The 115,343-nt window shown below is 35.6% G+C and carries 97 protein-coding genes and 1 tRNA gene (2 of these 98 only partly in view); 61 read left to right on the top strand and 37 right to left on the bottom strand.

What is annotated here, in order from left to right:
• Positions 1–162, top strand: partial view of an ATP-binding protein gene (locus EG344_RS15485; protein ID WP_123910181.1) — the 3' portion only. It extends 1,206 nt beyond the left edge of the window; only the last 162 of its 1,368 coding nucleotides appear in the window; its start codon lies off the left edge, out of view; it ends in the stop codon at positions 160–162.
• A 211-nt stretch (positions 163–373) separates the two neighbouring features.
• Here the strand turns inward: EG344_RS15485 and EG344_RS15480 are convergent, their stop codons facing one another.
• Positions 374–1,225 (bottom strand): EamA family transporter, encoded by an 852-nt coding sequence (locus tag EG344_RS15480; protein WP_123910180.1) that lies wholly within the window; start codon positions 1,223–1,225, stop codon positions 374–376.
• A 438-nt stretch (positions 1,226–1,663) separates the two neighbouring features.
• Here EG344_RS15480 and EG344_RS15475 point away from each other — a divergent pair, with 438 nt between their 5' ends.
• The 5 genes from EG344_RS15475 to EG344_RS15455 all read left to right on the top strand — a co-directional run bounded on the left by EG344_RS15475 (position 1,664) and on the right by EG344_RS15455 (position 10,775).
• On the top strand, positions 1,664–2,362 hold the full coding sequence (locus EG344_RS15475) for an MgtC/SapB family protein (RefSeq protein WP_123910179.1): 699 nt from the start codon (positions 1,664–1,666) through the stop codon (positions 2,360–2,362).
• An 11-nt stretch (positions 2,363–2,373) separates the two neighbouring features.
• Positions 2,374–5,046: a magnesium-translocating P-type ATPase gene (gene mgtA, locus EG344_RS15470; protein ID WP_123910178.1), complete on the top strand. Its 2,673-nt coding sequence runs from the start codon at positions 2,374–2,376 to the stop codon at positions 5,044–5,046.
• Positions 5,047–5,237: 191 nt separating this feature from the next.
• A complete protein-coding gene (locus EG344_RS15465; RefSeq protein WP_123910177.1) occupies positions 5,238–6,341 on the top strand; it encodes an efflux RND transporter periplasmic adaptor subunit in 1,104 nt (367 codons plus the stop codon).
• 65 nt (positions 6,342–6,406) lie between these two features.
• Positions 6,407–9,517: an efflux RND transporter permease subunit gene (locus EG344_RS15460; RefSeq protein ID WP_123910176.1), complete on the top strand. Its 3,111-nt coding sequence runs from the start codon at positions 6,407–6,409 to the stop codon at positions 9,515–9,517.
• The gene (locus EG344_RS15455; RefSeq protein WP_123910175.1) at positions 9,507–10,775 is read left to right on the top strand and encodes a TolC family protein; all 1,269 of its coding nucleotides are present in this window, start codon (positions 9,507–9,509) and stop codon (positions 10,773–10,775) included. The genes EG344_RS15460 and EG344_RS15455 overlap by 11 nt, the downstream gene beginning before the upstream one ends.
• Positions 10,776–11,287: 512 nt before the next feature.
• On the opposite strand, the gene EG344_RS15450 is transcribed toward EG344_RS15455, so the two are convergent.
• A complete protein-coding gene (locus EG344_RS15450) occupies positions 11,288–11,743 on the bottom strand; it encodes a DUF1801 domain-containing protein (RefSeq protein WP_123910174.1) in 456 nt (151 codons plus the stop codon).
• A 244-nt stretch (positions 11,744–11,987) separates the two neighbouring features.
• Positions 11,988–13,781: a T9SS type A sorting domain-containing protein gene (locus EG344_RS15445; protein ID WP_123910173.1), complete on the bottom strand. Its 1,794-nt coding sequence runs from the start codon at positions 13,779–13,781 to the stop codon at positions 11,988–11,990.
• A 213-nt stretch (positions 13,782–13,994) separates the two neighbouring features.
• On the opposite strand from EG344_RS15445, the gene EG344_RS15440 reads away from it, so the two are divergent.
• The 8 genes from EG344_RS15440 (at position 13,995) to proC (ending at position 24,479) form a co-directional block, all read left to right on the top strand.
• On the top strand, positions 13,995–15,200 hold the full coding sequence (locus EG344_RS15440) for a pyridoxal phosphate-dependent aminotransferase (protein ID WP_123857523.1): 1,206 nt from the start codon (positions 13,995–13,997) through the stop codon (positions 15,198–15,200).
• A gap of 10 nt (positions 15,201–15,210) precedes the next feature.
• On the top strand, positions 15,211–15,696 hold the full coding sequence (locus EG344_RS15435) for a hypothetical protein (protein WP_123911833.1): 486 nt from the start codon (positions 15,211–15,213) through the stop codon (positions 15,694–15,696).
• 3 nt (positions 15,697–15,699) lie between these two features.
• Complete coding sequence (gene murB, locus EG344_RS15430; RefSeq protein ID WP_123910172.1) at positions 15,700–16,713, top strand: UDP-N-acetylmuramate dehydrogenase; 1,014 nt, start codon at positions 15,700–15,702, stop codon at positions 16,711–16,713.
• 139 nt (positions 16,714–16,852) lie between these two features.
• Positions 16,853–19,606: a carboxypeptidase-like regulatory domain-containing protein gene (locus tag EG344_RS15425; RefSeq protein ID WP_123910171.1), complete on the top strand. Its 2,754-nt coding sequence runs from the start codon at positions 16,853–16,855 to the stop codon at positions 19,604–19,606.
• A gap of 19 nt (positions 19,607–19,625) precedes the next feature.
• Positions 19,626–20,849, top strand: coding sequence for a DUF4876 domain-containing protein (locus tag EG344_RS15420; protein WP_123910170.1), 1,224 nt, complete (start codon positions 19,626–19,628; stop codon positions 20,847–20,849).
• Between the two features lie 28 nt (positions 20,850–20,877).
• Entirely contained in the window at positions 20,878–22,401 is a 1,524-nt protein-coding gene (locus EG344_RS15415) for a DUF6850 family outer membrane beta-barrel protein (RefSeq protein WP_123910169.1), read from the top strand.
• Positions 22,402–22,403: 2 nt separating this feature from the next.
• Positions 22,404–23,552 carry a cytochrome-c peroxidase gene (locus EG344_RS15410; protein WP_123857529.1) on the top strand — a complete coding sequence of 383 codons (1,149 nt, stop codon included), beginning with the start codon at positions 22,404–22,406 and terminating at the stop codon, positions 23,550–23,552.
• 123 nt (positions 23,553–23,675) lie between these two features.
• Positions 23,676–24,479 carry a pyrroline-5-carboxylate reductase gene (proC, locus tag EG344_RS15405; protein WP_123910168.1) on the top strand — a complete coding sequence of 268 codons (804 nt, stop codon included), beginning with the start codon at positions 23,676–23,678 and terminating at the stop codon, positions 24,477–24,479.
• Here the strand turns inward: proC and EG344_RS15400 are convergent.
• Positions 24,469–24,882, bottom strand: a complete 414-nt coding sequence (locus EG344_RS15400) for a VanZ family protein (protein WP_123910167.1) — start codon at positions 24,880–24,882, stop codon at positions 24,469–24,471. The two genes, proC and EG344_RS15400, sit on opposite strands and share 11 nt — an antisense overlap.
• Before the next feature lie 55 nt (positions 24,883–24,937).
• On the opposite strand from EG344_RS15400, the gene lnt reads away from it, so the two are divergent.
• A complete protein-coding gene (gene lnt, locus EG344_RS15395) occupies positions 24,938–26,572 on the top strand; it encodes an apolipoprotein N-acyltransferase (protein ID WP_123910166.1) in 1,635 nt (544 codons plus the stop codon).
• A gap of 367 nt (positions 26,573–26,939) precedes the next feature.
• On the opposite strand, the gene EG344_RS15390 is transcribed toward lnt, so the two are convergent.
• The gene (locus EG344_RS15390) at positions 26,940–28,652 is read right to left on the bottom strand and encodes a T9SS type A sorting domain-containing protein (protein WP_228412746.1); all 1,713 of its coding nucleotides are present in this window, start codon (positions 28,650–28,652) and stop codon (positions 26,940–26,942) included.
• Between the two features lie 240 nt (positions 28,653–28,892).
• Here EG344_RS15390 and rpmB point away from each other — a divergent pair, with 240 nt between their 5' ends.
• The 6 genes from rpmB to EG344_RS15360 all read left to right on the top strand — a co-directional run bounded on the left by rpmB (position 28,893) and on the right by EG344_RS15360 (position 31,357).
• On the top strand, positions 28,893–29,135 hold the full coding sequence (gene rpmB / locus EG344_RS15385; protein ID WP_002976757.1) for a 50S ribosomal protein L28: 243 nt from the start codon (positions 28,893–28,895) through the stop codon (positions 29,133–29,135).
• A gap of 6 nt (positions 29,136–29,141) precedes the next feature.
• Positions 29,142–29,324, top strand: a complete 183-nt coding sequence (gene rpmG, locus EG344_RS15380) for a 50S ribosomal protein L33 (protein WP_027373683.1) — start codon at positions 29,142–29,144, stop codon at positions 29,322–29,324.
• Between the two features lie 20 nt (positions 29,325–29,344).
• On the top strand, positions 29,345–29,494 hold the full coding sequence (locus EG344_RS15375) for a DUF4295 family protein (RefSeq protein WP_065395045.1): 150 nt from the start codon (positions 29,345–29,347) through the stop codon (positions 29,492–29,494).
• 89 nt (positions 29,495–29,583) lie between these two features.
• Positions 29,584–30,054 (top strand): RidA family protein, encoded by a 471-nt coding sequence (locus EG344_RS15370; RefSeq protein WP_123910165.1) that lies wholly within the window; start codon positions 29,584–29,586, stop codon positions 30,052–30,054.
• Positions 30,055–30,069: 15 nt separating this feature from the next.
• Complete coding sequence (gene ftsY / locus EG344_RS15365) at positions 30,070–31,023, top strand: signal recognition particle-docking protein FtsY (protein WP_123910164.1); 954 nt, start codon at positions 30,070–30,072, stop codon at positions 31,021–31,023.
• A 73-nt stretch (positions 31,024–31,096) separates the two neighbouring features.
• Positions 31,097–31,357, top strand: coding sequence for a GlsB/YeaQ/YmgE family stress response membrane protein (locus EG344_RS15360; protein ID WP_123910163.1), 261 nt, complete (start codon positions 31,097–31,099; stop codon positions 31,355–31,357).
• A 74-nt stretch (positions 31,358–31,431) separates the two neighbouring features.
• Here EG344_RS15360 and sppA read toward each other — a convergent pair whose 3' ends face one another.
• Positions 31,432–33,189: a signal peptide peptidase SppA gene (sppA, locus tag EG344_RS15355; RefSeq protein ID WP_123910162.1), complete on the bottom strand. Its 1,758-nt coding sequence runs from the start codon at positions 33,187–33,189 to the stop codon at positions 31,432–31,434.
• A gap of 20 nt (positions 33,190–33,209) precedes the next feature.
• Here sppA and folK point away from each other — a divergent pair, with 20 nt between their 5' ends.
• The 6 genes from folK (at position 33,210) to fmt (ending at position 41,055) form a co-directional block, all read left to right on the top strand.
• Positions 33,210–33,626, top strand: coding sequence for a 2-amino-4-hydroxy-6-hydroxymethyldihydropteridine diphosphokinase (gene folK, locus EG344_RS15350; protein WP_123910161.1), 417 nt, complete (start codon positions 33,210–33,212; stop codon positions 33,624–33,626).
• Positions 33,627–33,643: 17 nt separating this feature from the next.
• Positions 33,644–34,765: an OmpA family protein gene (locus tag EG344_RS15345; protein WP_123910160.1), complete on the top strand. Its 1,122-nt coding sequence runs from the start codon at positions 33,644–33,646 to the stop codon at positions 34,763–34,765.
• 54 nt (positions 34,766–34,819) lie between these two features.
• A complete protein-coding gene (locus EG344_RS15340; protein ID WP_123910159.1) occupies positions 34,820–36,346 on the top strand; it encodes an OmpA family protein in 1,527 nt (508 codons plus the stop codon).
• A 212-nt stretch (positions 36,347–36,558) separates the two neighbouring features.
• On the top strand, positions 36,559–37,995 hold the full coding sequence (locus EG344_RS15335; protein ID WP_123910158.1) for an OmpA family protein: 1,437 nt from the start codon (positions 36,559–36,561) through the stop codon (positions 37,993–37,995).
• Between the two features lie 78 nt (positions 37,996–38,073).
• Positions 38,074–39,981: an ATP-dependent DNA helicase RecQ gene (locus EG344_RS15330; RefSeq protein WP_123910157.1), complete on the top strand. Its 1,908-nt coding sequence runs from the start codon at positions 38,074–38,076 to the stop codon at positions 39,979–39,981.
• 129 nt (positions 39,982–40,110) lie between these two features.
• Positions 40,111–41,055, top strand: coding sequence for a methionyl-tRNA formyltransferase (fmt, locus tag EG344_RS15325; RefSeq protein WP_123910156.1), 945 nt, complete (start codon positions 40,111–40,113; stop codon positions 41,053–41,055).
• Positions 41,056–41,177: 122 nt separating this feature from the next.
• On the opposite strand, the gene EG344_RS15320 is transcribed toward fmt, so the two are convergent.
• From EG344_RS15320 to EG344_RS15300, 5 genes are all read right to left on the bottom strand, one after another.
• Positions 41,178–41,762, bottom strand: coding sequence for a Crp/Fnr family transcriptional regulator (locus EG344_RS15320; protein WP_123910155.1), 585 nt, complete (start codon positions 41,760–41,762; stop codon positions 41,178–41,180).
• A gap of 102 nt (positions 41,763–41,864) precedes the next feature.
• Complete coding sequence (gene ribB, locus EG344_RS15315) at positions 41,865–42,986, bottom strand: 3,4-dihydroxy-2-butanone-4-phosphate synthase (RefSeq protein ID WP_123910154.1); 1,122 nt, start codon at positions 42,984–42,986, stop codon at positions 41,865–41,867.
• A gap of 67 nt (positions 42,987–43,053) precedes the next feature.
• A complete protein-coding gene (locus tag EG344_RS15310) occupies positions 43,054–44,058 on the bottom strand; it encodes an LLM class flavin-dependent oxidoreductase (RefSeq protein ID WP_123910153.1) in 1,005 nt (334 codons plus the stop codon).
• 162 nt (positions 44,059–44,220) lie between these two features.
• Positions 44,221–45,042: a hypothetical protein gene (locus EG344_RS15305; protein WP_123910152.1), complete on the bottom strand. Its 822-nt coding sequence runs from the start codon at positions 45,040–45,042 to the stop codon at positions 44,221–44,223.
• A gap of 4 nt (positions 45,043–45,046) precedes the next feature.
• The gene (locus tag EG344_RS15300) at positions 45,047–46,006 is read right to left on the bottom strand and encodes a hypothetical protein (protein ID WP_123910151.1); all 960 of its coding nucleotides are present in this window, start codon (positions 46,004–46,006) and stop codon (positions 45,047–45,049) included.
• Between the two features lie 227 nt (positions 46,007–46,233).
• Between EG344_RS15300 and EG344_RS15295 the strand changes: the two genes are divergently transcribed.
• Complete coding sequence (locus EG344_RS15295) at positions 46,234–47,082, top strand: M12 family metallopeptidase (RefSeq protein ID WP_123910150.1); 849 nt, start codon at positions 46,234–46,236, stop codon at positions 47,080–47,082.
• Positions 47,083–47,122: 40 nt separating this feature from the next.
• Here EG344_RS15295 and EG344_RS15290 read toward each other — a convergent pair whose 3' ends face one another.
• Positions 47,123–49,249, bottom strand: coding sequence for a helix-turn-helix domain-containing protein (locus tag EG344_RS15290; RefSeq protein WP_123910149.1), 2,127 nt, complete (start codon positions 49,247–49,249; stop codon positions 47,123–47,125).
• An 82-nt stretch (positions 49,250–49,331) separates the two neighbouring features.
• Between EG344_RS15290 and EG344_RS15285 the strand changes: the two genes are divergently transcribed.
• Positions 49,332–49,784: a hypothetical protein gene (locus EG344_RS15285; protein WP_123910148.1), complete on the top strand. Its 453-nt coding sequence runs from the start codon at positions 49,332–49,334 to the stop codon at positions 49,782–49,784.
• A gap of 189 nt (positions 49,785–49,973) precedes the next feature.
• On the opposite strand, the gene EG344_RS15280 is transcribed toward EG344_RS15285, so the two are convergent.
• Positions 49,974–50,510 carry a gamma carbonic anhydrase family protein gene (locus tag EG344_RS15280; protein ID WP_065395062.1) on the bottom strand — a complete coding sequence of 179 codons (537 nt, stop codon included), beginning with the start codon at positions 50,508–50,510 and terminating at the stop codon, positions 49,974–49,976.
• A gap of 166 nt (positions 50,511–50,676) precedes the next feature.
• Between EG344_RS15280 and EG344_RS15275 the strand changes: the two genes are divergently transcribed.
• From EG344_RS15275 to hemH, 3 genes are read left to right on the top strand one after another with little or no spacing between them, the layout of a single operon-like run.
• Positions 50,677–51,555 carry a NifU family protein gene (locus EG344_RS15275; RefSeq protein WP_123857551.1) on the top strand — a complete coding sequence of 293 codons (879 nt, stop codon included), beginning with the start codon at positions 50,677–50,679 and terminating at the stop codon, positions 51,553–51,555.
• A 10-nt stretch (positions 51,556–51,565) separates the two neighbouring features.
• Positions 51,566–52,102 carry an NADPH-dependent FMN reductase gene (locus EG344_RS15270; RefSeq protein ID WP_123910147.1) on the top strand — a complete coding sequence of 179 codons (537 nt, stop codon included), beginning with the start codon at positions 51,566–51,568 and terminating at the stop codon, positions 52,100–52,102.
• A 5-nt stretch (positions 52,103–52,107) separates the two neighbouring features.
• Positions 52,108–53,142 carry a ferrochelatase gene (gene hemH / locus EG344_RS15265; RefSeq protein WP_123857553.1) on the top strand — a complete coding sequence of 345 codons (1,035 nt, stop codon included), beginning with the start codon at positions 52,108–52,110 and terminating at the stop codon, positions 53,140–53,142.
• 74 nt (positions 53,143–53,216) lie between these two features.
• On the opposite strand, the gene EG344_RS24135 is transcribed toward hemH, so the two are convergent.
• The 3 genes from EG344_RS24135 to EG344_RS15250 form a co-directional block, all read right to left on the bottom strand.
• Positions 53,217–54,710, bottom strand: a complete 1,494-nt coding sequence (locus tag EG344_RS24135; protein WP_185145562.1) for a hemolysin — start codon at positions 54,708–54,710, stop codon at positions 53,217–53,219.
• 308 nt (positions 54,711–55,018) lie between these two features.
• A complete protein-coding gene (locus EG344_RS15255; protein ID WP_123910146.1) occupies positions 55,019–56,974 on the bottom strand; it encodes a M4 family metallopeptidase in 1,956 nt (651 codons plus the stop codon).
• Between the two features lie 329 nt (positions 56,975–57,303).
• Positions 57,304–58,518 carry a DUF5103 domain-containing protein gene (locus EG344_RS15250; protein WP_123857555.1) on the bottom strand — a complete coding sequence of 405 codons (1,215 nt, stop codon included), beginning with the start codon at positions 58,516–58,518 and terminating at the stop codon, positions 57,304–57,306.
• A gap of 70 nt (positions 58,519–58,588) precedes the next feature.
• On the opposite strand from EG344_RS15250, the gene EG344_RS15245 reads away from it, so the two are divergent.
• Complete coding sequence (locus tag EG344_RS15245; protein WP_123911831.1) at positions 58,589–59,227, top strand: MBL fold metallo-hydrolase; 639 nt, start codon at positions 58,589–58,591, stop codon at positions 59,225–59,227.
• A 252-nt stretch (positions 59,228–59,479) separates the two neighbouring features.
• Here EG344_RS15245 and EG344_RS15240 read toward each other — a convergent pair whose 3' ends face one another.
• Genes EG344_RS15240 through EG344_RS15230 form a run of 3 tightly spaced genes read right to left on the bottom strand, consistent with a single transcriptional unit; the run spans position 59,480 to position 64,652 of the window.
• Positions 59,480–61,915, bottom strand: a complete 2,436-nt coding sequence (locus EG344_RS15240) for a TonB-dependent receptor (protein WP_123910145.1) — start codon at positions 61,913–61,915, stop codon at positions 59,480–59,482.
• 23 nt (positions 61,916–61,938) lie between these two features.
• Positions 61,939–63,420 carry a trehalase family glycosidase gene (locus tag EG344_RS15235; protein ID WP_123910144.1) on the bottom strand — a complete coding sequence of 494 codons (1,482 nt, stop codon included), beginning with the start codon at positions 63,418–63,420 and terminating at the stop codon, positions 61,939–61,941.
• Positions 63,421–63,422: 2 nt separating this feature from the next.
• Positions 63,423–64,652 (bottom strand): MFS transporter, encoded by a 1,230-nt coding sequence (locus EG344_RS15230; protein ID WP_123910143.1) that lies wholly within the window; start codon positions 64,650–64,652, stop codon positions 63,423–63,425.
• 123 nt (positions 64,653–64,775) lie between these two features.
• On the opposite strand from EG344_RS15230, the gene EG344_RS15225 reads away from it, so the two are divergent.
• Positions 64,776–65,639, top strand: coding sequence for an AraC family transcriptional regulator (locus EG344_RS15225; RefSeq protein ID WP_123910142.1), 864 nt, complete (start codon positions 64,776–64,778; stop codon positions 65,637–65,639).
• 584 nt (positions 65,640–66,223) lie between these two features.
• On the opposite strand, the gene EG344_RS15220 is transcribed toward EG344_RS15225, so the two are convergent.
• Positions 66,224–66,778 carry a thioredoxin family protein gene (locus tag EG344_RS15220; RefSeq protein ID WP_123911830.1) on the bottom strand — a complete coding sequence of 185 codons (555 nt, stop codon included), beginning with the start codon at positions 66,776–66,778 and terminating at the stop codon, positions 66,224–66,226.
• 311 nt (positions 66,779–67,089) lie between these two features.
• Here EG344_RS15220 and EG344_RS15215 point away from each other — a divergent pair, with 311 nt between their 5' ends.
• The 4 genes from EG344_RS15215 (at position 67,090) to EG344_RS15200 (ending at position 74,312) form a co-directional block, all read left to right on the top strand.
• Positions 67,090–67,686 carry a TetR/AcrR family transcriptional regulator gene (locus EG344_RS15215; RefSeq protein ID WP_123857560.1) on the top strand — a complete coding sequence of 199 codons (597 nt, stop codon included), beginning with the start codon at positions 67,090–67,092 and terminating at the stop codon, positions 67,684–67,686.
• A 369-nt stretch (positions 67,687–68,055) separates the two neighbouring features.
• Complete coding sequence (locus EG344_RS15210; protein ID WP_123910141.1) at positions 68,056–69,216, top strand: efflux RND transporter periplasmic adaptor subunit; 1,161 nt, start codon at positions 68,056–68,058, stop codon at positions 69,214–69,216.
• A gap of 154 nt (positions 69,217–69,370) precedes the next feature.
• Positions 69,371–72,553, top strand: a complete 3,183-nt coding sequence (locus EG344_RS15205; RefSeq protein WP_123910140.1) for an efflux RND transporter permease subunit — start codon at positions 69,371–69,373, stop codon at positions 72,551–72,553.
• A 346-nt stretch (positions 72,554–72,899) separates the two neighbouring features.
• On the top strand, positions 72,900–74,312 hold the full coding sequence (locus EG344_RS15200) for an efflux transporter outer membrane subunit (RefSeq protein ID WP_123910139.1): 1,413 nt from the start codon (positions 72,900–72,902) through the stop codon (positions 74,310–74,312).
• Positions 74,313–74,679: 367 nt separating this feature from the next.
• Here the strand turns inward: EG344_RS15200 and miaA are convergent, their stop codons facing one another.
• Positions 74,680–75,594 carry a tRNA (adenosine(37)-N6)-dimethylallyltransferase MiaA gene (miaA, locus tag EG344_RS15195; protein ID WP_123910138.1) on the bottom strand — a complete coding sequence of 305 codons (915 nt, stop codon included), beginning with the start codon at positions 75,592–75,594 and terminating at the stop codon, positions 74,680–74,682.
• A 95-nt stretch (positions 75,595–75,689) separates the two neighbouring features.
• Between miaA and EG344_RS15190 the strand changes: the two genes are divergently transcribed.
• The 4 genes from EG344_RS15190 (at position 75,690) to EG344_RS23985 (ending at position 78,631) form a co-directional block, all read left to right on the top strand.
• Complete coding sequence (locus tag EG344_RS15190; protein ID WP_123910137.1) at positions 75,690–76,547, top strand: YicC family protein; 858 nt, start codon at positions 75,690–75,692, stop codon at positions 76,545–76,547.
• An 80-nt stretch (positions 76,548–76,627) separates the two neighbouring features.
• Positions 76,628–77,191, top strand: a complete 564-nt coding sequence (gene gmk, locus EG344_RS15185) for a guanylate kinase (RefSeq protein ID WP_123910136.1) — start codon at positions 76,628–76,630, stop codon at positions 77,189–77,191.
• Between the two features lie 106 nt (positions 77,192–77,297).
• Positions 77,298–78,317, top strand: coding sequence for a quinolinate synthase NadA (gene nadA, locus EG344_RS15180; RefSeq protein WP_123910135.1), 1,020 nt, complete (start codon positions 77,298–77,300; stop codon positions 78,315–78,317).
• A 155-nt stretch (positions 78,318–78,472) separates the two neighbouring features.
• The gene (locus tag EG344_RS23985) at positions 78,473–78,631 is read left to right on the top strand and encodes a bacteriocin-like protein (RefSeq protein WP_164464448.1); all 159 of its coding nucleotides are present in this window, start codon (positions 78,473–78,475) and stop codon (positions 78,629–78,631) included.
• Positions 78,632–78,947: 316 nt separating this feature from the next.
• Here EG344_RS23985 and EG344_RS15175 read toward each other — a convergent pair whose 3' ends face one another.
• The 4 genes from EG344_RS15175 to EG344_RS15165 all read right to left on the bottom strand — a co-directional run bounded on the left by EG344_RS15175 (position 78,948) and on the right by EG344_RS15165 (position 79,881).
• Positions 78,948–79,157 carry a hypothetical protein gene (locus EG344_RS15175; RefSeq protein ID WP_123910134.1) on the bottom strand — a complete coding sequence of 70 codons (210 nt, stop codon included), beginning with the start codon at positions 79,155–79,157 and terminating at the stop codon, positions 78,948–78,950.
• Between the two features lie 52 nt (positions 79,158–79,209).
• Complete coding sequence (locus EG344_RS15170; protein ID WP_123910133.1) at positions 79,210–79,407, bottom strand: hypothetical protein; 198 nt, start codon at positions 79,405–79,407, stop codon at positions 79,210–79,212.
• Between the two features lie 37 nt (positions 79,408–79,444).
• The gene (locus tag EG344_RS23980; RefSeq protein WP_164464447.1) at positions 79,445–79,615 is read right to left on the bottom strand and encodes a hypothetical protein; all 171 of its coding nucleotides are present in this window, start codon (positions 79,613–79,615) and stop codon (positions 79,445–79,447) included.
• A gap of 71 nt (positions 79,616–79,686) precedes the next feature.
• Positions 79,687–79,881, bottom strand: coding sequence for a bacteriocin-like protein (locus tag EG344_RS15165; protein ID WP_068944592.1), 195 nt, complete (start codon positions 79,879–79,881; stop codon positions 79,687–79,689).
• Between the two features lie 334 nt (positions 79,882–80,215).
• Here EG344_RS15165 and thrA point away from each other — a divergent pair, with 334 nt between their 5' ends.
• The 7 genes from thrA (at position 80,216) to EG344_RS15130 (ending at position 87,366) form a co-directional block, all read left to right on the top strand.
• Positions 80,216–82,666: a bifunctional aspartate kinase/homoserine dehydrogenase I gene (gene thrA / locus EG344_RS15160; protein WP_123910132.1), complete on the top strand. Its 2,451-nt coding sequence runs from the start codon at positions 80,216–80,218 to the stop codon at positions 82,664–82,666.
• Positions 82,667–82,677: 11 nt separating this feature from the next.
• Positions 82,678–83,613 (top strand): homoserine kinase, encoded by a 936-nt coding sequence (locus tag EG344_RS15155; protein WP_123910131.1) that lies wholly within the window; start codon positions 82,678–82,680, stop codon positions 83,611–83,613.
• A gap of 7 nt (positions 83,614–83,620) precedes the next feature.
• On the top strand, positions 83,621–84,925 hold the full coding sequence (thrC, locus tag EG344_RS15150) for a threonine synthase (RefSeq protein ID WP_123910130.1): 1,305 nt from the start codon (positions 83,621–83,623) through the stop codon (positions 84,923–84,925).
• A gap of 3 nt (positions 84,926–84,928) precedes the next feature.
• Positions 84,929–85,297: a dihydroneopterin aldolase gene (gene folB, locus EG344_RS15145; RefSeq protein WP_123910129.1), complete on the top strand. Its 369-nt coding sequence runs from the start codon at positions 84,929–84,931 to the stop codon at positions 85,295–85,297.
• A gap of 34 nt (positions 85,298–85,331) precedes the next feature.
• Positions 85,332–86,696 (top strand): DUF4403 family protein, encoded by a 1,365-nt coding sequence (locus EG344_RS15140; RefSeq protein WP_123910128.1) that lies wholly within the window; start codon positions 85,332–85,334, stop codon positions 86,694–86,696.
• A 42-nt stretch (positions 86,697–86,738) separates the two neighbouring features.
• Entirely contained in the window at positions 86,739–87,236 is a 498-nt protein-coding gene (locus EG344_RS15135; protein WP_123910127.1) for an RDD family protein, read from the top strand.
• 59 nt (positions 87,237–87,295) lie between these two features.
• Positions 87,296–87,366 (top strand) — tRNA-Cys (locus tag EG344_RS15130).
• A gap of 145 nt (positions 87,367–87,511) precedes the next feature.
• Here EG344_RS15130 and EG344_RS15125 read toward each other — a convergent pair.
• Positions 87,512–88,084: a hypothetical protein gene (locus EG344_RS15125; protein ID WP_123910126.1), complete on the bottom strand. Its 573-nt coding sequence runs from the start codon at positions 88,082–88,084 to the stop codon at positions 87,512–87,514.
• Positions 88,085–88,675: 591 nt separating this feature from the next.
• Here EG344_RS15125 and EG344_RS15120 point away from each other — a divergent pair.
• The gene (locus EG344_RS15120) at positions 88,676–88,903 is read left to right on the top strand and encodes a glutathione synthase (RefSeq protein WP_123910125.1); all 228 of its coding nucleotides are present in this window, start codon (positions 88,676–88,678) and stop codon (positions 88,901–88,903) included.
• A 530-nt stretch (positions 88,904–89,433) separates the two neighbouring features.
• On the opposite strand, the gene EG344_RS15115 is transcribed toward EG344_RS15120, so the two are convergent.
• Positions 89,434–89,880 carry a hypothetical protein gene (locus EG344_RS15115; RefSeq protein WP_123910124.1) on the bottom strand — a complete coding sequence of 149 codons (447 nt, stop codon included), beginning with the start codon at positions 89,878–89,880 and terminating at the stop codon, positions 89,434–89,436.
• Between the two features lie 299 nt (positions 89,881–90,179).
• Between EG344_RS15115 and EG344_RS15110 the strand changes: the two genes are divergently transcribed.
• The 8 genes from EG344_RS15110 to EG344_RS15075 all read left to right on the top strand — a co-directional run bounded on the left by EG344_RS15110 (position 90,180) and on the right by EG344_RS15075 (position 99,474).
• A complete protein-coding gene (locus EG344_RS15110; RefSeq protein WP_123910123.1) occupies positions 90,180–90,731 on the top strand; it encodes a YMGG-like glycine zipper-containing protein in 552 nt (183 codons plus the stop codon).
• Between the two features lie 52 nt (positions 90,732–90,783).
• Complete coding sequence (locus EG344_RS15105) at positions 90,784–92,418, top strand: LIC_10190 family membrane protein (protein ID WP_123910122.1); 1,635 nt, start codon at positions 90,784–90,786, stop codon at positions 92,416–92,418.
• A 50-nt stretch (positions 92,419–92,468) separates the two neighbouring features.
• A complete protein-coding gene (aroC, locus tag EG344_RS15100; protein ID WP_123910121.1) occupies positions 92,469–93,539 on the top strand; it encodes a chorismate synthase in 1,071 nt (356 codons plus the stop codon).
• A gap of 17 nt (positions 93,540–93,556) precedes the next feature.
• Positions 93,557–94,120, top strand: a complete 564-nt coding sequence (locus EG344_RS15095; protein ID WP_123910120.1) for a thioredoxin family protein — start codon at positions 93,557–93,559, stop codon at positions 94,118–94,120.
• Positions 94,121–94,131: 11 nt separating this feature from the next.
• Entirely contained in the window at positions 94,132–94,671 is a 540-nt protein-coding gene (locus tag EG344_RS15090; protein ID WP_123910119.1) for a TlpA family protein disulfide reductase, read from the top strand.
• Positions 94,672–94,755: 84 nt separating this feature from the next.
• Positions 94,756–95,097 carry a YkvA family protein gene (locus EG344_RS15085; protein ID WP_123857582.1) on the top strand — a complete coding sequence of 114 codons (342 nt, stop codon included), beginning with the start codon at positions 94,756–94,758 and terminating at the stop codon, positions 95,095–95,097.
• A 121-nt stretch (positions 95,098–95,218) separates the two neighbouring features.
• Positions 95,219–96,598 carry an orotidine-5'-phosphate decarboxylase gene (pyrF, locus tag EG344_RS15080; RefSeq protein ID WP_123910118.1) on the top strand — a complete coding sequence of 460 codons (1,380 nt, stop codon included), beginning with the start codon at positions 95,219–95,221 and terminating at the stop codon, positions 96,596–96,598.
• 53 nt (positions 96,599–96,651) lie between these two features.
• Positions 96,652–99,474 (top strand): aminopeptidase, encoded by a 2,823-nt coding sequence (locus tag EG344_RS15075; protein WP_228412745.1) that lies wholly within the window; start codon positions 96,652–96,654, stop codon positions 99,472–99,474.
• A gap of 56 nt (positions 99,475–99,530) precedes the next feature.
• Here the strand turns inward: EG344_RS15075 and EG344_RS15070 are convergent, their stop codons facing one another.
• The 3 genes from EG344_RS15070 to EG344_RS15060 all read right to left on the bottom strand — a co-directional run bounded on the left by EG344_RS15070 (position 99,531) and on the right by EG344_RS15060 (position 102,215).
• Positions 99,531–100,340 carry a T9SS type A sorting domain-containing protein gene (locus EG344_RS15070; protein ID WP_123910117.1) on the bottom strand — a complete coding sequence of 270 codons (810 nt, stop codon included), beginning with the start codon at positions 100,338–100,340 and terminating at the stop codon, positions 99,531–99,533.
• Between the two features lie 185 nt (positions 100,341–100,525).
• Entirely contained in the window at positions 100,526–101,329 is an 804-nt protein-coding gene (locus tag EG344_RS15065; RefSeq protein ID WP_123910116.1) for a T9SS type A sorting domain-containing protein, read from the bottom strand.
• 91 nt (positions 101,330–101,420) lie between these two features.
• Positions 101,421–102,215 carry a T9SS type A sorting domain-containing protein gene (locus EG344_RS15060; protein WP_123910115.1) on the bottom strand — a complete coding sequence of 265 codons (795 nt, stop codon included), beginning with the start codon at positions 102,213–102,215 and terminating at the stop codon, positions 101,421–101,423.
• A 150-nt stretch (positions 102,216–102,365) separates the two neighbouring features.
• On the opposite strand from EG344_RS15060, the gene EG344_RS15055 reads away from it, so the two are divergent.
• On the top strand, positions 102,366–105,593 hold the full coding sequence (locus EG344_RS15055; RefSeq protein ID WP_123910114.1) for a hypothetical protein: 3,228 nt from the start codon (positions 102,366–102,368) through the stop codon (positions 105,591–105,593).
• Between the two features lie 69 nt (positions 105,594–105,662).
• Here EG344_RS15055 and EG344_RS15050 read toward each other — a convergent pair whose 3' ends face one another.
• Complete coding sequence (locus EG344_RS15050) at positions 105,663–107,438, bottom strand: T9SS type A sorting domain-containing protein (RefSeq protein WP_164464446.1); 1,776 nt, start codon at positions 107,436–107,438, stop codon at positions 105,663–105,665.
• 196 nt (positions 107,439–107,634) lie between these two features.
• Here EG344_RS15050 and dusB point away from each other — a divergent pair, with 196 nt between their 5' ends.
• A complete protein-coding gene (dusB, locus tag EG344_RS15045) occupies positions 107,635–108,630 on the top strand; it encodes a tRNA dihydrouridine synthase DusB (protein WP_123910112.1) in 996 nt (331 codons plus the stop codon).
• Between the two features lie 55 nt (positions 108,631–108,685).
• Here the strand turns inward: dusB and deoC are convergent, their stop codons facing one another.
• The 5 genes from deoC to EG344_RS15020 all read right to left on the bottom strand — a co-directional run bounded on the left by deoC (position 108,686) and on the right by EG344_RS15020 (position 113,175).
• Positions 108,686–109,429, bottom strand: coding sequence for a deoxyribose-phosphate aldolase (gene deoC / locus EG344_RS15040; RefSeq protein ID WP_123910111.1), 744 nt, complete (start codon positions 109,427–109,429; stop codon positions 108,686–108,688).
• A gap of 4 nt (positions 109,430–109,433) precedes the next feature.
• Entirely contained in the window at positions 109,434–109,904 is a 471-nt protein-coding gene (locus EG344_RS15035; RefSeq protein WP_002976659.1) for an Lrp/AsnC ligand binding domain-containing protein, read from the bottom strand.
• A 27-nt stretch (positions 109,905–109,931) separates the two neighbouring features.
• Positions 109,932–110,867 (bottom strand): endonuclease/exonuclease/phosphatase family protein, encoded by a 936-nt coding sequence (locus EG344_RS15030; RefSeq protein ID WP_123910110.1) that lies wholly within the window; start codon positions 110,865–110,867, stop codon positions 109,932–109,934.
• 377 nt (positions 110,868–111,244) lie between these two features.
• Positions 111,245–111,916 (bottom strand): tRNA (guanosine(37)-N1)-methyltransferase TrmD, encoded by a 672-nt coding sequence (gene trmD, locus EG344_RS15025; RefSeq protein WP_123910109.1) that lies wholly within the window; start codon positions 111,914–111,916, stop codon positions 111,245–111,247.
• Complete coding sequence (locus EG344_RS15020) at positions 111,913–113,175, bottom strand: NAD(P)/FAD-dependent oxidoreductase (protein WP_123910108.1); 1,263 nt, start codon at positions 113,173–113,175, stop codon at positions 111,913–111,915. The genes trmD and EG344_RS15020 overlap by 4 nt, the downstream gene beginning before the upstream one ends.
• 65 nt (positions 113,176–113,240) lie before the next feature.
• Here EG344_RS15020 and EG344_RS15015 point away from each other — a divergent pair, with 65 nt between their 5' ends.
• Positions 113,241–114,104, top strand: a complete 864-nt coding sequence (locus EG344_RS15015; protein ID WP_123910107.1) for a glycoside hydrolase family 25 protein — start codon at positions 113,241–113,243, stop codon at positions 114,102–114,104.
• Positions 114,105–114,256: 152 nt separating this feature from the next.
• Here the strand turns inward: EG344_RS15015 and EG344_RS15010 are convergent, their stop codons facing one another.
• Positions 114,257–115,343: the 3' portion of an alpha/beta fold hydrolase gene (locus tag EG344_RS15010; RefSeq protein WP_123910106.1), read on the bottom strand. 569 nt of this gene lie beyond the right edge of the window; the window shows 1,087 of its 1,656 coding nt (coding positions 570–1,656); its start codon lies off the right edge, out of view; it ends in the stop codon at positions 114,257–114,259.

Here is a 115,343-nt window from a genome sequence, read left to right as displayed (position 1 = left end):
GAACCTTTTTACAGAAGTGAAGCCTCCAAGCAGGAAAAGGGACATGGAATTGGGCTTTTTCTGACTGAGAAAATTATTCATCTTCATCACGCAACCCTCAAAGTAACATCTGAGAATAATGAGACTGTTTTCACAGTGATATTTGATATTGAAACAGCTTAATTTTTTTTATCTGACAATATTTTGAACCGCAAAAGACACAGAAGTTTAGAAATTATTGATTTTCTTGTGTTCGCAAATATCTGTGTACAATAATCAAGAAATCTGTGTAATCCGTTCAATCTGCGAGACTAAAATATTTTTACCAGATTTTATGCAATCATCTGTGAAAATCCGTGTAATCTGTGGGAAATAAAATTAATCTTCTTAGAAATTAATTATGAGAGGTCGCCGTTTTATTGAACATTGTAGTTCCTATACTGGCAGCAATTACACAGCTAATAGAAATCCACTGTAAAAAAGATAACTCTTCAGCAAGGAAAACTAATCCTGAAAGGGCTGCAAATGCAGGCTCCAGGCTCATCAGGATACTGAATGTCTTTGCAGGAAGCTTTTTTAAAGCCATCATTTCTAAAGAAAACGGTAAAGCACTTGATAAAATAGCGACTCCCAATCCTTTGACAAAAATAGTTGGTGTAATATTAAAGACCGCTCCATCCCATATTGTGAAAGGTATAATTACCAGACTGGCAAATAACATTCCTGTGGTTACGGCATCTTTTCCATCCATTATTTTAGAAACTTTCCCGCCCATTACAATATAAAGAGCCCAGAATATTCCAGCGAGAAAAGCTAATCCCAGCCCTAACAAATCTATATGATCGCTCTTCCAGGGAACAATAAGCAATATTCCTACACAGGCTAATAATGCCCAAACTACATCCAATAACTTACGGGATAATGCCAATGCTAGAAACAAAGGACCTGCAAATTCTACGGTTACAGCCAATCCTAATGGAATTCTTTGAATCGCCATATAAAAAATAAGATTCATTGCAGCCAATCCCACTCCATACATTGCACAATACTTCCATTTTTGTGGAGTAAACTGTAAAAATTTAGGACGATTGATGATAGTAAGCAAAATAGCAGAAAGTACAATCCTCAAAGTAACGGTTCCAATAGCTCCAATTGCCGGAAAAAGCTGCTTGGCAATAGATGCTCCACCCTGTACACAGATAATGGCTAACAATGTGGCAGGAATCGCTAAGTTTGAATTTTTCATTTCTAAAATATATAATTTATAAAGACAACTTTTGGTTTGAAACCGGGAGATAAAACAAACTTTATTGTATAAAGCTGAATTATTGCCAAATGTATTGAAATTTTATCTTAAAAAATGGTTACAGATGAGAGCTTTAATTCTAATCTGTAACCATTGATAAATCTACGAACAGTATCAATCTTAAATAGAGCTCATTAAAAACATGATTCTGCTTATATTTTTTATTTTAAAAAGTGTCATCATTATTTTCTCTAATATAATTCTAATAACATTCTAAAGCTTTTCTAACAGGTGAAAAAAGCCAGTTCTACTACTTTTGCAGTGTAAAAAATAAAGCACATGGACGCAGATCCTTACAGTTATTATCAATCTTAAAAGCTTTAGTTGTACTCACTTTTCCCGTACAGCTTTACAAGCTTTATAAAAAAAGGAAAAGTTATGAATACATTCGAATTTACTCTTCGTCTTTTCACGGCATTTGCTTTGGGTGCCAGCATAGGTTTTGAAAGACAATGGCGTCAAAAAAGCGCCGGTCTCCGAACCAATACTCTGGTATGCCTTGGCTCCGCAGCATTTGTTCTTCTCTCTATCCGGATCGGTGGTGATGCCACAGGCAGAATAGCTTCTTATATCGTCAGTGGTATTGGCTTTTTAGGAGGTGGAGTTATCATGAAAGATGGACTTACCGTAAGAGGTCTTAATACCGCTGCCACCATCTGGTGCTCTGCATCAGTAGGAGCACTCTCCGCATTAGGACTTCCTTTGGAAGCTGCTATTACCAGTGGTTTTATTATCCTCACCCATCTTATTCTCCGACCATTGGGAGTAAAATTAGGGAACAATATCAGCAGCAGAAATCACTACACCGAATATCTACTCAGCATCAAATGTAAAAGTGAGGTAGAAAACCATCTCCGGGTACAACTCATGCAATCATTAAGTGGAAATGATAAAGTACTACTGAAATCTCTTACCAGCGATGATAACGGTGTTCCGGAAAATGCCATTATCACGGCAGAAGTTCATTCTTCTACACCACAAGACAGTTTTATGGAAAAAACCGCCAGCAGACTTACTATTGAAGATAAAGTTATCAAGGTAAGCTGGGAAATTATAGGTACTGAAAATGATTTATAACCATTGAAGCCATGTTAAAAAAAACTTCCAACAAAAATCTCAATTCAGCCGCTCTTGTTAAGTTAAAAGAAGCCGCTTCAGAGAACGAAAAAATGGTTTACGCTATGCTGGAAACTTCAGAAGAAGGCCTTAGCGAAAACACAGTGAAAGACCGTTTGAAAATTTACGGTAAAAATGAAATTGCTACTCAAAAAGCCCCCTCATGGCTGAAGCAGTTTGCTCATTCTTTCTTTAATCCCTTTAATTATATATTGGCATGCATTGCTGTAATTTCCTTATTTATCGATGTAATTCTCGTTCCTGAAGGAGAGAAAGATCTAAGTACAAGTATTATTATTTCAGTAATGCTATTGTTCAGTACTGTTTTAAGATTTATTCAGGAATTTCGGAGTAATAAGGCAGCAGAAGCATTGAAAAAAATGGTAAAAACCAGCTGTCTTACCAAAAGGAAATTCAAAGAAAGTGAAGAAATAGAAATCACTGAAATAGTTTCCGGAGATATCGTGATTCTTTCTGCCGGAGATATGGTTCCTGCCGATTGCAGAATTTTGAAAAGCAAAGATCTATTCATCAGTGAATCTATTCTCACAGGAGAAGCATTACCTGTTGAAAAAAATGCATTTCCTATCCGTGATACCAAAAACAGGAATCCACTTACCCTTCAAAACATCTGTTTCATGGGAACCAATGTAGTCAGTGGATCAGCTACGGTTGTGGTTGTTAACACCAGCATTTTCACTTATTTCGGAAGCATCAGCAGAAGCCTGGTTTCCAAAAGGCCTGAAACCGCATTTGATATCGGAGTCAACAAAGTAAGCTTTTTACTGATTCGGTTTATGCTGGTCATGACTCCTGTCATTTTCCTTATCAATGGATTCGTGAAAGGAGACTGGATGCAGGCACTCTTATTCGCCATTGCAGTAGCAGTAGGACTTACTCCTGAAATGCTGCCTATGATTGTTACCGCTAACCTTGCCAAAGGTGCTGTAAATATGAGTAAGAAAAAAGTAATCGTTAAAAGATTGAATGCCATCCAGAATATCGGCGCTATGGATATTCTCTGTACGGATAAAACCGGAACCCTTACCCTTGATAAAATCGTTCTGGAAACTCACCTCAACGTGCGTGGTCTTGATGATGATGAGGTTTTGAAATGGGCTTACCTCAACAGTTTTCATCAAACCGGCTTAAAAAACCTGCTGGATCAAGCTGTTCTGGATCATGCAGAAGTCCACAATCTCATGAAGGCTGATGAACTCTATCTGAAAGTAGACGAAATTCCTTTTGATTTCGAAAGAAGAAGAATGTCTGTCATTCTGAATACTTCAAAAGGAAAACACCTTATGATCTCAAAAGGAGCGGTAGAGGAAATGTTGTCTTTGTGTACATATGCTTTAGATCCGGGTGATGACCACAGCCTTCATATAGAGAATGACAATATTATTCCGTTAGATGACCTTATGAAGGAAAAAATCATCAGAATGTCTGAAAAGCTCAATGCAGAAGGGCTTCGTGTCTTACTGGTTGCCATCAGAGAATTTGAAGGAGATCATCCACTCAATTATTCTGTTGCAGATGAAAATCATCTCATCCTTACCGGTTTTATTGGATTTCTTGATCCCGCTAAACCTTCTGCAGAGCCAAGTATCAAAGCCCTGCATAAATTAGGTGTTGAAGTAAAAGTAATCACCGGAGATAATGATATTGTTGCGAAAAAAATATGTCATGATGTAGGAATTCCCATCAATACCATTATGCTTGGTGATGAACTGGAGAATATGAGTGATGAAGAACTCAGCAAAGACATGGATTTATATTCCGTTTTTGCCAAGGTAAGCCCATTACAAAAGCAACGCATTGTAAAAATATTAAGATCCAAAGGTCATACTGTAGGATTTATGGGTGACGGAATCAATGATGCAGCAGCTATAAAAGAAGCAGACGTTGGAATTTCTGTCGATACCGGAGCTGATATAGCCAAAGAAAGTGCGGATATCATTTTGCTCGAAAAAGACTTAATGGTACTCAGAAGTGGAGTTATTTATGGAAGAAGAACATTCGGGAATATTATTAAATATATAAAAATGACGGCCAGCAGTAATTTTGGAAATATGTTCAGCATGATTGGCGCCAGTGCATTGCTGCCATTTCTGCCAATGCTGCCGCTGCAAATTCTGACTCAAAATCTGTTGTATGATATTTCACAATCCTCTATTCCCTGGGATACGATGGATAAAGATTTTCTGGAACAACCCAAAAAATGGGAAGCTGACAGTATTAAAAAATTCATGCTTTATATTGGTCCTTTGAGTTCCATTTTTGATTATATGACGTTTGCTGTAATGTTTTTTATTTTTAAAGCCAATACACCAGAGCATCAGAGTCTATTCCAGACCGGATGGTTTGTAGAAGGACTGTTGTCCCAAACTTTGATTGTTCATATTATCAGAACCAAAAAGATTCCATTTATCCAAAGCTGGGCTGCTGCACCGGTTGTTGCCCTAACGAGCTTAATCATGTTGATTGGAATCCTTATTCCTTTCACCCCATTGGCAGGATATCTGAAAATGCAGCCTTTACCTTTAAGCTATTTCCCTTATCTGATAGGAATCCTTACAGGATATTGCATCCTTACCCAATTTGTGAAACAATGGTTCATTAAAAAATTCGGACAATGGCTATAATTTCTCAGAAATACCATCCTTTCTAATGGTATTCTAATAGCATTCTAAAGGTTCTCTAACCGGCTATCAGAAAGGATAGAAATACTTTTGCAACGGCAAAAAACAAGCATTTAAGGTATTTTAAATAAATATCACACTGTATTGATATAAAAAGAAAATTAGAATTAAATTAGTGGTTATAAACATCTTATATGAGAAAAGCAGTATTCAAAATAGTACTTTTGACATTTATTACCTCTTGTAAAAATCCCAAAAGTGAAGATTCTCAGGATCAGGATCTTCTGGTAAAAGGAGAAAATGTAATCGTCCCTGAAAACAACCCAGTATTCAAAAAAATAAAAACAGAAGTCGTTTCTGAGCAGGAACATAGCGACGGAATCGTTTCAGCAGGAACCATTCAGGCTATTCCCAACCATTATGCTGAAATTGCCAGCCCCTTTTCCGGAAGAATTACAAAATCATTCATTCAGCTTGGACAAAATGTTTCAGCAAACAGCCCTCTCTTTGAAATCCTTTCCTCTGATTATTTTTCAGTTCAGAAAGATTATACAGATGCCTTGAATGATGTACAGCTCGCAGAGAAAAATTACAGACGTCAGCAGGATCTGGTAAAACATGGAGTCGGAATTCAGAAAGAACTTGACGAGGCAGAAACCGATTTCAAAAATAAAAAAACATCCCTTTCCAATGCTTCTTCTGCATTGAAAGTTTATAACAGCAAAGGCGGAGGTATCGGAAGTCCCCTTATTGTAAGAGCCCCAATTAACGGAGAAATTATTTCCAATAAAATTGTCAACGGCCAATTTCTAAAAAGCGATGCAGACCCTGTCATCATCATTGCAGAATTATCCAAAGTTTGGATTTCCGGAGATGTAAAGGAAAAAGATATCCGTTTTGTCAATATCGGAGATCATGTTTCGGTAAAAGTAAGTGCTTATCCGGACAGAAATATCACTGGAAAAGTGTATCACATCAATGAAGTCGTAGATGAAAATACCCGAAGTATAAAAGTCCTTATCGAATGTGATAATCCGGACAGAAAACTCAAACCCGGTATGTATGCGACTGTCAATTTTGCTACGACTCCTCAAAAAACAGTTATGATTCCGATCAGTGCACTCATGCAGCAGGACAGTTCTCAATATGTGTGGATCAAAACAGGCAAGAATCAATTTGCCAAACGTTCAGTAACCACCGGAGAAGCGGATCAGAAAATGATCAGAATCACTTCCGGATTAAAAGTGGGAGACACCATCATGACCGAGGGTGGAATTTATATGCTGGATGCGAAATAATGTAAAATGAACTGATGTAAAAAGTACAATACACATCTGTACTGTACATAATATCGATTAAGAACATGAAAAAACTTTTGACAATCTCTATACAGAAGAGGTGGCTGATGTTGGCACTCTTCCTTTTACTGGGGTTCTTTGGTTATTATTCCTGGACCAAATTATCCGTAGAAGCTTATCCTGACATCGCTGATGTAACGTCGCAGGTGGTTACCCAGGTTCCCGGGCTGGCTGCTGAAGAAGTAGAACAACAAATTACCATTCCTTTGGAAAGGGCTCTTAATGGTCTTCCTGGAATGCATGTTATGCGAAGCAAAAGTACCTTTGGACTCTCCATGATTACCATGGTTTTTGATGATGGGATAGACGACTATTGGGCGAGACAACGTATTCAAGAGAGGCTTACAGATGTTACTCTTCCTTATGGTGCACAGCCTGGTCTTGATCCTCTCACCTCTCCTATCGGCGAAGTATACCGTTATATTATTGAAAGTAATAATCATAGTTTGCGGGAACTTACAGATTTACAAAAATTTGTAATTATTCCGCGCATCAAACAGGTTTCAGGGATTGCAGATGTGACCAATTTTGGAGGAATTACTACCCAATTTCAGGTGGAATTAGATCCTCATAAACTCGAACAGTATGGTCTTTCATTATCAGAAGTTACCGAAACCATTTCAAAAAATAATGTGAGCGCCGGAGGAAGTATGCTTCCCCGTGGAAACTTAGCGTATGTGATTCGGGGAATAGGTCTTGTAAAAGATTTAAATGACCTTGGAAAAATTGTAGTAAAAACTGAAAACGGGGTTCCGGTATTCCTGAATGATGTAGGAACATTGAAATACGGAAATCTGGAACGAAAAGGAATTCTGGGATATACAGACAGAAAACGAAACTATCCTGAAAGTGTAGAAGGAATTGTTCTCTTATTAAGAGGTCAAAACCCATCACAAGTATTGGAAGGTGTTCATGAGGCGATTGATGAATTAAACAATGAAACGCTTCCTCCCGGTGTAAAAATTCATCCTTTCCTTGACAGAACAGACCTTGTAAGTACTACCCTTCACACGGTTTCCCATACCCTTACTGAAGGAATTGTACTCGTTATTATTGTCCTGATAGTATTCCTGGGAAGCTGGCGAGGTGCTTTATTGGTCGCTATTACCATTCCGCTTTCTTTATTATTTGCATTTATTTTAATGCATTTTACCAATATTCCTGCTAACCTTCTTTCGCTGGGAGCTATTGACTTCGGGATTATTGTAGACGGAGCCATTGTAATGCTTGAAACCATTCTGAAAAAAAGGGAAGAGAACCCTGAAGAAGCATTAGAAGAGAAAACAATTACCCAAAGAGTAATTGAAGTAGCAAAACCTATCTTCTTTTCTACCATCATTATTATCACTGCCTATCTTCCACTATTCGCATTCGAAAGAGTAGAGAAAAAGCTGTTTACGCCGATGGCATTTACAGTAGGGTATGCTTTACTGGGTGCTCTTGCAGTAGCATTGCTCCTTATTCCAGGTCTGGCTTATGTGATCTATCGGAAACCACAAAAAATATATCACAACAAATGGCTTGAAAAAATAAGTGCAGCCTATGGGAAAAGAATCGAAAAAATAATGCTAACCCCTAAAAAAGTAATGATCCCGGTAACCATCGTCTTATTATCAGCAGGAGTGCTTTCTTATACTGTAGGAAAAGACTTCCTTCCGGAGCTGGATGAAGGTTCTATCTGGCTACAGGTACAGTTACCTCCGGGTATTTCCCTGGCCAAAGCAAAAGAAATGAGCGATACCCTACGTGCCAAAACATTAAAACATTCTGAAATTACCTATATGATGGTTCAGGCTGGCCGCAACGATGACGGAACCGATCCATGGACCGCTTCTCACTTTGAAGTTTCTGTAGGAATAAAACCTTACGATCAATGGCCATCCGGGAAAACCAAAGCAGACCTCATTAAAGAATTAGCTGCTGATTACAAAGAAATGCCAGGGTTTACAGTAGGATTCTCACAACCGATGATTGATGGAGTAATGGATAAAATTTCCGGGGCACACAGTGAACTTGTTGTAAAAGTATATGGAGAAGATTTCAAAGAAACCAGAAGAATTGCTGAAAATGTATTATCTACCTTAAACAAAATTCCGGGATCTGCTGACCTTGCTATTGACCAGGAACCTCCTCTACCTCAGTTGCAGATTATTGCAGACAGAGACAAGATTGCTCAATATGGATTAAATGTGGCTGATGTGGCTGATCTTATTGAAGTCGCTTTAGGCGGAAAAGCCATCTCGCAAATCTTTATCGGTAATAAAGTGTATGATATTTCCTGCCGTTACACTGAAGACAGCCGTGATACTCTTGATAAAATAGGAAACCTGATGCTCACCTCAGCTTCAGGGGCAAAAATTCCATTATCTCAGGTTGCTGAAGTAAAATTAAGTACCGGAGAAAGTACCATCACCCGTGAAATGAACAAGAGGCATCTTACCGTTAAACTGAATTTAAGAGGAACAGATCTTTCTTCTTTCCTGAAAAAGGCTCAGGACAAGATTGAAAAAGACATCAAATATGACCATGAAAAGTATCAGATTAAATGGGGCGGACAGTTTGAAAATCAAAATAGGGCTTATTCCAGATTGGCTTTTATTGTTCCTTTGGCATTGGCTATTATGTTCCTGTTATTGTATGGAGCGTTTGGAGATTTCAAACAGGCATTGGTATTGATGTCTATTGTTCCGCTGGCATTATTTGGAGGAATGCTTGCTCTTAATATACGTGGAATGTCTTTGAACGTATCGTCTGCCGTAGGATTCATTGCCCTTTTCGGAGTCGCCATTCAGAATGGTGTGATTATGATTTCCCATATCAATGACCTCCGTAAAAAAGGATACGATTTGAAACTTGCTGTCATTAAAGGAGCAAAGGATCGTTTCAGACCGGTATTGATGACCGCAACAGTAGCAGTAATCGGATTATTCCCCGCCTCACTAGCAACCGGAATCGGTTCGGATGTACAACGACCGTTGGCTACTGTCATTGTGTATGGATTAATGTTCTCTACTATTTTAACACTATTCGTTCTTCCTGCTATCTATTTTATGGCAGAACGTCGCAACGAAAAACAAAATTTAGAATCAGATGAAGCACTTACATATGAAAATTAGAGTATACTTTATCATAGGAGTGACCTTATTACTCAGTATGACGAATAAGGTACAGGCACAGGAAAAAGAAGTTCTGAATTTTGAAGAATATCTAAGCCTTGTCGGAAAGAAAAATCTGGGATATGCCGCTCAAAAGTACAATATAGGCATGGCAGAAGCTTCCATTCAGACAGCAAGTATGTTTCCGGATCCGCAATTGGATCTAGAAACAACCAATAATGGGATTAAAGAAAATATGGGATACGTATATGGAGCTTCCATTGGCTGGACCCTTGAACTGGGAGGCAAAAGAAAAGCAAGAGTAAACCTGGCTAAGGATCAGTCTGAATTAAGCAAAATTCAATTACAGGATTTTTTCAGAAATCTTCGTGCTGATGCTACTTTAGGTTATTTGGAAGCATTAAAATCTAAAGCAATCCTCGAAGTACAGCAGGATTCTTATAAAAATATTCTACAGCTTGCTAAATCTGACAGCATACGTTATCGCCTGGGAACAATATCTCTGGTCACTTCAAAACAGAGTAAATTGGAGGCTGCTTCCCTTCTCAATGAGATATATCAGGCAGAAAGCGCAGAGCAACAAGCAATCACAGGATTAGCTGTATTTCTCAGCGATGGCAAAATAACAGATAGAGATGTTGCCGGGGACTTTAATGCTTTCAATAGAGATTTTAATATTGATGATCTGATCATTCAGGCATTAAATACAAGAGCAGACCTACTGGCTGCCAAACAGAATACGCAAGTAGCCAAAAGCCAGATCAACCTTGAAAAAGCAAACCGAAAAATAGATCTTGGCATCAATGCCGGGGCAGAACGTCACACTGAAGCTACGAATGAAATAGCTCCCTCACCAACTGTAAATGCAGTAAAATTAGGGCTCAGTATTCCTTTGAAGTTTTCCAACAGAAGAAATGCAGGCGTGAAAATAGCAGAAATGGCTCACTCACAGGCAGAACTTGAATACCATCAGATAGAACAGGGAATACAGGCTGAAGTCATGCAGGCTTATCAACAATACATAGCCACCCAGAAACAGGTAAAACAATTTCATAACGGAATGCTTACTGAAGCGAAAAGTATATTGGATGGCATCACCTACAGTTACAAAAGAGGAGAAAGCTCTATTCTCGAAGTACTGAATGCTCAAAGAACCTATAATGGAGTAAGAAAAGATTATTATCAGGCCCTTGCAGATAATGCAACAGCTTTGATCGAGCTGGAACGCAGAGCTGGAATCTGGGATATTAATTTTTAAAAGAAAGGAAGTTGGAAGATGGAGGTTGATTCAGTCGGAAAATAACTCAAACTCCTATTAATTAACCTTTTCAAAATTGAGAATTGATTCCATTAAAAGGCTGAAAGAAAGTCAGTAGCACGACAAGAACTTTCCTAACTTCCTTTCTCTAACTCCCAGTCTTCAACAAATAAACCAAATGACATCAGTCTTCCTCATTCAAAAAAAGCCCTGAATCTTATAGATCTCAGGGCTTTTTGAAATAAAATTTGACAATTATATCTCCTTTATTTATACCTCTTGTCATTCTGACGTAGGAAGAGTCCCGTAAATAGTTAGATTCTTCATTTCTAATTTGTTACATTCAGAATAACACTACCAAATAACAAATTTTAAAATGAGCATCGAACCTTATCCAATTAACAAACAACTGAGGTTTCAATTTTAATGTCTTAAATTGAGATTATTTTCCATCAAAAGACTTAAAGATGTCAGTAATGATCCAATTACCTCCGGATTCCAACTTTCTTCCTTTACTTTTTATACTGAGACTCATAAATGCCAATCCAATCTTCTACCGTCATTTTTCCACTCAACTCTGCTATTAAATCAAAAGGAATATCTTCCGGCTTTTTGAAGCGTACACAGGATTTTCCCATATCCAGCTTTTTCTTGGAATGTTTAGGATATTCAGCAACAAACCAATCCAAAAGTTCGGGACGGGAATACAATCCCATGTGGTACAATGCTATAAAATTCTTTTGTGAAGCCAGATTGATAAAGGGTAAAGGATTTCCTGGTGTACAATGATACCCCGCAGGGTAAGTTTTCAAAGGAACAACCCAGCCTAGCATTCCATAATTGGTTGCTTCTTCAAAACCTTTTGGAAGATTGTCATTAATCACATCAAAAAGTTTTTTAAAGGATTCCTGTCTTTCCTCCGGAATCTTTGAAAGATAGTCTTCCAGAGAGTTTGATATAATTTGCATTTTCAGTGAGTTTTAGAGGTTTAAATTAAGAAAAAATATTGATTATTAGGCAAGAAGCTGAAAGAGGGAGGCTGGAAGTTACGATTCAACATATCATTGCTGAAAGTATCATAAATCAATATAATTGGATTACATGATTTTAAAACTTTGATGACTTCCTTCTTACAGCATTACGATTCCTCACATTATAAAAAAGCAGCGGTACAACAATGCACCGCCGCTCAACTTTATTTACACTAAAAAATTATTTCTTGATTGCTTTTACAGTAGAATGAGATCCGTCTTTAAAGTAAATCGTTACAAAATACAGTCCCGAATTTAATCTGCTTAGATCAAGTTCTTTCGCAGAACCTTCCATCGTTTTTACTGTTCTTCCTGTAGTATCTGTTACGGTTACAGACTTAATATCTCTTGTGTCTGATATATACAGGATATCCTTAAACGGGTTCGGATGAACGGATACTTTTTTCTCCTGACGGCTTACTTCCGAGGTACTTAGTTGAGCATTTTCAATGGTGAAATTCTTCACATAGAAATTATAATCTAAGTCTTCATCTTGTGATCCTGTACTTCCATAAAAAGCAAATATAGTATTTGCATTAGTAAAGTTAGCCAGATCGAAGGTATATTCATTTGATGTGTTAGATGGAGAATTACTTGCATCCCAGGTTTGCAGAATCATCCATGTAGTTCCACCATCATTGGAAACCAGGAAATGAACAACATCATCACTATCCATTGAAGAAGAAGCCGTCCCTGAATAGGTAGTGACTCCGTAATTAAATTTCACTTTATATCCTCCTGCTGAGAGGTTAAAAGCTCCCGTTTTCAGCCACCCTGTTCTATCAGAAGAATATAAATTCATAGATGCTGAAGGTCCATTAGCTGAAGTATTTAAAAAGCTACGTGATCCCCAATAAGAACTACCTGTACCTGATGGCCCAGTAGCCGGATCTCCTCCTACTAAATTATTAGCCCAGCATAATCCAGGAAAACTACTAAAGTTATTAGTATAGAAAGGCACTAGTGCACCACATTGTGTTGTGAATGATTTAGCAAGAGACCATACACTTTTACTTGTTGCTGTACTGCAATTGGCTCTTACCCAATAATAATAAGTTGAACTTGGAGATAAGTTATTCAGGGTATAAGAAGTTCCTGTAACATTGGAATGATTAGGATTGGCATTACTCGCAGGTGCAGTTGAACTTGTGCTATAATAAATATCATAACTTGTGGTTTGATTGCTTGCCGGAACTATCCATGAGATTTGTGCAGTATTTGAAGTTATTCCTGTTGCAGCATCTGTAACAGGTGCCATACAATCTGAAAAAGCATCTGCTGAGAAAGCAAATATATTAGGAATACCGGTTCCTGAACTTTTAGTCACTGTAATACTTTGTATTGGCTTAGCCTGATTGGCGGCATCAATATTCAAAACAGACTGATACAGTCTTGGATTATTACTGCTAGGGTCCAGATTATCGTTATCCCTATTAATCCTTCCAATTCCCTGAATGGCAAAATTAGAACCGTTGTACCAATCTGAAAGACTGATATTGGAAAATGTTTGAGTTGTATTATCTGTGAAAGTCACTGTAGCACTTACAACTGATGTTCCACTACCACTCGTGGCAAGCATATACAGTTTAACAGCAGCTTTTGGAGTAGTCAGCACCAAAGTTCCGTTCTGCCCGCTTGAAGTTAGCTTTAAAGAGTTATTAGCACTTAAATCTCCCAATTGATAGGAAAGTCCGGGAGTAGAAGCTACAACTGAATTGATGATTCCGTCTACAGGAAGACCATACGTGAGAGGAGTACTGGTAGAAGTCAGTTTAAAATCTTTCGCCACAAAAGCAAAAGACACCCCGTCTACATCAGACGTTGTAGAAACCGATGCCGATCCTATTCCATTAGCAATTACATCAGCTGTAAATCCGGATGCAATGGGCATCGTTTGAAAATTTTGAGCCATCATGGCCGTTGCTGAAAAAAGAGCTATAGCAGGAAAAGCTCTAAAAAATAAATTTATTGTCATTTTATTCACATTTGGATGGTAATTTAATGAAAATATCAATATAAAAATATTATTTTTAATAAATAATCAACAATTAATTAAAATTTCATTACTATTGACAGTAAAATCAATAAAATTATCAATTCTGAGAGGAGATGATAAGCCGTTTCTTCTTATTCTTAATTTTATTATTGAGAAATTAAATCCTATTTTTGTCATACAAATTTTTGAACAATGCCGAATATTTCAAACAGAGCACTGCATATGCCGCCATCGCCGGTAAGAAAACTGGTTCCCTTTGCGTTACAAGCAAAACAGAAAGGAATAAAAGTATATCACCTTAATATCGGACAACCTGATATTGAAACTCCGGAAACAGCATTAAATGCTTTAAAGAATATTGATCTTAAAGTATTGGAATATGCACTTTCTGAAGGTAATTTAGACTACAGAAACGCCCTTACAGAATATTACCATTCTTTAGGCTTCTCTGATCTTACTCCTGACAATTTTATTGTTACCAATGGGGGTTCTGAAGCGTTGAACTTTGCCATTTCAACGTTGTGCGATGATGGAGATGAAGTAATTATTCCTGAACCTTATTATGCTAACTACAATGGATTCACCAGTACATTTGATGTGAATGTAGTAGCTGTTTCATCTACCATTGATACAGGTTTTGCCCTTCCTCCAATTGAAGAATTTGAAAAAAAGATTACAGAAAAAACAAGAGCAATCATCATTTGTAACCCAGGTAACCCTACAGGATACCTTTATACCCGTGAAGAACTTCAGCAACTTGCTGAGATTGCTTTAAAATATGACATTGTAATCATCTCTGATGAGGTATACAGAGAATATGTATATGATGGAAAACAACAGATATCTATCCTTGATTTCCCTGAACTGAAAGAAAACTGCATCGTTATTGATTCAGAATCCAAGCGTTATTCTATGTGTGGGGTAAGAATCGGATGTATGGTTACCCGTTCTCAAAAAATCCGTAATGCAGCGATCCTTTTTGCACAGGCAAGATTAAGCCCTGTTCTTTTGGGACAGATCGCAGCAACAGCGGCTCATCAAAATGACGGAGCTTATATCAGAGCGGTAAGAGAAGAATATACTCACAGAAGAAACGTTTTAGTAGACCTTTTAAATGCTATTCCAGGGGTAATCTGCCCTAAGCCAAGAGGTGCTTTCTACTGTGTTGCTGAGCTTCCGGTAGATGATACTGAAAAATTTGCACAGTGGTTGCTTGAATCTTATTCTAACAACAAAGAAACGATTATGGTAGCTCCTGCCGGAGGTTTCTACAGTGATCCTGAATTAGGTAAAAAACAGGTAAGAATTGCTTACGTCCTGAAAGAAGAAGATCTTAAAAGAAGTGTTGAAATTCTGAAAGATGCTTTAAAACAGTATAGAGCAGAATTCAGCCTATAAATTATACATGATGCCGACAACAAAAAATGTATATCTGAAACTCATATTTCCGATCTTTTTGCTGTCGGCATTTTTTTCCTGTGATACCAAAAAACCAGAGCAGCCTGCAACTTCTAAAAATTCAAATGAAATAACATTGATCAGGCTATCTCATATCGGAGGAACTATGGGTGAGTACAGGATTATTAAAGTGACCAAAGACTCTATTTTTGCAGAAAAAGGAGCTACGGCCAACAAAACTCACCAGGAATGGGCTTCAGCAATATCTATTGATACCTGGAAGCAGCTCATCTCCTCAATCAATGTTAAAGATCTTGACTATATAAAAAGTTCACCGAGCCAACAGTCTGTAGATGGTATTGATGAAACTTTTCAGATACGCACTGCTAAGAAAGCTCATTTCTATGTCAATTCTTTTGCCGATCCGGAACATTACAAACAACTTCAACTGCTTAAAGAACAACTAGACAACATTCTTCCCAAAGAATACAAATAAAACATGCAAGAAAATTTTTCCTTACAACCTTACAATACATTTGGTGTGAATGCCCAAGCAAAATACTTTGTTGAAATAAACAGCATCGAAGAATTAAAAGATGCACTTACTTTCTCAAAAGAAAACACCCTGCCGCTTTTATTTTTAGGAGGAGGAAGTAATATTCTACTGACAAAAGATTTTGACGGCCTTGCTATTAAACTTAATTTAAAAGGAATTACTGAAAAAGAAGTCAATGAAAATGAAATTCTGGTTACAGCCAAAGCAGGTGAAAACTGGCATGAATTCGTTATGTACTGCCTGAACAAAAATTACGGCGGATTAGAAAACCTTTCTTTAATTCCCGGGAATGTAGGAACTTCTCCTATGCAAAATATCGGAGCTTATGGAACGGAAATAAAAGATGTATTTGTCAACTGCCAGGTATTGGATTTGGAAAATCTTGAGCTTACCACTTTCGACCTTGAAAAATGCAGATTTGGGTACAGAGATTCTATCTTCAAGCAGGAAGGAAAAGGAAGATTTATTATTCTGGAAGTGACTTTTAAGCTTACCCAAAAAGACCATCACATCAAAACAGCCTATGGTGCCATTATTTCTGAACTGAAGCACCTGGGAATTACAAATCCTACCATTCAGGATGTCTCAAAAGCTGTTATTAATATCAGACAAAGTAAATTACCAGATCCTAAAGTAATCGGAAATGCCGGAAGCTTTTTCAAGAACCCAACGATTCCTTTAGCCCAGTTTGAAGAACTAAAACAGAAGTTTGAAAATATCCAAGGATATCCTAATGGCAATATGGTAAAAGTACCTGCCGGATGGCTGATTGAACAATGCGGATGGAAAGGCAAACAAATTGGAAATGTTGCTTCACACAAACTTCAATCATTGGTTATCATCAATGCAACCGGAGAAGCAACCGGAAAGGAAATTTTTGATTTTTCCACTGAAATTATCAACTCTGTGCAAGAAAAATTCGGAATAGAGCTGGAACGGGAAGTGAATATTATATAACATTCACTTCAGATTATATAACAAAGTTCCGGGTATTTTCCAGAATTTTGTTTTCTTATTTTAAATTATTCTAAATAATCATTGGTCAGCATCATTATATTTTATAATTTTGCAGCCTGCTTATTTAGAATAAATAAAAATGAAAAGATCTTTATTTTTTGTTTTCTTTTTTATTTTCAGCCTACAGTTTATACAGGCTCAAAATGAAAAATCGCAACTGAACATTACTGTTTTTGATGAAAACAATAAAGAATTAAGGGGGGCTTCCATCACCGTCAATCAAACCTCTTTGACTACTGATAAAAATGGAAATGCAGATATTTCTATTCCCAATGGAAAATATCACCTGAAAGTTCTTCATCCTGATTTCCAGGAAAAAGAGCTTAACATTACGCTTACTTCCGCTCAAAATATTACCATTAAGCTTCAGCCTATTAATAAACTGGAAGAAGTGGTTGTATTTTCAAAAGAAGGAAAAGGGTTAACCACCAAGTCTGTTATTGACAGACAGGCTATGCAACATTTACAGCCTTCAAGTTTCACCGACCTTATGGAACTTCTTCCCGGCGGCCTTTCGAAAGCTCCCGTCTTAAACTACAATAATAGAGCGACTCTTAGAGAAAATACAGCAGGCTATAGCGGAAATGAATACAATACTTCATCTCTTGGAGTACAATTCATGATTGATGATAACATCATCAATTCCAACGCAGATATGCAGATTTCGGTAGATAACAGGCAATTTGCAGAAGGCCCAAAAGGTAGAGAAACATCTACTTCCGGAGTTGATATGAGAACCATATCCACCAATGATATTGAAAAAGTAGAAGTAATCCGGGGTATTCCTTCAGCAGCTTACGGAGATCTTACTTCAGGATTGATAAAAATTGAACGTAGAATAAAAGATTCTCCCCTTCAGGCAAGATTTAAAGCGGACGGTTTTAGTAAGCAGTATTATCTGAGCAAAGGCTTTAAAATTACTGATAAGTGGCAACTGAGCGCAAGTGCAGATTACCTAGATTCAAAGGCTAATCCTACTGATGATTTTGAAACTTACCAGCGTATTACTGCATCTATCCGTTCAAAGAAAATTTCAACGCTATGGTCAAGACCATTGGAGTGGAAATCTACTATTGATTTTTCCACTAATATCGATAATAAAAAATATGATCCGGATAATGGCTACCCTTCAACAGATAAGTATGAATCGAATAATAAAAGAATCAGCATAACCAATAACTTTATCTATCAGCTGGATAAGAGTTCTTTTTTCAACAAATTAACTTTAAATACAGCTATCCGCCAGGGATTTGAAAAAATAGAACAAGTAAAACTGGTTCAACTATCCGGTCCCCGCTCTTTTTCTTTGGCTACAGAACAAGGCGAGAATGTAGGATATTATCCGAATCTGCGTTATATCACTGAATTTTCTACAGAAGGAAAACCTTTGGATATCACTGCTTTTTTACAGGCAAACGGAACCAAGAAAACATTTGGAATTACTCATCAATATGAAGCTGGGATTGATTGGAGGTATTCAAAAAATAATGGTAAAGGGATGCAATATGATATGAAAACGCCTCCTTCTGCCAACTCAGGAATAGCAAGGCCAAGACCTTACAATGATATTCCTGCTTCCAGCCTATTAGCTGCTTTTTTAGGCGATCAAATGAGCTACGCTCTCAATCAACATAAATTCACCTTGTATGCAGGATTGAGATTATCAAAAAATCTGGGGATTGACAATTCTTATGCGATCAGTAAAAAAGTTTTTGCTGAACCAAGATTGAATTTCCAGTATAGTCTGCCCCACCTCATCATTAATGGCTATCCTTTAAAAACAGATGTTACCTTAGGATATGGTCTTTTCTACAAACAGCCTACACTGCTGATGCTTTATCCAAACAAAGAATATTGGGATTACACTCAGCTGAATCACTATCATAATGATGAACAGTATCGATATGTAAATTTCATGACCTATGTACAGCCAAGGGAAAATAAAGAACTTGAAGCAGCTAAAAGCATTAAAAAGGAAATTCGTTTAGATCTTTCTTACAGAAATCATGAATTCTTTATGACTTACTTTAAAGAAAATATGAACAATGGTTTCCGAAATATGGATCAGACTACTGTTCAAAGTTATAAACAATATGATAACACAAAGGTAGATTTAACCCAATGGACCCCTAACGGACCGGATTTAACCAATGTTCCCTATGAAGTTAAAACTGTTTTTGGGCAGTACACCACTACAGAAAACGGAAGCGAAACGTTAAAGCAAGGAATTGAATTTGGATATACCTCACCAAGAATCAAGGCCATCAATACAAGATTCACTTTCACCGGAGCATGGTTCAAAACCCAATACAGAAATTCAGCACCTGTTATTAAAAGACCTACCGCCTCTATCGGAACAGAAGCTTATCCTTATTATGGAATCTATAAATCTGATTATGGTTATGTGAATTCAAACCTCAACTATAATTTGCTTATAGACACTTATCTCCCAAGTCTGGATATGATTATTTCAGCTTCTATACAAGGAAGCTTATATGACTATAGCAGAAATGACAGAAGAATTGCTGAACCTATTTCTTATTACGGAGTAGACGGAGTGGTACATCCTTTTACAGAAGCAGACAGAACAGATACTTATAAGCAGTGGCTGGTAAGAAGCGTTTCAGTTTCTGATAATCTGGATAGACTTTACACTTTTACCATGGCAGGAAATATTAAAGTTACCAAAAGTATTTATAAGGCGCTTCGCACCTCATTATTTGTTAACAGACTTTTCAACTATAGTGCCCCTTATACTTTCAACAATGTAAAAGTTTACAGAAAAGGAGGTAACAGTCCTTACTTTGGAATGGAATTAAACTACAATTTTTAATATATATCAAAAAAATAACATGAAAAAAAGAGTTTTACTACTAAGTTTAGCCGCTATGATGGCTACGACATTTACAGTAACATCATGTACAAGTGATGATTTCGGAGCAACAACTACGCAAAATGGAGTTTTAACATTAACTTTTTCAGGTGAAAATATTTCGTCTTACAAGAGTTTGGATCTTGAGATCAGAGAAGTAAATACAGGTGCCATAAGAAGAGAAACCATTAAAAATGTGAACACTTATTCTTTGCCTTTACCTTATGGCTCTTATAAAATTACAGTAAACGGTGCCGTAATCTCCGGTAATGAAGAAGTATCAGCTGGAGCTATGGCTCAAACCGATATTGCTCTATCTGCTACTAACCTTACTATTCCAATTATTATTAAGAAATTCCATGATGACTTTATCATTGAAGAAGTTTTCTTTACAGGGATTAAAACAGCAGAAGGTAAAAACTATAACTCTGGGCGTTATTTTAAATTGACCAATAACACCAAAGAGGTTTTATATGCTGATAAACTAATCATCGGGCAGTCTGAGTTTCTTACTGTAGAAGACAAAAACCCTACTCCATACAATGCTAACCTGTCATTCCCGGTAAAAGCAGTAATGGTATTACCAGGTGCTGGCACCGAATATCCTGTACAGCCAGGAGATTTCATCGTTATTGCAGACAATGCGATCAATCATAAGGCTCAGACCAGTACAGCATATGACCTTCACAATGCCAACTTTGAATATCCTTCAAACAACCCGGCATTAGGACAGGTAGACAACCCAGCTGTTCCAAATGCAAAAGTGATCTATTCACAAATGAACTTTAACATGTTCTTTTTACACGACCGTGGTTTTGAAAGTTATGTAATTGCTCGTTTCCCATTCGGAGAAAATGAAGAAAGCTTCCTTCAAAAATACACCTATGAATATACTTATATCAACAGTGCTGGTGGAGTGACTGCAAAAAAAGCTTATTCCATTCCTAATTCATGGATTATTGACGGAGTCAACAACAGTATCTCTTCAAAATTTGCTCATACCCTGACTTCTGCAAGTATTGATGGTGGATGGACTTCCGTAGGAACTATTGATAAAGATCCTACCCGTTTCGGAAAATCGGTAAGACGTAAGGTAAACGGACAGATGACTAATGGTAAAAACCTTTATCTGGATACCAACAACTCATCTAATGACTTTGTAAAAGATGCTCAACCAAGTTTAAAAGATGGTATCGTTCACTAAAATACAGTTCGATATTCAACAGCAAATTATGTTACATACAAAAACATTTTTCTGCCTGTTATTGATTGGCTTTTCTTTTAATATAAAAGCTCAGGATAGTATAAGGCTATTCAAAACGCTCAATAATCAATACAATCAGGAAAGAGATTTTAAAAATAACTTTTACTATAACCCGGCATCTATGTCGGGTTATAGTACTTCTTCATTTTCAGAATTCAGTGTCGGTTATCAGGACAATAAAGAAAATGCTTACCGTCAACAATTAGGAAATGGCAGCAAAGGACTGATGATAAAAGCCCAGTCTTTTCAAAAGCTGAAACCTAACCGATCTGTATGGGGAAGTGCAAGCTATCAGAACTTAAAAATGAGTTCTGTAAAGTGGAACGAAACATTAGATTATGAACGTATCGCTCCTTACATCACCTCAGACTCTGTTGGAGGGAAATTAAATCTGGAGCGTTATCAGTTTGCCGGAGGATACCTTGAGAAAATGGACCGATGGACTGTTGCCGGACAGATAAGTTATTCTGCACAGATGGGCTATCGTTCAAAAGATCCCAGACTGGAAAGTAAAACTTCAGACCTGAGAATAAATGCCGGTGTGAATTACAGAATCTTCAGAGAATATGAAGCCGGAGTTTTTGGTGAATTCAACAAATACACCCAAAATAATTCGATTCAGTTTCAAAGTCTTCTGGGAAGACCTTATGTATACCTCATGTCTGGACTTGGTTTTTCTAACTATCTGTTTAACGGAGGAACACGTCCTACCAATACTTTTGAAGAATTTGCTTATAAAGGAGGAATCCAGATCTCCAACAAACAAGGAAGAGACTTCTACCTTCAGGCTGTTATAGGAAAAGCGAACAACATTAAAAGCTACAATGATGGCTCCAATACCTACAATGACATTTCTGACTTGAAAAATGAGGAATTTAAATTGGAAGGAGCTAAATTTTTTAATATTAACGAAAAACACCGTATCGGATTATTAGCAGGATATACTTCTTCCCGAAAAACAGGGTCTGAATATGGGTATTCAATGAATACTTCCATAATGACTCAAATCTTCAAAAGAGAAGCTTACCGCAGAGATAATTACATTGCAACCGTCAAAGGTTTTTACCAATATAACCAGGAAAGGTTCTCCATTACAGCAGTTCCGTTTTTTGGATATGAAGAAATCAAGGAACGCAGGCTTTACCCAAATTCAGGACAGAAATTTGTATATTCTTATTTCGGACTTAATGCTGATTACAAACAGCAGATTAATAATAATCAGATGCTTACATTCCAGCCGTATTTTTATAAAAGAATGGTCAACCAATCTATCAATGCTTTAAGCACAACAGCAAATCCGGCGGTTGATGAATGGGTATTACAGGACTACATGTTCCAGGCCAGTGATATTAATGCTTTTGGAGCAGTTCTGAGATATGACTTTAAATTAGATAAACTACCGGCATTCTTTGTAAGTGCACAATACCAGACACAAAAAATCCAGGAAAAAAACAATAATTTTGCAGCGGCAAGCATAGGGATAACATTTTAGACATGAAAAAATTAATATATTGGGGATTAGGGGGTATTGTATTGACTTTATTAAGCTTTACACCTAAGGTAAATCGGGATTTACTGGAACTTCAGGACCCTACCATCGAAGATATTGTAAAAAGTTATAAAAAAGCAATCTCAGAATGGCCCAAACCGGATATTGATCATGGTGTAAAATGGAAAGAATTTTCCCCTATTAAAAGAGACTCCACATTTTTTGTAGAACAGGATAAGCCTGGTGTTATTCTGGGGAAAATGCTATTCTTTGATCCAAAATTATCCCAATCCAGTCAGATTTCGTGCAGCTCATGTCACGATCCTGAAATGGGTTGGTCAGACCGAAGACAGGTAGCATTAGGGAACAATCATCTTCTTGGAAACAGAAATACAATATCTTTGTATAATATAGCAGAAAGACAGTCATTTTTCTGGGATGGAAGAGCAAAAACGCTTGAAGAGCAGGCGGCCGGTCCGTTGGGAGCCCATCATGAAATGGCAATGGATGTGAAAACATTACCTGCAAAAATCCAGGCTATAAAGGGATATAAACCTCTTTTCAAAAATGCCTATGGTGATGAGAAAGTAACTTATGACAGAATTGTAAAAGCAATAGCTGATTTCCAGAAAACCATTAAAAGCCAGCCAAGCCGTTTTGATAAATTCCTGGAGGGAAAATACAATGCATTGTCTGATGAAGAAATCTATGGAATGCATGTTTTCAGAACAAAAGCACGCTGTATGAACTGCCACAGCGGCCAAAATCTTACAGACGAATCTTTCCACAATATTGGCCTTACCTATTACAAAAGAAAATACGAAGATCTCGGATTGTATAATATTACCAAAAAACCTGAAGATGTAGGAAAATTCAGAACCCCTCAGTTAAGAGATCTGATGCTTACTCAACCATGGATGCATAATGGCTTTTTCGGAGAATTGGAAGGGATCGTAAATATATACAACAGTGGAATGCACATGATAGATCCTTCTCCTGAAGCAAAAGAGAAAGATCCGCTGTATCCCGTAACTGATCCTTTATTAAAACCCTTAAAGCTCACCAAAGAAGAGAAAAAAGCTTTGGTTTCCTTCCTTGAAGCTCTTTCAGGCACAAAATATAAAATGAGACGACCTGAATTTCCGGTAGAATAAATAAAAAGGTTCGGCATTGGCCGGACCTTTTTGTTGCTGAAAATACTATAATACCTCCCAGCTTCCCATCTCTTCCTCATCCCGATAAAAAACATTAATTTCGTTAGAAATAAACACGCCAATATGAAAATAGCTATTTTGGGAGCCGGAAACATGGGACTATCATTTTCAAAATCATTTTTGAAATATGAACTGATTAAACCGGAAAACCTTCACCTGATTACCCGAAGCCAGACTAAAATCTCTAAAATGGCAGGTGAATTTCCCAAATCAAAAACATCCACCTTTGATGAAGTTACAGAGCTGGATGCAGACTTAATTATCATTGCCGTAAAACCACAGGATTTCCAGACAGTTGTTCAGAATTTTAAGTTTACCTTAAAGGATAATCAAATGGTTCTATCCATTATGGCTGGAATTAATATTGAGAAAATTCAAAAATCATTAAACCATCCACTCGTTGTAAGAGCAATGCCCAATTCTCCTACCCTTCTGGGAATGGGAATTACAGGTTATACGGCTGCAGATGGTATTTCCTTCAGCCAGCTTATCAATATTGAAAGATTATTAAACAGTACCGGGAGATCTGTTTATTTAGAAGATGAAAATCTTTTGGATGGCGTTACTGCACTTTCCGGAAGTGGACCTGCTTATTTTTACTATATTATTGATGCCATGATTAAAGCAGGAATCGAAATGGGAATTGAAGAAAACCTTTCTAAATTATTTGTAAAACAAACCATGCTGGGAGCTTATCATCTCATCAATAATTCTGAAAAGAACCTTGAAGAACTGATCAAAGATGTAGCTTCCAAAGGTGGAACCACAGAAGCCGCTTTGAAAACTTTTGAAGAAAACAGCTTTAAGGAAATTCTAAAACTGGGAATTTTAAATGCTGAAAAAAGAGCAAAAGAACTCAATAGCTAAATCTTCTTTCAATACACCTGCATACCAGCCATCCTAAATACACTCCAAACGTGTTCAGGAGGATATCATCTACCTCAAATATTCCCATTCTTGTAAAATATTGAAGTCCTTCCACAATGGTAATGGCTGGTATAAAAGTAAAAAGCAAAGATTTCAAATCTTCCAGTTTTGGAAAAATCCAGCCCAGGAAACCAAAAGGAATAAACATCACAATATTTCCCACCACAATAATAACAATATCCTTCCATGACATTGCACCCTGGATAAATTTTATGGTGGAAAACACAGGCTCTACCGTAATCAGGTTATCCTCATACTGAAACCTGCCCATTCCAAAAAACATCAGATAAAGCAGAAACAGTGTGTAAGGAAGAATAACAATTTTATATAATTTCTTTAACATCGGATGCTAATATATTCATTTCAAAAACATTAAATTTGTATATTAAAATAATTTAATGAAATACGTTCTGCTAACACTTATTTCAGCAATGCTGCTGTCGGTCTCTTGGCCTACTTATGGAGTTCCGTTTTTTATATTTTTTGCCCTCGTTCCTCTTCTCATGATGGAACATGGAATTTCAAAATTTTCAGACTATAAAAGAAAAAGCTGGATGATCTTCGGGCTATCTTATCTTTGCTTTGTTATCTGGAATATTGTAACTACAGGATGGCTCTATGGCTCTAAAAACCCGGATGGCAGTCACTCTCTGATGGCTGTTGTATTCCCGGTTCTTGTCAATTCACTTTTATATTCTTTAGTGTTCCAATGTTATCATTGGTATAAAAATGCACAGGGAACCTATTGGGGATTAGGATTCTTTATCGCCATCTGGATGAGCTTTGAAAAATTCCACTTAGGCTGGGAACTTACCTGGCCCTGGCTGAACTTAGGGAATGTGTTTTCAGATTATCCAAAACTGATTCAATGGTATGATACCTTAGGAGCTACGGGAGGAAGTTTCTGGATCTTATTAATCAACGTTCTCATTTTCTATACTGTAAGAACATGGGAAGCCGGAAGAAAGAAAAAAGACTTGATTAAAAACTCATCAATTATAGTAGCTTTAATTGCTGTTCCAATGATAATTTCAATCATTAAATATAATGGTTTTAATGAAAAGCCATCCGGGCAGGTCAATGTACTGATGCTTCAGCCTGATCTTGATCCTTATGCTGAAAAATATTCAAAAGACAGCTTAACGATTGAACAGGATCTTTTGGCACTGGCCGAAAAAAATTCAACAACAAAAATAGATTACTATATTGCCCCGGAAACATCTCTGCCTGGCAGAGGTTCTATTTCTGAAACAGGCATTGAAAAGAGTTTACTTTTAAATAATATCAAGGACTTTTTATCTAGACATCCCGGATCTGTTTTTGCAACAGGAATTTCCTCACACCGTTTGTATTTTGATCCCGCAGCACTACCAAAAGAAGCTTACCAGATCAATCCTGGAGTTTGGGTAGCAAGCTATAACACCGCTATTCAGCTTGCTCCACAGCAAAAAACTCAGGTCTATCACAAAGGAAAACTGGTTCCCGGTGTTGAAATTTTCCCTTACATGAATGTTTTAAAACCTATTTTAGGGGATGCCATGCTGAATTTAGGAGGAACAGTTGCTTCTTTAGGGACAGATAAAGAAAGAATGGCCTTTTCCAACCCTTACAACAAAGGAAAAATGGCGCCTATTATTTGCTACGAAAGTATTTATGGGGAATTTGTCACTGATTATGTAAAGAAGGGGGCTAACTTTCTGGGTATTATGACCAACGATTCCTGGTGGGGCGTTACAGAAGGACACAAGCAGCTTTTATCTTATGCAAAATTAAGAGCTATTGAAACCAGAAGAGAAATTGCCCGTGCTGCCAACAGTGGAATTTCAGCCCATATCAATGCTAAAGGAGAAGTGATAGCAGATACCTTCTACGGAGACCAAACCGCATTATTTTCAAAGATCAATCTTTATGAAGGGATGACATTTTACTCAAGAGCAGGAGATCTTCTTTCGAGATTTTCAATATTTGCTTTAGGATTTTTATTATTCTATTATCTGATTAAAAGATTTCAGGCAAAAATCAAAAAAGCTTAGTATTTGAATATCAGCCACACTGATTTTTATACTGAAAAAATATAATCTGCGTTATCTGCAAGATCTAAGAGATAGTAAACTCTCACTGATTAAGCTGATGACGCAGATTTTTTTATTTAGCAGGCACTCAATATCATAATTTTCACAAAAGCATCTATGTGAAGCCTGTAATCCATGAGAAAACAAGCTTATTATCATACCGCTATCCATAAACACCTGCCTAATCCGTGAGATCTGCGGGAAACTTTTTAGCATCATTTCCATCAAATCAATCTTTTTCACGATAATAACAGATTATCAGAACAAAAAAAAGAGAAGCCAGCTGGACGTCTGACTTCTCTCAAGATAGAATAAATGATTCAGTTATTTATTTAATAGTAATTTTTTTAGTGGTTATTTCGTTTTTTATCTTCAGTTTTAATAAATATACCCCTTTAGGAAGATGAGATACATCAATAGACTGATCTCTGTTTAAAATCACATTCAGCTTTCGGCCTTCCATTGAATAGATCTCAGCTTCTGAAACCTTCTCCCCTTTTATATAAACTTTATCAGAAGTTGGGTTCGGATATATAACAAAGTCTTTTTCACGATTGATCATATTCTCTTTCGTTGCCAATGTTCCTTGTGCAGATGTATCAGAATATACCTTTGAAGCATCAATTGATCTTACACTCCAGTATACATTCTGAACAGACAGATCAAGATCCAGAAACCATGAAGGAGTTGTTACAATATATTTGGCAATATTCTGTGAACCTGGTGTAGATCCTACTTTAATTTCATAACGTAGCGCGTTAACTGGAGTTTTATCATCTGTTGCCCCACTCCATGTAAAGTTAAATCGGTTTCCGTTTTTAGTCAGATTTAAGTGTGTTGGAGCCATTGGCTTTCCATTTTGCGCTGTAGAATTATTTTTAAAAACCTTTGTCAAAGATGGATTGTCCTGACCTGCCCAATCAAATCCACTTAACAGGACATCTAAATGATTATCATTATTAAAATCAAACAGCTGCATCGTTCCCGGGCCTCCTAAGCTGTGTAAGCCAGTGACAGCTCCTTCTGTAAACGTCTGACTGGATGTATTATATAAATAGGATTTTACAACAGCGTTATAATTAATATCTCCGGCAATCATAAAGTCATAATATCCATCATTATTCAAATCTCCAACACTTATGGAGGCTTCAGAAACCTCTGATGTGATCTGGTGAGTGATTAAATTACCGGTTCCGTCATTCATCAGAACTGCAAGATAAGGGTCATCATTGGCATCTTTACCCGCCACTACAATATCCTGGAAACCATCCGCATTAAAATCAGCCACTTCCAGTTTTCCTGAAATTAAAGAATCAAGAGCCTGGGTATCAACCAATGTTCCATTCTGATTAATATATACTTTAGAAACCGGATCACCGTTAATATCTGAGCCTATAATAACCATATCCAAAAGCTGGTCATTATTAAGATCTACCATTTTAAAGCTTCCATTTTGAGTTCCATCAGCCCAATTTTCAGTCATATCAAAGCCCGATCCTGTATTCTTATAAAAATCAACCGTATTTCTAAAACCTCCTCCGTGCGCAAACTGAGTTCCATTGATGGCGTAGTCCTGCTTTCCGTCATGATTGAAGTCAAAAACCTCTAACGAACCATAAATTTTTCCCGGAAGCTCCTCCTCTCTTGTGAAGCCTACTCCGGTATTTTTAAAACGGTAATGCTTATAGTTTACAATATCCATATAGCTCAACCCGGTAGAAATAATATCCATCAACCCATCATTGTTATAGTCGATGAATTTTATATCCCCCAAATGTGTTACATCTCCACCCAGGTCCGTATAAGGCTGAAAGGTTGTTCCTGTATTCTGATACACTTCATTATAGGTAGCATCAGGATTTCCATCCCCATCTGAATCTATAGCTCCATTGACTACAATATCCAGTGTACCGTTATTATCTACATCAGCGATATCAGAAGCTGAGAAATAAAAATTGTTCATCCCGGTCTGTATCTCCGTAAAATTCTGAGCACATAAACCAACAGGCAGCATAGACAATAGAATATAAATTCTCTTCATAATTTTTATTTAGATTAATTAAAAACAAAGATAGAATATTAATTTTTTTGATTAAAAAAAAACGGGTATGAAATATATCAGCACTGATTTACTGCTATATCCCGAAAATTCGAATATTTTAAAAAATCAATATTTATAATCAGTCACTTATTTACAAATATTTTCCAAAAGATTTGTCTATCTAAAAAATTCTTCGTTATTTTGCACTCTCAAATATTATACAAATAAGAACATCGAGATATGTCAAGAATTTGCCAAATAACAGGAAAGCGTGCAATGGTTGGTAACAACGTTTCTCACGCTAATAACAAAACGAAGCGTCGTTTTGAAATTAACTTATTAGAGAAGAAGTTTTACCTTCCAGAGCAAGATAAGCACGTTACACTGAAAGTATCAGCTCATGGATTGAGAGTGATTAACAAGATTGGAATCGAGGAAGCTATTGAAAGAGCTACAAGAAACGGATTGATTAAAAAGAATTAATAAATCATGGCAAAAAAAGGAAACAGAGTTCAAGTAATCCTTGAATGTACAGAGCACAAAGAAAGCGGTATGCCAGGAATGTCTAGATACATTTCTACAAAAAATAAAAAGAACACTACAGAGAGATTGGAATTGAAAAAATACAATCCTGTTCTTAAGAGATCTACCCTTCACAAAGAAATTAAGTAATTTTTAAATAATAACTTACCATGGCAAAGAAAGTAGTAGCAACCCTACAAACTGGGTCTAAGAAAATGACTAAAGTGGTGAAAATGGTGAAGTCTTCTAAATCAGGAGCTTACGTTTTCGAAGAAAAAGTAATGAATGCTGATGAAGTAGATGGTTTTTTGAAAAAATAATCAATACTTTATTTACAATATAAAAAACTACTCATATTTTGGGTAGTTTTTTTGTTATCTTTGTTCACCAGATTATTAATCAGTGAAATATGAAGAAGATTCTTGTACTAATAGGCACAGTTATTTTTCAATTTTCATTCAGTCAGAAAACGATGGATCCTATAGTATACAAAAGTTCACCAAAAGTTTTCAGCATCCCGGGATTATCACAATCAGTAAGCATTGATTGCGGTACTTCCAGAATGATTTTATTATCTGGTCAGGTTCCTTTAGATTCAAAAGGAAACCTGGTGGGAAATAATGTAGAGGAACAGACCCATCAGATTTTCAAAAACATTGAAAATATTCTGAAGGAGTATGAAGGTACAGGGAAAGATATCGTCAAACTGACTATCTTCATCACAGACATCTCAAAAACCCCGGATTTCAGAAAAATAAGGGATGAATATGTCAATCTTCAGAATCCTCCCGTAAGCAGCCTTGTAGAGGTCAATAAGCTTTTCAGGAATGATGTACTGATAGAAGTAGAAGCCACAGCAGTGATTAAAAACAAAAGATAAGAATAAACTAAAACTATGAGTTGGTTTAAAAATATTTTCAAAAAGGAAGAAAAAGAAACACTGGATAAAGGATTGGAAAAATCCAGCCAGGGGTTCTTTGAAAAAATGACGAAGGCCGTAGTCGGTAAAAGCAAAGTAGATGATGAAGTTCTGGATGATCTGGAAGAAGTACTGATTGCCTCTGACGTAGGCGCTTCCACTACCATTAAAATCATAGAGAGAATTGAAGAACGTGTTGCCCGCGACAAATATGTTGGAGTGAACGAACTGGATGCTATTCTTCGTGAAGAAATTTCAGGATTACTGCTTGAAAATCCTCATGCAGGCACAGGAAATATTGATACTTCTAAAAAACCCTACGTCATTATGGTAGTAGGTGTAAACGGAGTTGGAAAAACAACCACTATTGGAAAACTGGCTCACCAGTTTAAATCCGAAGGTAAAAAAGTAGTTCTTGGAGCTGCTGATACCTTCAGAGCTGCAGCTGTTGACCAACTTGTTATCTGGAGCGAACGAGTGGGTGTTCCTATTGTAAAACAGGAAATGGGTTCCGATCCTGCTTCTGTAGCTTTTGATACCGTACAAAGTGCCGTAGCTCAAAATGCAGACGTTGTTATCATTGACACTGCAGGAAGACTTCATAATAAGATCAACCTGATGAATGAGCTTTCCAAGATTAAAAGAGTAATGCAAAAGGTGATTCCTGATGCTCCTCATGAGATTTTATTGGTACTTGACGGTTCTACAGGGCAAAATGCATTTGAACAAGCTAAACAATTTACAGCAGCAACAGAAGTGAATGCTTTAGCCGTAACAAAATTAGACGGAACAGCAAAAGGAGGTGTTGTTATCGGGATCTCAGATCAGTTCCAAATTCCAGTAAAATATATAGGAGTAGGTGAAAAAATGCAAGATCTGCAGCTTTTCAATGGTACGGAATTTGTAGACTCATTCTTCAAGAAAAGATGATTTACATCATGTTTTCCCTTATATTAGTAAAACAAATCATTTTTAAATATTAACCATTAAAAAATTTGCAACTATGGGAATTATAACATGGATCTTATTCGGTCTTATTGCAGGTGCAATCGCTAAAATGATTATGCCGGGAACTCAAGGAGGAGGTTGGCTAATCACTATTATCCTAGGAATTGTAGGAGCATTTGTAGGAGGAGCTATAGGAGTTTACATTCTACATTGGGGAGATGTTACTTCATTCTGGAATCCAAGAAGCTGGATTCTTGCCATCGGAGGAGCTTTAATTGTCCTCTGGATTTACGGAATGGCCACGAAGAAAAGCTAATGTAATGCTGATAAAAAAAATAAAATCCCGGATCTGAAATTTCAGATCCGGGATTTTTGTACAATATAATTTAGTTAGTTGTTGATTCTGATTTGGTAAGGCATTTCCATTTTTACCTCAGACTGTAATTTCTTGTCTGTAATCTGTTGTAAAATTTCATAGTTCGCCTTTCCAATTTTATTTTTGATGATTCTTGCAGAAACATCTTCTTCATTAAGATCTTTAAAGATCTGCTCGAATGGACTCATTTTCTTAGGATAAGATTCTACATAGTAAGATTTCACTCCTGCTTTCTGTGCTGCAAACTTCACCGCATCGTTAAGCGTCCCCAATTCATCTACCAAACCGATTTCCTTTGCACGAACACCACTCCATACTCTACCACCACCTACATTATCAATTTGCTCAAATGTTTTCTTTCTGTTTTGAGTAACGAAATGTACAAATCTTTTATAAGTACCTTCCACACTTCTCGTCATCATGTTTACTCCATAAGGAGTTACTCCGTTTAATCCTGAATAATACATTGAGTTAGCATTGGTGGCCACAACATCCGCACGGATACCATTCTTATTGGCTATATCCTTATAATAAGGTAATACTCCGAATACTCCAATAGAACCCGTAAGTGTATTAGGCTCAGAATAGATCTTATCTGCAGCCATCGCTACATAATAACCACCTGAAGCTGCATAATCACCGAAAGAAACTACCAATGGCTTTTTCTTTTTCAGTTGCTGCAATTCAAATAAAATTTCATCTGAAGCATTCGCACTTCCTCCAGGAGAGTTAATTCTGAATACAACCGCTTTTACTTTATCATCTTCCTGAAGCTTTTTAATATACTTAACATACTTCTCAGAATGAATATCATTATACTGATCACCATTATTGATAGATCCAGAAGCATATAATATAGCCACTTTTTCTCCTGACTTATCTTCATCAGTTAAAGAACTGATATAGTTGGTTAAAGAGACCTTATTCAGTTTTTCTTTATCTTTTACATTCAACTTCGTTTTAAGCATATCCTCATATTCTGATTTTTGGATAAGCTTATCTGCCAATTTATATTTTACCCCCTGCTCAGGGATCATTCCATATAAGCTGTCAACAATCGTTCTGAATTGAGCAGTATCAATTTTTCTTGAAGTTGCCATTTTATAAGATGTATTTTTCCAAAGGTCATTCAACAGGGTACTTAGCTGTTCTTTATTTTCCGGAGAAATATCATTTCTTAAGAAAGGCTCTACCGCAGACTTAAATTTACCATGACGGATCACCTCTATTCCAATACCATATTTGTCTGCAAAATCCTTAAAGAATGTAACCTCAGTAGAAAGTCCTTTCAATTCTATACCTCCTGCTGGATGGAGATAATACTGATCTGCCACTGATCCCAGATAATAAGCAGATTGAGAAACTCCGTTTCCGTAAGCGTATACAAACTTTCCGCTTTTCTTGAAATCTTCAATAGCATTTCTAACATCGTCAATTTGAGTGAGTCCTGCATTCAGGTCATCCATCTCAATACTGATCCCTTTAATATTATCATCAGTTTTAGCTTTATTAATGGCCTCAAGTACATCATACAGGAGTACATTCTTATTTTGGCTGCCTAAACCAAACAGATCCATTTGTTCTTCTGTAGGGCTGTCTATTATATTAGTCTTTACATTAATAGTTAGAACCGAATTCTTTTTAACTACCACAGACTTGTCGCTTCCCATAGAACTAAACACAAGCATCATAATAAAAAAGACGAAAAACACAGCGCAAAGTATGATTATTGCTACTATATTTGCCAAAACATTTTTAAAGAAACTTCTCATAAATCAATCAATTTTCCAATATGTCGCAACAAAAGGTAGTTTTGTTACTCGGAAGTAACCTCGGAGAGCAAAAAAAAAATATAGAGCTTGCTTTACAGAAAATAAGAGATGCCGGAAACCACATTTCACAAACAAGCGAATTTTTAATCTCTGATCCTGTAGAATTTGTCAGTTCCAATATTTTTTGTAATATTGCAACAATAATATTCACGCATCTTTCACCAATTCAGCTGCTTGATTGTATTAAAGAGATAGAAGTTGAAATGGGAAGAATTAATGATTCAAAAGTATCCGGAGGTTACACAGACAGGATAATAGATATTGATATCATTAAGTATAATGAATTAAATTTTAGATCAGAAAGATTAGAAATCCCTCATAAAAAACATCTTTTTGAAAGGGATTTTTCCAGAATATTATTAAAAGATTTTATTTAAAACATAAAACATATTGTATGAAATTAGGTTTATTATTATTGGCTACAACCTTGCCAATTGCAGCTTTCGCTCAGAATAGCAGTACTACAGTAAACTCTTCTACTGAGTATCCTAATACCTTCTCTTCAGGTTCAGCTAACGTACAGCCTTTTGACAACAAAGCCAGACGCTTCAGAGACTGGTCAATCTCCGTAGGAGGTGGTTCCGCATTTATGGTTCACTCTGCACTTAAATCTCTTCGTTCGGATAAGACGAACTGGGGATACAATGCTTATATAAGTATTGATAAGCAGATCTCACATACTTTCGGTTTAAGCCTTATCTACACCAGAGGAGAAACGAAACAAACAGGACAACTTCCTGGAGCTCCTGGAATAGCTGCGGGCGTAGCTACCGGAACTACACAGTTTGACCAAATCGCTTTGATGGGTGATATCAACTTTTCCAACTTATTAAGAAGAGTAGATAATCACTCCCCTTACAGATGGGCATTCCACGGGTATGGAGGAATTGGACTTCAAGGGTACAGAACTTCTTTACACGATAATGATCGAAACAGATGGAGTGACAATCCTAAAAGAACACCATTATTTGTAAAGCAGGATCTTGATATTAATTCTGTATATTATCAGGCTGGTTTAGGACTAAAGTATAATGTTTCACCACTTATTGATGTTGAAGCAAGAACCATGTATATTATCAGTGGGGAGCAGTCATTTGATGGTAGTGGATACAATAATTCAAGTTATGATCCTAAAGCCCCTACAGAATCAGGATATCGATATACAATCCTTAACAACAGAAGATCTTACAATGCCTGGACGGTATCTTTGGGGGTATCTTTCAAATTAGGAAAACATCTATCTCACTTAGCATGGCATGATCCACTTCAGGAAGCATACTACAAAACCAATGTTTTAGAAAATGCTACTACAGATCTTGTGGTTTGTGAAAAAGGAGACCAGGACAATGATGGAGTATGTGACGATTGGGACAGACAACTTGATACTCCTGCAGGAGCAAGAGTAGATGGTGCCGGTGTTGCTTTAGATATGGATCTTGATGGTGTTATTGACTTATACGATAAGTGCGTAACCGTTCCTGGACCTGTTGAAAACAACGGATGCCCTATCAAATAATAAAAAAGTCCAAAAAACTATTTTTTCAAAAAAATCAAAAATAAATAATACACGATGAAATTAAGTTTAGCAATCGTTGCATTAGCATTGACGATCCCTACCGTCAGCTATGCACAAGATTCATCAGCAGCTGCAGATGGAAAGTATCCTAATACTTTTACTTCTGGATCTGCGAATGTTTCCCCATTTACCAATCAATCAAAAAGATTTAATGACTGGTCTATTTCTGTAGGAGCAGGAGTTCCACTGCTTCAATCTGCAGATTTAACCTCCATTAAGAATGGTAATGGTAAAAACCTTTTTGGATATTCAGCTTATGTAAGTATTGATAAAGCGATCACCCATGCTTTTGGAATCAATTTACAATATGACAGAGGTGAAACAAGACAAGGATGGTTCAATACCAAAGATGCAGCACCTGATGCAAAGGCAGTAGCAGGTAGAACTCAATATGATGCGATCTCAATTCTTGGAGATATTAACTTCTCTAACCTTTTAAGAAGAGTTGATAACCATTCTACTTACAGATGGGCATTACATGGATATGCCGGTATTGGTACTATTGCTTATAGAGCATACCAAAAAGATGCCACTGGACAAAGATTGATGACTGAAGTGAAACCATTTGAGTTAGGCTCTATATTCATGCAGGCAGGTACAGGTCTGAAGTTTAAAGTAAACAGAAGACTTGATATTGAAGGTAGATTAATGTATGTAGTAACTGGTGATGATACTTTTGATGGCGGAGGTAATCCATACAGTGAGATCAACAGACGTTCTTCACAGGTTTCTGATAACTTCTTTAATGCAACTTTAGGACTTTCTGTAAAATTAGGAAAACATGAGTCTCACTTAATGTGGCACGACCCACTTCAGGAAATCTATTACAAACTTGATGTTTTGGCTAATAAAAAACAGGATATCGAAGTATGTAAGAAAGGGGATGCTGATAATGATGGAGTATGCGACGACTGGGACAGACAGCTTGACACTCCTGCAGGAGCTAGAGTGGATGGTGCCGGTGTTGCTCTTGATGCAGACCTTGATGGAGTTATCGACCTTTACGATAAGTGTGTAACGGTTCCAGGACCTGTTGAAAACAACGGTTGTCCAATAGAGAAAAAAGATAATCATAAGACTGCTGTAGAAGTAGAAAAAACGTTGAAAGACATCTACTTTAACTTTAATAAGGCTACGATCAGACCTGAATCTAACAGTAAACTTGATGTAGCAGCTTCGATTATTAAAGAAAACGGAGGCACCTACTTACTAACAGGACATACTGATATTAAAGGAAATGCAGCTTATAACCTAAGATTATCTAAAGAAAGAGCTGCTGCAGTAGTAGGAGCGCTTGAAAACAGAGGTATCAATGAAAGTGTACTGAAATCAAGAGGAGTAGGATCTGTAGATGCTAAAATTCCAGCTTCAGCCTCTGATGCTGAAAGAATGGCAGATAGAAAAGTTACGGTAAGATTTATAGAAGGTTCAGAATGGGATTCTCTTAAAAAGAAAGACTATGAAGATGCTTCTGTAAAAAAACCAGTAAAAAAAGCACCATCTAAGAAAAAGAAGAAGTAATTTCTTATAATACATGTAAAACCGAAAAGAATTGTTCTTTTCGGTTTTTTTTTTTCTACTACGAATTTTTTTACATACCTTTATATCATTTTCCGGGGAATAGGTGCAATATTGGCAAGATATAGACACTATTGTTTTGGAAAAAATAACACAAAAATCACTTTTTAGCGTAAAAAAATCATTTAAAATAACTTAACTAAAAAAATAACACTATGAAATTAAGTTTAGCAATTGTTGCATTAGCTTTGGCGATTCCTACTGCCAGTTATGCACAAGACTCAACGGCAGTTTCAAAAGGAGAGTATCCCAATACGTTCTCGTCTGGGTCTGCCAACATTTCCCCATTCACAAATCAATCAAAAAGATTTAATGACTGGTCTATTTCTGCAGGGGTTGGAGTTCCACTACTTCAGTCAGCAGATTTAACCTCCATTAAGAATGGTAACGGTAAAAACCTTTTCGGATATTCAGCTTATGTAAGTATTGATAAAGCGATCACCCATGCTTTTGGAATCAATTTACAATATGACAGAGGTGAAACAAGACAAGGATGGTTCAATACCAAAGATGCAGCACCTGATGCAAAGGCGGTAGCGGGTAGAACTCAATACGACGCGATCTCAATCTTGGGAGATATTAACTTCTCTAACCTTTTAAGAAGAGTTGATAATCATTCTCCTTACAGATGGGCCCTACACGGATATGCCGGTGTTGGTACCATTGCTTACAGAGCATACCAAAAAGATGCCACTGGACAAAGATTGATGACTGAAGTGAAGCCATTTAAATTAGGTTCTTTATTCATGCAGGCTGGTACAGGTCTGAAGTTTAAAGTGAACAGAAGAATTGATATTGAAGGTAGATTAATGTATGTAGTAACTGGTGATGATACTTTTGATGGTGGAGGTGATCCATACAGTGAGATCAACAGACGTTCTTCACAGGTTTCTGATAACTTCTTTAATGCAACTTTAGGACTTTCTGTAAAATTAGGAAAACATGAGTCTCACTTAATGTGGCATGACCCACTTCAGGAAATCTATTACAAACTTGATGTTTTGGCTAATAAAAACCAGGATATCGAAGTATGTAAGAAAGGGGATGCTGATAACGATGGAGTATGCGACGATTGGGACAGACAGCTTGACACTCCTGCAGGAGCTAGAGTGGATGGTGCTGGTGTTGCTCTTGATACAGACCTTGATGGTGTTATTGACCTTTATGATAAGTGTGTAACGGTTCCAGGACCTGTTGAAAACAACGGTTGTCCTACTACCACTACAGGACCAGTAGTAGAAACAGAAACTAAACTGGAAGGTATTGAGTTTGACTTAAATTCTGATAGAATTTTACCTTCAAACACTCCTATCTTAAATAATGCTGTAAACTACATCAATTCTTCAAACGGTTCTTACAATGTTGTAGGAGCTACTGATACAAGAGGTACTGATGCTTACAACCAAAAACTATCTCAGAGAAGAGCCAACAACGTTAAGAACTATCTAATCAAAAACGGAGTTCAGTCTGGCAAATTAAACGCTGTAGGTAAAGGTGAAAAAGACCTTAAATATCCTGAGTGTGAACCAGCAACGAAATGCCCTGAGTGGAAAAACAGAGCTAACAGAAGAGTATACTTCGAAGCTAAATAATAAGCTTATTAATTTATTATATAAAAGTCACGCCTTGCGTGGCTTTTTTTGTCTTAATACTTTCCTTATTTTTACAACATGATTTCTCCGCAGGACTTTCAAAAGCTAAAATATGATACTCTTAAGTATTTCTGGGGCTATACCGGCTTCAGAGATTCTCAGGAAGAAATTATCAATGCTGTTATCAATGAAAAAGACAGTCTGGTACTTCTTCCTACAGGTGCCGGTAAGTCATTATGTTACCAGCTGCCTGCTTTATTAAAAGAAGGAACCTGTCTGGTGATCTCCCCTTTGCTGGCTTTAATGAAAGACCAGGTGAATCAGCTGAAATTTCGTGGTATAGAAGCAGAATACTTGTCATCTGAATTGGATGAATATGATGCTGAAGCTATTTACAATCGTTGCAAAGAAGGTCTTACCAAGCTGCTTTATGTATCTCCTGAAAGACTAACCAATATTCAGTTTCTTCAGAATATCGAAGAAATTGAACTCTCATTCATTGCTGTTGATGAGGCACACTGTATTTCTGAATGGGGACAGGATTTCCGTCCAAGCTATCAGAATATCAAAGGTTTCAGAATGAATAATCCGGAAACTCCATGCCTGGCACTTACTGCAACTGCAACTCCAAAGGTTCTGGAAGAGATCAAAAATAAGCTTGAACTGAGAAACCCGGCTGTCTTCCAGAAAAGCTTTAAAAGAGATAATATCAAAATATTTACAGAAGAGGTTTCCGATAAATTCCAACGGGTTCTGGATATTTTAAAATACAATACAGATTCAGGAATTGTTTATGTAAGAACCAGAAAAGAAGCTGAACTGCTTTCAGAGTTTTTAAAGAAAAATCAGCTAAAAAATGTAGATTATTTTCATGCAGGTTTAACTACAAAGGAAAAGAATACAAGACAAAACACCTGGAATAATAGTGATAATCAGGTCTTAATTTCTACCAATGCCTTTGGAATGGGAATTGACAAGGATAATGTTCGTTTTGTGCTACACTACTCACCTGCTGCTTCAATTGAAAATTATTACCAGGAAATAGGAAGAGCCGGAAGGGATGGTAAGGAGAGTTTTGCATTTATGCTTTGGAACAAACAGGAACTTCTGAATTTTGATCAAATCCTGAAAAATCAGATTCCCAACAAGGCAGAATTTTTAAAGATCATCAGCTATCTCTACTCTATTTTTCAGGTAGCAGAATTTGAGTTACCCGAGAAAACATTCCAACTGAATACAACCGGAATACAAAATTTCACGAGGTTATCAAAAGCCAAAATCAATAATGTCCTCAATTTCCTTCATAACCAGGAAATCATTTACTACAATGACAATAAAAGCCTGTCATCTTTGGAGCTTTTTATTAAATCTGATGAAATAGATCAGCTGTCACAAAAAGATGCTTATTTCATAGAGCTTTTGCTCCGTACTGTGTCCGGAATTACAACCCATAAAGTGATGTTCAGTGAACAGCAGGTAAGCCATAAAATTGGAGTGAGTATTCCTTTAATCAAAGAACGTTTAAAGGAACTTCAGCAGAGAAACTATCTTGAATACCTGGACGGCGCTTTATCGAGTATCAAATTTCTGAAACCTCGTGATGAGAGAGCTGTCAATAATGCTTATTGGAAACTTTTTGAACATATTCAACGAAATAAAATTCAGAAATGGGAAGAAATGAAATTCTATGTTGAAGATAAGGATTATTGTAAAATGAAACTTATTCTGGCTTATTTCGGGGAAAAAAATTCAAAAAACTGCGGCCAATGTTCTGTTTGTGAAAAGAATAAACAGTCTATTTTTGGCAAAAATATTTCCCAGCAGATCATTAATTTACTGGCAAAAAAATCAGCAACCATCGAAGAACTTTCTGTACAACTAAGTTATCATTCCAAAGAAAGCATATTGGAAAACTTAATTTTTCTATTAGACTCCGGAAAGGTAAAAATGTTGAATTTCAGAACATATGCACTTAATCATGGGTAATGTGAGTAATGAGTAATGAAATGGTTAAAATAAGAAATAGGGGTACGATTTGCATTTTAAAAATACCATTTCTCTTCTCCTAAGTCTCATACACTCCCCACTCTCAGAGCAAAAACTTATCTTTGCATTATGAAATCATTGAAAGTCGTTTTTTTAGGTACTCCTGAGTTTGCAAAAACTTCTTTGGAGGCTATTCATCAATCTCAGCATCAGGTTGTAGGTGTGGTAACTGTAGCGGATAAAGCAAGCGGACGTGGCCAGAAAATAAACCAATCACCAGTAAAAGTTTATGCTTCAGAAAATAATATTCCTGTTTTTCAGCCGGAAAAATTAAGAAATCCTGAATTTTTAGAAGAACTCAGAAAACTGGATGCTGATGTTTTTGTAGTGGTAGCTTTTAGAATGATGCCTAAGGTTCTTTTTGAAATGCCTAGAATGGGAACATTTAACCTTCATGCCTCTTTACTTCCTGATTACAGAGGGGCTGCTCCTATCAACTATGCAGTTATTAACGGCGAGGAAAAAACTGGAGCAACTACGTTCTTCATTAATGAAAAAATTGATGAAGGAAATATTCTTCTTCAGGAAGAGCTTGAAATTCTACCGGATGAAAATGCAGGAGGTCTTCATGACAGATTGATGGAAATGGGTTCAAAATTAGTCGTAAGAACATTAGATGGATTGGCTGACAATGCTATTGAAGAAAAACCCCAACCACAGGTTGAACACCCAAAAAATGCCTATAAAATATTTAAAGAGGATACTAGAATCAATTGGTTAGCACCTTCTAAAACTGTACATCAGTTTATTCTGGGAATGTCGCCTTATCCTGCTGCTTTCACAACTTTGAAAATTGGTGAAGAGGAAAAAGGATTAAAAATATTTGGTGGAAAATTTGAAATCTCCCATCATGGAAAACCTGCCGGAACATTGGATATTTCAAAAAGTGAGTTCAAAATATATACTCAGGATGGTGTATATTTTCCCCAGGAACTTCAGTTAGAAGGCAAGAAAAGAATGACAGTAAAGGATTTCCTGAATGGTTTCAGAAACTTTGATGAAATAACACTGTAGTTTTACAGTTGAATTTTAACCATACATACAAGTCACAACAGGCATTTTTGTTGTGACTTTTCTTTTTTAAACCATCCAGGATCGTTAAGTTAAATAACTTTTTAAGCAAAAAAAAACGGATCTTATTCATCTTTCTTTACAATATTTTTACGAACTCTGCTGAGAGATTCAGGAGTTACTCCCAGATAAGCTGCAATCTGAATATTGGTAAGACGATGGGCTGTTTGGGGATATTTTTTTAAAAATTCAATATAGCGCTCTTCAGAAGACTTGCTTAAATTATCAATAATTCTACGTTGTAATGCAATAATTGAACTCTGAAACTTAAGTCTCATTAATCTTTCCACTTCCGGCATCTCCTGGTAAAGCTTTTCTTTATCTTTTCTTGAAATCAAAAGAATTTCACTGTTCTCGAGCGCCTGAATGGTAAGCTTGGATGGAATCCTGTTGATAAAGCTGTCTATATCAGAGATCCACCAATTTTCAATAGCAAAATATAATATCTGCTCTGCTGCATTTCGATTGGTATGAAAAACCTTAAAACAACCACTCACTACAAATCCTTCAAAATCACAGATATTTCCTTCCATTAATAAAAACTCTTTCTTTTTTATTTTTCGATGGGTAAAGGCATTGCAATATTTTTCCAGCTTTTCATCTGAAATTTCCACATACTCCCGGATATGTTTTTGTAAAGACTCGGTCATGGTTTAAAAATAAAAAAAGGTTTAGAAAAATCCTAAACCTTTTATTTCATTTTATAAACAATTATTCAAAGTGAAGTAAATTCACTATTGTCTATTTACTTATTATAGCTGTACCAATTCAGTAACCTCTACATCATATCCTCCAACCTGAGGCTTGATAGCAGGGTTTTGAGTGATTACTTTAAACTTATTGATTCCTAAATTCTTTAAGATTTGCGTTCCGATACCATAATCTCTATAGTTGTACGCTAAAGTAGGATGCTGCTCCTGCCCATCCTGATAGTTCAGGAATTGCTGAAGTTTTCTTAATGTATTTTCTGAATTTGAAACGTTATTGATGAAGATAATGGCTCCTTTTCCAGCTTCGTTCACCATATTGGTTACTTTTTCCAATAAAGGTTTTTCACCATTATTCAATCTTGTTAATACATCAAAATATGAATCTGAAGACTGTACTCTTACCAAAACCGGCTCATCTACTGTCCACGCTCCTTTTGTCAATGCAAAATGGATCTGATCGTTAGAAGTCTCTCTAAATGCATAGAAGTCAAAGTCACCGTAATGTGTTTTTACTTTTTTCTCTTCCAGTCTTTCTACAAGATTCCCTTTTTTAAGCTGATAGTGAATTAAATCTTCAATAGAAACGATTTTCATATCGTGCTTTTGAGCAAATGCTTGAAGTTCAGGTAAACGGGACATTGTTCCGTCCTCGTTCATGATTTCACAGATTACTCCACCTTCCTTCAAACCTGCTAAATGAGTAAGATCAATGGCAGCTTCAGTATGTCCTGCTCTTTTCAATACTCCTCCTTTTCTGGCACGAAGCGGGAAAATATGTCCTGGTCTCATGAAGTCTGTAGGTTTGGATTTTTCATCCATCAAAGCTAAAATCGTTTTCGCTCTGTCTCCTGCAGAAATCCCTGTAGAGGTTCCGTTTCCTAAAAGGTCAACAGATACGGTAAAAGCAGTTTCTTTAGGATCGCTACTTCTGCTTACCATTACTTCAAGTCCTAGTTCATCACATCTTTTTTCAGGGAGTGGCATACAGATAAGCCCTCTTCCGTGAAGCGCCATGAAGTTGATAATTTCTGGTGTTGTTAATTCTGCTGCGCAAAGAAAATCTCCTTCATTCTCTCTATCCTCATCATCTACTACTATGATTATTTTCCCATTTCTAAGGTCTTCAATGGCCTCTGGAATAGTATTTAATTTAATCTCAGACATTTTTACTTTTTATTTGTGCAAAGATACTCATAAAAATAAGCATCTGCCAATTTATATGAATGGTTTATTACGCTTTGGATAAAGAGTTCACCGCTTCTCTGATGATCTCGTAAGATCTTACTCTTTTCTGATGATCGTAAATATGTGAATTAATCATCAGTTCATCTACATTAAACTTTTCCTGAAAATCTTTAAGCTTTGTCTTAATTTCATCCTGATCTCCGATAAACGTATATCTCAGCTTCTGCAAAACCATTGATTTCTCCATAGGTGACCATATTTCATCCATATCATCTACCGGTGGGGCAAAAGGTTTTCTGTCGTTTCTTATAATATTGATGAACGCCTGAAATAAAGTTGTAGAAATTTTATGAGCTTCCTCAGAAGTTTCTGCTGCTACTCCATTCACGCAGGCAATGATATACGGTTTCTCTGAATAGACTGAAGGTTGAAAATGTTCTCTGTAAATTTTAAAAGCCATTTCCATCTGTTCGGGAGCAAAATGTCCTGCAAAAGCGTAGGGCAGACCAAGTTCTGCAGCCAGCCAAGCACTATCTGTACTGGATCCTAAAATGTACAATGGAATATCCAATCCTTCTCCTGGAATAGCGCGAACCATTGCATCAGCATTTTCCTTGGAAAAATATCGTTGAAGTTCCAGAATCTGTCTTGGAAACTGCTCGTTAATGATCGCAGGATTTCTTCCTAGCGCCTGAGCCGTTAAGCCATCGGTTCCGGGTGCTCTTCCTAGTCCGAGATCAATTCTTCCTGGGAAAAGGGATTCCAATGTTCCAAATTGTTCTGCAATAATCAGAGAACTGTGGTTGGGAAGCATAATTCCTCCTGATCCTACTCTGATTTTTTTTGTTCCATTGGCGATAAAACCTATTAATACGGAAGTGGCTGAACTGGCAATACTTTCCATATTATGATGTTCCGCCAGCCAGAATCTTTTATAGTCTAAGCCTTCTGCATGATTGGCTAAGGACAAACTGTCCTGAAAAGTATCATGAATGCTTTTCCCTTGCTTTACCGGTGCAAGGTCTAAAACAGAAATTTCAAAATTTTTCATATTGAGATGTTAATTTTTAGATTTTAAAAATCATACAAATTTAAAACATCTGAATTGCATTAGTTACTTTTTGTAATTAATAGGATCTATTGATGAGTTCAGGGAAAAACTATTAGAAAGTACTTCACCTTCCTTATTATTTTTTGTAATCCAACGAAATCATTAATGATCGTTAATAAATCGGATACGGCCCTGTTTATAAAAGATATTTTTAAACTCATTATTTTCATCAATTGCATTATCATAGTTGAGCAAGACTTTTACAGCCTGATTTCCGCAAGCAATATACCTTATCCTGTTCAAAGAGATTTCATTACCAGCTTTTATCGCCTTTATGGAATCTTTATTATTAAATACCCTTGGCTCTACATAGGTAAAGTTTTCAAAATCATTAAGCTTTACAAATTTAAAATCACATCCTAAAATTTCGGATATTAACCGGGTGGAAGTGTGAATTTCTTTATTTGCCCTAATTTTATAATTAATAACAGTATTAATATTCAAAGTATCATTTTTTCTCCTAAACTTCCAGATCATTTTCTCTTTATCACTTTTAAATATCATTGTTGTATCAGTAATTTTCCCGATAAAATAACTATTAAAAAAATAACTGTTTCCCTTTTTTCCGATTAAATAAGTATTCTTATCCTTATTCAAAATATATCGGGAAGGAGTTGTTGAAACAAAAAACATATGATTATTCTTAGTATTTACAATAATATACTGAATTTCTGTTCTGTATTTTTTGGAATCATACCCCGGCTGATTTACTCTCTGAGTATTGTTAAAGTACAAATATTTAGATTGATTATATCGTACATAAACTTCGTATTCTTTCTTATCTTTTTCATAAACTGTTATGAATTCATCATCCTCTTTGCCACATGCAAATCCAAGCTCAGCCGTTTCTTTATACATGACGTAAAATTTGCAGCTCATTAGTGAACAGATCACCATAAAGCATAATAATATTTTTGTTTTCATGGCATTATTGTTTTCTTATGTATAGAAATGGTTCAACAGAATAAAATTTATTGTAGGGAACAAAATGATACGGACAGTAGGTGAGCCAATGAATCAAATGTTGGGCATCCCATTTTGCAGAATTATACTGGTTAATATTGACTCCATATCCAACATTATTTTCTGTATATCTGGCGCTAAGCTTCCATAAGCTCTTATTATATTTATATTGATCTTCATCTTTATAGGTAACCATAGAAGCCCCAATATCATAACTTAACTGAAATGTTTCGTCTGTATACCCTGTAAATTTATGATAAGACAACTCCAATGAGGCATCTTGCAGATTTTCAGCCTTTCTCCAGCTGGTAGTATAAGACAATCCCCCTCCTCCTGTATAATAACGATCTTCACCATCTCCCAAAAACATTCTAGCAAAAAAGCTCCCATCGTTATAGGTGAATGCCTGAACTCCTTTAACATTGAGACCGGCAAAGCCCACTCTTTGAGTTTCTCTCTTTTTATCTGTTGTAAAAATCAAATTAGTTCCTAGTGATCCTGAAACAGAATATGGATTGTTTAAAGCAGGGATAGCAAAGTCTGCAAAATATTTTAAAGGATTATGAGTATCAGGATTATAATTAAATCCTGAAGTAAGTGTTAAAGCAAAGATGGCATCTAAAATCATACGATTGGTAGCAGATTTCCTTACATTATCACTTCCTAAACCCCCATTATATAGGTGAATTTCAGTATTCAGAGAGGGGTAAAAGCTTTTACTCAACCAAGTATTTGCAACTCCAAATGAAGTGGATATCTTAAAAAATAAAACCGGTTCATTTTTTAATCTGTTCTTATTCTCTTTACTTGTAAAATTAATACTGGCTTTCAGCGTCGCTCCAAACTGAAAATTATCCGAAGATTTCTCCTGAGCATGGTATAATCCGCACACAAAAGAACAAACTGAGATTAATATTGTTTTCATGGGCATTAGTTTATCATAAAGTTATAAACTAATGCCATCGTATACCATCCCCCTTTTGTGTTATTTTTTATATTCATTTCTCAGGTTACTCTCGCCACTTTTAAAATAATCTCAAGCAAATTCATTATCACTTTCATCTATATATTTATAAACATTTGAAAAATAATTCAAAATAAAGAGATATATTTATTATATTCGTATATAAACAATTTGAAAAAATCTTTATCATGAACAAAAAAATTAATAACTTGTTTTCTCAGGAAGTATTGACTAAAAGAACTTTCATAGTAAGCCTTGCGATGACTGCAATAGTATCCTCATGCAGCAAAAGTAATGACGAAATGGCAAGCGAAACCCAAACCAATGCAGTGAATATTGCTCATCTTAAAAAAGGGCAATTAAATGGCCAGGAAATTACTTATGAAAGAAAAAATGATTTGAATTTTTTCCAGGGAGACATTGTTCTTTCTGATCAACAATTATCAGAAGGAGGCACAGCCAATAAAGGAGGCGCCAGTTTATACAAATGGCCAAGTGGTAAAATATATTACACGATTGCCAGCAATATGGGTTCCATCAATGTTAATAAAATCAATACTGCAGTAAGTGAGTATAATAACAAAACCAATACTCAGTGGATTCCACGTACCAATCAATCTAATTATGTTGAGTTTATCTTCGGAAATTCAAATGGATCAGATGGATGGGCTCATATAGGATACCAAGGCGGAAAACAGACTGTTTCTTTAGATCAATATATTTCGGTAGGATCGGTGATTCATGAAATGGGTCATACGGTAGGGCTTTATCATGAACATGCCCGTAAAGACAGAGATCAGTATGTAAGCATTCAGTGGAACAATATTCAGGACGGACAGGCTTATAATTTCAATAAATATACTTCCGGAACGGATATAGGACCTTTTAATATCAATTCTGTAATGATGTACTGGCCAAATTCCTATTCTAAAAATGGTTTACCTACTATTAAAAGAGCAGACAACACTAATTTTACCTACAACAGAACAGGATTTACAACCGGAGATATCAATACCATTAATACAATGTATCCATAAATCTCAAACTCCTATTAATATCATGCAAGAAAAGAATTCCCTAGGAATTCTTTTCTTTTTTATAATTGTAATGATTGATTAAAATTCTGATTTCATTAAATTCAAAATGGTTGGGTAAAGCATTCTTCCACTCTGTTAAAGTCTCATGTGGATTTTTATAAAATTCATCTTCAAATGCCTTGATCTTATCTGAGGTAATGACTCTTGAAATATCCAGCAATCCCTGTTCCGCAAACTTGGCAAGATGGCCAATTACGGTTTCTTTCACCAATCCTCTTTCCAATGCAATTTCACCAATTGTTTTGCCTTGTTCAAAAAGTTGAAAAGTTAGAACCTGTGAAGGAACTTTAGCAATTTTCATGCTGACTTCTTTATCATTCTTTTCATCAAGAAGCTTTACTTCAAGAAGGTGAATATCCTTTAAACTATTTAGGTATTCTTCAATATCTTCCAGCCAGCTTTTCACTTCTTCATTGTATTGTTTCAGACCTTTTGCCCCTTTAATTTCAGCATAAAACTCTTTCAATGGATCGAAAATTTTATTTCGGGTTTCGGTAAAGAAGAAATTAACCGCTCCTTTGGACTTGCTTTCAATTTCGGACCATTCTTCTTTCTGTTCAATGAAATTATTCACCTTTTGAAAGATCACACGCTCCAGCTTTTCAAAAATTTTTCCAAGATTGGTAGCTTCATGTTTCAACTGAAGATACAGCTGATTGGCTTTAGCGCGGTCTATATTTTTAGTGGTAACAGAAAGCTTGTTCCACTCCTCTACTTCATTTAAAAACCACTGACAATCCACAGTACGAAGTACTTTTCTAATACTGTAATCGTATTTCTCCTGATTCAAAATAGCATCTATATGATCGTTGGCAACCGTATTGCTATGGAATTGCAGGATTCTGTTGTCTTTAAAAATAACCTCAGGAGTGATTTTTGATTTTAAAACAATTCCTTCCAACGTTCGGCAACGTGATAAGGCTACATAGACCTGACCGGCAGTAAAACTTTTTCCAGCATCAATAATTACTTTATCAAAGGTAAGCCCCTGGCTTTTATGAATGGTAACAGCCCAGGCTAATTTGATAGGAAATTGCTCAAAACTTCCTAAAACTTCTTCCTTGATTGTTTTATCTGTATCCAGGAAATATTTTTTCTGTTCCCAGGTTTCTTTTTTTACGGTAATTTCTCTTTCGCTTTCATCCAGAACAACGCGAATTTCATCTTCATCCAACCCGATAATCTCTCCAAGCTTTCCGTTAAAATATTTCTTCTCTCCGGAAATATCATTTCTGATAAACATAATCTGGGCACCTATTTTAAGTTCCAAAAACTGGTCATTGGGAAATTGATTTTCTTTAAAATCTCCAACAAGCTTGGCCTCATAGGTTTTAGGATCTACTTTTATTTCCTTCAGTTTTTCCTGGTTGATTTCATCTGCCATTTTATTGTGAGAACACAGATAAACGTAAGATTCTTTCCCCATATCAAAATCCGGATCGTATCTTTTATTCAGATGGTTGAAATCTATATTGGCTACATCACCATCACGAATGGCGTTCAATATCTCTAAGAATTCCTGATCAGACTGCCTGTAGACTTTTGTAAGCTCAATGGTAACAATCGGAATGTCTTTAATCGCATGACTGTCAAAAAAGAAAGGCGAATCATAATACATTTTTAGAATGTGTTCGTCTCTTACCACAGGCGGAAGCTGAAATAAATCCCCAATGAACAACATTTGTACTCCACCAAACCTTTGATTATTTCTCCTGATAAATCGTAAAGAAAAATCCATCATGTCCAGTACATCAGCTCTTAACATGGAAACCTCATCAATAATAATAATCTCAACTTCTCTTAGAAGCTTAAGTTTATCTTTACGGTATTTAAAATGGGGCATCAGATCGGCAATATTATTAGCCAAACTGGTATCTATCCTTTCTGTGGTAGGCAAAAAAGTTCTCAGGGGTAATCCAAACATGGAATGGATGGTGACTCCACCCGCATTAATTGCTGCAATCCCAGTAGGGGCAATCACTACATGCTTTTTCTTTGTTCGTCTTACAAAATCGTTAAGAAACGTTGTTTTACCTGTTCCGGCTTTTCCAGTCAGAAAAACACTTCTGTTGGTATACTCTATTAAGTCAAAAAAATGATTGTTCATCGTTGTCAAAAATACGGAAATGAATTTGATTTTCTTACCTTGGCATAAGTTTTGAAAAATCTTAAAAAGAAAAAAGTCAATTGTGAAAAAAATTTTCCTGCATATCCCTGCAATAGTATTATGTACTACATTAACTCTGGTTTCCTGTAATTCAACAAAGAATCTTGATACTAATCTTCCCATAGATATTAGCAATCGACCTGCTGATGAAGACAGCCAAAAGTACGACCAGGCACAGCTGGATAAATTAAAAGCTTCCATTGAATCTGAAGCTAAAGGGGAAAATTGTACAAATGCCAGCGACTGGACCTTCGCTCCCATGGGTGTAAAGTCCTGTGGTGGACCTCAGCAATATATTGCTTATCCTAAAAAAATTGAGTCCTCAATTTTACCGAGAATTAATGAGTATACGGATAAAGTAAGGATTTTTAACGAAAAATATAATATTATGTCTGACTGTATGATGATTACGCCTCCGTCATATATTAAATGTATTGATGGAGAAGCACGATTAATTACTCCAGAATCAAAATAAAAATAAAGCAAAGGTTCTATATCAAATCAACACAAAAGGCTTGATATACAAAGCTCCGTCGAAAGACAGAGCTTTTGTTTTTTATGTATTAGATTCAAACCAGAGACCTGGAAGTTTCATATCAAGACCTGCTGTCCAATCAAAAATCTTGCATCCGAAACTCACACCATGCATCTCGTACTCTATTCTCTACAATTCGTAATCTTTCACATTCTCTTTATACCATGATGAATATTTCACATAGTTATCTGCAATTCTGTTTACTTCGCCCTCCAATAGCTGAGCGTTGATATCCTTGATCTTTTTGGCAGGAACTCCACCCCAGACTTCTCCGGATTTAATATGTGTTCCCTGAGTTACTACAGAACCTGCTCCTACAATTGAATTTTCTTCAACCAGACAGTCATCCATCACAATTGCTCCCATTCCGATCAGTACATTATCTTTGATTGTACATCCATGAACAATAGCATTATGACCAATGGATACATTATTTCCAATATTCAATGGATGTTTCTGATAGGTACAGTGTAGCATTGCATTGTCCTGAACATTTACTTTATCACCCATCTTAATATAATGAACATCACCTCTGATCACTGCATTATACCAAACGCTGCAGTCTTTTCCCATCGTAACATCTCCAATAATGGTAGCGGTTTCAGCTAAAAAAGTATTTTCTCCGATCTGTGGTATTTTTCCTAAAAGTTCTTTTATAAGTGCCATAGTTTTAATTTGAAAATTTGAAAATAAGCCTGTTTGAAAGTCATGATTTTTACCTTCTGCTTTTTAGTATCTAACTTCTAAATTACAGTGATAGCAAAAATCTAACTCCCAATTTACAGCTTCTAACTTCTAATGCGTATTTTTGTATCTCAAATTTAACGAAAAAATGCGTACCGTACTTATAGAACCAACTGAAAACCCAAAAGTGATGAAATTTGTAGCAGATTACAACTTGATTCCAGGGTCTTTGGAGTTGGACAGAAATTCAGATATTTCAGAAATTCCTTTGGCACAGGAACTTTTCAATTATCCGTTTGTAGAAAGAATTTTCATCACAGCTAATTTTGTAGCAGTAGCAAAACAGGATACTATCGAATGGGAACATGTAGCTGAAAGCCTGAAAAATGTGATTGAAGACGAATTATTGGCCAATCCAAGAATTTATCTTCAGAAGAAAAAAGAAATGTATCAGATCTATTCTGAGATGACGCCTAACCCGAATGTAATGAAGTTTGTTTCCAGCAAACTGCTTATGGAAGGCTTTATAGAAGTAAAATCAAGAGAAGCAGCAGCTGAGGTTCCTTTAGCGGCAGCTATCTTTAAGGAATTTAATTTTGCAACTGAGGTTTTCATTTCAGATAACTTTGTAGCAGTTACCAGAGATAACTCTGTGGAATGGCATGAAGTAATGATGACCGTGCGTGCTCTTATTGCTGAGTATCTTCAAAATGGTGGTGAAATTTCAAACATTGAACCGCAGAAACACGAAAATCCTGTAGAAAAGATCATCAACAGAGATTATACTGATGATGAGCAGAAGATTTCTGATATCTTAAATGAATATGTGGCTCCGGCTGTAGAAAATGATGGTGGAAAAATTTCCCTTATGGAATATGATGAATCTACCAAAACAGCTAAAATGCTTTTGCAGGGAGCGTGTTCAGGATGTCCAAGTTCTACGGCTACTCTAAAGAACGGAATTGAAAATATTTTAAAACAATTCGTTCCGGACCTTGTAGAAAGAGTGGAAGCAGTAAACGGATAATCAGGAGTTCATGATCCCTTCAAAAAAGATCCTCATCATTATTGGAAGCGCTACAAACAATTCCAGTAATCAGAAACTGATACAACAGGTATTGGATAAGAATCCCAATATTACATTCCAGATGTATGATGATCTTTCTGTTCTTCCTCATTTTGATACGGCATTAACGGATGTTGATACGCCTGAGGAAATTATGAAGATCAGAGAAGATATTGAAGATTCAGCAGGTGTTATTATTTCTACTCCGGAATATATTTTCAGTATTCCGAGCAGAGTAAAAAACCTCTTGGAATGGTGTGTTTCCACGAATGTTTTTCTGGATAAGCCTGTTGCCATCATTACAGGTTCTGCCCATGGAGAGAAAGGTCATGAAGAATTATTATTGATTTTAAAAACCCTTGGTGCTGTCATTGATGATAAACATCAGCTTTTAATCAAAGCGATAAAGGGTAAGTTTGAGCCTGATGGCTCAGTTGAAAACAATACCTTTGCTAAAGTATTAGAATTGGTAACAGATTTTGAAAAGTCTGTTTCATCATTAAAATAAAAAAATTGAATAAAAAAGGAATTTTACTGGTCAACCTTGGATCACCAAGATCTACAGCTGTAAATGATGTAAAGGAATATCTTGATGAATTTTTGATGGATGAAAGGGTAATTGATTACCGTTGGATCTTTCGGGCGTTGCTTGTTCAGGGGATTATCCTGAAAACAAGACCTGCTAAATCTGCCGAAGCCTATAAAACGGTATGGACGGATGAAGGTTCACCCTTGATCGCCATTACTGAAAAGATTCAGAAAAAGCTTCAAAAACTGGTAGACGTACCTGTGGAAATCGGGATGAGATATGCTGAACCCAGTATTGAAACCGGAATTCAAAAACTGGTGGATCAGGGAATTTCTGAAATCGTTCTTTTCCCGCTTTACCCTCAATATGCAATGAGTACTACAGAAACTGTTATTGAAAAAGCAGAAGAGGTAAGAAAAAAGAAATTTCCAACCGTAAAGATCAATTATATTCAACCTTTTTACAACAGAGATATCTACATCAACTGTCTTGCTGAAAGTATCAAGGAAAAACTTCCTGAGAATTTTGATGCTCTTCAGTTTTCTTATCACGGAGTTCCGGAAAGACATCTGTATAAAACAGATCCTTCCAACACCTGTAAAATTGATGATGCCAATTGTATCAACAGTCAGGTAGATACTCATAATGCTTACTGTTACAGACATCAATGTTATAAAACCACTGAGGCAGTAATTGCCAAGATGGGACTTCCAAAGGAAAAAACAATTGTTTCTTTCCAGTCAAGATTAGGAAAAGATAAATGGATTGAGCCTTATACAGATGAAACCCTGGAAACCATTCCTCAAAAAGGTGTTAAAAATCTTGCTGTGGTTTGTCCTGCGTTCGTATCAGACTGTCTTGAAACACTGGAAGAAATTTCTGTAGAAGGAAAAGAGCAGTTCATGCATGGTGGTGGGGAAAACTTCCACTACATTCCCTGTCTGAATGATGAAGACCGATGGATAGAAGTGGTAAAAACACTTTGCGAAGAAAAACTGAATGATTTTTATTTAGTATAATCATTTATCACAATATAAAAGGGCTGCCTCATCTTAAGGCAGCCCTTTTTATTTTTATGGGATATTCTTTTTAATTAAAAATTATCATACGAACCAAACCATGCAAACTCTGTAGTATGCGGAACAGAAACTTTGTTTCCGGCTTTATCATACAGGATTATTCTGGTCATTGTTTCAGATTCTCCATCCCAGGTTCTTCCTACCCAGTTATGATCCAGCTTAAATCCTTCTTTGAACATTTGTTCCGGAACATGAATGGATGTAGAAGTTGGAGTAAAATATTTCGTATACGATCTTGTTATATAGGCTCCTGAACTATTACTTCTGAATGAAACATCAATATCCATTCTTGAGAATTCGTTGGTATTGTTAGAATTCGCTTTCAGGTTTAACACTTTTACCCCTCCAAATCCTGTCCAACGTTTATCTCCTTTATAAACATAAGTTACAAGTTTAGCTCTATCAACACTTGTAGGATTGTCCAATTCAAGAGTTTCATCAGTAGCTACACTTCTCATTTGAGTAAAAATAGGGTAACCATAGAAGTTAGAATCAAATTTCACATTGAACATAGAATACAGGTTATCCAAGGAATTTCCCCAGAAAGGCTCTGTACTCTTATCTCCTGTAGTCATAACCGTTACTACAGATTTTGATAAAATTTCTGTTGTTTCCTGGTTATATCCACCACCACCTGATACTTTCCAGATATTAAAGGTAGCCTCAATAGCAGATTTTACTTTTTCGTAAGAATATTCACTTTCAATCGCTAAATAAGCATATTTTCCATAAGTTACCTGCTTAGTAAAGTAAGGTTTGCTGGTAAAATATTGAGAAGGAACACCTGTCTGCTGAATGGTTTTAGCATCGTTATTGTGCTCCGGTGATTTAAAAAATCCATTTTTGCTAGGTTCGAATATTACATCGAATGAAGTTGCTACAAGTCTTGCAAAATAGATACTCTTATATTTTGTAGTATGTGTATTTTGGGACATTTTTGTAGTAAAAATGGTTCCTAAACCAACATTAAAAGAAAGTGCCTTCTGAACATCTGAATAGCTATAACATTCTGTTGCTGAATAATCAACACTTTTTTTCACCCCTGAATTGATGTAATCATTGAAATTTTTAGATGTAACTGCCTGAGACAGCATATTATTATAGGTAGTAAATCCTTTTGGACTATCTATTCCTTCAATAACATAAGGATTAGAAAATGAGAAAATCAAATCATATGGATTCTTATCATAATTAACTTCTGAATCAAATGTAAAATTTTCAATTCTGTTTAAAGGATATACCGCTCCCGGATATATTGTTGAACTGTTAACACTGATATTTTTCCCTGTAGCCGGGTTAACTCCTGAAACTCCCACTTTTGTACTGTTATCTCCAACAAAGATGTGATCTTTATCAATAGTAGAGACATCCCAACTAAAAGGCTGAGTGTCGAAACGACCCATTTTTTGAGATTGATCAGAATGTAGAAATTCTTCATTGTTATTATCCCTTACACAGGAAATAAGGCACAGAGAAACTGCGCAGCAAAATAAAATAATCCGCTTCATTTTTTTATATTTTTTTATTAGAATCCCCCATTAATAAATGGGGTCAGCGAATTTAAAAAAATATATTTCAACAAGAAGTGACTTCACAAATCAAAAATTAAATAAATGAGAAATATCATTATTAAGTGAATAATACACCCGAAATTTGTCTAGCTTTCAAATTAAATTTATAGAGAACAATACATAAAAAACCAAAAATAGCTTTAAGATAAAGGATTTCACAGGTTTATCATTTGATGTCAAACGTGTAAAAACAAAAGAATCTGCCTCTATTGAGGACAGATTCTTTATTTAAGATATATAAAAGATTATTTTTTAATTAAGTTTCCAGCTTTCTGTCCGTTCACGGTTACAACATAAACGCCAGGAAGCATATTGGATGGCAGCTTTATTTCCAGTTTATTTGCCCCATCTGTAAGATTAACTTTTTCAGAAAGTTCTTTTCTTCCTGTTAAATTAACCACTTCTACAGTTCCTTTACCTTCTTTTCCATTAAATAATACAGTAAACCTGTCTGTTGCCGGGTTTGGACTGATCGTATAAGGAGACTCATTAGCTGCTGATGCAATAAGTCCTGCCGGAGAGGTACCGCCTCCAACACCTACTGCATTCCAGGCATTAGTCACCTGTGTTACTTCATTACTTCCTGCCCCATACAAATCTGTAGCAGCTTGTAAAGAATATGTTCTTGTATTTGCATAATTGGAACTAGAAGTAAGGTAATTAGTCAGTGTTCTATAAGCAATTGCAGCTGCTTTATCAAATCCTATTCCTGAAACATTATAGGCAAAACCTTTATCATTAGTTCCTGTACCTCCTGTTACCAATAAATAATACCAAAAGTTAAGAACTCCCGAGTTGGTATGAACTCCACAATAATCATTGGATTGGCTAGGAGTTACACAACCTGAGGTAGTGGTAGTTTTCCAGTAGGTTCCCATATAAGTATCCGGCTGGCTGTAAGCATTAGGGTTTGCCATATTTCTGATCACATAACTGAAATCTTCACCCAATGTCCAACTCGCCTGACTTGGTCTGGCCCATTTTTCTATTGTATTACCAAAAATATCTGAAAACCCTTCATTCAGAGCTCCCGGTTCTCTTTGATATACCAAATTCGCAGTTTTAGAGGTCATTCCATGTGTGATTTCGTGTCCACAAACATCAATGGCTGTCAGAGGCTTTCCTCCGTTTGTGGTAGAACTTCCATCACCATAGGTCATTCTTGAGCCATCCCAAAATGCATTGAAATAATTGGTGGAATAATGAACATATGATTTTATAGCAAAATGATTGTTATCAATACTCTTTCTGCCAAATTTTGTATACAAGTAATCTACCGTCATTTCTGCTCCCCAGTGTGCATCTGTTGCATACTGATCTTTATTGGTATTTACATTATTCCAAACATTATCAGAGTCTGTAAAATCTACTGCCGTTGAGTAATTTGTTCCTTTTTTTAAGTCATAAGTTTCAACAGCTGTTCCACCGTTTCTTCCGGTCTCTCTTAGTCTGTAACTTCCATTATAAGAGTCTGCAACAATATTTCTGTTTCCGCTATAACCTGTTGTAGCTGTTCCCGGTGTATTAATATCATGAATCAATGCGTCAGTTCCTAATATCTTTCCATTTTTTGCATCTACAAAAACATATTGTCTGCTTAATGGCTTTTCTGCATAAATATCAAATTTATAGGCTAAGGTAAGATCATTTAGCTTTTCGTCAGTAGGTTCTGAATAGTAAACCAGCTCACCCTTGGGTGCAAAACTGGCATTTTTATCATTCGTTTCTCTTTTAATAAAATCTTCTTCATCTTTATTCTGCCATTTATAAGATTCTGCCCCTACAAATGATAAGGCATTTTGCAGCGCTATACTTTCAGAAAGGTTTGCCTGTTTCTCAACGCTTTGAGGAACATCAAGAATCCATTTTCCTGTCTGTCCTACTATTTTACCGTTTTTAGTCTGTACAGCCATCATTCCATATTCTACAGGAATACCATTCACTGTTTGCTGGAATCTGTGAGTTTCAAACCCTAGCTGGTCTGTTTCAGCACCCAATTTACGAGATTGCCCCGGTGAAAGTCTTTCAGATCTTTCATCAAATAAAACAGGACTTCCCTGAAAAGCAGGCCCGTTTTTATCAAATCTTAGAAATTCTGCGTGTAATCCATTTTTACCGGAAATTACTTTTGATGGAGTGTTTTGTCCAAAAACGAAGGAGCAGGCTGCAACGCTGACTGCTAAAATAAATTTTGTTTTCATAAATAATATTTGTTAAGTGTAAAACGAAGGTATAAACTTTTCACAACAAAATGATATATATGTTATTTAAAATTCAATTGAAAATATAAATCATTAAACAAACCACAATAACGATTTTAAAACAAAGAGAAATAATTAAACATAATTTTATTATTATAAATAGTTTTCATGAATTAATTTCACAAAAATCATTCTTTTGTGAATTATTATTTTCATTATGTACTGCATTTTATTGGATAAAATTATCCTTATTTGATATTTTGGATAAAAAAATAAGGTTATCTCTTTCGAAATAACCTTTATTATCATTTAATATTGATTTTACATTTTTATTTTCTAACCGGAGTCCTGAATTCTCCATACCCCATCAATCCATCATAATTACGCCCAAAAGGGGCAAAGTAAAGAAAAGCCTGGTAAAGGTTTTCAGTCTGCCAGAAATTACCATTCACCTCACCAAAATCTAAAGGTGCATCCCCTTGTTTTGTGGCAAGAATATAGTTATAAAACCCTTGCTTCAGGAATAATTTAGCTACATATTGTTTCGTTGCAGCATCATATTGCATCTGATTTTCTTTGCCAGGTTTAAAATTATTGAATCCTCCAAGAATATAAATGTCTTTATCTACCGGATCTGATTCCAGATAAAAATATACCCAGGAATAATCTGCTTCTCTTTCAGCATCCCTTTCTCTTCCCAGGTCATTTCTTCTATAGTACCAGGCTCCGTTTACATCGGGTTGGTACTGATAATTTAAAGGAAATGCCCAAACCGGATATAAATACGTATGATTGACATCATCTTTAACTTCTACGGCACGAACCATATCCGCAGGAGTCGTCATGTTTTTATTATCGAAATAATAAAATTCATTATCTCCGGGGAAAGCAAGATTCATTTGCTGGAAAAGCAGCTGGTTCCCCAAAACAGAACTTGGTTTCAAATTGGAAACCGTCATATTGGGATTGTTATTCTGCATCACATTCAAACTCATAGAGTTTACATTGGAAGAAAGATCACCAGCTTTCGGTAAAGCCTGTATTTCTACTCTCTGATTGATATTAGGATTTTTGGCATCTGCTATTCTTGAAACATTCACGCCTAAGGTCGCCATATCTTCCACCAGATAAAATCTTCTTTTAAAAAGCGGTTTATCTACAGAATCTTTGTAAACAATCAGTTCATAATTTCCTGATATTTTCGGTTGAATTTTATCATTAGGAAAAGTCAGCTTATAATGAGTATATGCCTGTAAAGTGTTGAATGAATATTGAAACTTGTCTAAAAGCGCATTCATAGTACCAGTGGCAAATTCCGTAAAGAACAAATTATCATCATTCCAGTTTCTGTCATAATGTTTGATGGTATATCTGTAGATCTCACTACCATTGGTAAGATCATCAAAGCTTAACACCAATTGTTCACCGAATTTGATGACCGGCGTTTCATCATTCGTCTGTGGGTTGAATAGCTGGATACTTTGGATATTTTGTCCATAAACCAGTCCACCCAGGGAAAGTAAGAGTATTCGCAAAGTTTTCATTATGACGAAGATAACGAAAAATAGCCATTTTCTTAATAATATCGTATTTTTGAATAAAAATATTCAGATTATGCTTCAGATTCAAGGTTTCGTATGCAACTTCGCGAGTGAGAATACCTATATTCTTTATAATGAAAATAAAAATGCCTGGTTAATAGATCCAGGAAATATGAATGAGCAGGAAACCAAAGCCATTGATAATTTTATCAAAGAAAAAGAACTGAACATTCAGAAAATTCTTTTAACTCATGCACATATTGACCATGTTTTGGGACTTCAGTGGGCATTTGATACGTTCAAGGTTCCGGTGAATATGCATCAGGAAGATCAAGAAGTTCTTGATATGCTTCAGGCGAGTGGAATGAGATTTGGATTCCCTGTTGATCCTGTAAAAGTAGATATCGAATATATTAACGAAGGGGAAGAACTTGAGCTGGATGGAGAGAAATTCAAAATTTATCATGTCCCTGGACATTCTCCGGGAAGTGTTGTTTATCACAACGAAAATCAGAAATTCATGATCTCCGGTGATGTACTTTTTGAAGGCAGTATCGGCAGAACAGATCTTTATAAAGGAAATTACGAACAATTAATTGATGGTATCAAAACGAAACTTTTCGTACTGGACCCTGACACACAGGTTTTCTCCGGTCATGGAAACCCTACTTCGATAGGTTTTGAAAAGCAGTATAATCCGTTTTTTAAATAGGCAGGAATCGGGTTTTAGAGTCGGAAAGTTTGAGGGTATAGGTGAGACGACACACATCTTTATCATTCTGGAAGAATCTAAGTATTGTATTTCAAACAATCAGGATTGCTGTGAAATAAGATATTTAATCGCTCACAGATTATGCAGATTTCTATTTATAATAAAAGCGGTTTAATCTACATCGTCTGTGAGGGAAATAAAAAAACCGTCAGGGCTAGGCCCTGGCGGTTTCATGTTATAAAGAAATAGAGTTTAGAAATCTAAAGTAATAGATGCTCTGGCAGCTGCTCCCATAATAGGTCTTGCCATTCTTATATTTCCGGCTACAGTCTGAGACCTTGGATCTCCTTCTGTAATTCCGATCGTATTAAAGATATTGGTTCCATCTACTGCAAAGCGAATTTTTCCTAACTGATAAGACATTCCGGCTCCAAATTCAGTAAATGATGGCAGAATATTATCATCTGTATTTCCTTCATTCTGGAAACGTTTTCCATAATAATTCATACTCACATACGCTCTCCATTCTTTGGTAATATTCACCGCAGGCGCAATATTGAAATAGAACTTAGGAATTCTTCTTACAATATTTCCACTATAATCGAAGGTAGTACCATCAGCATTTCGTCCGTTAAAATCTTTATATTTCGGATTCTGAATGGTCCCGTTGAAAGTAACTTCAAAGACATTATTGAATAATCTCGCATATCCTTCAATTTCTACCCCAAAATTGGTAGTATTGGCAAATTTATTTTCCGAAGTTCCGTCTGAGTAAACATCTGTAAATGAAAGGTTTTTAAGTGCCGAATAGAAAGGAATCACTGCAATATCGAAAGTACGGGAATAATACTTATACCCTACTTCCAACTGGTTGGTTAATACAGGTTTTACAACACTTAAATTTCCTATATTATTGTAATATGCTTCTTCATTTGGAGATCTGAATCCGTGAGAAAAACGGGCATATATCGCATTTTCACGATTGATCTTATAATTAGATGCCAATGTATAAGAGACTTTATTAATATCATAATACCAATAGGTAAACTGATTTCCGAGAACATTCATATGGTCATCAGCAGTCGTGGTATCAAAACCATGAGTTCCATCAACGGTTAACCCTGAATTATTAAGATTGGCTGTAGTCGTATTAACTTTGTATCCTCTGTAGAAATCGCGGCTGTAGCGGATTCCTCCATTAAAGCTTAATGCATCCGTCACATTGTAATCCAGATTTAAATAAAGATCATTCAGACTTCCCTGGATCTGTGAATCCCTAAGCAAAGTAGACATATCCGTCACTCCGTTATACGTTTTAGAATATCCTACACTGCTTGGACTAAGAGATGGATCTACCAGGTTTAGCAGCTCGGGCCTGTCTGTAGCAGTAGTCAGGATATTACTCCAGTTCCAGTATTGATGGGATTTCCAGTTTGATTTATAAAATCCGGCCGTTACATTTCCTTTGTCGAATTTATAATTGAACTGTAAATCATTCACAAAATTATTCATCTGCTTATCAATCGCCCAGAACCCTAGTTTTTGAACAAATTGAGGATCAACCAATGCTCCACTGCTTACCATAGAATACTGGTAATTGGTCATTCCCATACCTTTCGTAAAATCTGCTCCGGTTTGAGGTGCCCCTGCCGGGAAAATCCCCGTATAATTCATATTGATATTGGTGTACCGGGTTTTATTTAAAACGCTGAAGTTTCCACCCAGGTCATATTTAAATTCTGCTCCCAATACATCTACTTTCGGATGAATTCCATCTTCCAGGTTTCTGCTGAAAAAACCACCTCCGGCCTGTGGAATGTTTAACTGACTGATGGCTCTGTAACTGTACGTTCCATAATTAGGATCAAAACCGTTGAATCCTTTTAATTTATCACCATCTTGCGTCAATGGAATCGGGAGGAAGAAGGTATTTCTGTCATCCAGTTTTTTATAATACACTTTAACGTAGCCTTTATCAAAGACATACTTCAGGTTCATTCTGATCTGCCCACCATTATTAGCTTTGAATCCTGTTTTTCTGATTCCGTCATCTGATCTATAGAAACCACCTATATTGAAGAATAATTTATCTTTCACCAAAGCCCCCCCCACATTAAGATCTGTACGCATTAATCCATAAGTACTGGTTTCAAGCTTGGCAGTTCCTTTAAAGTCATTAGTTCCTTCTTTGGTAATAAAGTTGATAAGCCCTCCCGGAGAATTATTGGCATAAATAGACCCTGACCCTCCTCTTAAAGCTTCCAGACGGCTTACAGAATTATCTACACGGAAAAAATTATCCGCATTGGCAAACTGAAGTGCTCCATCTTCAAAAACCGGAAGACCATCTTCCTGAACCTGCACAAATTCGTACGCTCCAGCAGAAGGGATTCCTCTTGCAAAAAGGTTATTTCCAACCTCACCTCCTGAAGTTTCCACAGCAAATCCCGGAACTCTCTGTAGCAAAGCTGCTGCACTGATGGGATTCTGCTTTTGAATTTCCTTGGCACTGAATGTGGAAATAGCAGTACTGGATTCTATTTTTTTCTTGGGATTGGAATTCCCTGTAATGACAACCTGATCGATAGAAGAAACCTTCACAGAATCTTGTGGAGTTTCCTGTGCATATGCTTTATTGAAATATAATACAGCAGTTGCGGCAATTAAAAAGATTGATTTTTTTTTCATAGCCCTATTTTTTATTGTTAGTTTCAGTTTTGTTGTAGTTTTAAATACACTCCATTCGTCCAACCGAATCCGTCCTGATTGGGATATTCCCCGCCTCCTGCAATTGTTTCCGTATCTAATGCATTGTATTTTTCCATCAATTTCCCAGTGTTCTTATACACTCTTTCCACATTCGAACACCAGTTGTTTTTAATAAGTTCCGCCTCATCATCAAAACCATAATTTTTCATGGCTTTAAAGCCAAGCCATTGATAAGGAGCCCATGCATTGGGTAAATCCCATTGTTGACCTGTTTTTTTAGTCGTAGTAACCAACCCTCCCGGATATAAAAATTTTTCAAAAATGGTTTCAGCTACTGCTTTGGCTTGATTCTGATCTGCAATTCCCAGAAATAAAGGGTAAAGAGCAGCAATATGTTGAGACGGTGTTTTTGTGTTTTTTTGAATATGATAATCTTTGTAAATCTTCGTCTTTTCATCCCAGAAGTATTTATTAATCATATGTCTTCGGCTTGCTGCTCTTTCAGTAAAATAATTTTCTTTGTCTTTCAGATGCTGAAGCGCTGATGATTTTGCCAGTGTTGTTTCTAAATGCCATAAAAGACAGTTTAAGTCTACCTCAGCAAGATTCAGTGTTTCAATAGTCTGTATATGTTCTCCATCTGCAAACCATCTGCTGGAAAAATCCCAGCCGGATTCACAGGCACTTCTTATATTTCTATAAAATTCTTCTCCTGACGCATTTTCCTGGTCTTCAATATCAATCAGATAACTTTCAGGACGAGGTTCGTTTTCTGTATCATAATATCTGTTCAGAACATCTCCATCCTTAGTTTTTACTACTCTTTTCAACCCAGTCCCAATTTTTGTTTCCTCTTCCCCGTCCATCCAGAAAGCATATTCTTTTTCTAAAGTATCATCATATTGAGTATAAATAGTTTCATCATTTTTAGTCTCAGCAAGAAGATCAAGCATCAGCGAAAAATAGGGAGGCTGTGAGCGGCTTAAGAAATGAGTCCTGCTGGCATTGGGAACAAATCCAACATTTTGAATCAGGTAAGAACAGTTTTCTACAATATTCTCCATCATTTCTACTCTACCTGAAACCTGTAGCCCAAGCATAATAAAATAGCTATCCCAATAAAAAAACTCATTGAAACGTCCACCCGGAACGATATAAGGTTTTGGTAATTTTAAAAGAGTGCCTTTTTCTTCGTAAGCTGTGCGTGTTAATTCATCCCAAAGTTTTTCTATATGCTGCCCGATTGGAAGATCATCTTCTCTACGGATAGAAACTTTAGCACCTAGAAAATCAAAATAAGTCATCACAAAATTTTTCAGGTCGAAACCGGCAGTATCTTTTTCCTGTTCGTATTTTGCATTAATCTCCGCAATCGGAAATAAAGGAACGGCATCGGTCATCATTTTCTGATCTTCAAAAATCTTCGACTTTTGTACGGCATCAAAAAGTACCTGGATTTCTTTTATATAAAGCTGATTACTCATAATTATTTCTTAGGGTTAATTTTTAATTTATTCATGAAAATTGCTGAAGTTATCAACAATGAAAGGGGAATCAAAGACAGGTAAAATGCCTGCTGTCCGCTGAATTCCTGAAACACAAAACCTGTAATGATTGAACCTATTGTTCCCCCGATGGCAGAGAAAACCACGATCAATCCAGACATCGCACTGTGTAAATATTTAGGGATGGAAGCAAGAATCACTGAGTTGATACTCGGATAAATCGGGGCCAGTAAACCTCCCATTAATGGAAATAAATACACTACAAGTGGTGCATTCAGCCAATTTGTACCTGTATCAATATGAATATTATGTGTCAATGGAAGGACCAGGAGTAAACTTACAGCAAAACCAATCACACAGAATGACACCACATAAATCCAGCTGATTTTTCTGGAAAAGAAACCGGATAAAAATCTTCCCAGCGCAAAAGCTCCTGCCAAAACGGCTCCTGCCTGAATACTCATAGAGGTTGGAACTTTTAAAATTTCTTTATAAAATGTGGGAGTCCATGTCTGAAAACTCTGCTCTACCAATACAAAAAGGAATGCGCAGAGTAAAAAGAACAATACTTTTTTATAGCTGAATAAACTTACACTGTTCTTTAGATCACCTAATAAATCGGTTTTCTCGCTTCTCGCCTCTTTTTCATTAAGCTTTGAAAAGAATAAAAATAAAAATGACAGGGATGAAAGTATTCCTAACACCCAATACACATTCAGCCAATGGGTAGATTTCGGATTATGATCGTCAATATATAAACTGAATAAAACATTTCCAGCCAATACGCCAATCATAAAAAATCCTTCCAGAAATCCCATAAAGCTTGAATGCTCTTTATCTGTTTCTGTCACCAAACCTATGGAAGTAAAAACAGAAATTTTAATAAGCGCAAAAGAAACTCCTACAATGGCAAATAATACTTTGAAGATCCAGAAATCATTTGTAAACGGCATCACAAAGCACATTCCGCTCACCAGAAATAGTGCAATCAGCATTGAATTCTTAATCCCAATTTTAGGAAGAAACGAAGCGAGAATAAATGAACAGATCGCAATCGGAAGATCTTTAAAGCCTTCCAGTACACTCGCAGATGATTTTGAAATCCCGAAGTTTTGCTGTACCTGCAAAATCACTGTTCCCACAGAATTCAGAAGAATTGCGAAAACAAAATAGTTCAAAAATAAAACCGCCTTGATGTTGAAGTTTTTCATTCAGGTTATTTCTTTGCGGCTAAGATAGAAGCATTTCTGTTCACAATAATTTAACACAATAAATCAATATTTGAACAATATTAATATAATTAGTATTTTTAGTGATTAAATATGATTAATTAAATGAAAGTTACTTTTGAAAGAGTAATTCCCAATGAGAAAAGCTCCTTTCGTACCATTCATAATAACTCTCCTATTTCAGAATTCAAATGGGAGTACCATTATCATCCCGAAATTGAGCTGGTATGTGTCATTTCCGGGAGCGGAACCCGTCACGTTGGCTATCATAAAAGCAATTATACACATGGAGATCTCGTTCTGATCGGTTCTAATATTCCCCATTCAGGATTTGGATTGAATTCTATTGATCCGCATGAAGAAATAGTCCTTCAGTTTAAAGAAGAAATTCTCCAGTTTCCCCAACAAGAAGTGGAAGCCAGATCCATCAAAAATCTGCTTGAACTTTCAAAATATGGCATTCACTTTCATCATAAAGTAAAGAAAGCTCTCCTTCCGAAATTAAAATTGATGTTGGAATCAGAAGGTTATAAAAGATATTTATTGCTGTTGGAAATTCTTTTTGAACTGTCAAAGTGTACAGACTATGACCTTTTGAATAAGGAAATTATGCCTTACACCATTATTTCAAAAAATAAAACGCGTCTTGAAAATATTTTCACTTATGTAGAACACCATTACGACAAGGAAATCAATATTGAAGATGTCGCAAAACTGGCAAACCTGACTTTACCGGCCTTTTGTAATTTTTTTAAAAAAGCAACCCAGATCACCTTTACGGAATTTGTAAACCGATATCGCATCAATAAAGCCTGTCTGCTGATGGCTCAGGATAAATCTATTTCAGAATGCAGTTACGGTTGTGGCTTCAATAATGTAACCTATTTCAACAGGATGTTTAAAAAGTATACAGGAAAAACGCCTTCAGAGTTCATTAAAGATTATGCTCATAATAAGGTGAGTGTCTGAGTTTCTCGCAGATCACGCAAATTTTGCAGATGATTATGACTTTTGTGGTAATCTTATTTGTAAAGTTTTATTTCCCACAGATTGCGCAGATTTACACAGATGCTTGCGGATAAGGATATTAAAGATTTTCTAAACTTATATGTACTTCTTATGCTATATACTTTTAGCTTAAAATCATTTAAGTATTTCAAATCTTTTGTAACTTTTGTGGTAATCTTATTTGTAAAATTTTATTTCCCACAGATTGTGCAGATTTGCACAGATGCTTGCGGATAAGGATATTAAAGATTTTCTAAACTTATGTGTACTTCTTATGCTATATACTTTTAGCTTAAAATCATTTAAGTATTTCAAATCTTTTGTGACTTTTGTGGTAATCTTATTTGTAAAATTTTATTTCCCACAGATTGCGCAGATTTGCACAGATGCTTGCGGTTAGGAATATTATAGTATTGATTATCTCCAGGAAAAAATTTGCATGATCTCCTAAATCTGCGAGATTACTAATCAATCTATGGGAAACAAAAAAGCTGTCCTAAAAAGAACAGCCATATATTATAACAAGTAAGAACCGTAACCGGAAATTACTTCCATTTAATATTACATCCCATACTAGGTCTCTGAATTTCTTCCTGAGATTCTCCAGCTAAAAGATTTTCAAAAGCAATAATCAAATCTTCTCCGGTAACATCTTTGTTATTTCCAGGTCTTGAATCATCCATCTGGCCTCTGTATACAAGGTCTAATTTATCATCAAAGAAATAAAAATCAGGAGTACATTCTGCATCATAAGCTTTTGCAATAGCCTGGCTCTCATCAAATAAATAAGGGAAATCGAAGTTTCTTTCGATTTGGAACTCAATCATTTTTTCAGGAGAGTCATCCGGATATTTTTCAATATCATTAGCATTGATCGCAATGAATTCAATTCCTTTTTCATTATAGTCTTCATACAATTCATTGATTTTATCAATTACATGAAGAACAAACGGACAGTGGTTGCACATGAAGATAACCAGCGTTCCTTTTTCTCCTTTCAGTTCTTCTAAAGACTGAAGTTCATTCGTTTTTGACGGGTTCGGAAGCTCAAAAAACGGAGCTTTTGTACCTAATGCCAACATATTGGAGGGAGTATTCATATCCTTTTTCTTTAGTTTCACAAAGATAAAAATTTCTTTGGTTATATTGGTAAGGAAGATGGAGGCTGGAAGATGGAAGTTTATTGAAGCCATAAAATATCTATTCTCATATTCTATTTATTGACTCAGGCTATTTACCTTATTAATTATTACAATAATTTTTTAATTATATACTTAAACTACTTCCAGCAACCATTCTTCCAGCTTCCGGTCTATCTCAAATTCCTTATTTTTTCATTAAATTTAAAATATCGTTTGGAAGATATCTTCAAAAGTTAGTAGTTTTGCTAACACTGTTAGAAAAGAATATCATGGGCTTACATGAACGTCGTCAAAGAGAAAAAGAATCCATACGTGCAAGTATCTTGCAGGCGGCATTCACTTTGGCGAAATCTGAAGGCTGGGCATCACTATCTATGCGTAAAATAGCAGACGCTATTGAATACAGCGCACCAGTGGTGTATGATTATTTCGAAAACAAGGATGCTATTCTATTTGAAATTTCATTAGATGGCTTTCACAAATTACACATAGAATTATTAAAAGCACAACAGCAATATGATACTCCGGAAGAGCAGCTTATAGCTCTTGTAGATGCTTATTGGAACTTTGCTTTTAATAATAAGGAATATTACCAACTCATGTTTGGGCTGGGAATGCAATGTTGTGGGAAAGGACAGATGAAAAAAGAATTTTCTTCGTTCCAGGAATTGATTTATGAATGTACCTATAACATCATTGAAAAAAACGGATCGAATACAGATAATGCATGTCATATGTCTCACGCCCTATTTTCAGCGGTTCATGGGATGATTTCCATTATGATGATGCGTACAGGAGATATTCCATCTACTATGAATAAATCGACTTTGGATGAGACTGTTTCATCATTTATTAAGTCTTTATAATATTTTTTTGAACTAAAGTTAACGCCGTTAGGAAATTTAACACTTGATTAATGTAAAATATTTGTTAAAACCTTATTAAAAATAAAAAAACATCTATGTAAAACTCTACACGATTCGATTGTTAAAGGTACTTATTTTTTCTTTTTAAATTAACACCGTTAGCAAAATTAACATGATTTACACCTCACATCTTCATATACTTAAACATTAAAAACAATTTTCAATTATGGAAACAATCGACTTGATCGGACATTAAAAATCTGTAATTTTTTTTGAACAATTCATTAACACTGTTAGGAAAAAAAACAGCATTTATTAAAAAGAAACATTACTTCAATCTAACACTTTATTTAAAAAATTAAATTAACAATGAACATACCTGGAAAAACAAGGTTTATTGTACTTATATCAAGTATAATTCTTTTACAGAGCTGCACCAAGGCTGCGGAAGGATCCAATACTGCACCTCCAGCTCCTGAACTTCCGGTTTATACCGTTATATCTTCTCCTGCTACCACCTATCAGGAATTCCCAACTGCTTTAGAAGGGAAAAACAATGTGGAAATCAGATCTCAGGTTGATGGATATCTGGACAGAATTTATGTAGAGGAAGGCGCGTATGTAAGAGCCGGACAGCCTTTATTTAAAATAGATTCAAGAAGCTATGGCGAGCAGATGAATATGGCAAATGCTAATCTTCAGGTTGCCAACGCCAATATACAAAAGGCAAAAGTAGAAGTGGACAGACTTCAGCCTTTAGTTGCTGCAAAAGTTGTATCTGATGTTCAGCTTAAAACAGCAAAAGCCAACTATGAAGCCGCTATAGCTGCCGCATCACAGGCCAGAGCATCTGTTGGCAGTGCTAAAATCAATGTAGGATTTACTACGATTACAGCACCCGTAAGCGGATATATCGGACGAATTCCTTTTAAAAAGGGAAGCCTGATCTCAAGAACTGATCCTAATCCATTGACTTTACTATCAGACATCAGTGAAATTTATGCCTATTTCTCTTTAAGTGAACTTGATTTTATTGCTTTTCAGAATAAATATCCCGGCGCAACTTTAGAGGAAAAGTTAAAAAATATGCCTATGGTAGACTTGGTTATTGCCGACAACAGTACTTATCCTGAAAAAGGAAGATTAAGCATTGTAGACGGACAGTTTGACAAAACAACAGGAGCCATCAGCGTACGTGCCGTTTTTCCTAATACCAACGGAACACTGAGAACCGGAAATACAGGAAGAATACGTATGCCACAACTGATTTCAAATGCAGTGGTTATTCCACAGGAATCTACTTTCGAAATTCAGGATAAAACGTATGTCTATGTAATGGGCAATGATAAAAAGGTAACCGGAAAACCTATTAAAATTTCAGGAAAAACAGATAGTTATTACTTTATCTCTGAAGGACTTTCACCAGGAGAAAAAATTGTCTACACCGGAATCGGAAACCTGAAAGACGGAGCCTCCATCAAACCCAAAGCTATTTCTTCGGATAGCCTATTGAGAGCAAAGCCGTTGTAACTGTTTAAACTTTTTTAACCACAAAAGTCATAAAAGCTTTTAGATAAGTATATACAGTTGAATTGATTATGCTGATAAGTACATATAAGTATTTGAAAATCTTTAAAACTTAAGTGTTAAAAAAGTGTAAGCAAATTAAAAAAATAAACTTCTTATGTTAAAACAATTTATAGAAAGACCGGTCCTTTCCACGGTCATCTCCATAATACTCTTATTATTGGGAGCTTTGTCTCTCTTTAATTTGCCTATCGCCCTCTTTCCGGATATTGCTCCACCGAGTGTCCAGGTAACGGCTTTTTATCCGGGAGCAAATGCTGAAGTAGTGGCACGTTCTGTAGCAACCCCTATTGAGGAAGCTGTGAATGGAGTGGAGAACATGACATACATGACTTCCAACTCCAGTAATGACGGTACCATGACCTTAAGCGTTTTCTTTAAGCAAGGATCTGATCCCGATAATGCTGCCGTAAACGTACAAAACCGTGTATCAAAAGCGATGAGCCAACTTCCTCAGGAAGTAGTACAAGCTGGAATTTCCACTCAGAAAGTTCAGAACAGTATGATTATGTTTATGGGATTAACGAGTGATGATCCTAAACAATATGATGAGCTTTTCTTGCAGAATTATCTAAAAATCAACATCATTCCTCAGATACAGCGTATTCCGGGAGTTGCACAGGCACAGGTATTCGGAACCAGAGATTATTCGATGAGAATCTGGTTGAAACCGGACAGATTAGCTGCTAATAACCTTTCTCCACAGGAAGTGTTAGGCGCTATCAAAGATCATAACCTTGAAGCTGCTCCGGGACGTCTTGGACAGGGAAGTAAGGAAACTTACGAATATATCCTTAAATATAAAGGAAAACTAAACAAGAATGAAGACTATGAAAATATCGCCATCAAAGCGAATAGTGACGGTTCTTTCTTAAGATTAAAAGATGTTGCAAGAGTAGAATTCGGATCTTATACTTATACAGCGGCCAACAGAGTGGATGGAAAGCCTGTTTCAGGGTTTGCTATTTTACAAACAGCTGGTTCCAATGCGAATGAGATCCTTACTGAGATTGAAAAACAGGTAGACCAGTTCAGCACTACCCTGCCTAAAGGAGTGAAGCCAATTATCATGTATAACTCCAAAGATTTCCTTGATGCTTCTATTCATCAGGTCGTTGAAACATTGGTGATTGCATTTATTTTGGTATTTATTGTAGTATTTATTTTCCTTCAGGATTTCAGATCTACTTTAATCCCAGCCATTGCCGTACCTGTCGCTATTATTGGTACATTCTTCTTCCTTCAGTTATTTGATTTCAGTATCAACATGCTTACTTTATTTGCATTGGTTCTGGCCATCGGTATTGTGGTAGATGATGCTATTGTCGTGGTAGAAGCCGTCCATTCTAAAATGGAACAAACAGGAATGCCTGTGGAACACGCAACCATGAACTCTATGAGTGAGATTTCCGGAGCCATTATTTCAATTACATTGGTGATGTGTGCAGTATTTATTCCGGTTGGTTTTATGCAAGGTCCTGCGGGAGTTTTCTACAGACAGTTCGCCTTTACATTAGCCATTGCCATTATGATTTCGGCGGTGAATGCTTTAACGTTAAGCCCAGCATTATGCGCCCTTTTCTTAAGTGATCCTCAAGGAGAGCACGGTGAACATGGTCACAAAAAAGGTTTTGGAGCGAGGTTTTTCAATGCATTTAATGCCAGCTTCAATAATATGACCAAAAAATATATTTACAGTCTTAAGTTTTTAATCAAAAACAAATGGGTAGCTATTGGAGGCCTTGTTGTCATCACAGCAGCAAGTATTTTTATGATTAAAAAAGCACCATCAGGATTTATTCCAACGGAAGACCAGGGATTTGTATTATATGCAGTGAATACTCCTCCGGGAAGTTCATTGGAAAGGACTCACAGAGCGACTGAACAGATTGATAAAATCATTAACGGAGAAAAAGCAACCAACCACCTTTGGGTAGCCGATGGAATGAACTTCATCAGTAATGCGAATACTTCTCCATATTCTGCAGGTTTTATCAAACTTAAAGATTATGATCAACGTGGAGAAATGAAGGATCCGGATCAAATTGCTGCTGCATTAACAGGAAAAGTAAGCCAGGTAAAAGACGCTAATGCTTTCTTCTTCAATTTCCCTACCATTCAGGGATTTGGTAACGTGTCCGGTTTTGAATTTATGCTACAGGATAAAACCAACGGATCTTTTGAGCAATTGGGAACCACGACTCAACAATTCATTGGTGAATTAATGAAGCGTCCGGAAATTGCCTTTGCCTTTACAACGTATGCAGCCGGAAATCCACAATACACCATTGATGTAGATACAGATAAAGCCAATCAGTTAGGAGTTTCTATCACCGAATTAATGCAGACCATGCAGATTTACTACGGAAGTAGCTTCGTTTCTGATTTCAACAGATTCGGGAAATACTATAGGGTAATGGCTCAGGCAGATATTCCTTACCGTACGGATATTAATTCTTTGGAGGGAATCTATGTGAAAAACAAATCTGGAGAAATGGTTCCTGCTAAAACTTTAGTCACCTTAAAAAGAACCTTCGGGCCGGAAACTGTGACGAGAAATAACCTTTTCAATGCGGTAACTATTAATGGTACTCCAAAACCGGGATACAGTACCGGAGATGCCATTAAAGCTGTAGAAGAAGTTGCTCAGAAATCACTTCCGAGAGGCTATGGATATGAATGGACAGGAATTACGCGTGAGGAGATTAAAACAGGAGGACAAACAACTTTTATCTTCTTACTAAGTATTTTATTTGTGTATTTCCTGTTAGCCGCTCAATACGAAAGTTATATTCTTCCGTTTGCCATTATTTTAACTATTCCAACCGGAATATTCGGAGTATTTGCCTTCACAGGTCTGGCAGGAATTGATAACAATATTTATGTACAGGTAGGATTAATCATGTTGGTGGGATTATTAGCAAAAAATGCCATCCTGATCGTAGAATTTGCTGTTCAGAGAAGAAAAGCAGGAAGATCATTGATTGAATCTGCACTTCAGGCTTCAAGATTACGTCTAAGACCCATCCTGATGACTTCTTTTGCTTTCATCGTAGGAATGCTTCCATTAGTTTGGACGCAGGGAGCTTCTGCAAAAGGAAACCATTCTATTGGGTATAGTACCGTAGGTGGAATGCTTACAGGAGTAGTATTCGGAATTTTCATTATTCCTGTGATGTATGTTGTCTTCCAATATCTGCATGAAAAAATGCCAAGCAGAAAGAAGAAAAGACTTCTGAAAAAGCAAATGGAAGAAGAACTTCTGGCAACTCCTCATTAATTAAATGGTAACAAAAAATGGAATTTATAAATCATAAAATATTTCAAACACTTAAGTGATTTTAAGTTAAAAATATATTGCATAAGAAGTACATATAAGTTTTTGAAAATCTTTGATTTTCTTGTCCGAAAGCATCTGTGTAAATCTGCGCAATCTGTGGGAAATAAAATTTTTCAAATAAGATTACCACAAAAGTTACAAAAGCTTTTGCATAAGCAGTACACTTAAGTTTTTTTGAAAATCTTTGATTTTATCACCTGAAAGCATCTGTGTAAATCTGTGAAATCTGTGGGAAAATAAAACCCTTAAAGTTTTGTACTCCATTAAAGTCTATTAAAGAAAAACTATGAAAAGACTAAAAAATATTATATTAACATTCGCCATAGCTTTAGGATCTGTTTCGTGTGTGTCAAAACTGGCATACACGGAGCCGGATCTTCCGCTACCGGAAAAATTCCAGTACACGGCCACTGCTGATACAGCAAGTATTGCCAATCTGGAATGGAAACAATTTTTCAATGACCCTATTTTACAAGGTCTGATTGAAAAAGGAATTAAAAATAATTATGATCTTCAAATTGCCTTAAAACAAGTAGCTTCTTCACAGGAAAAACTGAAACAGGCAAAATATATGCAATATCCGGATGTTGGATTTGGAGTAGCGGCTCAGATTTCTAAGCCATCTAAAAACAGTATGAACGGACAAAGCTTAAACCTGTTTTTAGGTCAAAGCCATGTTGAAGATTATAATGCAGCCTTCAATCTTTCATGGGAGGCCGATATCTGGGGGAAAATCAAAAACCAGCAAGAAGTTTCCAGAATGCAGTATCTGCAAACGTATGAAGGTTCAAAGGCTATTCAAACTCAAGTGGTAGCCGCTATTGCCCAGGGATATTACAATCTTCTGATGCTGGATAAACAGCTGGCAATTGCCAAATCCAATCTGGAGTTAACCAGTAATACTCTATTAATTACACAAAAAATGTGGGAAAGTGGAGATACCACTTCTTTGGGAGTTCAGCAGGCTACTGCTCAGAAACAAGCCACTGAACTTTTGATCTCTCAATTGGAACAGAATATTGCGATTCAGGAAAATGCATTGAGTATTCTGGTAGGTGAGACGCCTAATAAAGTCAACAGAACGATTGAGATGTCTGATACTTCTCTGCCTCAAAATATCATGGCAGGACTTCCTGCAGCTATGGTAAGCCGCAGACCGGATGTACGTCAGCAGGAATTGGTTTTACTGGAATCTAATGCCATGGTAGGAATTGCCCAGGCCAATATGTATCCTGCTTTAAAGATTACAGCAAATGGCGGAGTTAATTCATTTAAATTCGATAACTGGTTTCAGATTCCGGCATCATTATTTGGGTCGGTTTTAGGAGGAATTACTCAGCCGATTTTCCAGAAAAGACAATTAAAAACCGATTTTGAGGTAGCTAAAATTCAAAGAGAGAAAAATGTATTGGCGTTCCGTCAAGCCGTATTAAATGCAGTAGGGGAAGTTTCTGACGCTTTAGTTTCTAATGAAAATTTAAAAGTCCAGGAACAAAAAGCAGCAGAACAGTCCACTACATTGAAAGATGGAATTAAAAGTGCACAACTTCTTTACAGAGGAGGTTCTACCAATTATCTTGAAGTGATTACCGCACAGGGAAATTCTCTTCAAGCAGAGTTGAATCTTGCTTCCATTAAAAGACAAAGATTAAGCAGCATTGTAGATTTATACAGAGCGCTGGGTGGCGGTTGGAAGTAGTAAATTAAATTATATTGTTTGACATGCGGTTCTTTATAGAACCGCATTTTTTTATTGTTAAATTATATTAAATCAACATAAACTCTATGCTTTAGATTATCCCCAGGACATCTAATTATACGCTGTCATTCTGAACGGAACAACGTGGAGTGAAGAATCTCTGAAACAATATACAAGATTCTTCCTTCGTCAGAATGACAAACAATACATATAGTCTTTGTCATTCCGAGGAATCTCAATGTCTGTCTTCAATTTTTAAATGATTAAAGAAATTAAATTTCATCGATGCGAATCAATAGATTTTAAGAACAGTATTCCTTAAAGCCAGGCTCCTCTAACCCTCTTATAATCTTAATAGTTCAAAAATTTATTTCTGAAACTGCTCAGTAATCCAAAGAATCAAATCCTCATAATCCTGCTGAGAATATCCCAACTGCAAATAATGAATATCATCAGCCTTTCTATACCATGTCAATTGACGCTTAGCATATCTGCGGCTATTCTTTTTAATTTCAGAAACAGCAAAATCAAGATCCCATTCTTCATCTAAATATTTGAATAATTCAGTATAACCAACCGTATTCAAAGCAGTCAGTCCTTTGAATTTCTCCAGACCTTTTACCTCATCCAAAAGACCCTTTTCCATCATAATATCCACTCTACGGTTGATTCTATCATACAATTCTTCTCTTGGCGCTTCAATTCCAATTCTGATAACGTTAAAATCTCTGGAATCCTGAGAAACAGCAATCTGTTCAGAATACTTTTTATCGGTTTGCCAGATCACATCAATAGCACGTAAAAGTCTTCGGTGATTGTGAATATCGACTACTTCAAAATATTCGGAATCTAATTCTTTTAAAATTTCCTGAAGTTTTTCAACACCTTCCTCTTCCATAAGTTTCTGAAGCTTTTCCTGATTTTCAACATTGGCTTCAGGCAGATCATTCAACCCTTCAATCACAGCTTTTTCATACATCATACTTCCTCCTACAAGAATGACGGTGTTATGTTTTTGAAAAAGTTCAGTGAGTTTTTTCAGGACATCTTCTTCGTATTGACCAATTGAATAGTATTCTTCAACGGAAAGATTGCCAATAAAATGATGAGGTGCTTCAGCCAACTCTTCTTCAGATGGTGCGGCTGTTCCTATTTTCATTTCCTTGAAAAACTGCCGGGAATCACAGGAAACAATTTCGGTATTGAAATGTTTTGCCAGATCAATTGCCAGTTTTGTCTTCCCTATTCCGGTGGGTCCTACTACAGAAATCAGATTTTTCATCAGTGCACATTCATTATTTTATCAGTAAAATAGAATCTTTTACAGATTTCACTGTGCTAATTTAAATGTTTATCTTTGTAGAACAATAAAAAACTATGATTTTATCAATGACTGGCTTCGGTAGGGCCGAAGGTGTTTTTGAAGGAAAAAAAATAACAATAGATATTAAATCACTGAACAGCAAGAGCTTTGATTTAAATATCAAAATTCCTTTACGTTACAAAGAAAAAGAATTTGAGATCAGAAAAATTCTTAACGATAGAATTATCCGTGGAAAAGTTGACTGCTATGTCAATCTTGAAAATCTTGAAGAATCTAATGATGTAAAAATTAATAAAGGTTTAATTGATTCATACATCAATGAACTTAAAAATATTGCATCAGATGGTCCTGATTTCGAATATCTGAAAATGGCAGTAAGATTGCCGGATGCCATCACCTCAAGACCTGATGAGCTTACAGAAGGCGAATGGGAAGCATTAGCAAAAATCGTTCATGCTGCAGTAGATCGATTTGAAGAATTCAGAAAAACTGAAGGCAGTATTTTACATGAAGAGCTTAGCAGAAATATTCAAAACATTGATAAATATCTGGGCGAAGTGATTCCTTTTGAAGAAGAAAGAATCGTGAGTGTAAAAGAACGTTACCAAAAGACTCTGAAAGAATTCGAAAATGTGGACGAAACCCGTTTCTATCAGGAAATGGCTTACTTCACAGAAAAACTGGACATTTCAGAGGAAAAAGTAAGACTGACCCAGCATTTGAAATATTACAAGGAAGTAATGGACAATGAATCTTTCAATGGTAAAAAACTGGGCTTTATTTCTCAGGAAATCGGAAGAGAGATCAACACTTTAGGTTCTAAAGCCAACCATGCCGAAATCCAGAAACTGGTAGTGATGATGAAGGATGATTTGGAGAAAATTAAAGAACAAACGTTAAACGTGTTGTAGCGACCAGGTACGAGATGCGGGATCACAATTATTATTGATGGGATAAGCAACTCGGACTCTGGAGCTCGAAACTCAAAAATATGGATAAAGTAATTATATTTTCAGCACCGTCTGGAAGCGGAAAAACTACATTGGTAAAGCATTCTCTTGAAACTTTCCCTACACTGGAGTTTTCAATTTCATGTACTACAAGACAGCCAAGAGGAAGTGAAGTACATGCAGTAGATTACCATTTTTTATCACCTGATGAATTCAGACAGAAAATTTCAGAAGATGCTTTTGTAGAATATGAAGAAGTATACACTGATAAATATTACGGAACTTTAAAATCTGAAGTGGAAAAGATTTGGAATCAGGGAAAAGTTGTTATTTTTGATGTAGACGTAAAAGGAGGAATTTCCCTGAAAAAATATTTTGGAGAAAAAGCGTTGTCTATTTTTATAGAACCACCTTCCATTGAAGAACTGGAACGAAGATTGATTTCAAGAAATACGGACGATGATGAAACCATCAAAACCCGTGTAGAAAAAGCTGAAGAAGAGATGTCTTATGCCAGTGAATTTGACAGGATCGTCATCAATTCCGATCTTGATGAAGCTAAAAAAGAAATAGAAAGTTTAATAAAAAGTTTTATCAATAATTAATGGCTGGAAGATGGGGGTCAGAAGATGAAAGGAACGTACTTTCATCAAAATCTAACTTCTAATTTCTAACCTCTAACTTCTGATAATAAAAAACATTGAGGTTGATATGAGTACCGAAACATTAGAAAAAGCTAAATCTGCGATTCCCGTAAAAGGATTCCTGGATATAAAAGGCATAGCGATTCCTCAGGGAGAAGAACTGGTAAAAGCCATTCTAAAACTTAAGGAAGAGAAAAACGCTGTAATCCTTGCCCATTATTACCAACCGGGAGAAATTCAGGATATTGCTGATTTCCTTGGAGATTCTCTGCAATTGGCAAGACAGGCAAAAGAAACTAATGCTGACATGATTGTATTCTGTGGAGTACATTTCATGGCTGAAGCAGCAAAAATTCTTAATCCAACTAAAAAAGTAGTTCTTCCTGATACCATGGCTGGATGCTCTCTGGCAGACGGATGCTCTGGAGAAGGATTAAGAAAAATGCGTGAGCAACATCCTGATGCTTTAATTGCTACTTACATTAACTGTAATGCAGAAACAAAGGCTGAAAGTGATATTATCGTAACAAGCTCAAATGCTGAAACCGTTATTGAAGCGCTTCCAAAAGACAGACCCATCATTTTTGCACCGGACAAAAACCTGGGAAGATATTTATCTAAAAAGACAGGTCGCGATATGATCCTTTGGGACGGAAGCTGCATAGTACACGAGGCATTTTCAATGGAAAGAATTGCAAAACAACTTGCAGACAATCCGGATGCAAAAATGATTGCACACCCGGAAAGTGAAGAAGCTGTTTTAAAATTAGCACACTTCATTGGTTCCACTTCTGCTCTGCTGAACTTTGTAGAAAAGGATGATTGCCAGAAATTCATCATCGCAACAGAAGAAGGGATTCTCCATGAGATGAGAAAACGTGCACCACACAAGGAATTAATTCCTGCATTAGTTTTCGACGAAAGTTGTAACTGCTCAGAATGTTTCTACATGAAACGTAATACAATGGAAAAGCTGTATTTATGTATGAAATATGAGCTTCCTGAGATTCTTATCGACGAAGAATTAAGATTAAAAGCATTGAAGCCCATTGAGGCGATGCTTGATCTTTCGAAAAGTATAAAGTAAATTTAAAGCACTGTTTTTACAGTGCTTTTTTTAATGCTATCAGTAAAGAGAAAAAATAATTAAAAATCTATTTAATTTTCTTTAAAAATATATTATTATTTCTTTTACTAGTGAATTATTTATTATATTTATAATTCACACTAATAATTTATAATATGAAAAATTTAAAGAAATTAAACAGAGAAAATCTTAAAAAAGTAAACGGAGGGTCAAATACCTGTAGCTATTGTAGTATACGTGAAATTTGTGATATAGGATGCTATGGACAACCTATTTGCCTTCCAAAAGGACCTTATTTCCCTACTGAATGTTAAAACATAAAGCACTGTAATTTTTACAGTGCTTTTTTATTTTCGATGAGTCATCTTTATATTAAGATACTCCTCCATCCATACACTCCATACTTACAATTACGCATGCTTTGCAATAAGTAGGAAGCGCTTGATAAGCACTACATGGAGCATCATTGGGACCAGTTCCATATGTTGTATGCTGTGGACATCTGCTACAGTTTGATCCAATTGAACCATTTATGCCTCCTAATTCTTTTCTGTTTAATTTCTTTATATTTTTCATAGTTATTTTAATTTTTTGATGTTATTGAATAGTATTGTTTAGCAAAATTTTCATTTAGTGACCATAATAATCAGAATAATCTGGTCCATAGCAATCGGCACTTACATCAACGCAATTTCTACACGTAGGAGATAATGCCCAAAAAGCCATACAGCCATTGGTATATTCAGGACCATCTCCATAGTTTCCGGAAGTCGGACAGAAGTTACATCCCGTTCCTTTACCATTAATATCCTTCAGGTTTGTTCGTGATAATTTTTTCATGTTTAGATTTGTTATTAATTAATGTTTTACTGATCATTGATAATTATTCCTGTTAACTATCTCCAAAACAAGATCTGCTGACTCTAACACAATTTTGGTCTTTGCAGTAATCCGGTAATGCAAAATAATTATCACAGGTTCCAGTGTATTCCACTCCCGGCCCATACTTAATATGAGTTGGACATCCGTTGCAAAGAGAAGCATTCGCACCTTTAATATTTTTAAGATGATGTCTGGATAACTTTTTCATATTGTAAAGATTTTGAATGATTTCAATTTGATTCAAATTACAGCATGGGAGGATAGCATTTTCCACCAGGCTTAAGCCAGCATCCCCATCTGCCTCCACCCATAAAACATACAAGTTGTTCACTACCACAAGCTTCGATTTGAATTTGTGTAGCGCCACCACTGATATTCTTCTTCTGCTCTCTTGATAATCTTTTAATTGTTTTCATATTATTTTAATTTTAAGATGATAAAGCAAAAAAGCACTGTAAAAACAATGCTCTTATATTATTGAAAGATATTAATAACGGTCAAAACAGTCCATACTTACCAATACTCTTTTTTTACAGCACTCTGGCAGCCCATAAAAGTCTCCACATGATCTTGGTTCATTTGGTCCATAAGGTCCAACAGGACAATTTTCATAACAATCCCCTATTCCACCACCATTAATTGATTTTAAATGTTCTCTTTTAATTTTTTTTGAATTTTTCATTGGATATTCATTATAGTTAGTTTGATAAATGTAAGATTTTTAATTAATTACACAAAATATTTCTCTATAAAAGGATTTACAAATTTATTATGTTAAAAGTTTGCTATTTCAAAATAATTTGTACATTTGTCCTGTTACAATGAATTTTTCAAGAAACATATCTGATATTTCTATCCTGAAGTCACCTATTTCAGGAGTATCTGCTGTTTCTACATTCACAACTACAACAACTACCCCATAAAGGGGTAAATTTTCACATATTATTTCCGGTACCTGTACTCTTTTTTTACAAAGAGTAACTCACTCACTTTATCTAACCTCAAATAAATAATAGATGAAAATCTTAAAATTTGGCGGAACATCAGTCGCCAATTCTCAGAATATCCTGCTGGTGGAAAATATTATCAAAAAGGAATCTTCAAAAAGCAATGTTGTAGTCATTTTATCTGCACTTCATGGTGTAACAGATCATCTTATTATGGCAGCAGAATATGCAGCTGTTAAAAATGAAGATTATTTACAGCTGCTTAAAAATGCGGAGGAAAAACACCTGAACCTTGTCAAGGAACTTATTCCTGTTCTAGAACAAAGTTCTTTACTAAGTTTTGTAAAAAAACACTTCAATGATCTGGAAGATCTATACAACGGAATTTTCGTTCTTGGAGAGCTTACCCCAAGAATCAAGGATAAAATTGCCTCATACGGAGAATTTTTATCATCCAGTATCATTGCAGCAAGACTTCAGCATCAGGAAATGGATTGTTTATGGATGAATGTTTCAGAACTCATTAGAACAGACAGCAATTTTACTCATGCGAAAGTAAATTTCAGCGCCACTGAAAGCAATATTAAAAATTATATCAACAAGCATCAGAACCGTATCCTGATAGGTCCCGGTTTTATAGCCAGTGACGAAAAAGGTCATACAACAACATTAGGACGTGGTGGTTCAGATTATACTGCTGCTATAATTGCTGCTGTCATTCAGGCTGAGGAACTTCAGATATGGACGGACGTAAGTGGAATGATGACTGCTGATCCTCGCTTGGTTTCCCATGCAAAACCCATCGCAGAAATTTCCTATCATGAAGCTATGGAGCTTTCTCATTTTGGAGCAAAAGTTATTTATCCACCATCTATTCAACCTGTGATGGTAAAAAATATTACGCTTAAAATTAAAAACACCTTTGATCCGGAAGCGCAAGGAACATTAGTATCCCATAATCTGGAAATTTCAGAAAATGAGAAACATGAGGTAGCAGTAGGAATTTCAAATATGGGCCATATTGCCCTTCTCACTCTGGAAGGTAGTGGAATGGTAGGCATTCCTGGAATTTCCGCAAAACTTTTCCAATGTCTGAGCCAGGAAAAAATAAATGTGATTCTCATTACCCAAGGTTCTTCGGAACATTCCATTACTATCGCCATTCACGAAAAAGATATATCAACTGCTGAAACGATGATTAATGCTTCTTTTGCTGATGATATTGATTTAAAAAGAGTAGCTCCGGTTCATATTGAAACAGATCTTTCAATTGTAGCTTTAGTAGGAGAAAACATGAAAAGTAGAAGTGGGGTAAGTGCTAAAATGTTTGGGTGTCTAGGTAATAATGGAATTAATATCAGAACTATTGCACAAGGGTCCTCAGAAAGAAACATCAGTGTTGTTGTTGCTGAAAAAGATGCCAGAAAAGCAGTTAATGTCCTTCATGAAGAGTTTTTCGAATCAGAAATAAAACAAATTCATCTTTATATCTGTGGAACAGGAAATGTGGGCACCAAGCTTATCCAGCAGATCTATAATCAGAATAAATATCTGAGAGAAAACCACTTCATCAACTTAAGAATTGCTGGTCTGTCCAACAGCCGAAAGATGATTTTTGCAGACAAAGGAATTTCCAAAGAAGAATACCTCAACTGGAATGAATCAGGTATTGAGGCTTCAGCTCAAAAATTTGCCGAAGAAATCAAAGCCCGTAATTTAAGAAACTCTGTTTTTGTTGATATCACCGCAAGTTCTGAAATTCCTGAAGTATATGAAGAACTTTTGAAAAGGAGTATCAATATTGTTGCCTGTAATAAAATTGCGGCTTCATCGGATTTTAACAGATATACGACATTAAAGAATACCGCCAGAAACCATAACTGCACTTTTCACTTTGAAACGAATGTAGGAGCCGGGCTTCCGGTAATAGGAACCATTAATGATCTCATTAAAAGTGGGGATAAAATAACTTCTATTGAAGCTGTACTTAGTGGAACATTAAATTTTGTATTCAACAACTACGATGGAAGCAGAACATTTTCTGAAGTGGTAGCTCAGGCACAAAAAGAAGGCTATACAGAACCGGACCCAAGACTGGACCTTTCCGGAACCGATGTGGCCAGAAAGATTTTAATCCTTGCCAGAGAGGCCGGATATTCACTTCAGTTTGAAGAAATTGAAAATATAGGTTTCCTACCGGCAGCCTGTATGGAAGGTAGTGTAGAGCATTTCTATGAAAAGCTTACAGAATATGAAAGTCATTTTAAGTCTTTATTGGGTAACGCCCAAAAGGAAGGAAAAATACTGAAGTATATTGCAGAATTTGAAGAAGGAAAAGCCAAAGTAGGTTTACAGCATGTTGCTCCGGGAAGCGATCTGTTTCATCTTTATGGAAAAGATAATATTGTCATTTTTAAAACCTTAAGATACTCCGAACAGCCATTGGTTATCAAAGGAGCCGGTGCAGGAGCTGAAGTAACTGCCAGTGGTATTTTTGCAGACATTATCCGTTCAGTTTAAAAACAAAAAATATGAAAAAAGTAAAATTAAAGATTCCGGCTACTGTAGCCAATTTAGTATGTGGATTTGATATTCTTGGAATGGCTGTTAATGAACCTTATGATGAAATGGAAATCCGTTTACTGGAAACTTCGGAAATCATCATAAAGCATACAGATTCTTTTGGGCTTCCTGAAGAGCCGGCTAAAAATGTTGCAGGTATTGTACTTTTAAAAATTCAGGAACATTTCAACTTAAAAAATGGCTTTGAAGTTATTATTCATAAACATATAAAACCGGGAAGTGGACTCGGTTCCAGCGCGGCTAGTGCTGCCGGAGCCGCCATAGGAGCCAATATCATATTGGGAAATATCATGTCAAAAGATGAAGCGGTACATTTTGCCATGTTTGGAGAAGAACTCGCTTCCGGAGTTCGTCATGCCGATAATATCGCTCCATGTATCTATGGTGGAATTACTTTAGTAAAATCTACAGATCCCATTGATATCATCCCATTGAATGCCCCTGATTTATTTGTTGCCGCCGTACATCCTCAGGTTGAAGTTAAAACTTCCGATTCAAGGCAAATTTTAAAGAAAAATATCGCCTTAAAAAGCGCTGTTGAACAATGGGGAAATATTGCAGGATTGGTAGCAGGTATTCAGAAAAATGATTTTGCACTGATTGGCAGAAGTCTCAACGATGTCATTATAGAACCTATACGTAGTATTTTAATTCCAAAATTTGATGAAATTAAATCAAAAAGTCTTGAGCTTGGAGCTCTGGGAGGAGGAATTTCGGGATCAGGGCCTTCTATTTTCATGCTGGCAGAAAAAAAAGAAACGGCAGAAAAAATTGCTGACCTTATGAAAACCATGTATGATGAAATTGACATAGACAACTTCGTATATGTTTCCAAAATAAATCCTGTTGGAATTGAAGCCATTGAAGAATCAAAACTAGATTAAAGACAAAATGAAATATTATAATTTAAAAGACAGTAAAGAAAGCATTGATTTCAGAACTGCAACCATAAAAGGACAGGGAAGAGATAAAGGATTATTCTTTCCTGAAAATATCCCTTGCTTCGAAGAAGAATTCATCCACAATCTCTCTAAATATTCTGATGAGGAGATTGCTTTTCAATGTATGAAAGACTTTATTGGAGATGAAATTCCTTCAGCAATACTTAAAAAGATTGTTGAAGAAACCATCAGCTTTGAAATTCCTTTGAAAAAAATTAATAATGACATTTCAGTTTTGGAACTTTTTCATGGCCCTACTCTGGCATTCAAAGATATCGGTGCAGGATTTATGAGCAGATGTCTGTCTTATTTTTTAGAAAATCAACAGAAAAAAGTTACTGTTTTAGTAGCGACTTCCGGAGATACTGGCGGAGCTGTTGCTCATGGATTCTATGACCTTCCGGGCATTGATGTTGTCATTCTTTATCCTAAAAATAGGGTTAGCCCTGTTCAGGAAAAGCAACTTAGCGCATTAGGTAAAAATATTTACGCGCTGGAAGTTAATGGCAGTTTTGATGATTGTCAAAATCTGGTAAAACAAGCTTTTTCCAGTGAAGAAGTCCATAACAAAGTCTTCCTGACTTCTGCCAATTCTATCAATATTGCCAGATGGCTTCCGCAGCAGATTTATTATATGTTAGCATTAAAACAATGGCAGCAAATAGAAAACAAAGCTCCTGTAATCTGTGTTCCAAGTGGAAATTTTGGGAATATCTGTGCTGGAATTTTGGCTCATTTACGTGGTCTTCCTACAGAACATTTCATTGCAGCCTGCAATACCAACGATGTAATTCCTGAGTATTTGGAAACCCAGAATTTTAGCCCTAGAAAGACTGTCGCTACTTTATCCAATGCTATGGATGTGGGAAACCCCAGCAATTTTGTCAGAATTCTGGAACTTTTCAACAATGAGTTTGATGCTCTAAAGAATAAGATATCCGGCTATTCCATAGATGATAAAAAAACCATGCAGACAATTACAGATGTCTACCACAAGGATCACTATGTTCTGGATCCTCATAGTGCAGTAGCATTTGCTTCACTTGAGCAATATATTAAAGAAAATCCAGGTAAAAAAGGTTTCATCCTGGGAACAGCACATCCTGTAAAATTTCCTGATGCTGTAGAAAATGCAATCAAAACAAAAATTGAAATTCCCCAATCTTTGGAAGCCCTAATGAAAAAGGAGAAAAAAACTGTAGAAATAAATTCAGATTTTGAAGAATTAAAACGATTTTTGCTTGATAAAAATTAAGCAATGAGTAAGATATATCTTGAAGATGTAAAAATATATGCCTACCACGGGGTTTTACCTGAGGAAAATATTATTGGCACCTACTATATTTTAAATGCAGAACTTCATACCGATTTGTGGAAGGCAGCAGAATCAGATGACCTGAATGATACCATAAGCTATGCAGATATCAACAATATTCTTCATCAGGAAATGAAAATCAAATCCAAATTGCTGGAACATGTTGCGGGAAGGATTATTTCAAAAATACATGATCGTTTTCCACAAATCGACTATATCAAGCTTAAGCTTACCAAAACAGCACCGCCTATGCAAGGTGAAATGAAAGGCGCAAGTATTGAACTGGAAAAAAGTTTTAAACCGGAAAATTAAAATTCTTATTTTTATTTTCTAAAAAAATACAAAATTGAAATTCGTTAAAATATTATTTTTAGTAGCATTTATCAATACTTTTGGTCAGACAGGTGTTGATAATCAATTGGCCAGTTATAATTTTCCGAAGATTAAATCCAGCATTACCATGCCGGTAACAATCCCACTTTCAGAGCTGAGCAATATGGTAAACGCCTCTGTAAAAGATCTCATCTACCAGGATGATTCTTATACAGATAATAATAATGACCAGTTTAAAGTAAAAGTATGGAAAACCAGACCCATCCGCTTAGTTGGAGGAACCAGCCAAAATCTATTGATTGAAGTTCCTTTAAAAATATGGGCAGAGAAAGGAATCGGAACCCTGGGCGTTTATTCCTATCAGAATACTACTTTTGAAACCGTAATGTCCTTTAATACTACGGTTACATTTAAAAACAACTGGACAATTACTACCAATACACAACCCAACGGCTTCCGATGGGTAACAAAACCGGTATTGGATTATGGAAGAATACAAATTCCGATTACTCCTATTGTTGAAAAGAGTTTAAAAGAACAACAGGAAAAATTCTGTAAAACCATCGATCAGCAAATGGCTACCCAGCTAAACTTCCAGCAATATGCTATTATGGCCTGGAATACATTTGCACAGCCATTCAATATTTCAGAAGAATATAATACATGGCTAAAAGTAAGTCCGGTGGGCGTTACTATCACTCCTTTAAAATTCTATGGAAATCAGATCAATGCCACCCTTGGAATTGATATTTTCTCAGAAACTTTTACAGGAAATAAACCTGCAGCCTCTCCTACTGTAACTTCAGCAAGTAATTTTAATTTTGCTCCAACTGTTGCAGATAAATTTGTTTTGCAGACTACAGCCAATATTCCTTTTACAGAAGCCAGTAATATGGCCAGAAAAACATTTCTCAACAAAGAATTTGATATTAGAGATTCCAAAGTAAAGGTAACAGACATCAGAGTGTATGGTGTTGACAACAGAATTGTTATTGAAGCACAGACAGATGGTTATATCAAAGGGACTGCTGTAATTTCGGGAATTCCTGTATATGATGAAACTAAAAGAAAAATTGTCTTATCTGATACGAAATTCAAGCTTAAAACAATGAATATTCTCCAAAAGACAGCCTCACTTCTATTCCAGGGGAAAATTGTAAAGATGATTGAAGAGGAATATGGAATTCCAACCCAGGAATTGGAAGAAACATCCAGAAAAAGTATTGAAGATGCTTTCAACAAGGAATATTATAAAGGATTAAAGATGAGCGGAAAGGTATTTAATCTGAGACCAAGCAAAATTCTTCTCAACAGTACAGGAATTACTGCTGTCATTGATACTAATGCCACTTTAAAACTACTTGTGAACGGATTTTAAAAATCAAATAAAATCCAGTTAAAAAAAACTAATAACCGACCCATGAAAAGAATTTTAAATATTGTTGAATACAATAAGGCTTCATTATGGATTAGGTTTGCCAATAATTTCATAGATGTTATCATCATATATATTGTCAATTACCTCCTCTCTAGTATTTGCAATTTCCTTTATAACATTACTTCACTTGAGTTTTTCTACTTCTATAGTAATGGAGGCTTTTTATGGAGTCTCTTTATTGGAAATTTCAACTATTACCTTTATTACTTTCTGATGGAAAACTATTTAGATGGGAAAACCATTTCAAAGTATATTACAGGGACCAAAGTAATCAGTACAGATGGGACAAAACCAACAACCCAACAAATTATGTACAGAAGTCTTTCCAGAATTGTTCCTTTTGATGGGCTCTCATTTCTTGGGGTAAACGGATGGCACGACAGCTGGAGCGACACAAGAGTAATTAATCTAAAAAATTATATGGCTGAAATTCAAGCAAAAAGCGAAATTGACACTCTAGGAAAGAAAGAAATCGCATAAAAACTTTGGTTTGTATAGAAATTTAGCTATATTTGCACACCTCAAAAATGGTAAAACATGGTACTTTGGCCGAGCGGCTAGGCAGTGGTCTGCAACACCATCTACAGCGGTTCGAATCCGCTAGGTACCTCTTTAAAACCTCTAAATTTTATTTAGAGGTTTTTTTATTTACCTATTCTCACTAGATATATCATCTATTTTAATTCTATCATTTTTATATTAAATAAAAAAACCATCTTTTCGAGACGGTTTTTATGATAAATTAATTTTCTTAATTAATAAGCGTAAAATGCGATTCCTTCATATATCCAGCCATTTCCTCCATTACCTAGCTCAGCAAAATTTTTAGTATAAAGGTGACCACTCTTTGAAGGTCTGAAATATCTATAAACCGGAGAAGCATTCATCGTATTTTGAGGAATTGAATATCCTAAATTTTCTATAACAACATAACCTTGTGCCTCTGCACTTTGTCTTTCAACAGCAGTTGTAACTAAAAGATTATCTAAATTTTTCGGATGAATCATACTTATAACTGAGCTTCCCGAATTACCTGGAACCCAAACAGATTCCAATGCAAAACCTATTTGTTCATACTTCCAATCTAACTCATTTGGACTTTGTCCCGGAGGTCTTGTATTGATTCCAAAAAAATGTTTATGCACCTTATAACTATACCACCGGTCAACTTGAACCAAAGTCATACTCATCTTTTCAGAACCTTTAGCAGTTATAGACTTTAAAGAAGAGGACGGAACCACCTTATTTTCTACTTGCATTTCCGCTTCATCTCTTTCACATGCAGTAAGTGTTAATAGAAATAATGATGCTAACAATAATTTTTTCATAATTATTAAATTTTAATTGACTGCAATGATACAAAAATATCCCTGATAAGAGAATTATAAAATTGAAAAATTGAAGGATTTTAGAATGATAAATATCAACTTCCATTATTAATATTACTTCTCTACAGAATTTCAAAAATTACAAGAAGAATTTCAAAATCTTCAACATAAGACGAGCTTGTTTTACAAGACAAAAAAAATCCTCGGAAATTCCGAGGATAAAAACTAATAACCATGAAAACTCAAATTAAACATGAGTTGCATTGGTATATTGAAAAATCGTGCCAAGAATTACTTTTTTCGAAAAAAAATAAAAATTTTATTCATAAACAGAGAAAATTAAATTAAAAAATAACCACTCAAAACCTATTGAACTTTAAATATATACAAATAATAACTCTACTAAACACATCGGAACATTATCAAATCCGATAATACTTAATAAATCAATAATTAAAAAAAACTTTAAAATAAAAAATCAAGCAAAGAAGAATAAGACTTCAAAATATCGCATGAAGCAAAGAAGGCAGAAAAAATCACAACTTGGCACAATTTATTCTGTCATTTAACATACCATTTAAATCTAATATCATGTCACAAAAACAATTTAAAAAAACAGATTTTGCTCAGAATCATGAAAAGCAATATCAGATTGAGTTCAAAGTAAATGAAATAGGTGAAGGCAGCAACCTTACTGTACAAAGACTGAATGAAAAAGGGGAATATGAAATAATACAAGCTCCTATCCGAAGATTAAATGAAAGCATATTTGTAGTTTGGGATCACCCTTTTGACGGCAGAATAATTTTTGATGAATAAATGACTCAGCACATAGATGAAACTATATCATCAAAAAAGCCCCCATCCGGAGGCCTCAAAAAACACAAATGATGAAAAAAAATTTTATATCAGAAATAAAAATTTCAACTCAAAAATAAGCCTTCTTTTTCTTCTATTTTATGAGCACAGTCATATAACGTTTTTATTTACACTTCTCCAACGTCTTCTCTTTGCAATAAAAAAGTTCCCCAAAATGAGGAACTTTTATCATAAGGATAATATGGAATAGAAAATGTTTAATCAAAGATACCATTCTTATTCCTCTACAGATATGAGTATAATCATAAAGGCATTAAAAAGAAAAGGCCTCCATGCGGAGGCCTAAAAAACACAAATGATGAAAAAAATCTATTCAGAAAAATCCAAACAGAATATTATGTAAACTGTTTATATATTTCTCCCATTAAGGAGTTATCATATATTCAACAGTATTAATAACTACATATTGATTAAAAAATCCTCATTCGAGGATTTGGTAAATGTAGATAAATATTTTGTCTTTCACAAAGTTATTCTTCCCATGTGATAGGAACATATATTGTAATGTATCCATCATCATCTACATTTTCATCCGATACTGTAGCAATTACTGTTCCATATCCTACCCAGCCTCCCTGGCCCTGGATGCCTGAAAATTCATAGGTTCCTTCCGGAAGATCTTCCTCAGAATACTGGGGAAGCGCACGGTAATTGTATTGACCGGTGAAATACTCATCTCCTGTAGCAGTGTTTTTGGCAACAAATCCTCCCAGATCAAATCCTGAACCTGAAAGCATTTTTGTCCCACTTTGAGATATCAATCCATAACGAACCGGATATGTCTTTGTTTTTGCATCCTTAATCGATACTTCTGTACGAGTCTTAGATGGATTCTCCACAACATCAGTGGAGGAAAACGAAGTAGTAACAGCCAGTAATCCTACTACAGCTGCTACTGTAAAAATTGATTTTTTCATATTGAAAGTAATTTAGTTTCTCAAAAATAGGCATCATAAATTAAATCAACAAAAACTATGGATTAACTATATCTTACAAATTCATTTTAGTAAAAATTCCGCGGCAGAAAACTACAATAAATCTTCATTAGAAGATTCACTCCAAATCCTCTTTATCACTGTGATCTTTATCAGGATTTAGAATTCATTTGAATCTTTTACTATCAACTTTAACATTCTTTAACTGAATTTTGGCTTCATAATTGAAAATAAAACTAAAATTAAAGCCGTTTAGGCTTAAGCTTATTAAAATTTGAGTTATGAAAAAGATAGTATTAGCAGGGTTTTTATCCGTTTTCTTACTAACGGCCTGCAAGAAAGATGACAGAACTGCTGAGAAATCACTGGAAGAACAAAAGCTTGAATTCCAGTCAAGACAGCTTGAAATAGAACGACAAAAACTGGCTATTGAAAAAGAAAAGCTGGTATACGAGGCTCAAAAAAAAGCAGACAGTATCTCCGAAACCAAGAAAGCGAAAGCTACTGCTGAAAATAATTCAAAACCAAAAGTAATAAGAGAAACCAGAACGATATACCGTGACAGAAGCTCTAACTCAGGCGGTGGAAGCAATGGTGGATACGCTGATAACGGAAGTGGTGCTTCACAGGGAACTACTCAGAAAAAAGGAATGAGTAAAGCAGCCAAAGGTACTATTATTGGTACTGTAGGTGGGGCAGCCGCAGGGGCAATTATTGCTAAGAAAAACAGGGGTCTGGGTGCTGTAATCGGAGGCGTGGTAGGTGGAGCTACCGGATATACCATCGGTAGATCACAGGATAGAAAAGACGGAAGAGTACAACCAAGAAGATAATTTTTTTTACCATAACATATAAAGATTGCTTATTTTTAAGCAATCTTTTTTTATGATACTCATTCTGTTTTCCACCATTTTTCTTCTTCCGGTCTTATCAGGACTTGGAAAAATCATGGAAAAATTCTTTGGAATCTTATTTCAGGGCATCTCCGGAAAAATACTTTCAGGAATCATGGGAGTAAGTCTTACATGGACTGTCTTTTCTTTTTTTATTCCCCTGAATATTTATGTAGAAGTTACGACTGTCTTATTAGGGTTACTCTACTTTTTTAAAGAAAGGCTATATCTGGAATTTTATAGATTCCCCAAAAAAGATTTGTTTTTAACAGTGTTCATTTCCTTTATAATAGTTTTTACCGGATCTTATTATCCTTATATATTGGACCATTTCGGATATTATGTCCCAACCATTCAATGGTTGACGGAATATGGGCTTATCAAGGGAATTTCCAATCTGGATCTTACATTGGGGCAAATGTCGATATGGCATATTTTTCAAGCAGGTTTCTCCAATTTTTCAGATCCTTTTCTGAGAATCAATTCGATTTTACTGGTTATCTATACCCTTTACATTCTTGAAAGAAAAAGCTGGATTCAGCTATGTTTCATTCCAATATTATTACTTTTTTCACAGTCACCCAGCCCTGATCTTCCTGTTATTATCTTTTCTTTAATTATTTTAAATGAGGTTATATCCGAAAATAGAAACATCAGTCTTCTCTTTGCCTTTTCTGTTTTTGTTTTTGCTATAAAACCAACTATGATCTGGTTGCCAATACTGGTTTTCCTTTATAATTTTTTTATTTTTAAATCAGATTTTAAAAAGCTGTTGTTCGGAGTTCTTATTTTATTGTTATTCTTTATTAAAAATATCTGGACATTTGGATATCTTGTATTCCCGGTATCTATAGGAGATTTTGGCTTCGTCTGGAAACCTAATCCTGAGGTATTGAAAACTTCTTCCCAATATGCGATTCTGAAAACCTATGACATGCAGTATTCGTATGAAGAAATCCAAAGTTTTTCCACTTGGGAACATATAAAAAACTGGTGCTTTCTGAAGGGTATCAAATCAAAAATCAATAGTCTGTTCATACTAAGCTTATTCGTTTTTTCAGTATTTGCCTGGATGAAGAAAAAGAAAATCATCACTCTGATCTGTATCTCCTTGTTGATAAAAAGTATACTTGTACTGGCTTTTTCAGCACAATACAGGTTTTTCATAGACGTATTTTTCGTTATATTTTTCGTTTTGTTTCATGAATATTCAGATAAAAGAAAATCCATTGCTGTTTTTTCTGTATTCAGTTTACTTTTTATTTCATTATTAACTTTCCCCACACTTATTCAACAGTATATTCCAAGTTTTCAATTAGGACATTTTATGGCCGGATTTAAAAAGGAACAGCTTTATCAGCCCTCATTTTATGAGTATCATCAATTCGACAGTTTTAAGGTTGGCAACTTAAAATTTAATGTCTCCAAAAACTATCCTTACAACTTTGAAACCCCTCTTCCTGCCATTTCCGAGAGTTTTATTTTTGACGATGCAAAAGCCGGAATTTTCCCTCAGCCTATTGACAAAAATAATATAGCAAAAGGATTCATCTGGAAAAGAATGACTTACAAAGAGAAAAAAGAAGCCGAAACAGTCATCAATAAAATCGAAAACATTCATAAATAGAACAAATACTGAAACTTTATTATGTGAAGAAAAAAAGGTAATTTTGTATCATGTTCAATACATTAGGTAATCTTCTTAGTCTTACAACATTTGGAGAAAGTCACGGAGTGGCTTATGGCGGTATCATCAATAATTTTCCGGCAGGTTTAACGGTAGATCTCGATAAAGTTCAATATGAACTGAACCGAAGAAAGCCCGGACAGTCAGCTATTGTTACTCAAAGAAAGGAAAGCGACACGGTAAAGTTTCTTTCCGGAATTTTTGATGGAAAAACAACAGGTACGCCCATTGGTTTTATCATTGAAAACGAAAATCAAAAATCAAAGGATTATGACCATATTGCTGGAGCCTATCGTCCTAGTCATGCAGATTTCACATATGATCAGAAATTTGGTTTCAGAGATCACCGCGGAGGAGGAAAATCTTCTGCCAGGGAAACCATGAACTGGGTAGTGGCAGGAGCTTTAGCCAAGCAACTATTACCAGAGATTGAGATCAATGCTTATGTTTCTTCTGTAGGCGATATTTTCTGCGAAAAACCTTACCAGGCTCTTGACTTTTCTCAAACGGAAAGCAATGATGTACGTTGTCCGGATGCTGAAACGGCAGAAAAGATGATTGCCAGAATCAAAGAAATTAAAAAAGAAGGAAATACAATTGGAGGAACCATTACCTGCGTGATCAAAAATGTTCCTGTAGGAATTGGTGAGCCTATATTTTCAAAACTCCAGGCTGAACTGGCAAAAGCAATGCTGAATATCAATGCCTGCAAAGGCTTTGAATATGGAAGCGGATTCTGTGGAGCAAAAATGACAGGAAAAGAGCATAACGATCAATTCAACACGGATTTTACCACAAAATCTAATCTTTCAGGAGGAATCCAGGGAGGAATTTCCAATGGAATGGACATTTATTTCCGTATGGCATTCAAACCTGTTGCTACTATTTTAAGACCTCAGGACAGTATTGATAAGGAAGGAAACCCTGTGATTGTAGAAGGAAAAGGACGTCACGATCCCTGTGTCGTACCTAGAGCTGTTCCTGTAGTGGAAGGCCTTGCTGCATTTGTTTTGGCAGACTTATTTTTGATTAATAAAACGAGAAACATCAATAATTTTTAATATAAATATTTTTGGTAATGAAAAATTACTGGGACCAGGGAATTTCTTTTGAAGAATACCTTCAAATTGCACAACAAAGATTAGACAATCCTGCTAACCAACAGGAAATTGAATATAAACAATATTATGAGCTTGGACTTCAGAGAATGGACAGAACCATTAAAAAGTATGTTCCGGATGAAGATCAAAGAAAAGAATTAGAGTCTAAGAATTTTGACGGAAAGATTTTAATCATTTCTGAGGCTTGGTGTGGCGATGCCAGTGCAACAGTTCCGGCACTTTTTAAATTCTTTGAAGGTCATAATGAAATCAGAGTTTTTTTAAGAGACAGTGATAAGAGTTTAATCAACCAATTTTTAACCAATGGCACTGAATCTATCCCGAAAGTATTAATTCTTGATAAAGATTTTAATGTAAAAAATTCATGGGGCCCCCGTCCAAAATATGGATATGAGCTATTGATGAAATATAAAGCTGATCCAGAGGGGTATCCAAAGGATACTTTCTATAATGACCTGCAGATCTATTATGCAAAAAACAGAGGTAAAGATGCCGTTCAGGAAATCTTAGATCTGTTATAAAAAAACAGAATATGAAAAAAGGGATCATTTTTATTGTAATAATTGTCATCATTGGTATTATAGCATTTGTACCGGGAGTGAAGGATTTTCTGAAAAATCAGTTCTTCCCTATCGCTACCATTGAAAATGCAGTACACATCAATGAAGAAGATTATGATATAGACCTTAAAGGGATCAATGCACCCAGCACTAACCTTAAAAATTTCAAGGATAAAGCTGTTTTCCTTAACTTCTGGGGAACATGGTGCCCACCGTGCAGAAAAGAATGGCCATCTATTCAGAAATTATATGATACAAGAAAAGATCATGTAGATTTTGTACTTATCGCCATGAATGATAAAGAAGAAGATGTTAGAAAATTTCTAAAGGAAAATAATTATACGGTGCCTGTGTATATTGCACAAAGCCCGATATCTGAAAAGATCCTTCCTAAAGTTTTTCCTACGACTTTTCTTCTGGATAAAACCGGCAGAATTCTTATTAAGGAAGATGCCACAAAAGACTGGGACTCAGAAACTGTGCATCAGTTTATTGATAATATCATCAAATAATTTTTTAACTAAATTTTATAATTTGTTGGTACAGGATTTGTGAAATTTATACCATTGAAAAATTTGTTTAAATCCAAACACAAAATGAAATATTCAAAATTAAATCTTGCAAAAGAAGCTATCAATCACAAGGGCTTTGTAAAAAAGATCCCTGATATTTTCAGAATGGTAAAAATGTGGAGAAAAGGAAGCTATCCGATGAAATCCATTGACATTATTCTTCCTCTATTGGGAATTTTATATGTCATCTCCCCTATTGACCTTCTTCCTGAATTTGCCATCCCGGTGCTTGGAGTAATGGATGATCTGGCCGTATTGTCACTTACCATTCCCAAACTCATCAAAGAGGTGGACAAATTTTTGCTTTGGGAAGCTGAACAAAAATATAATGGCACTCAAATGATTGATGCCGAGATCGTAAAATAATAGTTTATTTATATTTTTAAAACCATTCTGTTTTTGCAGAATGGTTTTTTATTAATCAATTGGCGATAAATTTTTAAGCCTTATTTCAAATCCTTAAATTTGCAACATCTAATAAAAAATAATGGAAAGTAAAAAAGAATTCTTTTTGGAGTGCTACAAGCTAGGCATCATTAAATTTGGAAGGTTTACCCTGAAAAGTGGTATAGAAAGTCCTTTTTATGTAGACTTAAGACCTTTGGCTTCGGATCCTAAAATTTTAAAAAATCTTGCTAATTATTTATTGGAAATGCTTCCATTAGATAATTTTGATTTAATTTGTGGAGTTCCATATGCTGCCCTTCCTATGGCTACGGCTATGTCACTGGAAAGTTATATTCCATTAATTATTAAAAGAAAAGAAGCAAAAAGCTACGGTACCAAGAAACTGATCGAAGGAATTTATCAAAAAGGACAGAACTGTCTTTTAGTAGAAGATGTCATCACTTCTGGAAAATCTTTGGTAGAAACTATTGCTGAAGTAGAACAGGAAGACCTTAAAGTTGCTGATATTGTAGTGGTCCTGGACAGAGAGCAAGGAGGAAAGCAACTGTTGGAAGGTAAGGGGTACAGAGTGCATACTCTTTTCAATATTTCTGAAGTGTGCGAAATTCTTCAGGAAACTGGTGAATTATCAGATGAAGAAGTGAAGAGAATTCAGGACTTCTTACAGGGTAACCATATTCAGTTTGAAGAAGAAACCAGAGCTTCTTATGAACAAAAGCTAAGCAATACCCAACATTCTGTTTCAAAAAAATTATTGGAAACAGCATTGGCAAAAAAATCTAACCTTATTGCTTCTGCAGATGTTACAACCACTCAGGAATTATTAGATTTTGCAGAGAAAGTTGGACCTCATATTATTGCTTTAAAGACCCACATCGATATTATTTCTGATTTTGATTATGAAAAAACAATCACTCCTTTAAAAGCAATCGCTTCAAAGCATCAGTTCTTATTGATGGAAGACAGAAAATTTGCAGACATTGGAAATACACAAGAACTACAATTTACGAGTGGAGTTTTCAAAATTACTGATTGGGCTGATTTTGTAACATCCCAGGTTATTGGTGGTTTTGAATCTTTAGACTGCTTTAAAAATGTAGGAGTGGTAGCCATCGTTGGAATGTCTTCAAAAGGAGCTTTAACTACAGCTAGCTATCGTGAGGAAGCATTAAAGGTAGCTTTATCTCACCCTAATGTAATTGGAGGAGTTTCTCAGAATAAAATCCCTGAAGATCTGTTGTTATTCACCCCAGGTGTAAATCTTGCAGATTCTGGAGACGGAAAAGGGCAACAGTACAACACTCCGGAACACGTTTTCAAAACGCTACACACGGATTTTATTATTGTAGGAAGAGGAATCTATAAATCTGAAGATCCGGAAGCGGCAGCAGTTACTTATAAAAATGAAGGTTGGAATGCCTATATTAATTCTTTGGAAAAAAAAGCAATTCAGAACTAAAATCCTATAAAGTATATACAAAATAAGCTATATTTGAGCTTTATCACGGATATTTGAAAAAGATCAGCATTTGCCTTATTTTGTTTTGTGGAGTTATACACGTTTCTGCACAGAAAGACAGTATATACATTGGAGCAAAACTTTCTCCTGACAGGAAAACCCTTGAGGTGAATCAGGAGATTGTTTATTACAATCATTCTGATAAAGACCTGCAGACGATAAAACTTCTGAACTGGATTTCGGCTTATAACAAACGCGGAACATCCTTAGTCTACAGAAAACTGGAAGACCGAAATAACGATTTACATTTTGCAAAAGACCATGAACTGGGAAAACTTCTGGAGCTCAATATTAAAGATTCAGGAAACCAGGAAATACCCGTCAATGCAATTTCAGATGAAAATCTTTTTCTTCCTCTTAAACAGGCATTACAACCAGGTGAAAGTATCACCCTGCAGTTACACTACCGTATGCAACTTCCCGATAAAAAATTTACGGAATATGGGACATCCGGTCAGAACACTGCCTTAAAATATTTCTTTATTGTTCCGGATCATTTTGATCCGGACAATATTTCTGAAAGAAAATACCATGACATTGAAGAATCGGTAAGTTTCAATACTTTCTGGACCGTCAATTTTGATATTCCAGTCAACAGTTTTATCGAAAGTAATCTGCCACAGATTCAAATGAATTCTTTTCAGGGGTATCTGGATTCAGATCCTGAATTTTCAGTTTCTTTCAATACTTACCCGGTCATAAAAACCAATATTGATGGTACAGATACTGAAATTAAGTTTGGCTATAATATCAAACCTGATGAAAAACAAAATCTGGAATTTTACTTACCTCTTCATTTAAAATTTCTTAAGGAAAAAATAGGGTCTCTTCCGAAAAGTATATTTATCTCAGATAAATTCAGAGCAAAAGAAGACTTCTTCGGAAATAATGATATCACTTTCTGGAAGTTCAGATTCCCTTTATTTACAGATGCTGAAAAAACTGATCTTGATTACTTTGGAATCATTACCAAAAAAGTTTTGGATGAAAAGGTCATTGCCGATAAACAAGAAGACCATTGGTTCAAAAATGGTCTAAAATCCTATCTTGAAATCCAGTACCTTAAAAAATTCTATAAAGACACCAAGCTTCTAGGGATGTTACCGGAAGCCAAAATTCTTGGTATAAAACCTTTAAAATTATTTCATGCATCTAAGGTAAAGCTTCTGGACCGTTATGGACTGTCTTACCAATATATCATGCTTCAAAATCTGGATCAGAAGATTAATGAGAATTTTACAAGTCTAAGTAACTTTAATGATATGGCTATTAGTAGTTTTGAGACAGGAAGCCTGTTCAATTATTCTGCTGATAAAATGGGTGATGAGCGTTTCAATACTCTTGTAAAGGAATATCTTTCAAAAAATTCAGGAAATAAAATTAATCCGGATGACTTTTTGAAACAGCTATCAGAAAAAGAAAAATCTGCCCATTACCTTGAAAGTTTTTTTAAACAGAAAAACAGGGTTAATTTTAGACTTAAACATATTAAAAAAGAGAACGATTCTTTACATATTAAAATTGCAAAAAATACGGACGCTTCTATTCCGGTAAAATTGGAAACAGAAACCAAAGCCGGTGAAAGAAAATCTTATTGGATAGAAACAGAAGAAAATGAGAGGTTAAAAGAAATTTCTCTTCCTGCATCAGATAATATTTATAAAGTAACCTTAAATAATGATTACATTTTCCCGGAGTCCAGTTATCGGGATAATTTTCTATACGCCAAAGGACTATTTTTAAATACAAAAAAAATTAAGTTTAAACTCATAAAGGATATTCCCAATCCTGAATACAACGAAATTTATGTGAGTCCGAGAGTTCGATTCAATAATACATATGATAAATTTTTGTTAGGAGCTAATTTTAAAAATCAGTCATTTTTTGACCAGAAATTCTTGTATTCATTTACTCCAACATACAGTACAGGAACAGGAAAACTAACTGGTTCAGGAGGTATATCTTACTCTTTCCTGCCGGCTGAAAGCATGTTTAGAAGTATTACATTTGGAGCTTCCGGATCTTATTTCCATTATGATTACAACTTAGCATATACAAAGGGGTCTGTATTTTCAACTCTAAACTTTAGAAAAAATCCAAGAAGTACAGTCAGCAGAAGTGTTGGTGTTTCTTATAATTATTTTGAAAGAGATCTTAGTCCTGCTATGATTGCCAATGACGATTATAAAAAATATAACCTTTGGGGATTAGGATATAGCTACAGTGACAGCCAGATGATCCATGAGAAAAGTTTCAGTCTGAGTGCACAAGGTATGGAAGATTTCAATAAGATCACTGCTGAAGGATTCTACAGATGGGAATTTGCTCCAAGACAAAAGCTGAGTGTCCGTTTATTTGCCGGATATTTCCTCAGAAATGACACGCGTAATGATTTATTCAACTATGGAATTTCAAGAGTATCAAACTATACCTTCTCTTACAATCTTTTAGGAGAGAGTGCGAGCAGCGGTCTTCTTTCACAACAGTTTATCCTTGCTGATGGCGGATTTAAATCATTTCTTCCGGGAACAGTTAATCAGTGGATCACTTCTGTGAATATAGATTCAAGTATATGGAAAATATTCCATGTGTATGCCGATGCCGGAATATATAAAAACAAAAATTTCCCTACAAAGTTTATCTGGGACAGTGGAGTTAAGGTAAGAATCATTCCGGATTTCCTGGAGGTTTATTTTCCGATACAGTCTTCTTTGGGATTTGAACCTGGATTTAAAGATTATGCCAAGCGTATCAGATATACTCTGGTTCTTAATCTCGGAGCTGTCATTAATGCAGCAAGAAGAGGCTGGTATTAAAAAAATAAAGGAACAGCTTATTATTAAGCTGCTCCCTATCAAAAAATATTGAAAAACTAATCTTTTATAATTTTCTGAGAAACGGGAGCGTTGTTAACTGTTCCTGTTATAAAATAGGTTCCTTTAGGAAGTTCTGTAATATCTATATTCTGAGCAAATTTCGTTGGAGACTTTTTGACAACCTGTCTAAAGGTATCGTATACCTTTACATCTTTGATCTGCATTCCGAAAAGCACATTGCCATCCTTAACAAATGGGTTCTGAACAAAGCCTGCTTTTGCCGCTCCTTCCGCAGAAAAGTCTGCCATATTATCGCTGTTATTATCTAAAGTCCTCCTAATGGCTGTTGAAGCTGTAGGAGAAGGAGCCGGTCCATCACCTTTAAACTGGTCTGCGTTGGCACCATAGCCTACAAAATCTAACACATTGGAAGAAACCGGACTTATCACCTGTACAATATTTCCTGCCAGTGCTAATTTCCCGGATGTTCCTGAAATTTTTATTCCTACAGATTTATTGGGTGTGCCGTCAAAATTAGTAACCGTTGTGGCAATAAAATTCGGTGTTGACAATGCTTCTACTCCACCATCTACTGCTGCTTCCTGGATCAGATAGGTTTCTTCGGGTCCTAAAGTAAAATCTGGCAGCGTATGATATTCTGTAAAAGCTCCAATTGCAGGTGCATATTGAATGCTGGCCCCCGTTAAAGAAACCAGTGTAGTTCCTATATTTTTCAGGACGATATAGTTATTTTTGAAAACCGCTCCTGAATTACCATTCCCTCCATAAATCTCATTGATTACAATCTGGGCATTCATAAAAGTAGTCATCAAAGTTAGACCAGCAATAGTAAAGATTTTTTTCATTACAATAATTTTAGGAATAGAGTTATCATAAAAACATCAAAAACAACACCATTTAATTGGAAATTTACAAAAATTCTATCATAAATATATTATATTCTAACTAACAAAGTTTAAATAAATAAGCATAAAAAAATCCGGCCATTTCTTCGAAATGACCGGATTGTATTTTAATCTAAAACTATAAATTAGTCTTTTAAGATTTTTTGAGATATTGCTTGGTTATTTACTGTACCTGTTACAATATAGTTCCCTTTTGTTAACTCAGCAACGTTTACAGTTCCGTTTTGCTTTACAGAAGTTTCTTTTACAAGTTGTCCAAACATGTTGAAAACTTTTACATCTTTAACATCAGCTCCGAAAGTGATTTCGTTGTTTTTAACAAAAGTGTTTTTTACGAATTGTGCTGATTTAGCATTCTTAAGGTCAGAAACACCTAACGAACCATTAGCAACAGTCTTGATAACTACATTATCTACATAAGCTCTAAAAGAAGTATTTGTAGTTTCAAATGTAACTGTTGAGTTTGCCAGACCTCCAGCAAAGTTTACAGTCTTTGATTCAGGAGTTCCGCTCATTACAGCAGAATACGTTACAGTCTGATCTGCTAAATTAGTTACTTTTACCGTAATAGTACTTGGAGTAGCAGTCCATCCTTTAACATCAAAAGTTATTACTACATTTCCTCCATTAGTTGATAAATCTAAAGGACTTGTAGTCATAGTTCCAACAAGAGAAGCTGTTCCCAATTTTGCCATACCCCCTGCACTGTACACTTTTGCCCCTGTAGGAAAAGTTGCTACTGGAGGAAGAGGATTTGTAGCAGTTCCCGGATTGTAAACATCTGTTCCATTAGGAGCAGTACTACCAGTTGAAGTCGTATTCCCTCCAGCTGTATAACTATCAAAATTTTCAGTTAAAACAACTGTTTGCTGAGCATTTGCCATAAAAGCAACAGCAGCAATTCCACAAATAGTAAAGATCTTTTTCATAAAATAATTTTTTTTAAAATTTATGTGGTAAAAATACAAAAAAACCGCTATTCATTTGAAATAGCGGTATATAATTAACAATTAATTAAAATTACTTTTTAATTATCTTTTCAGAGACGGCTTTACCATTACTATTTCCTGTTACAAAATAAATCCCACTCTGTAGATTTTCTATATTCACAGATCCATTTTCAGAAACAGAAGTTGTTTTTACTAATTGACCGCTTACATTAAAAATCTTAATATCGGATTTTGTTCCAAAATAGATTTCATTTTCTACAGAAGTATTTTTAACAAAAGTATTTTTAGGCTTTACTATTTCTGAAGTAGCTAATGAACCTGAAATACCTTCTACTTTTATGTCATCAATTCTATAGTTTCCTGAATTACTTGTTACCGAAGACCATCTAAAACTTAAAGTTGCTGCATTGCCCGCCTCAGACGGCAATTGAATAGATACTCCATTATTTATAAGAGACCAGGTAGTAGCTTTTTTATTATAGGTATAAATAACATCATTCCATGTAGTTCCGTCTATGCTCCATTGAAAAACAATATCCTGATTAAAGGCAGTAGCTCCCAGCCCTCCCCATATAATTGAAATATTAGTATAACCAACTGTTGATAAATTAGAGTATGTTAATGTATGAGTAATACCATTTGGGCCCTGGCCAACGAATACCATATTCATTCCTCCTGAAGCACCGGGATATTTAGTTGTTGACGCATTAGATCCATTTGATTTCCAACCATTAGTTGTATTAGTACTTGTCCAGCCAGTTGGTAATGTTGCTGTAGTTCCAAAAGACTCTGACAAAAGAGTCGTTTGTCCAAAAGCAGTAACGGCAAGCATTGCTGTTGCCAATAACGAATAAAGTTTTTTCATGATTATAATTTTATATTATCTATAATTTCGATGACTAAATTACTCTTAATTTTAAGGACTTAACAATATTTGGATTAATTTTCTGTTAATAATAGTTGACCCTCTGCTATTAACATTTTTTAATTATTTTTACGAATTATTTTTCAAGAGTTGCGGAACATCTTTATTCTATTCGTTGTATTTTTCTTTGGCATATTTTCAGGAAGTGCTCAGGTATTTTCATGGAAAAATCCCAACGTTCCTGAAGACAGTATTAAAAAAGACAGTATTCTCGCCGCCAAGCTTGAACAGGACATTTTTGCAAAAGATACCTTAGACTTTATACGAACCCATAACAGAATTGTTGTGGATGAGGCTGTACTTGCTAAAAATGATAAAAAAAGGTTTTTAGGGGAGCTTAACTCCAAAGGTTCCATTATTCGAGGGATTACATTTGGTAATAATCAGGGGCAGTCTGTACAAAGTTCCATGGATCTTCAAATTTCAGGACGGCTTTCCAAAGATGTAACCATTTTAGCCAGTATCTCTGATCATAATTTACCTATTCAGGCAGACGGATACACTCAGACTTTAGAGGAGTTTGACAAAATCTACATGCAGCTTAACATTAAGGATAAATCTATTTTGAGAGCCGGGCATCTTGACCTTGTAGAATCAAAAAATTATTTTGCCAAATACCAGAGACGAAGTATGGGAATTCAGTTTCAAACGGAATTTGGGAAAGAAAACAAAACATTTGTAGATATTTCTGCCGGTGTGGCACGAAGTGAATTTCATAGAATCCGTTTTCAGGGAGTTGAAGGAAACCAGGGACCTTACCGCTTAACCGGGAAAAACGGAGAGCAGTTCATTACTTTGATCTCAGGTTCTGAGCAGGTATTTATTGACGGTATTCTAATGAAACGTGGAGAAAACCAGGATTATGTTATCAACTATAATACAGGAGAGGTTACCTTTACCAGTTTCCGCCCTATTTTCCAGCAAAACTTCATCACCATTTCCTACAACTACGCCAACAGGAATTATTCAAGATATTTATTTACCGGAAAATTAGAACATCAGAGAGAAAAATTCAAGGTTGGGTTGAACTGGTTCATGGAAAATGACAACAAAAATGCTCCTCTTGCTCTAAGTTTATCAAAAGAAGATGAACAAATTTTAGCTAACGCAGGTAATGATCCTAACCTAATGTATGCTCCATCGGGAGTGGTTAGTGAATATGACGTTAATAAAATTTTATACCGCTTAAATCCTGCCGGAAATTTCTATGAACTTTCTACAGATCCCAATGAAACCCTTTATCAGGTATCATTTACCTATTTCGGAGCCAACCAGGGAGATTATAAAACAGCAAAAACAACTAATAACGGACGTGTTTTTGAATATGTAGGCCCTAATGCAGGAGATTACAGAGCAGTAAGAAAACTTCCTTCGCCACAAAAATCCCAGGTATTCTCTCTTAATTCTGAATACTTGCTAAACGAAGGAAAAATTGGTGCAGATATTTCTCTAAGTAATTATGACGTCAACTTGTTTTCATCTAAAGATTCCGATCAGAATATGGGGTATGCGTATCGTATCTTTGGAAATAAAACTTTTACAAAAAGCTCATGGAAAGGAACTCCAAGCTTTGAGTATCAATATATAGATAAACAATTCCATATTCTGGATCGTATTAATGACGTTGAATTCTCCAGAGACTTCAACTTAGCGCAGGAATTTAATAAAAAAACGCAGAATCGTTTCATTTTCAGCTTTTTAAATAAATGGAATAATAAATCTACTTTAAATTACCGAATCAATTATTTAAATGAACTGGATTCTTACAAAGGAATAAAAAATGATCTTGATTTTGGCTGGATTACCGGACGTTTCTTCACGAAAGGAAATTTTTCCTACCTGAATACCAATGCTACACTTCAGGATACTAAGTTCATCCGTGGTGGAATATCAACAGAATTTACTGGAAAGAAAGGAAGTTGGGCCATAGGAGGAAGTATGGAGCACAATGAGAAAAAATACAATGACACTCAGCTTATGGATGTCACAAGTTTCAGCTGGAAGGAGATCTTTGTTCAGAAGAAAATCGGAGACAGCACCCGCACAAAATTGCTTGCCAAAGTTTATATGAGAGATAATGACTCTGTACGTGACAACAGACTTCAGAATATGAACAATATTCTTGGTTTCATGGCAGAAAGTCAGATTATCAAAACGGAAAAAACCACTCTGAACGCATTAATTCATTACAGAAAATTCTTTTATTCAGGAGCAGAGGGTGATATAACCAGAAACAATGACTTCGTAGTTGGAAATATTCTTTACAATCAACAGCTTTTCAGAAACGGAATGCGTTTACAGGCATTCTATGAATTGGGAAATGGACAGGAAGCACAAAGAGAGTTTCAATATATTAAAGTAACAGATGGGCAGGGAGTTTATAAATGGACCGATTACAACGGTGACGGTATTCAGCAGCTTGACGAATTTGAAATTGCAGAATATTCCGATTTAGCCCAATACATTAGGGTTTACACCAATTCCGTACGATATATTCCTTCCAATAAAAACAAATTACAATTGGCTTTATTTGTAAATCCAGCAATTGTCTTTAACTCTGAAAATGCCTTCTTAAAGCGTTGGAATTTTAATATCTCGTTAAACTCTCAAAATTCATTCTATAAGAAAGATAAAGTTTTGGTACTAAATCCATTTGAGAAAAATAGTGATCAGATCCTTAAAAATCAAAATATTTTAACCTCTGTACAATTCAATCCAACCGATAAATCGGGATGGAATGGGAACTATCGATTTATTACGAATGATAATCTAATCAACGCTAATTTCAGTAACGAAGAACGTGAACAGGTTTCTCATTTCCTGAACATCGGATATTGGTTCAATAAAGAGTTCAGAATAGACTGGGAAAATTCTGTTCATGATATCAAAAATTCCTCACAGCTATTTGTAACAAGGGATTATCGTTTAAATAATTTTGAAACCAAACCAAAGGCTACTTACAAATTTACAGATGCTCTTCAGTCAGAGCTTTCTTCTGCTTACCGCCAGAAAAAAAGAATTGATGGCGAAGAGTTATTAAAAGCTTTTGATATTACAGGAACCATCCAATGGGAGTTCAGAAAAACTTCCATTCGTGGGAACTTCTCTTTTATCAATAATAACTTTAATGGTAATAACTTCAGTATTGTAGGAAACCAGATGCTTGATGGTTTGAAACCTGGAAAAAACCAGGTATGGAGTGTATTCATCCAACAAGCGCTTAACTCATTTATCCAATTGAACCTAAATTATGAAGGAAGAAATTCCGGCGAAAGAACTATTCACATTGGAAGCATGCAGGTAAAAGCAAGCTTCTAAATGATGATTAATCTTATAAAAAATAGCCCCGATGTCGTATCGGGGCTATTTTTTTTATAGATCTTAATTTTATTTTTTGATAATTTTAATAGACTCTGATCCTTTTTCTGTATTTACTTTTACGATATAAACTCCAACTGCCACTTTTCTCATGTCTACTGAAGCTTTCTCAGCATTCACTTCTTCAGCGATCAGCCTTTGTCCTGAAACATTATATATTTCAACATTCTTTATCTTTCCATCATTGTTAATAGTAAGATAATCAACTACAGGATTTGGATAAATGTTTATCTTCTTATTACTGGTTTCATTGACCGCCAGTATTTGTGCCGTAAATTCGAATGCTCCCAAATCAGGAGTTGCAGCATTTCTAGTATTACCATCAGCATCCAATGTTACTTCAGCAACAGGAGTTCCCTTATTATCAAGGGCACTGTTTCCACTATTAGATAGATGAAAATCTGTAGCAGATACAAATATTGGAAGGACGCTCAAAGAATTTGTATTCGATCCAAAACCAGCCTGAATATCCGCCAGAGTAGCTTTTGCAGCCGCTCCGATATATCCTAAGTTACTTCCTGAAGAGTAATAATTGTTATTATTAATATTGGAGAATACAGTATTGGCAGCATTGGAATAGATCACATATTTCTCACCTGTCTGGGTTTGTGAATTTACAAAGATATTATTTCTCAAGTCTATAGCACCGGCGCCAGTTACAGTAGAAGAAACATTAAATGCGGCAGGTCTTCCTGCTACATTTTGGCTTGTATTCATTACCACAGTATTGTAGTAAATTTTGAAGCCACCTCCATTATTTATAGCAATACCATTTCCATTATCAACAGCTGCCCCTCCTCCATTATAACCGTATCCTGCTACTCCGCTTATTATATTATTGTATATTAAAATATTGGAAGCAGCATTTGCGGAATTCACATAAATTCCAGCTGCGCCATAGCCAAGGGTATTTGTACTTCTAACATCTGAAATTTTATTGTTGAATACCTTACCATTCATAATATTGGCTCCAATCAAAATACCTGTGGCAAGACTACTAGAGTTTGTCCCTAATACAACGCCTGTAATAGTATTTCCACTGATTTCAAAATTTTGGGAATTCTGTACTGCAATGCCTCTAAATAACATTTTATCAGCAACTACCGTAGAGCCAAAAACATTATTTTTAACAACATGCCCTGTATCTGTTGTAGTATTATTACCTATAATAAAAATACCATTCTGAGCTCTTACGAAAGAGTTATTAATTGCAGTAAAATTATTATTTGGAACCTCTGCAGCCGCTAATGTAGATCCTGCCACAATAATGTTCCCAACGGTTCCAGAAGGAGAAGATCCGGCTAAATTTGTATTTTTGATGGTAAAATTATCACTCCCATCCGTGGTAGTACTAGTCACCATAATAACAGTAGGAGAAGTTCCAGTAGTGGCTACATAGGTATTGCTAATGGTAAGATTTCTGGAAGAAGTTCCATTATTACTTCCGTCAATGGTTACATTATCTCCCCCATTTATCCTGATAATTCCTGTTGAGTTTGAACCTGAAATTGTAGCATCAACTCCAGTGGCTGGTTTTATTAAAATAGAAGTATAATTAGATACTCCTCCACTTACATTCAAAACAGCAGTGGCTGTTTCCGTTACATTTGCTGTAACATTAATTGTTATTGCTCCTTGGTGTGTTCCTGCATTAATGGCTTCAAATGCATTCATTAATGTAGTATAGGTTCCTGTTGCTGTGCCTGATGTGGCCGACAAACTAATCTGTGCATCAATATGTGATGCTGCAATGCTTGTTAATAAACAAAGTAAAATTTTTCTCATATTCTCAATTTTTATTAATAAATATATAAAAATATTCTCACTTAAAAACAAAATTAACTGAAAATCAATCAAATAAAATAGAAAAACATTAAACAAAATTTCACAAATACGCATAAAAAGCTGCAAAAACCATAAAACAACAAAAAGCTTTTAAATAGATAAAAATGATTTTTTTAGAATTTCGTAAATTTGCAGCATGATAAAAATAGGCAACATAGAACTGCCGGAATTTCCACTTTTACTGGCTCCGATGGAAGACGTAAGTGATCCTCCGTTCAGACGTTTGTGTAAAATGCATGGTGCAGATTTAATGTATTCGGAATTTATTTCTTCCGAAGGGTTAATTCGTGATGCAATCAAGAGTCGTAAAAAACTGGATATTTTCGATTATGAAAGACCAGTCGGAATACAAATCTTCGGTGGTGATGAAGAAGCAATGGCCATGTCTGCAAGAATTGTTGAAACCGTAAATCCGGATCTGGTAGACATTAATTTTGGTTGCCCTGTAAAAAAAGTGGTTTGCAAAGGTGCCGGAGCAGGAGTGTTGAAAGATATTGACCTTATGGTTCGTCTTACAAAAGCCGTAGTAAGTTCCACTCACCTTCCTGTAACGGTTAAAACCCGCCTAGGATGGGACAGTACATGCATCAATATTGATGAAGTGGCAGAACGTCTACAGGAAACAGGTATAAAAGCCCTTACTATACACGCCAGAACCCGTGCACAAATGTACAAAGGGGAAGCGGATTGGGAGCATATTTCAAGAATCAAACAAAATCCTAATATTGAAATTCCGATTTTTGGGAATGGTGATATAGACTCACCGGAAAAAGCACTGGAATATAAACAAAAGTATGCTTGTGACGGAATCATGATCGGACGTGCAGCCATTGGGTATCCTTGGATATTTAATGAAATCAAACATTTCTTTAAAACAGGTGAACATTTACCTGCTCCTACTATTTCAGACCGATTATTAGCGGTTCGTCAGCATGCTGAATGGAGTGCAGAATGGAAAGGGGAAAGGTTAGGATTGGTAGAAATGAGACAACATTACAGTAACTATTTCAGAGGGATTCCTCACTTTAAGGATTTCAGAAAAAAATTCCTGGAAGTTTTCACCTTAGAAGAAATGAATGCTCTCATTAAAGAAACCCAACAATTTTACGAAGAATATCAGGCTCAGGTATAAAAATAAAAACCATCAATTGAATTGATGGTTTTTTTATTGTTCTTGAAAATCAATCTTAATATCCGCCCGATGAAGCTTCATTTTTAATTAATGCCAATGCTGAGGAAGTTCCAATTCTCTTCACTCCCATACTAATCATTTTTTCAGCATCTTCAGGTGTTCTTACGCCCCCGGCTGCTTTCACAGGAAGTTTCCCAGCATTATCTAACATGATTTTTATTCCTTCAAATGTTGCTCCATTTGGCTTCCCATCTGTAGTCTGATAAAAACCGGTTGATGATTTTACAAAAATATGAGGTAAATCGTTAGCTGAGAAATTTTCTTCTGCCCAGTTCGAAATATCTTTGGTAAGATCTGCAATCTGTACATCAGCCAAGGCTGCAATTTCAATAATCCATTTTGCAATTTTATGGTGTTCCAAAGCTAGCTTTGTACATTTTACAAATTCGTCTTTAACCAATTCTATATTTCCCTGAAGATAGGCATTGTAATTAATGACAAAATCCAGTTCATCGGCACCATCTTCGATAGCTTTTGAAGCTTCTGCAAGTTTTTCTTCTACCGAGTATGTTCCTTCATGGAATCCTATTACAGTTCCTACTGCAACATTTGAATTTCTCTCCTGAATATATTTTTTAATCTCTGCTACATAATCCGGACGAATCATTACTGCAAAAATACCATTATCAATAGCTTCCTGAGCAAGTTCTTTGTCAATCTGAAGTGTTCCTTCATGTGAAATACCTGATTGTTCCGGTGTCTTCAAGTAAGTTGAATCCAAATATTGTGCTACGTTCATATCGTTATACTTTCAATTGTCTGTAAATACCTTGTTCCAAAGATATAAAAGTTTCTGTTCTTGTTACTCCTTTCAATTTTTGGAGTTTGCTAAGGATTTGCATCAAATGATCGTTATCTTTACAAAGAACTTTCAGAAATATTGTATAATTTCCAGTGGTATAGTGAGCTTCCACTACTTCATTGATATCATGCAAAGATTTTACCACTTCTGGGTAATGACTTGGCTGATCCAAAAATACTCCGATATAAGAAATCACCTTGTATCCGATTTTTTTAGGATTTAGGAATGAAATTGAATTTTCAATAACTCCTGCATGCTCCAGCTTTTTAATTCTTTGATGTACCGCTGTTGTAGAGATCCCAACATTCTTTGAAATGTGCGCTAAAGAAGTTTTAGCATTATCCATCAACATGTAAATAATTTCCTTGTCGATGGAGTCTAAATGATAACTTGTGTTGCTCGAATTTTTCATTTTCTACTTTTTTATTATTTATGTTTTTTATGATAAGCTTTTAAACTTTACAAAAACCGGGAAGTGATCGCTGTATCCACCTAAATACCGAGTACCGGCATAAGTTCGGAAAGGTCGTCCTTCAAAATTTCTGGTCCTGCTGCTGATTTTCTCAGAATTGAACACATGAGCATCCTGAAAAGCCAGCGTTTTATTATCAAGAAGAGATCTTGACATAATAATCTGATCGTACAGCAATCCAGATTTATAATGAAAAGTAGAATAATTTCTTGTAGAAAACAACTCCTGAAAAGGATTCATCAAAACCTTCTCATGATCATTGTCATAGAGAATTCGCACTAAATTTTCATCATCCGGGTTTTCGTTAAAATCACCACACAATATAACATGTTCCTTGTCTGTATCAACAATTTTCATGATCCGTTGTCGGACCTCATTTAATATAAAGGCTCTTTTCGGTTTATTGATATCTTTTTCGCGCTTAGAGGGAAGATGGGCGATAAAGACATTAATAATTTCCCCTTTATATTTTATTTTAGAAAAAAGAACATCTCTGGTTGTATCGTAATTTCCTGTGTTTTTATAGGTTATTTCAAAAAAGAAAGTAATGGTTTCAGAGTCTAGAACCTCTACTTTATTTTTATTATATAACATGGCCACATCCACCTTTCTTTCGTCCATAGAATTGTAATGTACAATTCCATATTCAGAATTAAAAGGTTCCATTTCTACAAGATCTTCTAAAACTTTCCTTCCGGAAACTTCTGACAATCCTATTATAAATGGCAATACTCCATTTTCCTCCTTCATCAATTGAAATACATGAGAGATTTTAAAAAGTTTATTTTTATATCTTCTCTCATCCCAGTTTCTTAAACCTGACGTTGTAGGATCTAATTTATGAACAGGTTTTGGATCGGGTAAAAATAAATTTTCAACATTATAAAAAGAGAATAGTTCCATCAACACAAATTTCTATACTTTAATTAATATGCTCTTTTTCTAAATGTAAATTTATTATTTTTTTCAAATTGCATTGATCTGCTCACAAAACCAGCAAATCAATTTATAATAAGAAATATTTCAAATATAATAAAAAAAATCAATAAAACTATTTATAGTGAATTAAATTTTCAATTAATTCACTATTCCATTCAATATATCGGAATTAAAATAATAAATAAAATTCAAAATAATGAAAACAAAAATTCAATAAAAAAAACAAAGTTGATAATATTTTCCTTTTCACACACAATAATAACAAATATTATTCCATTTATTTTCCAGGCAATTTAGAATAAATGAAAAAAAACAGGGTTTAAACAACCTGTAACACTATATTAAAGGAGATCAGGACGTTTTTCTTTGGTAATTCTTACAGCTTCATCATGACGCCATTCTTCAATTTTCTTAAAATTCCCGCTCAATAAAATCTTAGGAACATCAAGTCCTTTATAGCTTTCTGGTCGCGTATAGATTGGAGGTGACAGAAGATCATCCTGAAAACTGTCTGTTAAAGCACTCTGCTCATCATTTAAAACTCCCGGAAGCAGTCTTATAATAGAGTCAGCCAGTACACATGCCGCAAGTTCGCCTCCAGTAAGTACATAATCACCAATTGATATTTCTTTGGTAATATGAAGATCTCTCACTCTCTGATCTATTCCTTTATAATGTCCGCAAAGAAAGATCAGGTTCTTTTTTATAGAAAGAGAATTGGCTATTTTCTGGTTCAGAGTTGCTCCATCAGGTGTCAGATAAATCACCTCATCATATTCTCTCTGGGACTTAAGTTCTGCGATACAATTATCTAATGGTTCTACCATCATCACCATTCCTGCTCCGCCTCCGTAAGGTTCATCATCAATTTGTTTGTGCTTATTGATTGCCCAGTCTCTCAGATGGTGAAAATGTACTTCTGCCAGTCCTTTGTCCATTGCTCTTTTTAAAATAGAGGTTTTAAATGGACTTTCCATCAATTCTGGAAGTACGCTTATGATATCAATTCTCATTGTAATGTTCCGTTTTTCTTAGTAGGTATAATAATTAATCTTAAGGAAGAATCCTTGTTGATATAGCTCCACATCCAGTTGAAAAATATGGCCAGCTTATTTCGAACGCTCAAAATTAGCATTAAATGGAGAAACATCCAGAAATACCAGGCTAAAAATCCCTGAAATTTTATGAAAGGTAGGTCTACAACAGCTCTATGCTTTCCTATGGTTGCTAAAGAACCTTGGTCATCGTATTCATATTCCTTCCATTCCCCTGTATTTTTCTTCAACAGGTTTTTCCCTAAGTTTTTGGCCTGATTAATGGCTACGTTGGCTACCTGTGGATGTCCTTGTGGATATTTAGGGGTTTCCATATAGGCAATATCACCAATTGCATACACATTATCATACCCTTTTATTTTATTGTACCGGTCTACAATATATCTGTTTCTTACTAATTTGTCTTCAGGGAAACCGTCGATTACATTTCCTGTAACGCCTGCGGCCCAGATTACGTTATTGGATGGTATTTCTTTTCCACTTTTCAAATGTACTTTATCCCCATCATAATCTGTAACCACTTCCCCACTCATAAAGGTTACTCCAAGATCTTTAAGGTATTTTTCAGATTTCTCCTGGGCTTCACTACTCATTACAGCAAGTGGTTTTTCTGTAGAGCTTACCAGAATAATCTTCAAATGATCGAAATTCATGTAAGGATAATCTCTTGGTAGAATATCTTTTTTCATTTCGGCAAAGGCTCCTGCCAATTCCACACCGGTTGGTCCGCTTCCTACGATAACAATATTCCAGTTTCCGTCGTCGCTCCGGCTTTTTTCAATAATCAGTTTTTCAAAGGTCATCAGAACGTGATTTCTGATACTGATTGCTTCCTGGGTATTCTTCATTCCAAAGGCCTTCCCTTCAAGTTCTTTATTACCGAAAAAATTAGTTTTACATCCTGTTGCTATAATAAGCTTATCGTAAGTAAATTCTGCTTCATCCGTAATAACCTTATTGTTTGCAGCATCTATTTCCTTCACATCCGTCATCCGGAATTGAGTGTTTCTGGATTGCTGAAAAATCTTTCTGAAGGGGAAAGAAATATTAGAAGGTTCTATCCTTCCTGAGGCTACCTGATAAAAAAGCGGCTGAAACATATGGTGATTCATCCGATCCAGAACAATAACCTTTTTGTTCTTGTTATTCAATGTTTTTGCAAGCTGTAGCCCCGCAAATCCTCCTCCTATAATGATGATTTTTTCGCGTGTTTCCATAATACACAAATTTACTGATTTTATTTAGCATTTAGTAGTGAAAAAAGTTAGTTTTGCAAAACTTTATGACACCTAAGAAGTACACCAAAAAAACTGCCAAACAGATTCACAAAAACAGACGGAACAGCTATTTTTTCCGTCGGAAGGTGATATTAGCCATCTTAATTATAGCTTTAATTGGAACCGGTTTTTACCTTAAGCAATCTGTAAGCTACTATTACGCCTTGTACTTTAATAAGTTTATCCATAAAAAGCTTCACAACAGCGAAAAAGAAAGCTCAAGAATCCAAAGAATATTAGCCAATAATCTTGATAAGACCTATGGTTTTGATGTTTCTCATTATCAAAACAAGGAAGATATCAAATGGGATAGTCTCAGCATCGGCAACAAAACCATTCCTCTGGAATTTGTGGTAATGCGTGCTACTATGGGAAATAAAAGTGCAGATAAACATTTTGATGAGTTTTGGGAAATGGCTAAAAAACATAACCTGATCCGGGGTGCTTATCATTTTTACAGAGCTGATGAAGACCCGGTGATTCAGGCGAATAATTTTTTAGCGAATGTAAAACTGGAAAGTGGAGATCTTCCTCCTATTCTGGATATTGAAAAAATTCCGAAACGAAAAACGAATAAAAAATTAGTGGAAGATCTGAAAGTATGGTGTAAAATTGTAGAAGAAACCTATGGTGAGAAGCCTATCATTTACACTTACTACCATTATTATAAAGATTTTCTGAAGGGCGAATTTAAAGATTATCCCTTATGGCTAGCCAATTACAATGATGTTCCTACTCCATCTCCTGATGACCAATGGGATTTCTGGCAATTTACTGAAAATGGAATTGTCCACGGAATTAATACGAAGGTAGATCTTGATATTTACAATGGTAGTTCATGGTCTCTGAAAAGACTGACATTGGATTGATGAGTAAGAAAGATGGATACAGGAAATGGAAGTTACTGAAATCCCAAATAACAACTTAAAGTTTGTTTGCTTTTCCATTATTTAAAAAAAGCTCCTTTTCATTTCAATATTGAAATGAAAAGGAGCTTTTAGACTTTCTACCTACTTTTTACCTACTTCTTCCCGAGAAAGCTTACAATATCTGCACTCAGCTGATCTGGTTTTTCAAAAGGAACCATATGGGTGGTATCATTATAGATTTTCTTTTCAGCGTTTGGAATTTGCTTGGAAATAAATTCGGTATGATCTGGTTTAATTACATCTCTATCACCCGCAATAACCAAAACCTGACTTTTTATTTTATTTAAATCATTCTTACTGATATTAGGCTGTGTAAGCATGATCTTTAGAAGCCTGCGTTCTCCAAATGCTTCTTCAGGTGCCATATCATTCAGCTGTTTCATTTGATTGGTAAAACGTTCGATAAGTTTATCCTCCACTCCTTCAGGAAAAGCATTAGCTCCGATGGTTACAAGTTTATTGAGGCGTTCTGGATATTTCAGGGCAAATTCAAGTCCCGTATTTCCACCATCACTCCAGCCAACTATATTTATCTTATCCAGTTTTAGCTCATCTGCCAGCGCTTTTACATCATTGGCAAACACTTTATAGGTAAAATCTCTTTTGGAGCTATCTTTACTTTTTCCCTGCCCTCTTGTATCTACTGCAATCACTTTATATTGTTTAGACAGAACAGGAATTTGCTGATAAAAATCTTTAATACTCCCTGAGTTTCCGTGAAGCAATACTAAAGGTTCACCTTCTCCATATACTTCATAATAAAGATCTGTATCTTTCTGTTTCAGGTATTTTCCGGCAGAATCATTTTTACCGTATATGGATTTATCTGCTTCCTCTATATTTTTTGAAGTATCAGTCATCCAACTCTGAGAAACGTCATCATCTGCATAGCTACCGTCATCGTCGTTGGTATCTTTTCCGTTTTTATCCATTTTCACATCAATATTTATGGCTGGTGCCGCAATAGTCATTTTCTTCCAGTCTCCATAGAACTCTCTTATGAATCCTGTTTTGAATAAAGCAGCGCTGATTTTAATGTATCCATTAAATTCTTTTAAAAAATTAACCCCTACAAAGAACTTACCTTTCACCCAAATATTATGGTCATTCACATCGAGAGTATACGTTCCGTCTTTAATCATATCCTCGGTAAGCTGCACTGTTATTTCCTCGTCCAAG

This window comes from Chryseobacterium sp. G0162 (assembly GCF_003815715.1).
In the GTDB taxonomy this organism is placed as follows: domain Bacteria; phylum Bacteroidota; class Bacteroidia; order Flavobacteriales; family Weeksellaceae; genus Chryseobacterium.
This window is presented reverse-complemented; position numbering and strand designations above follow the sequence as displayed.

Excerpts from the sequence above, each read along its gene's own strand:
- EG344_RS15310 (WP_123910153.1), bottom strand. The coding sequence starts at position 44,058 with ATGAAAAATTTTGAAATTTCTGTTTTAGACCTTGCACCGGTAAAGCAA.
- EG344_RS15275 (WP_123857551.1), top strand. The coding sequence starts at position 50,677 with ATGCGTACCGTACTTATAGAACCAACTGAAAACCCAAAAGTGATGAAA.
- EG344_RS15215 (WP_123857560.1), top strand. The coding sequence starts at position 67,090 with ATGGGCTTACATGAACGTCGTCAAAGAGAAAAAGAATCCATACGTGCA.
- EG344_RS15030 (WP_123910110.1), bottom strand. The coding sequence starts at position 110,867 with ATGGAACTATTCTCTTTTTATAATGTTGAAAATTTATTTTTACCCGAT.
- EG344_RS15070 (WP_123910117.1), bottom strand. The coding sequence starts at position 100,340 with ATGAAAAAAATCTTTACTATTGCTGGTCTAACTTTGATGACTACTTTT.
- EG344_RS15390 (WP_228412746.1), bottom strand. The coding sequence starts at position 28,652 with ATGAAGAGAATTTATATTCTATTGTCTATGCTGCCTGTTGGTTTATGT.
- EG344_RS15235 (WP_123910144.1), bottom strand. The coding sequence starts at position 63,420 with ATGAGTAATCAGCTTTATATAAAAGAAATCCAGGTACTTTTTGATGCC.
- EG344_RS15445 (WP_123910173.1), bottom strand. The coding sequence starts at position 13,781 with ATGACAATAAATTTATTTTTTAGAGCTTTTCCTGCTATAGCTCTTTTT.
- thrA (WP_123910132.1), top strand. The coding sequence starts at position 80,216 with ATGAAAATCTTAAAATTTGGCGGAACATCAGTCGCCAATTCTCAGAAT.
- EG344_RS15105 (WP_123910122.1), top strand. The coding sequence starts at position 90,784 with ATGATACTCATTCTGTTTTCCACCATTTTTCTTCTTCCGGTCTTATCA.
- trmD (WP_123910109.1), bottom strand. The coding sequence starts at position 111,916 with ATGAGAATTGATATCATAAGCGTACTTCCAGAATTGATGGAAAGTCCA.
- EG344_RS15250 (WP_123857555.1), bottom strand. The coding sequence starts at position 58,518 with ATGAAAACTTTGCGAATACTCTTACTTTCCCTGGGTGGACTGGTTTAT.
- EG344_RS15480 (WP_123910180.1), bottom strand. The coding sequence starts at position 1,225 with ATGAAAAATTCAAACTTAGCGATTCCTGCCACATTGTTAGCCATTATC.
- folB (WP_123910129.1), top strand. The coding sequence starts at position 84,929 with ATGAGTAAGATATATCTTGAAGATGTAAAAATATATGCCTACCACGGG.
- EG344_RS15370 (WP_123910165.1), top strand. The coding sequence starts at position 29,584 with ATGAAGAAGATTCTTGTACTAATAGGCACAGTTATTTTTCAATTTTCA.
- EG344_RS15115 (WP_123910124.1), bottom strand. The coding sequence starts at position 89,880 with ATGAAAAAATCAATTTTTACAGTAGCAGCTGTAGTAGGATTACTGGCT.
- EG344_RS15060 (WP_123910115.1), bottom strand. The coding sequence starts at position 102,215 with ATGAAAAAACTTTATTCGTTATTGGCAACAGCAATGCTTGCCGTTACT.
- EG344_RS15360 (WP_123910163.1), top strand. The coding sequence starts at position 31,097 with ATGGGAATTATAACATGGATCTTATTCGGTCTTATTGCAGGTGCAATC.
- EG344_RS15095 (WP_123910120.1), top strand. The coding sequence starts at position 93,557 with ATGAAAAATTACTGGGACCAGGGAATTTCTTTTGAAGAATACCTTCAA.
- EG344_RS15410 (WP_123857529.1), top strand. The coding sequence starts at position 22,404 with ATGAAAAAATTAATATATTGGGGATTAGGGGGTATTGTATTGACTTTA.
- EG344_RS15400 (WP_123910167.1), bottom strand. The coding sequence starts at position 24,882 with ATGTTAAAGAAATTATATAAAATTGTTATTCTTCCTTACACACTGTTT.
- ribB (WP_123910154.1), bottom strand. The coding sequence starts at position 42,986 with ATGTCTGAGATTAAATTAAATACTATTCCAGAGGCCATTGAAGACCTT.
- aroC (WP_123910121.1), top strand. The coding sequence starts at position 92,469 with ATGTTCAATACATTAGGTAATCTTCTTAGTCTTACAACATTTGGAGAA.
- EG344_RS15335 (WP_123910158.1), top strand. The coding sequence starts at position 36,559 with ATGAAATTAAGTTTAGCAATTGTTGCATTAGCTTTGGCGATTCCTACT.
- EG344_RS15135 (WP_123910127.1), top strand. The coding sequence starts at position 86,739 with ATGAAAAGAATTTTAAATATTGTTGAATACAATAAGGCTTCATTATGG.
- fmt (WP_123910156.1), top strand. The coding sequence starts at position 40,111 with ATGAAATCATTGAAAGTCGTTTTTTTAGGTACTCCTGAGTTTGCAAAA.
- EG344_RS15210 (WP_123910141.1), top strand. The coding sequence starts at position 68,056 with ATGAACATACCTGGAAAAACAAGGTTTATTGTACTTATATCAAGTATA.
- EG344_RS15090 (WP_123910119.1), top strand. The coding sequence starts at position 94,132 with ATGAAAAAAGGGATCATTTTTATTGTAATAATTGTCATCATTGGTATT.
- EG344_RS15175 (WP_123910134.1), bottom strand. The coding sequence starts at position 79,157 with ATGAAAAAATTATCACGAACAAACCTGAAGGATATTAATGGTAAAGGA.
- EG344_RS15290 (WP_123910149.1), bottom strand. The coding sequence starts at position 49,249 with ATGAACAATCATTTTTTTGACTTAATAGAGTATACCAACAGAAGTGTT.
- EG344_RS15165 (WP_068944592.1), bottom strand. The coding sequence starts at position 79,881 with ATGAAAAATTCAAAAAAAATTAAAAGAGAACATTTAAAATCAATTAAT.
- miaA (WP_123910138.1), bottom strand. The coding sequence starts at position 75,594 with ATGAAAAATCTGATTTCTGTAGTAGGACCCACCGGAATAGGGAAGACA.
- EG344_RS15460 (WP_123910176.1), top strand. The coding sequence starts at position 6,407 with ATGAAAAAACTTTTGACAATCTCTATACAGAAGAGGTGGCTGATGTTG.
- lnt (WP_123910166.1), top strand. The coding sequence starts at position 24,938 with ATGAAATACGTTCTGCTAACACTTATTTCAGCAATGCTGCTGTCGGTC.
- EG344_RS15065 (WP_123910116.1), bottom strand. The coding sequence starts at position 101,329 with ATGAAAAAGATCTTTACTATTTGTGGAATTGCTGCTGTTGCTTTTATG.
- dusB (WP_123910112.1), top strand. The coding sequence starts at position 107,635 with ATGATAAAAATAGGCAACATAGAACTGCCGGAATTTCCACTTTTACTG.
- EG344_RS15415 (WP_123910169.1), top strand. The coding sequence starts at position 20,878 with ATGTTACATACAAAAACATTTTTCTGCCTGTTATTGATTGGCTTTTCT.
- EG344_RS15220 (WP_123911830.1), bottom strand. The coding sequence starts at position 66,778 with ATGAATACTCCCTCCAATATGTTGGCATTAGGTACAAAAGCTCCGTTT.
- EG344_RS23985 (WP_164464448.1), top strand. The coding sequence starts at position 78,473 with ATGAAAAATTTAAAGAAATTAAACAGAGAAAATCTTAAAAAAGTAAAC.
- EG344_RS15255 (WP_123910146.1), bottom strand. The coding sequence starts at position 56,974 with ATGAAAACAAAATTTATTTTAGCAGTCAGCGTTGCAGCCTGCTCCTTC.
- EG344_RS15345 (WP_123910160.1), top strand. The coding sequence starts at position 33,644 with ATGAAATTAGGTTTATTATTATTGGCTACAACCTTGCCAATTGCAGCT.
- EG344_RS15440 (WP_123857523.1), top strand. The coding sequence starts at position 13,995 with ATGCCGAATATTTCAAACAGAGCACTGCATATGCCGCCATCGCCGGTA.
- folK (WP_123910161.1), top strand. The coding sequence starts at position 33,210 with ATGTCGCAACAAAAGGTAGTTTTGTTACTCGGAAGTAACCTCGGAGAG.
- pyrF (WP_123910118.1), top strand. The coding sequence starts at position 95,219 with ATGGAAAGTAAAAAAGAATTCTTTTTGGAGTGCTACAAGCTAGGCATC.
- EG344_RS15280 (WP_065395062.1), bottom strand. The coding sequence starts at position 50,510 with ATGGCACTTATAAAAGAACTTTTAGGAAAAATACCACAGATCGGAGAA.
- EG344_RS15020 (WP_123910108.1), bottom strand. The coding sequence starts at position 113,175 with ATGGAAACACGCGAAAAAATCATCATTATAGGAGGAGGATTTGCGGGG.
- murB (WP_123910172.1), top strand. The coding sequence starts at position 15,700 with ATGCAAGAAAATTTTTCCTTACAACCTTACAATACATTTGGTGTGAAT.
- EG344_RS15295 (WP_123910150.1), top strand. The coding sequence starts at position 46,234 with ATGAACAAAAAAATTAATAACTTGTTTTCTCAGGAAGTATTGACTAAA.
- EG344_RS15015 (WP_123910107.1), top strand. The coding sequence starts at position 113,241 with ATGACACCTAAGAAGTACACCAAAAAAACTGCCAAACAGATTCACAAA.
- rpmB (WP_002976757.1), top strand. The coding sequence starts at position 28,893 with ATGTCAAGAATTTGCCAAATAACAGGAAAGCGTGCAATGGTTGGTAAC.
- EG344_RS15455 (WP_123910175.1), top strand. The coding sequence starts at position 9,507 with ATGAAAATTAGAGTATACTTTATCATAGGAGTGACCTTATTACTCAGT.
- EG344_RS15035 (WP_002976659.1), bottom strand. The coding sequence starts at position 109,904 with ATGAAAAATTCGAGCAACACAAGTTATCATTTAGACTCCATCGACAAG.
- deoC (WP_123910111.1), bottom strand. The coding sequence starts at position 109,429 with ATGAACGTAGCACAATATTTGGATTCAACTTACTTGAAGACACCGGAA.
- EG344_RS15340 (WP_123910159.1), top strand. The coding sequence starts at position 34,820 with ATGAAATTAAGTTTAGCAATCGTTGCATTAGCATTGACGATCCCTACC.
- EG344_RS15155 (WP_123910131.1), top strand. The coding sequence starts at position 82,678 with ATGAAAAAAGTAAAATTAAAGATTCCGGCTACTGTAGCCAATTTAGTA.
- EG344_RS15170 (WP_123910133.1), bottom strand. The coding sequence starts at position 79,407 with ATGAAAAAGTTATCCAGACATCATCTTAAAAATATTAAAGGTGCGAAT.
- thrC (WP_123910130.1), top strand. The coding sequence starts at position 83,621 with ATGAAATATTATAATTTAAAAGACAGTAAAGAAAGCATTGATTTCAGA.
- EG344_RS15190 (WP_123910137.1), top strand. The coding sequence starts at position 75,690 with ATGATTTTATCAATGACTGGCTTCGGTAGGGCCGAAGGTGTTTTTGAA.
- EG344_RS15245 (WP_123911831.1), top strand. The coding sequence starts at position 58,589 with ATGCTTCAGATTCAAGGTTTCGTATGCAACTTCGCGAGTGAGAATACC.
- EG344_RS15300 (WP_123910151.1), bottom strand. The coding sequence starts at position 46,006 with ATGAAAACAATATTAATCTCAGTTTGTTCTTTTGTGTGCGGATTATAC.
- EG344_RS15465 (WP_123910177.1), top strand. The coding sequence starts at position 5,238 with ATGAGAAAAGCAGTATTCAAAATAGTACTTTTGACATTTATTACCTCT.
- EG344_RS15320 (WP_123910155.1), bottom strand. The coding sequence starts at position 41,762 with ATGACCGAGTCTTTACAAAAACATATCCGGGAGTATGTGGAAATTTCA.
- proC (WP_123910168.1), top strand. The coding sequence starts at position 23,676 with ATGAAAATAGCTATTTTGGGAGCCGGAAACATGGGACTATCATTTTCA.
- ftsY (WP_123910164.1), top strand. The coding sequence starts at position 30,070 with ATGAGTTGGTTTAAAAATATTTTCAAAAAGGAAGAAAAAGAAACACTG.
- EG344_RS15050 (WP_164464446.1), bottom strand. The coding sequence starts at position 107,438 with ATGAGAAAAATTTTACTTTGTTTATTAACAAGCATTGCAGCATCACAT.
- EG344_RS15125 (WP_123910126.1), bottom strand. The coding sequence starts at position 88,084 with ATGAAAAAATTATTGTTAGCATCATTATTTCTATTAACACTTACTGCA.
- mgtA (WP_123910178.1), top strand. The coding sequence starts at position 2,374 with ATGTTAAAAAAAACTTCCAACAAAAATCTCAATTCAGCCGCTCTTGTT.
- EG344_RS15305 (WP_123910152.1), bottom strand. The coding sequence starts at position 45,042 with ATGAAAACAAAAATATTATTATGCTTTATGGTGATCTGTTCACTAATG.
- EG344_RS15435 (WP_123911833.1), top strand. The coding sequence starts at position 15,211 with ATGCCGACAACAAAAAATGTATATCTGAAACTCATATTTCCGATCTTT.
- EG344_RS15085 (WP_123857582.1), top strand. The coding sequence starts at position 94,756 with ATGAAATATTCAAAATTAAATCTTGCAAAAGAAGCTATCAATCACAAG.
- EG344_RS15205 (WP_123910140.1), top strand. The coding sequence starts at position 69,371 with ATGTTAAAACAATTTATAGAAAGACCGGTCCTTTCCACGGTCATCTCC.
- EG344_RS15475 (WP_123910179.1), top strand. The coding sequence starts at position 1,664 with ATGAATACATTCGAATTTACTCTTCGTCTTTTCACGGCATTTGCTTTG.
- EG344_RS15450 (WP_123910174.1), bottom strand. The coding sequence starts at position 11,743 with ATGCAAATTATATCAAACTCTCTGGAAGACTATCTTTCAAAGATTCCG.
- EG344_RS15420 (WP_123910170.1), top strand. The coding sequence starts at position 19,626 with ATGAAAAAAAGAGTTTTACTACTAAGTTTAGCCGCTATGATGGCTACG.
- sppA (WP_123910162.1), bottom strand. The coding sequence starts at position 33,189 with ATGAGAAGTTTCTTTAAAAATGTTTTGGCAAATATAGTAGCAATAATC.
- EG344_RS15240 (WP_123910145.1), bottom strand. The coding sequence starts at position 61,915 with ATGAAAAAAAAATCAATCTTTTTAATTGCCGCAACTGCTGTATTATAT.
- EG344_RS15120 (WP_123910125.1), top strand. The coding sequence starts at position 88,676 with ATGTCACAAAAACAATTTAAAAAAACAGATTTTGCTCAGAATCATGAA.
- EG344_RS15225 (WP_123910142.1), top strand. The coding sequence starts at position 64,776 with ATGAAAGTTACTTTTGAAAGAGTAATTCCCAATGAGAAAAGCTCCTTT.
- EG344_RS23980 (WP_164464447.1), bottom strand. The coding sequence starts at position 79,615 with ATGAAAACAATTAAAAGATTATCAAGAGAGCAGAAGAAGAATATCAGT.
- gmk (WP_123910136.1), top strand. The coding sequence starts at position 76,628 with ATGGATAAAGTAATTATATTTTCAGCACCGTCTGGAAGCGGAAAAACT.
- EG344_RS15330 (WP_123910157.1), top strand. The coding sequence starts at position 38,074 with ATGATTTCTCCGCAGGACTTTCAAAAGCTAAAATATGATACTCTTAAG.
- EG344_RS15270 (WP_123910147.1), top strand. The coding sequence starts at position 51,566 with ATGATCCCTTCAAAAAAGATCCTCATCATTATTGGAAGCGCTACAAAC.
- nadA (WP_123910135.1), top strand. The coding sequence starts at position 77,298 with ATGAGTACCGAAACATTAGAAAAAGCTAAATCTGCGATTCCCGTAAAA.
- EG344_RS15230 (WP_123910143.1), bottom strand. The coding sequence starts at position 64,652 with ATGAAAAACTTCAACATCAAGGCGGTTTTATTTTTGAACTATTTTGTT.
- EG344_RS24135 (WP_185145562.1), bottom strand. The coding sequence starts at position 54,710 with ATGAAGCGGATTATTTTATTTTGCTGCGCAGTTTCTCTGTGCCTTATT.
- EG344_RS15375 (WP_065395045.1), top strand. The coding sequence starts at position 29,345 with ATGGCAAAGAAAGTAGTAGCAACCCTACAAACTGGGTCTAAGAAAATG.
- EG344_RS15425 (WP_123910171.1), top strand. The coding sequence starts at position 16,853 with ATGAAAAGATCTTTATTTTTTGTTTTCTTTTTTATTTTCAGCCTACAG.
- EG344_RS15110 (WP_123910123.1), top strand. The coding sequence starts at position 90,180 with ATGAAAAAGATAGTATTAGCAGGGTTTTTATCCGTTTTCTTACTAACG.
- rpmG (WP_027373683.1), top strand. The coding sequence starts at position 29,142 with ATGGCAAAAAAAGGAAACAGAGTTCAAGTAATCCTTGAATGTACAGAG.
- EG344_RS15200 (WP_123910139.1), top strand. The coding sequence starts at position 72,900 with ATGAAAAGACTAAAAAATATTATATTAACATTCGCCATAGCTTTAGGA.